The 86745-nt window shown below is 41.4% G+C and carries 79 protein-coding genes, 5 pseudogenes and 3 CRISPR repeat arrays; of the genes and pseudogenes, 49 read left to right on the forward strand and 35 right to left on the reverse strand.

Annotated elements, in window-relative coordinates; all coding sequences use genetic code 11:
- Window positions 1-137: 137 nt before the first annotated feature.
- A complete protein-coding gene (locus V7K36_RS32985; RefSeq protein ID WP_335122158.1) occupies window positions 138-458 on the reverse strand; it encodes a hypothetical protein in 321 nt (106 codons plus the stop codon).
- 307 nt (window positions 459-765) lie between these two features.
- On the opposite strand from V7K36_RS32985, the gene V7K36_RS32990 reads away from it, so the two are divergent.
- Complete coding sequence (locus V7K36_RS32990) at window positions 766-1644, forward strand: phosphodiester glycosidase family protein (RefSeq protein ID WP_335122279.1); 879 nt, start codon at window positions 766-768, stop codon at window positions 1642-1644.
- Between the two features lie 138 nt (window positions 1645-1782).
- Window positions 1783-2094 carry a threonine dehydratase gene (locus tag V7K36_RS32995; RefSeq protein ID WP_335122160.1) on the forward strand — a complete coding sequence of 104 codons (312 nt, stop codon included), beginning with the start codon at window positions 1783-1785 and terminating at the stop codon, window positions 2092-2094.
- Window positions 2095-2726: 632 nt separating this feature from the next.
- On the opposite strand, the gene V7K36_RS33000 is transcribed toward V7K36_RS32995, so the two are convergent.
- Complete coding sequence (locus V7K36_RS33000; RefSeq protein WP_335122162.1) at window positions 2727-2936, reverse strand: hypothetical protein; 210 nt, start codon at window positions 2934-2936, stop codon at window positions 2727-2729.
- Window positions 2937-3378: 442 nt separating this feature from the next.
- Between V7K36_RS33000 and V7K36_RS33005 the strand changes: the two genes are divergently transcribed.
- Entirely contained in the window at window positions 3379-4428 is a 1050-nt protein-coding gene (locus V7K36_RS33005; RefSeq protein ID WP_335122164.1) for an adenosine deaminase, read from the forward strand.
- Window positions 4429-4666: 238 nt separating this feature from the next.
- Complete coding sequence (gene mutL, locus V7K36_RS33010) at window positions 4667-6364, forward strand: DNA mismatch repair endonuclease MutL (protein ID WP_335122165.1); 1698 nt, start codon at window positions 4667-4669, stop codon at window positions 6362-6364.
- 709 nt (window positions 6365-7073) lie between these two features.
- On the opposite strand, the gene V7K36_RS33015 is transcribed toward mutL, so the two are convergent.
- From V7K36_RS33015 to V7K36_RS33025, 3 genes are all read right to left on the reverse strand, one after another.
- Complete coding sequence (locus V7K36_RS33015) at window positions 7074-7979, reverse strand: CHAT domain-containing protein (protein ID WP_335122281.1); 906 nt, start codon at window positions 7977-7979, stop codon at window positions 7074-7076.
- Window positions 7948-8664 (reverse strand): tetratricopeptide repeat protein, encoded by a 717-nt coding sequence (locus V7K36_RS33020; protein WP_335122167.1) that lies wholly within the window; start codon window positions 8662-8664, stop codon window positions 7948-7950. Before V7K36_RS33020 ends, V7K36_RS33015 begins: the two co-directional genes overlap by 32 nt.
- Before the next feature lie 77 nt (window positions 8665-8741).
- Window positions 8742-9352: a CRISPR direct-repeat array (repeat unit 30 nt; unit sequence GTTTCCATCCCCGTGAGGGGTCAAGGAATT).
- Window positions 9353-9802: 450 nt separating this feature from the next.
- Window positions 9803-10549, reverse strand: a complete 747-nt coding sequence (locus V7K36_RS33025; RefSeq protein ID WP_335122169.1) for a DUF4384 domain-containing protein — start codon at window positions 10547-10549, stop codon at window positions 9803-9805.
- A gap of 300 nt (window positions 10550-10849) precedes the next feature.
- Between V7K36_RS33025 and cas1 (V7K36_RS33030) the strand changes: the two genes are divergently transcribed.
- Window positions 10850-12856 carry a CRISPR-associated endonuclease Cas1 gene (gene cas1, locus V7K36_RS33030; RefSeq protein ID WP_335122171.1) on the forward strand — a complete coding sequence of 669 codons (2007 nt, stop codon included), beginning with the start codon at window positions 10850-10852 and terminating at the stop codon, window positions 12854-12856.
- A gap of 403 nt (window positions 12857-13259) precedes the next feature.
- Window positions 13260-14166: a CRISPR direct-repeat array (repeat unit 35 nt; unit sequence GTTTAAATTCCTTTACCCCTCACGGGGATGGAAAC).
- A 292-nt stretch (window positions 14167-14458) separates the two neighbouring features.
- Window positions 14459-15556, forward strand: coding sequence for a CRISPR-associated endonuclease Cas1 (cas1, locus tag V7K36_RS33035; RefSeq protein WP_335122173.1), 1098 nt, complete (start codon window positions 14459-14461; stop codon window positions 15554-15556).
- Here cas1 (V7K36_RS33035) and V7K36_RS33040 read toward each other — a convergent pair.
- Window positions 15494-15841 carry a four helix bundle protein gene (locus V7K36_RS33040; RefSeq protein ID WP_335122175.1) on the reverse strand — a complete coding sequence of 116 codons (348 nt, stop codon included), beginning with the start codon at window positions 15839-15841 and terminating at the stop codon, window positions 15494-15496. The genes cas1 (V7K36_RS33035) and V7K36_RS33040 overlap by 63 nt on opposite strands.
- A gap of 99 nt (window positions 15842-15940) precedes the next feature.
- Between V7K36_RS33040 and cas2 the strand changes: the two genes are divergently transcribed.
- The 9 genes from cas2 to V7K36_RS33085 all read left to right on the forward strand — a co-directional run bounded on the left by cas2 (window position 15941) and on the right by V7K36_RS33085 (window position 21637).
- Window positions 15941-16219 (forward strand): CRISPR-associated endonuclease Cas2, encoded by a 279-nt coding sequence (gene cas2 / locus V7K36_RS33045; protein WP_322678103.1) that lies wholly within the window; start codon window positions 15941-15943, stop codon window positions 16217-16219.
- Window positions 16220-16350: 131 nt separating this feature from the next.
- Window positions 16351-16620: a hypothetical protein gene (locus V7K36_RS33050; RefSeq protein WP_335122177.1), complete on the forward strand. Its 270-nt coding sequence runs from the start codon at window positions 16351-16353 to the stop codon at window positions 16618-16620.
- Between the two features lie 140 nt (window positions 16621-16760).
- Window positions 16761-17063, forward strand: a complete 303-nt coding sequence (locus tag V7K36_RS33055) for a hypothetical protein (RefSeq protein WP_335122179.1) — start codon at window positions 16761-16763, stop codon at window positions 17061-17063.
- A gap of 147 nt (window positions 17064-17210) precedes the next feature.
- Complete coding sequence (locus tag V7K36_RS33060; protein WP_335122180.1) at window positions 17211-17456, forward strand: hypothetical protein; 246 nt, start codon at window positions 17211-17213, stop codon at window positions 17454-17456.
- A 105-nt stretch (window positions 17457-17561) separates the two neighbouring features.
- The gene (locus tag V7K36_RS33065) at window positions 17562-17705 is read left to right on the forward strand and encodes a hypothetical protein (protein WP_335122182.1); all 144 of its coding nucleotides are present in this window, start codon (window positions 17562-17564) and stop codon (window positions 17703-17705) included.
- A 49-nt stretch (window positions 17706-17754) separates the two neighbouring features.
- Window positions 17755-18873: a CRISPR-associated endoribonuclease Cas6 gene (gene cas6, locus V7K36_RS33070; RefSeq protein WP_335122184.1), complete on the forward strand. Its 1119-nt coding sequence runs from the start codon at window positions 17755-17757 to the stop codon at window positions 18871-18873.
- Between the two features lie 295 nt (window positions 18874-19168).
- Window positions 19169-19638: a CRISPR direct-repeat array (repeat unit 35 nt; unit sequence GTTTTCAAATCATTACCCCTCACGGGGATGGAAAC).
- Between the two features lie 118 nt (window positions 19639-19756).
- Window positions 19757-20581, forward strand: a complete 825-nt coding sequence (locus V7K36_RS33075) for a hypothetical protein (RefSeq protein ID WP_335122186.1) — start codon at window positions 19757-19759, stop codon at window positions 20579-20581.
- 394 nt (window positions 20582-20975) lie between these two features.
- Window positions 20976-21281, forward strand: coding sequence for a helix-turn-helix domain-containing protein (locus tag V7K36_RS33080; RefSeq protein WP_335080669.1), 306 nt, complete (start codon window positions 20976-20978; stop codon window positions 21279-21281).
- Between the two features lie 158 nt (window positions 21282-21439).
- Window positions 21440-21637 (forward strand): hypothetical protein, encoded by a 198-nt coding sequence (locus V7K36_RS33085; RefSeq protein ID WP_335122188.1) that lies wholly within the window; start codon window positions 21440-21442, stop codon window positions 21635-21637.
- Here the strand turns inward: V7K36_RS33085 and V7K36_RS33090 are convergent.
- Together V7K36_RS33090 and V7K36_RS33095 are read right to left on the reverse strand one after the other, a co-directional pair.
- Entirely contained in the window at window positions 21597-21830 is a 234-nt protein-coding gene (locus V7K36_RS33090) for a hypothetical protein (RefSeq protein WP_335122189.1), read from the reverse strand. The genes V7K36_RS33085 and V7K36_RS33090 overlap by 41 nt on opposite strands.
- A 472-nt stretch (window positions 21831-22302) precedes the next feature.
- Window positions 22303-22485: a CsbD family protein gene (locus V7K36_RS33095; RefSeq protein WP_335122191.1), complete on the reverse strand. Its 183-nt coding sequence runs from the start codon at window positions 22483-22485 to the stop codon at window positions 22303-22305.
- Window positions 22486-22810: 325 nt separating this feature from the next.
- Between V7K36_RS33095 and V7K36_RS33100 the strand changes: the two genes are divergently transcribed.
- Window positions 22811-23698 carry a TIGR02587 family membrane protein gene (locus tag V7K36_RS33100; RefSeq protein WP_335122193.1) on the forward strand — a complete coding sequence of 296 codons (888 nt, stop codon included), beginning with the start codon at window positions 22811-22813 and terminating at the stop codon, window positions 23696-23698.
- The gene (locus V7K36_RS33105) at window positions 23695-24090 is read left to right on the forward strand and encodes a TIGR02588 family protein (RefSeq protein ID WP_335122195.1); all 396 of its coding nucleotides are present in this window, start codon (window positions 23695-23697) and stop codon (window positions 24088-24090) included. Before V7K36_RS33100 ends, V7K36_RS33105 begins: the two co-directional genes overlap by 4 nt.
- Window positions 24091-24501: 411 nt before the next feature.
- Here V7K36_RS33105 and V7K36_RS33110 read toward each other — a convergent pair whose 3' ends face one another.
- The 3 genes from V7K36_RS33110 to V7K36_RS33120 form a co-directional block, all read right to left on the reverse strand.
- A complete protein-coding gene (locus V7K36_RS33110) occupies window positions 24502-25269 on the reverse strand; it encodes a ChaB family protein (RefSeq protein WP_335122197.1) in 768 nt (255 codons plus the stop codon).
- A 151-nt stretch (window positions 25270-25420) separates the two neighbouring features.
- Window positions 25421-25960, reverse strand: coding sequence for a Dps family protein (locus V7K36_RS33115; RefSeq protein ID WP_334830907.1), 540 nt, complete (start codon window positions 25958-25960; stop codon window positions 25421-25423).
- Between the two features lie 382 nt (window positions 25961-26342).
- The gene (locus V7K36_RS33120) at window positions 26343-26699 is read right to left on the reverse strand and encodes a hypothetical protein (protein ID WP_335122198.1); all 357 of its coding nucleotides are present in this window, start codon (window positions 26697-26699) and stop codon (window positions 26343-26345) included.
- Between the two features lie 714 nt (window positions 26700-27413).
- On the opposite strand from V7K36_RS33120, the gene V7K36_RS33125 reads away from it, so the two are divergent.
- The 8 genes from V7K36_RS33125 to V7K36_RS33160 all read left to right on the forward strand — a co-directional run bounded on the left by V7K36_RS33125 (window position 27414) and on the right by V7K36_RS33160 (window position 34098).
- A complete protein-coding gene (locus tag V7K36_RS33125) occupies window positions 27414-29123 on the forward strand; it encodes a fumarate reductase/succinate dehydrogenase flavoprotein subunit (protein WP_335122200.1) in 1710 nt (569 codons plus the stop codon).
- Between the two features lie 62 nt (window positions 29124-29185).
- Window positions 29186-29881, forward strand: a complete 696-nt coding sequence (locus V7K36_RS33130) for an HAD family hydrolase (protein WP_335122201.1) — start codon at window positions 29186-29188, stop codon at window positions 29879-29881.
- Window positions 29882-29982: 101 nt separating this feature from the next.
- Entirely contained in the window at window positions 29983-30444 is a 462-nt protein-coding gene (locus V7K36_RS33135) for a GNAT family N-acetyltransferase (protein WP_335122203.1), read from the forward strand.
- Window positions 30445-30453: 9 nt separating this feature from the next.
- On the forward strand, window positions 30454-30963 hold the full coding sequence (locus V7K36_RS33140; protein WP_335122205.1) for a GNAT family N-acetyltransferase: 510 nt from the start codon (window positions 30454-30456) through the stop codon (window positions 30961-30963).
- Between the two features lie 23 nt (window positions 30964-30986).
- Window positions 30987-31214, forward strand: coding sequence for a 4Fe-4S dicluster domain-containing protein (locus V7K36_RS33145; protein ID WP_335122207.1), 228 nt, complete (start codon window positions 30987-30989; stop codon window positions 31212-31214).
- A gap of 31 nt (window positions 31215-31245) precedes the next feature.
- Window positions 31246-32208: a HEAT repeat domain-containing protein gene (locus V7K36_RS33150; protein ID WP_335122209.1), complete on the forward strand. Its 963-nt coding sequence runs from the start codon at window positions 31246-31248 to the stop codon at window positions 32206-32208.
- 19 nt (window positions 32209-32227) lie between these two features.
- A complete protein-coding gene (locus tag V7K36_RS33155) occupies window positions 32228-32989 on the forward strand; it encodes a DUF4058 family protein (RefSeq protein WP_335122211.1) in 762 nt (253 codons plus the stop codon).
- Between the two features lie 65 nt (window positions 32990-33054).
- Window positions 33055-34098 (forward strand): Mrp/NBP35 family ATP-binding protein, encoded by a 1044-nt coding sequence (locus V7K36_RS33160; protein ID WP_335122283.1) that lies wholly within the window; start codon window positions 33055-33057, stop codon window positions 34096-34098.
- A gap of 105 nt (window positions 34099-34203) precedes the next feature.
- Here the strand turns inward: V7K36_RS33160 and V7K36_RS33165 are convergent, their stop codons facing one another.
- Window positions 34204-35304 (reverse strand): glutamate--cysteine ligase, encoded by a 1101-nt coding sequence (locus V7K36_RS33165; RefSeq protein ID WP_335122213.1) that lies wholly within the window; start codon window positions 35302-35304, stop codon window positions 34204-34206.
- A 220-nt stretch (window positions 35305-35524) separates the two neighbouring features.
- Between V7K36_RS33165 and V7K36_RS33170 the strand changes: the two genes are divergently transcribed.
- Entirely contained in the window at window positions 35525-36202 is a 678-nt protein-coding gene (locus V7K36_RS33170; protein WP_335122215.1) for a Mo-dependent nitrogenase C-terminal domain-containing protein, read from the forward strand.
- 74 nt (window positions 36203-36276) lie between these two features.
- Window positions 36277-37305, forward strand: a complete 1029-nt coding sequence (gene obgE, locus V7K36_RS33175) for a GTPase ObgE (protein WP_335122217.1) — start codon at window positions 36277-36279, stop codon at window positions 37303-37305.
- Between the two features lie 726 nt (window positions 37306-38031).
- On the opposite strand, the gene V7K36_RS33180 is transcribed toward obgE, so the two are convergent.
- Complete coding sequence (locus V7K36_RS33180) at window positions 38032-40749, reverse strand: PAS domain S-box protein (RefSeq protein ID WP_335122219.1); 2718 nt, start codon at window positions 40747-40749, stop codon at window positions 38032-38034.
- Window positions 40750-41188: 439 nt separating this feature from the next.
- Between V7K36_RS33180 and V7K36_RS33185 the strand changes: the two genes are divergently transcribed.
- Genes V7K36_RS33185 through V7K36_RS33195 form a run of 3 tightly spaced genes read left to right on the forward strand, consistent with a single transcriptional unit; the run spans window position 41189 to window position 42881 of the window.
- Window positions 41189-41794 carry a vWA domain-containing protein gene (locus V7K36_RS33185; protein ID WP_273764635.1) on the forward strand — a complete coding sequence of 202 codons (606 nt, stop codon included), beginning with the start codon at window positions 41189-41191 and terminating at the stop codon, window positions 41792-41794.
- 58 nt (window positions 41795-41852) lie between these two features.
- Complete coding sequence (locus tag V7K36_RS33190; RefSeq protein ID WP_334830895.1) at window positions 41853-42458, forward strand: vWA domain-containing protein; 606 nt, start codon at window positions 41853-41855, stop codon at window positions 42456-42458.
- Window positions 42459-42485: 27 nt separating this feature from the next.
- A complete protein-coding gene (locus V7K36_RS33195; protein WP_335122221.1) occupies window positions 42486-42881 on the forward strand; it encodes a salt stress protein, Slr1339 family in 396 nt (131 codons plus the stop codon).
- A 482-nt stretch (window positions 42882-43363) separates the two neighbouring features.
- On the opposite strand, the gene V7K36_RS33200 is transcribed toward V7K36_RS33195, so the two are convergent.
- The 4 genes from V7K36_RS33200 to V7K36_RS34385 form a co-directional block, all read right to left on the reverse strand.
- The gene (locus V7K36_RS33200; protein ID WP_335122223.1) at window positions 43364-44695 is read right to left on the reverse strand and encodes a DUF2254 domain-containing protein; all 1332 of its coding nucleotides are present in this window, start codon (window positions 44693-44695) and stop codon (window positions 43364-43366) included.
- 27 nt (window positions 44696-44722) lie between these two features.
- Window positions 44723-44851 (reverse strand): hypothetical protein, encoded by a 129-nt coding sequence (locus tag V7K36_RS33205; protein ID WP_335122225.1) that lies wholly within the window; start codon window positions 44849-44851, stop codon window positions 44723-44725.
- Window positions 44852-44954: 103 nt separating this feature from the next.
- Window positions 44955-45269, reverse strand: a complete 315-nt coding sequence (locus tag V7K36_RS33210) for a pentapeptide repeat-containing protein (protein WP_335122285.1) — start codon at window positions 45267-45269, stop codon at window positions 44955-44957.
- Complete coding sequence (locus tag V7K36_RS34385; RefSeq protein ID WP_442948543.1) at window positions 45266-45478, reverse strand: pentapeptide repeat-containing protein; 213 nt, start codon at window positions 45476-45478, stop codon at window positions 45266-45268. The genes V7K36_RS33210 and V7K36_RS34385 overlap by 4 nt, the downstream gene beginning before the upstream one ends.
- Before the next feature lie 862 nt (window positions 45479-46340).
- Between V7K36_RS34385 and V7K36_RS33215 the strand changes: the two genes are divergently transcribed.
- A complete protein-coding gene (locus V7K36_RS33215; RefSeq protein WP_335122227.1) occupies window positions 46341-46907 on the forward strand; it encodes a thermonuclease family protein in 567 nt (188 codons plus the stop codon).
- Between the two features lie 117 nt (window positions 46908-47024).
- On the opposite strand, the gene V7K36_RS33220 is transcribed toward V7K36_RS33215, so the two are convergent.
- From V7K36_RS33220 to V7K36_RS33235, 4 genes are all read right to left on the reverse strand, one after another.
- Window positions 47025-47906 (reverse strand): carbohydrate ABC transporter permease, encoded by an 882-nt coding sequence (locus V7K36_RS33220; protein ID WP_335122229.1) that lies wholly within the window; start codon window positions 47904-47906, stop codon window positions 47025-47027.
- A 388-nt stretch (window positions 47907-48294) separates the two neighbouring features.
- Complete coding sequence (locus tag V7K36_RS33225; protein WP_335122231.1) at window positions 48295-48567, reverse strand: PIN domain-containing protein; 273 nt, start codon at window positions 48565-48567, stop codon at window positions 48295-48297.
- A 380-nt stretch (window positions 48568-48947) separates the two neighbouring features.
- Window positions 48948-50276, reverse strand: a complete 1329-nt coding sequence (locus tag V7K36_RS33230) for a formylglycine-generating enzyme family protein (RefSeq protein WP_335122232.1) — start codon at window positions 50274-50276, stop codon at window positions 48948-48950.
- Window positions 50277-50297: 21 nt separating this feature from the next.
- Window positions 50298-51062 (reverse strand): caspase family protein, encoded by a 765-nt coding sequence (locus tag V7K36_RS33235; RefSeq protein WP_335122234.1) that lies wholly within the window; start codon window positions 51060-51062, stop codon window positions 50298-50300.
- Window positions 51063-51345: 283 nt separating this feature from the next.
- Here V7K36_RS33235 and V7K36_RS33240 point away from each other — a divergent pair, with 283 nt between their 5' ends.
- The gene (locus V7K36_RS33240; RefSeq protein WP_442948544.1) at window positions 51346-51669 is read left to right on the forward strand and encodes a hypothetical protein; all 324 of its coding nucleotides are present in this window, start codon (window positions 51346-51348) and stop codon (window positions 51667-51669) included.
- Here V7K36_RS33240 and V7K36_RS33245 read toward each other — a convergent pair.
- Window positions 51598-52320 carry a cyclase family protein gene (locus V7K36_RS33245; RefSeq protein ID WP_335122236.1) on the reverse strand — a complete coding sequence of 241 codons (723 nt, stop codon included), beginning with the start codon at window positions 52318-52320 and terminating at the stop codon, window positions 51598-51600. The genes V7K36_RS33240 and V7K36_RS33245 overlap by 72 nt on opposite strands.
- A 285-nt stretch (window positions 52321-52605) precedes the next feature.
- A complete protein-coding gene (locus V7K36_RS33250) occupies window positions 52606-55902 on the reverse strand; it encodes a PAS domain S-box protein (RefSeq protein WP_335122237.1) in 3297 nt (1098 codons plus the stop codon).
- An 890-nt stretch (window positions 55903-56792) separates the two neighbouring features.
- Between V7K36_RS33250 and V7K36_RS33255 the strand changes: the two genes are divergently transcribed.
- Both V7K36_RS33255 and V7K36_RS33260 read left to right on the forward strand, forming a co-directional pair.
- Window positions 56793-59336: a proteasome protein gene (locus tag V7K36_RS33255; RefSeq protein ID WP_335122238.1), complete on the forward strand. Its 2544-nt coding sequence runs from the start codon at window positions 56793-56795 to the stop codon at window positions 59334-59336.
- Window positions 59337-59389: 53 nt separating this feature from the next.
- A pseudogene (locus tag V7K36_RS33260) lies at window positions 59390-59692 on the forward strand (DUF2887 domain-containing protein); the annotation flags it as partial.
- A gap of 255 nt (window positions 59693-59947) precedes the next feature.
- Here the strand turns inward: V7K36_RS33260 and V7K36_RS33265 are convergent.
- Window positions 59948-60397: a hypothetical protein gene (locus V7K36_RS33265; RefSeq protein ID WP_335122240.1), complete on the reverse strand. Its 450-nt coding sequence runs from the start codon at window positions 60395-60397 to the stop codon at window positions 59948-59950.
- 386 nt (window positions 60398-60783) lie between these two features.
- Here V7K36_RS33265 and V7K36_RS33270 point away from each other — a divergent pair, with 386 nt between their 5' ends.
- From V7K36_RS33270 to V7K36_RS33285, 4 genes are all read left to right on the forward strand, one after another.
- Entirely contained in the window at window positions 60784-63759 is a 2976-nt protein-coding gene (locus tag V7K36_RS33270) for a molecular chaperone (RefSeq protein WP_335122241.1), read from the forward strand.
- A gap of 89 nt (window positions 63760-63848) precedes the next feature.
- A complete protein-coding gene (locus V7K36_RS33275) occupies window positions 63849-64451 on the forward strand; it encodes a hypothetical protein (RefSeq protein WP_335122243.1) in 603 nt (200 codons plus the stop codon).
- A 164-nt stretch (window positions 64452-64615) separates the two neighbouring features.
- Window positions 64616-66112 (forward strand): aldehyde dehydrogenase family protein, encoded by a 1497-nt coding sequence (locus V7K36_RS33280; RefSeq protein WP_335122245.1) that lies wholly within the window; start codon window positions 64616-64618, stop codon window positions 66110-66112.
- Window positions 66113-66244: 132 nt separating this feature from the next.
- On the forward strand, window positions 66245-66427 hold the full coding sequence (locus V7K36_RS33285; RefSeq protein WP_335122247.1) for a hypothetical protein: 183 nt from the start codon (window positions 66245-66247) through the stop codon (window positions 66425-66427).
- Window positions 66428-66592: 165 nt separating this feature from the next.
- Here the strand turns inward: V7K36_RS33285 and V7K36_RS33290 are convergent, their stop codons facing one another.
- Window positions 66593-66847, reverse strand: coding sequence for a hypothetical protein (locus V7K36_RS33290; RefSeq protein WP_335122249.1), 255 nt, complete (start codon window positions 66845-66847; stop codon window positions 66593-66595).
- Between the two features lie 101 nt (window positions 66848-66948).
- Here V7K36_RS33290 and V7K36_RS33295 point away from each other — a divergent pair.
- Window positions 66949-68082 (forward strand): annotated as a pseudogene (locus V7K36_RS33295) (PIN domain-containing protein).
- 391 nt (window positions 68083-68473) lie between these two features.
- On the opposite strand, the gene V7K36_RS33300 reads toward V7K36_RS33295, so the two are convergent.
- Window positions 68474-68749, reverse strand: coding sequence for a hypothetical protein (locus V7K36_RS33300; protein WP_335122251.1), 276 nt, complete (start codon window positions 68747-68749; stop codon window positions 68474-68476).
- 137 nt (window positions 68750-68886) lie between these two features.
- Here V7K36_RS33300 and V7K36_RS33305 point away from each other — a divergent pair.
- From V7K36_RS33305 to V7K36_RS33315, 3 genes and pseudogenes are all read left to right on the forward strand, one after another.
- Window positions 68887-69580, forward strand: a pseudogene (locus V7K36_RS33305) (IS1 family transposase).
- 168 nt (window positions 69581-69748) lie between these two features.
- Window positions 69749-70357, forward strand: coding sequence for a cysteine hydrolase family protein (locus tag V7K36_RS33310; RefSeq protein ID WP_335122253.1), 609 nt, complete (start codon window positions 69749-69751; stop codon window positions 70355-70357).
- Window positions 70357-71760 carry a PAS domain-containing sensor histidine kinase gene (locus V7K36_RS33315; RefSeq protein ID WP_335122254.1) on the forward strand — a complete coding sequence of 468 codons (1404 nt, stop codon included), beginning with the start codon at window positions 70357-70359 and terminating at the stop codon, window positions 71758-71760. Before V7K36_RS33310 ends, V7K36_RS33315 begins: the two co-directional genes overlap by 1 nt.
- A 241-nt stretch (window positions 71761-72001) precedes the next feature.
- On the opposite strand, the gene V7K36_RS33320 is transcribed toward V7K36_RS33315, so the two are convergent.
- From V7K36_RS33320 to V7K36_RS33350, 7 genes are all read right to left on the reverse strand, one after another.
- Entirely contained in the window at window positions 72002-72235 is a 234-nt protein-coding gene (locus V7K36_RS33320; RefSeq protein WP_335122256.1) for a hypothetical protein, read from the reverse strand.
- Between the two features lie 12 nt (window positions 72236-72247).
- On the reverse strand, window positions 72248-73135 hold the full coding sequence (locus tag V7K36_RS33325) for an ROK family protein (protein WP_335122258.1): 888 nt from the start codon (window positions 73133-73135) through the stop codon (window positions 72248-72250).
- A 208-nt stretch (window positions 73136-73343) separates the two neighbouring features.
- On the reverse strand, window positions 73344-73550 hold the full coding sequence (locus V7K36_RS33330) for a hypothetical protein (RefSeq protein ID WP_335122260.1): 207 nt from the start codon (window positions 73548-73550) through the stop codon (window positions 73344-73346).
- A 64-nt stretch (window positions 73551-73614) separates the two neighbouring features.
- Window positions 73615-74511, reverse strand: a complete 897-nt coding sequence (locus V7K36_RS33335) for an ABC transporter permease (RefSeq protein ID WP_335122262.1) — start codon at window positions 74509-74511, stop codon at window positions 73615-73617.
- Between the two features lie 52 nt (window positions 74512-74563).
- On the reverse strand, window positions 74564-75262 hold the full coding sequence (locus tag V7K36_RS33340; RefSeq protein WP_334947780.1) for a DevA family ABC transporter ATP-binding protein: 699 nt from the start codon (window positions 75260-75262) through the stop codon (window positions 74564-74566).
- 162 nt (window positions 75263-75424) lie between these two features.
- On the reverse strand, window positions 75425-76600 hold the full coding sequence (gene devC / locus V7K36_RS33345) for an ABC transporter permease DevC (protein ID WP_335122263.1): 1176 nt from the start codon (window positions 76598-76600) through the stop codon (window positions 75425-75427).
- Window positions 76597-77904, reverse strand: coding sequence for an HlyD family efflux transporter periplasmic adaptor subunit (locus V7K36_RS33350; protein WP_335122265.1), 1308 nt, complete (start codon window positions 77902-77904; stop codon window positions 76597-76599). The genes devC and V7K36_RS33350 overlap by 4 nt, the downstream gene beginning before the upstream one ends.
- A 220-nt stretch (window positions 77905-78124) precedes the next feature.
- Here V7K36_RS33350 and V7K36_RS33355 point away from each other — a divergent pair, with 220 nt between their 5' ends.
- The 5 genes and pseudogenes from V7K36_RS33355 (at window position 78125) to V7K36_RS33375 (ending at window position 82952) form a co-directional block, all read left to right on the forward strand.
- The gene (locus V7K36_RS33355) at window positions 78125-78742 is read left to right on the forward strand and encodes a TetR/AcrR family transcriptional regulator (protein ID WP_335122267.1); all 618 of its coding nucleotides are present in this window, start codon (window positions 78125-78127) and stop codon (window positions 78740-78742) included.
- 321 nt (window positions 78743-79063) lie between these two features.
- Complete coding sequence (locus tag V7K36_RS33360) at window positions 79064-79720, forward strand: hypothetical protein (protein WP_335122269.1); 657 nt, start codon at window positions 79064-79066, stop codon at window positions 79718-79720.
- A 15-nt stretch (window positions 79721-79735) separates the two neighbouring features.
- Window positions 79736-79930 (forward strand): annotated as a pseudogene (locus V7K36_RS33365) (helix-turn-helix transcriptional regulator); the annotation flags it as partial.
- A 209-nt stretch (window positions 79931-80139) separates the two neighbouring features.
- Window positions 80140-81633 carry a TonB-dependent receptor plug domain-containing protein gene (locus V7K36_RS33370; RefSeq protein ID WP_335122271.1) on the forward strand — a complete coding sequence of 498 codons (1494 nt, stop codon included), beginning with the start codon at window positions 80140-80142 and terminating at the stop codon, window positions 81631-81633.
- Window positions 81634-81821: 188 nt separating this feature from the next.
- Entirely contained in the window at window positions 81822-82952 is a 1131-nt protein-coding gene (locus V7K36_RS33375; protein WP_335122273.1) for a PepSY-associated TM helix domain-containing protein, read from the forward strand.
- Between the two features lie 136 nt (window positions 82953-83088).
- On the opposite strand, the pseudogene V7K36_RS33380 reads toward V7K36_RS33375, so the two are convergent.
- Window positions 83089-83202, reverse strand: a pseudogene (locus V7K36_RS33380) (DUF4351 domain-containing protein); the annotation flags it as partial.
- Window positions 83203-83511: 309 nt separating this feature from the next.
- On the reverse strand, window positions 83512-84003 hold the full coding sequence (infC, locus tag V7K36_RS33385; protein ID WP_335122287.1) for a translation initiation factor IF-3: 492 nt from the start codon (window positions 84001-84003) through the stop codon (window positions 83512-83514).
- 243 nt (window positions 84004-84246) lie between these two features.
- Here infC and V7K36_RS33390 point away from each other — a divergent pair, with 243 nt between their 5' ends.
- Window positions 84247-85587, forward strand: coding sequence for a DEAD/DEAH box helicase (locus V7K36_RS33390; RefSeq protein ID WP_335122275.1), 1341 nt, complete (start codon window positions 84247-84249; stop codon window positions 85585-85587).
- Between the two features lie 512 nt (window positions 85588-86099).
- On the forward strand, window positions 86100-86474 hold the full coding sequence (locus tag V7K36_RS33395) for an ISAs1 family transposase (protein WP_335122277.1): 375 nt from the start codon (window positions 86100-86102) through the stop codon (window positions 86472-86474).
- Window positions 86475-86745: the final 271 nt, after the last annotated feature.

Consider the following 86745-nt stretch of genomic DNA (forward strand, 5'->3'; position numbering starts at 1 on the left):
TGTAGATGCTGGTTTATCATTGTTCGCTGTTAAACAGAGATGTCCCTACGTATTATCTCGTAGTTTTTTTCAGAAATCAAATATGATTCCTATATAAAAATAAAGTTTCAAAAGTATTTGAGTTGAGAACCGTACAATTAAAAGCTGTTATCCCCTGTATTTGATGTCTGTTTAGGGTCATAGCTACCCTGGTAAGTCGTAAAAATTCTATATCCTGGTAATACTAAAGCAATTCCAGTGTTACTGTGAATTTTACCGGGATATTTATCGGGAATATCATCTGGTACGCTCCCACCAATGCGAAAACTAAAACCAAGTAGCCATATATACAAACCAGGTAGTAGTAAATCTATGCTATATGCAATAGCTCTCATTGCCTCATTTTCTTTGAAAGAAGCACAATTTATGGCTATAGCGAATTTTTTGGAGATATTTTTCAGGTTTGTAGTTTCTAACATGGTCTTAATTTCAATCCCCAATAGAGATTTTAGTAAGTTTCAAGCGTTTTAATCCTCATGAGGGATAGGTATTTTGCAACATCCTAATTCTAACAAGTGGATTACATAACGACTTGAAAATCTTCGTTAACAAATGGGTAATTGTTTCAATATCCTGACTATGGGCTTGTTCTAAATCACTCACAACGGATTTTGGTTAACTGTTCATGGTTGAAACATCATCTAATCCAAGTTAATCGCTTATTTTCAGCTAAAAGTATTTCAACTAAATTAACTTTGTTTGAGCTAACCACAAGTGAGTTTAAAAGTGAGAAAAATTAAACTACTGGCTTTGATATTAATTAGTTTAGCAATGGTATTGTCGTTTAATTTGCGTTCTTCAACACCGTCAATACCAGCTGTTGCATCTTCACCACCAAAAACTATCCGCTACTTCGAGCGCACTTTGCCTCAAAGCATAGCTCATATCCTGTTAATTCCAGCTAATAGCAGATTTTTGGTAACTCCTGCATTATCACAAAAGGTAGCCACTGTAGAGGAATTTGCCCAGAAGCATCGAGCCGTAGCTATTTTGAACGCAGGCTTTTTTGACCCAGCCAACCAAAAATCTACATCTTATGTTGTCATACAAGGGAAGTTGGTAGCTAACCCCAAGGAAAACGAACGTCTGGTGAACAATCCCAACTTAAAACCTTACCTGGGTCAAATATTCAATCGCACAGAATTCCGCCGCTACTTATGTGGACAGACCGTTCGCTATGATATTGCCCTACACAGTCAGTCACCACCAGCAGGTTGTCAGTTAGTCGATGCTATAGGCGCTGGCCCACGCCTGTTACCAGAACTCACGTCAGTACAAGAGGGCTTTGTGGATAATGCCAATAAACGAGATGCACTTGGCAGCAATCAACCCAACGCCAGAACTGCCGTGGGCATCACCCGTGATGGCAGCGTTGTTTTAGTTATGGTGGCTCAAAAATCCTCGGCTCCCGCGAACTCTGGGGTATCCTTGCCAGCATTAGCTGATTTTATGAAAACTCTTGGTGCTGATCAAGTGATGAATCTGGATGGAGGGAGTTCGTCTTCGCTTTATTATAAGGGCAAAACCTTTTACGGGAAGGTTGATTTGGAAGGAAATTCTATCAAGCGTCGGGTGAAGTCGGTTTTGCTGGTTCAGGAAAACTAGTATTGAACAGACAGTATCATTACAGTGATTGGGTTTTGTTTGAGCTACGCCTACCCAGTGGTAGATTTTAGCCATAGCACCAATCCCCGAATCCAAATTGAGTCACAATGATAATAGGCAATCATTGAAGGTGCACTCATGCTTCGTCTACCTCAAATTATTCGGAACTTGTTCCTTCGTATTCAAGGCTTGTTTGGTGTTTTATTCGGAAGTTTTTTTAATGCTGTAGGAAATTTATTTGGTTTCTTTGCCAAGCTTTTCGGATTTACTAGCTCTGGTTATTTCTTGGAATCTGATCAGGCGCAAGCGATAAAACAAGCTTCAGCGAAACAGCCAATTGAAACGAATCAGGATAACACTGCTAAAATTCCCACTACTAACCGCCGTCGTTCTAATGCCAAAATTGACGACTATTACCTCAACATGGCTCGTGATGTGAAAAAGAACTAACAAAAGCCATCAGATTGGAGGGTGATTTTAGTAATGTGTAGATGCAAAGCGTTGAAGCAGCGTGGGAACAGGGGGTTTCCCCCATGAGCGACTGCTGTTAGCGAGTCAGACGCTTTGCAGATCGCACTCCAATTTTTGCTCTCAGAATTTTATATATTCTTTACAAACCAATACGCTTGGGTTAGAGCCAAAAACCAAAACCAGCGTAGGTTGGGTTGAGGAACGAAACCCAACATTTTGCAGGGTTTGTTGGGTTTCGTTCCTCAACCCAACCTATAATTATCCTTAACTGAACTGTATTGCTCTATAAACTAAGCACAATTCTACTTACTTTGTCCCTAGCTCTTGCATTTATTGGTGGCGCATGAGCATAGTATCAGTTTGTTCAAAAATTGCTGTCGCCTGCACTGGTGTAGTGTCAGGGCGCTTTTCTTTAAAAATCATCCAGCCACAATTAACGGATTTGGATGTGCGTAGGCGTAGCTCGCGCTTCGGCAAGTGGCACAGGTAGCTCTGCCGAACTGCTCTGTTACTACCGCAGACATCGCACCTTTAATAAAAATTAAATTAGATCCAGTTTGAGGCTGGACAAGAGATAGAGAGATTTTTGAAATTGAATCTTTCCTTGATTTTTAACTTACCAAATCAACCAACGCGTTGCTCCGAAAACGAACTACAGATGAAACTGAGCAGCCGCGATAATTCTCTGATGTGAATACTGATAGTGTGATATTAGCTTCACCAGGATCTAAAATGCGTTTTACCTTGCAGGTTTGCATTTTGTTGTTGCAGTAAGCAATAATGCGATCGCCAGCCTTGACATCCAACGCTTGAATTTTCAATTAATACCAACCTTGCCAGGAGTTTGCTTAGTTAAAGGAAAAATATATTGCTATATTTTACTTGCTCAACAATAGCAATATTTACCAGTATAACACAAAAGCTAAGGTCATTAATATTATCAATTTCATCTTGATAATGTCAAGTTTATTTATGTATGCTCAAAACACTATTAAATGCTGGATTTTCAGAAAATAAGGCTAAAATCTCAACCTTTGTGCAGCTTCTAGGTGGGAGCCTGTGTTGAAAAATCCAGATGGTGGGAAACCTCCGCTCCAACTTCTGTTGACTTAAATTTTTTCCTGACAATTCAGATCATCTGGAAAAGCCCAGGAAAAACCTAACCCCTTCCCGACGCTCTAAGGGGGAAATTTTTTCGAGTACAGATTTTTTATTCTGATGTTTTTGTTACAATTATTAAAATTTTTAGTTAAAAATACCACTATGGCTTTATATGCTGAATTACATAGACACCTGGGCGGTTCTGTCGTACCGCGAGTTTTATGGCGATATTTTGAGCGACATTCTTCAGAGTTGATTTCCCGATTTGCTGACTATTCAGAATTTGAAGATTTTTATACCCGTCCACGCAACACCCTAGATGAGTATCTAGAATTACACACCTTGGTAGAAAGTGTGCAAACTGTCGAGACTTTGCCTTACTTTATCTATCGCTTAGTGCGGGGTGCTTACATTTTTGAAAATTTGGCTTATCTGGAACTGCGCTACACCCCCTATTTACGGACACCTGAGCATCTGAATCAATCACAGAGAATTGACAAGATGGCAGAAATTGTGCAAGTAGTCGGACTTGCCAGCCACCAGCCAGAATATCCGATTGTTAGTAGCCAAATTCTCTGTATGCACACGCGCCTACCCTATGAGGTGAACAAGGCGATTGTTGATTTGGCGGCGCAAAATAAGCAGTATATCTGTGCAGTAGATGTAGCGGGGGGTGATAGCTATTATGCCGATCGCATGGAAGAATGGATCAGCCTATATGATTATGCGCGATCGCTGGGCATTAACACCACGGGACATCTATATGAAACTACTGCTGGTTGTTATCCAGAACTTTTACCCTATTTGATGCGGATTGGTCACGGCATTCAAATTCCCCTACTGTATCCAGAGTTACTTAATGATGTGGCTAAACGCGGACAATGTTTAGAGGTTTGTCCGACAACTTACCTGAAAACTGGTACTTTGCAGGATATACGTCAACTTAAATTAGTTTTTGATCGTTGTTTTGATGCTGGGGTAGATATCGCTATTTGTACTGACAATGCTGGATTACACAATATGCGTCTACCGTTTGAGTATGAAAATCTCTTGACTTACAACATTATTAGTTTTGAACAACTACAAGCTTGTCAAGATGCCGCTTTCCGTCATGCTTTTGCTTGGCCTTACAGTCAACCTCCTGCATCACTGTTGAACGGTTTGCTGAAACCTGAACCACCTAAAGTTTTAGCAATAAGTGATAGTAATTAACGACCACCTAAAGATAAGCAGAAAGTCAGATAATTTAATGTTAATTAATGTTACAATCAGTGATTTTTTTTGAAGCCGTAGGGAAAGTTGTAATGCACAATAGATATTTTGCAAAAATCAATGTTTGAGAAATCAAAGCACAGATGCACACAGATAATTCATCAATATTTATTGCGTGAATTTTGAATTGATTTCTCCCCCCACTTCCCTTGTTCCCGGAAGCTATAAACTATAATTTATGGCATCTACTATTCAAGCTCTACCGACAGAAGTTGTATATCTCATTACAGCTGGAGAGGTCATCGACTCTTTAGCTTCTGTGGTGCGGGAATTGGTAGAAAATTCCCTAGACGCAGGTGCAACGCGAATTGTGGTTTCTTTATGGCCGCAACAATGGCGAATTCGTGTGGCAGATAATGGTTGTGGAATGAACCTAGATGATTTGGAACAAGCAGCCACAGCCCACAGCACCAGTAAAATTCGCTCTAGTGCCGATTTATGGAAAATAAACAGTTTAGGGTTTCGTGGTGAGGCGTTGCACAGTTTGACGACTCTGGCAGATTTGGAAATTTTGAGTCGTCCTGTGGGTGGAAAATTAGGATGGCGGATTAGCTATGGCGATGGTGGGGAAGTTGGGGAAGTTGAAGTAACTGCGATCGCACCTGGTACAGTGGTTACAGTTTCGCATCTTTTCGGTAATTGCTCATCTCGTCGTCAAGGATTGCCCACAGCAGCACAGCAAATGAAGGCCGTGCAAGCCACAATTCACCAAATCGCCCTATGTCATCCCCACGTCACCTGGCAGATTTGGCAAAATGATCGTCAATGGTTCACCATCTGTCCCGCTACCACAACAGGGCAACTGCTACCGCAGATTTTACCGCAAGTGCGACAAGGTGACTTGCAAGAAGTGAAATTAGAACTCCCCAACCCGCCAAACTCCTGTACAGACGCGATTAATCGCGTCTCTGCCCACTCCTCACTAAACTTAGTGGTAGGATTACCCGATCGCACTCATCGTCATCGTCCAGATTGGGTACGTGTAGCCATTAACGGACGGATGGTTAAGACACCGGAACTAGAGCAAACGATATTATCAGCATTTCATAGAACATTACCACGCGATCGCTATCCAATTTGTTTCTTACATCTTGCCATTTCTCCCGATCAAATTAACTGGAATCGCAATCCAGCCAAAACAGAAATTTACCTCAACGAAATAATTTATTGGCAAGAGCAAATTACCCAAGCAATTAACCAAGCACTCAGCATCTCTTCTAATAATCTTAAAGAAGCTGTTCACACAACACGAGTTAGTAAATTACTCAAAGCCGCAGAAGCCAAAGGCGGCTACAATTTCAATCCTCAAAATCCCAACGAAAATCACAAAAATCCTAACTCTTTAAAAGCTGTCGCTCAAGTTAGCAATACCTATATTGTGGCGGAACATTCTGGGGGAATGTGGTTAGTAGAACAGCACATTGCCCATGAGCGAGTTTTATATGAGCAATTGTGTGATAATTGGCAACTTGTGCCTGTCGAACCGCCAATCATTCTTTATCAATTGTCGTCAGCGCAAGTATCGCAACTGCAACGCATCGGTTTAGATATAGAACCCTTTGGCGAACAACTTTGGGCTGTCCGTAACATCCCCGCACCTTTGCAGCAGCGAGACGACTGTGCAGAAGCAATTTTAGAACTTAGTTGGGGAGGCGACTTACAAACAGCCCAAGTAGCTGTCGCCTGTCGCAGTGCCATTCGTAACGGTACACCCATGAACCACCAAGAAATGCAGACACTTTTAGATAATTGGCAACGCACTCGCAACCCTCGCACCTGTCCCCACGGACGCCCAATTTATCTATCCTTAGAAGAATCAGCTTTAGCTCGGTTTTTCCGGCGTAATTGGGTAATTGGTAAAAGTCATGGAATTTGATGTCTTTAGTGAGACATTACAATATTTGATTTTAATTGTACATTAACTAATTATTTGTCACTGTTAACAGATTAAAGTTATGATGAACGCGTAGAGAAAGGTGATCATCGTACTGAAAAACGCTCCTGTTGGTGTGTTCCTATTTCTCAACTACCACCTCTACATAATCATTCCGATTGGCTAGGGCTTAAGTACGTAGTTATGGTTGTGCGTGTCAGACATCTGTGGAATAAAACAACCCGCGAAGTTCAGTTTTACTTAACTAGCTTGAATTGTGATGCTCATAAACTAGGGCAGGCTATTCGTCTTCACTGGGGTGTGGAAAATGTTTGCTTTAAGAGGATAGGATTTATCGCCCTTTTTTAAATGCAGGCTATTCGTCTTCACTGGGGTGTGGAAAATGGCTTACATTGGACTTATATCTGTGATGCTTCCAGAAGAATTTAGATGCTTATGTGCGGTAGCAAGTCTAACCGTTCCGAGTGGTTGCGGTGGGTTATTGCTGAGGCTGTGGCTAAGGAACAAGCTGAAGCCTCCCAGGAAGATTGATTGGAATTTTGCTCAAACGATCGCTGCACTTGTATATTAGACTTATTGACAAATGAGCATATAAACCTTGTACAGCAAGGGCCAAAATCTAATTTTCGGACAAGTCTATTTGTAATTGGGGTAAAAGTGGCGATTAGTGACAGCTTGGCCACTTTGACCCCTAGTTAACCAACGGATCTATATTTCCCTGACAAATCCAAGCTCCCCAGTAAAAGGGATATCCTAACGGTGTGTCTTGTTCTTGACAATTAATTTTACTATTTAGTGATAACTCTTTGACCGCCAAAAGTTCTTTTAGCACTTCTAGACCCAAAGCTGATTCGCGCAATTGCTTAACTGTAATTTTACGGATATAATTCTGAGCAGAATGTAACGCCTCAGCCCGACCCATACCAGACTGCAAATTATCAAAGAAACGCTCCATGAGCAGAGCAGTCACTTTATCAGGAACAGGCCACAGGCTCATCACCAGAGTTTTTGTACCCGCGACGGCAAAAGCGCGACGTAATCCAAACACACCTTCGCCAATTTTAATATCTCCCCTGGCAGTATCACAGGCAGAAAGAACCGTTAACTCATTACTCGACAAATCTAAACTGGCAATATCTTGGGCAAAAACAAAGCCTTTACCTGCGGCTTGAGGAAGTGTCCCACCAGCCAGCCAAGTATTAGCACCCGCTAAAGCCAGTCCAGAACGCAACATAGGATTTTCTACCTTAGTTGTTCGCAGACGTTCCATGCTTAATAGATTACGTCTTTTAGTGACTGATACAGAATCGCTTTGGAATAAGCCATGAGTCGCAATTAGCATGATACTGGGACACTCACTACCGGTCAGGCGGGTTTCTACTGCCTCTGCACCTAAGTATAATTTGGCATCAGGTAGTTTTTTTGCCACACTTTCCCCCAAAAACCTTGTCCCAGGAGCGCGGAATAAGCCTTTTGTAGTGAGAGTAGTAAGTAATTCTGGTATTTTTGGTGCTGGTGTATTGCCACTTTCTCGATCTGTGGCTGTATCTGCTGTTAAATCAAAATCAGGATCGGCGATAATTAATGGTGCAGAGATAGAACAATTTTCCTAAATTATTTAAGCTGCTAGCAATATCAGGATGTTCATCACCAAACAATTGTATTTTCATTGCTAATGCTTCTAAGTGCATTTTTTCGGCATCAGCATAGCGTCCTAATGATGTATAAAGAGCAGCTAAATTAGTTAAAGATTGAGCAATATCAGGATGTTGCTCATCAAATAAGCATCTTCGCATTGCTAAAGCTTCTAAATGCACTTGTTCAGCTTTGAGATATCGTCCTTGTTCTCGATAAATTTCTCCTAGATTATTTAAAGTAGTAGCAATTTCAAAATCTTCTTCTCCATAACATACTTTCCATAATTCTAAAGCTGATAAAAATAGTTGTTCTGCTGCTGGATAGTTACCTTGGGCATGATAGAGTGCTGCCAGATTATTTAAAGATTGAGCTACATCGGGATGCTCTGAACCAAAGAGTTTTTTTCTAATATTTAAAGTTTGTAAATATAAAGGCTCGGCTTCTGAGTAACGTCCTTGTATGCGATGTAATTCTGCTAGGTTATTCAAGCTATCACAATATACTGAATGCTTAGTTAGCTGCTGGCTTTCCCCTAAGTTGACAGCTTGTTGGGCAACAATTATTGCTTGTTCTAAGTTTCCCTGTCCGGCGAGTTGTACAACCTGTGAATTAAGTTGATTCAATTCTTGTATGAGTTTTTCCATCTGCTAGTTCCAGATGCTTGTACAATTTTTAGCTCTGACTTTTCAATTGATCAATCAATTACTTATTCTATCTAAAATTATTCATCCCCGTGAGGGGTCAAGGAATTAAAACACTATCTAGCATTGCGAGGATTCAAGGATCAGTATGTTTCCATCCCCGTGAGGGGTCAAGGAATTCAAACAGCTGTAATCCCAGCGCTAACAACTGGAATCTCTAGTGGTTTCCATCCCCGTGAGGGGTCAAGGAATTCAAACATGTTGTCCCAGATGAGACACATCAGGGTAATTGGGTGGAAGTTTCCATCCCCGTGAGGGGTCAAGGAATTCAAACGACATTTAATTTTGAGACAATCAGTAGCTACACACGGTTTCCATCCCCGTGAGGGGTCAAGGAATTAAAACTCCTCTCAGGTAACGGAACACTTTACCGCAGAAGATAGTTTCCATCCCCGTGAGGGGTCAAGGAATTAAAACCAAGTCAAATCACAAGAGACTTCTTAAGCGTATTTCAGTTTCCATCCCCGTGAGGGGTCAAGGAATTAAAACCCAGTGGCTTATTATTTTCAGACAAAACCTCCTGTAATGTTTCCATCCCCGTGAGGGGTCAAGGAATTCAAACCAAACGGGCTTGCAAAGCAGTGTCTGCAAGATCCAGAAGGTTTCCATCCCCGTGAGGGGTCAAGGAATTAAAACCCCTACTCTTTTAGAAGCCTTATGAAGACTGAGTTTGAGATAGGTCAATCTGAGGGGGTTCTTTTTCAGGGTAAATAATTAAGAAAATATATCAACAGTATCAAAGTGAAGACACTTGAAACGCTTACTCAGCAAGCTATCTGAGGGGGTCAACGAAAGAATAAGGGTTTCAGACATTGCTTTACCCCCTCAGATGCTTATCATTCAGCAACAAACTATAAGTTTACCAAATGATTCAGAGTAAATGGAAATACTCTATTGAGATATTATTGATTTTTCATGGTTCAGTAGTGCTTAAGAATAAATAGTATGAAAACAAACTATAAAAGTCAATCTACTTCATAATTGTTAACCATGCTAAATTCAAGATTTTAAACCTACGTAGGTGTTTTTGTTTGTGTAGCTGTGACTTCAATCTGCATAAGGTAGTAATAAATTACACTTTTTACTGAGCAGTAACCCAATAATCTGTATACAAAAGTTGATATTCTGCGCTTTCAGTCACATATTCTAGCAATTCTACAAGATGACTTGCTTCTAATTCCAAAGGCTCATTATCTCCTGGCGGTAGCCAGTCTAATGCAGGTACTTCCTTGGTAAAAACTGCGATAATTTCCTCCTTACCTGGTTCGCCTTCAATTGGGAAAGACGTTATTGACGAACCTTCTTGCGGCAAAGTTGTTTTACCCGTGTTCAATCGCGGCTGACGAGCAAAACACGAGGGACAAAAACACCACAGTTGTCCAGATGTATCTTTTTGCAACAGTATTAAATATCCAGGAGTTTCTAAATTGACTTCAAAACGAATATAACTGCCTACCTGCACTGATTTTTCATAACGACTCGGTATTTTATGTCCCCAACGTAGTGTTTCTTCTTTTACTAAGACTACCCCCATTTGTTCAGTAGGAGAGCTTAATAATTGAAGTTGTTGCCAAAGCTTATCGAGGGGTGTGAGTTCTTGGGTTTCTGCTTCACCAAATACAGCTATATCTTGCCAGTCTAAGCCCAAGAAAACGCACATCTCTTGAAAATTTGTACGATATATCGGTTTACCGTTGAAGAAATTACTAACAGTTGTGTAACCTAATTTGACCTCTATACCAAAATCTGTTTGAGTTAAATTTCTGGCTTTTAAGGCTTTTCTTGCCAGCTTAACGCCTTCAGTTGATGCAACCAGAGTCCGGCTCATAATAAGTAAAAAGGTAAAAGAAGAATAACAAGAATTCTATCTAAGTCATATACGAAGTCATATACAAGAGTCAATAACCCATACACGAACTCATATATGGCACTGCAACAATTAAATTAAAGGTACTGCAAGGAGTAAATCTTAATTGTAGGGTGCGTTAAAGCAACGCGTAACGCACCACAATCATACGGTGCGTTACGGCTAATTGTTCCTCTCTGTAACCATCAAATCCTAACATAGCCGTAACACACCCTACTTAATATTTTCTTTCTTTTGCCTTTTACCTTTTTACTTATCATTATGTTCACTCTTGAACACCTCCAATTCGCATGGTTACAAGTTCGTGCGGGAAGTAAGAGCGCGGGTGTTGATGGTATTTCTGTTGATTTATTCGAGTCAATGGCTGCGGAACAATTACAGAATATCACATATCAACTCAACCACGAAACTTATATTGCAAGCCCCGCTAAAGGGTTTTATATACCCAAGAAAAACGGCAGTAAGCGGTTAATTGGTATCCCGATTGTGCGGGATAGAATTATCCAGCGCTTACTACTCGATGAATTGTATTTTCCCTTAGAAGATAAGTTTCTTGATTGCAGCTACGCCTATCGTCCGGGACACAGTATTCACCAAGCAGTACAACATTTCTATGGGTACTACAAGTGTCAACCAAAATGGATTATCAAAGCCGATGTCGCCGATTTTTTTGATAATCTCTCTTGGGCATTGTTGTTAACTGCATTGGATGAATTATCACTTGAAGCAATTGTCTTACAGTTGCTGGAACAACAGTTAAAGTCAGGAATCATCGTTGCTGGACAATATCGCAACTTTGGCAAGGGAGTATTACAAGGTGGGGGACTTTCTGGTGCTTTAGCAAATTTATATCTCACTACTTTTGATCGAAAATGTCTCAGTCAAGGTATTAACTTGGTGCGATACGGAGATGATTTTGTCATTGCCTGTAATAGTTGGCATGAAGCAAACCGTATCCTTGACAAAATTACCGCTTGGTTGGGGGAAGTTTATTTAATTCTACAACCAGAGAAGACACAGATTTTTACTCCCAATGATGAGTTTACCTTTTTGGGTTATCGCTTTGCTGGTGGTGAAGTATATGCACCACCACCACCCAAACCTGTACTTGCAGGGGAATGGGTAATTAATGATTCGGGTACACCTTATTTTCGTAGTAAACCAAGACCGGCGAAACCAGTTTCTCGTCCTCCCAAAGGTTGCAGTATTGACAAACCGATCAATTTTCCTAAAGCATCTTTATCCCATTATTGGCAGGAAACCATGACTACTTTATATGTAACCGACCAAGGTGCTTATTTGAGTGTAAAAAATCAGCAATTTCAAGTTTATTATCAAGGTGAATTGCGGATTAAGGTTCCAGTAAGTCGAGTGAGCAATGTTGTGTTATTTGGTTGTTGTAATGTATCGCATGGTGCGGTGGGTATGGCGTTGCGGCGACGGATTCCGATTATGTATTTGTCACAAAAAGGCAGGTATTTTGGTAGGTTGCAAGTAGAAGGTGATGCCAAGGTTGAATATTTGATGTTACAGGTTGAACGTTGTCAAAATCCAGAGTTTACCAGAAAACAAGCAGAAGCGATAGTTCGGGCGAAATTGCATAATTCCCGTGCATTACTTTTAAAATTAAACCGTCGCCATCCCTCGAAAATTGCCGCAACAGCAATCGGTGGAATCGCAGAATTGATGGAGAAGTTAACTTTGGCTGAAAGTATGGACTCACTGCGGGGATACGAAGGAAAGGCGGCGACTTTATACTTTCAAGCTTTGGGTTCGCTATTTACGGGAGTATTTATCTTTGAGAAACGTACCAAGCGTCCGCCAACAGATCCTGTCAATAGCTTGTTAAGTTTGGGATATACATTATTAAGTCAAAATGTATTCTCATTTGTGCAAATAATCGGATTACACACGCACTTTGGTAATCTTCACGTTCCCCGCGATAATCACCCAGCCTTAGTCAGCGATTTAATGGAAGAATTTCGCGCCCAACTGGTTGATTCTCTTGTAGCTTATTTAATTAATTCCAAAATTTTTACATCTGAAGATTTTACTTCTCCAGATGAAAAAGGCGGTGTGTATCTTCAACCTCACGCATTAAAAAAGTTTCTTAAACATTGGGAGGAGAAATTGCAGTCTGAGATAACGCATCCCCATACAGGATATCAAGTCAGCCTTCGCCGTTGTTTGGAATTACAGGTCAGGGAATATATTGCTTCTTTGACGGGAGAAGTGGAGTTATACCGACCGATGATTTGGAAATTGTAATGGGGATTGGGGACTAAGTAAAAACTAGAAAGGTTCGGTGGAGTAATTTTATACTTTATACTTCACCTTGACTTTTTTAGTAAGTTTCTATACACTAGTTATAAATATTCCTGAACCATGAAAAATTAATAAAATAAGATCAAAAGCAAGTGTTTCTAACTACTCTCAATCATTTGATAAAGTTATAAATTCTTCATTGATTGATAAGCATCTGAGGGGGTCAGGCAAAGGCTGAAACCCTTATTCTTTCGTTGACCTCCTCAGATAGCTTGCTGAGTAAGCATTTGAGGTGTGTCAGTATTAAGTTTATTGAGAAAGGTTATCAATTATTCACATGAAAAAACGACCCCCTCAGATTGACCCATCTCAAACTCAATCGTCATAAGGCTTCTGAAAGAGTAGGGTTTAAATTCCTTTACCCCTCACGGGGATGGAAACAGGAATGCTAGTTCCTTTTGGAATTACAAAAGCACCTCGTTTAAATTCCTTTACCCCTCACGGGGATGGAAACGCACTTGGTTTATCACCAAGGTACATTCTTGGTTATGGTTTAAATTCCTTTACCCCTCACGGGGATGGAAACTGGTATAATAAAAGGTCTTCCTGCTAAAACAAAATAGTCTGGTTTAAATTCCTTTACCCCTCACGGGGATGGAAACTAGCTGAACAAAGCGTGGCAGCTCTGCTTCCGTCTTCAAGTTTAAATTCCTTTACCCCTCACGGGGATGGAAACTCTTCAATAATAGAAGAAGATACTATTTCATGAGCGGTTTAAATTCCTTTACCCCTCACGGGGATGGAAACATGGATAATGCTATCACAAGGAAGGTTAACACTATCGTTTAAATTCCTTTACCCCTCACGGGGATGGAAACACGTGATAACACATACAGAACCAGAGCATTGTCTCTCAACAGTTTAAATTCCTTTACCCCTCACGGGGATGGAAACACACTTCTACTATACGTTGGTAGATAGTAAAATTAGGTTTAAATTCCTTTACCCCTCACGGGGATGGAAACTCTTGAAAATAGAAAACCGAGTTTTGATTTAGTGTTTAAATTCCTTTACCCCTCACGGGGATGGAAACTGTATGCCATTTCGAGAGTAGTTAGACCTTTTTTCTCGAGTTTAAATTCCTTTACCCCTCACGGGGATGGAAACGGGATTAAGAACGCGTACTGCTAAATACACCGTCAGAGTTTAAATTCCTTTACCCCTCACGGGGATGGAAACTTCTCACATAGTTAGTCTCCACCTGGACGAACCCTTTGCGTTTAAATTCCTTTACCCCTCACGGGGATGGAAAAGTTGGAAGGACGTTGCGATCGCCATTTGAGAATTTTGGCTGGCGATGATGTATGGGAAGGTGGAGGAGAAATGGCGATCGCATTTGCTGAAACAATTAAACTATAGCTAAGTCGGGGATAATATCTCCGGCTTTTTTTATGCCCTTTTAGCAACTCATATAACCCATATACGAAGTCATATAAAAATAGTATCTGCCCAAATACGAACTCATATATCAACCTGAGAAAATTGAAATATAGGTAAAGAAAGAAAACTTTTTGACCTACAACTAAACCTAGTTGGTTTCAATTTATGTCTACGATTTACATCACCGAGCAAGACGTATCATTCCAAATTCAACACCATTATTTAAAGGTGTTTCATCAAAAAAATCAACGTATCTGTATTCCCATTCGTAATCTCAGTCAGTTCATCATCTTTGGTAATATCAGTTTACCAAAAGAAGTCATTCAAATTGTTCATTCACATCAGATTCCCGTCTTATATCTAACCCAAACTGGTGAATATTTAGGACGAGTAGAAAACCCATCCAAACTACAAGCAAAATATATCACCTACCAACGTAGACGCGCACGGGATATCGAATTTAATCGCGCTACAGCAGAAAGTATTATCTGGGCAAAATTGCACAACCAACATACTTTTCTCCAAAGTTGGACTCGCTACCACGCTAATCACACAATCCAACGCGCATTAAATTACCTGACGCTGTTGATGGACAACTTACCGCTAGCACCAGGAATTGATGAATTGGACGAATACAGCAAGGAAGCTGATAACATCTATTACTGTGCCGTTGGTTCCCTACTCAGCTTTTACAATGGTTCTAGTTATACAACAGCAAAGCGCATTAGCGGACTCCTAAACCTGGGAAATCAACTACTGCATCAATATATTTACACACTTCTGAACACCGCAGGACTTGACCCTAATTACCCAATTTTACACTGCGATGCTCATCACGAACTGCCCTTAGCATGGGATTTTACCGCAGAATTTCGCGCACCTATTGTCGATGACTTGGTGTTAAATTTTGTTCGCAATCTGACTAACACCAATGGTAATGGTAATGGTAATGGTAAAAGCCACTCACACAATCTTCTGCAAAAGTTTCTGCAACATTGGGAAGCAAAACTGCGAACTTTTGTATTGCATCCTTACGCTGGAGAAGTAAGTTATCGTCAATGTCTCGACTTACAGGTACGGGAATATCGCGCATCTTTAATGGGAGATGTGGAATTTTACCGTCCCCTGGCGTTAAAGTTCAAACCAGCAAGTGAAGTAAAAAGCAAAAAGTTAAAAGGCAAAAGAGAAGAAATACAAGATTTACTTTTTACTGCTGACAATGATAGCTCCCAAAATTCTCTTCAACTCCTCAGACTCTTGTAATAATTTATTGAGTTCATCTTGTGAGACAATTTCTGTCGCAACAAGTAGGCGTAACCAATATTGAGTTTCACGAGCTTCTTTGAGAGCAATAGCATTTTTATTAATAAAATCCGCTTTGCTTTGTCCTGCTCCTGCTTCTTCTACATTAGCCCCAATTGAGGTTCCTGAACGTAATAACTGTTTAGCTAATGTGCGTGGAACTCCAGGTTTTTCTTCCAAAGACTGACATAACCTAACTATCCTAACCGCAAAGTCAAATGTTCTCTCAGTTATACCTTGATTCATCGCAATTCACAAACAAAACGAGAAATAAATGGCTCATCCAACTTAACACAACCGACCTCTTTCATCTTTCTTTTGCCTTTTTACTTTTTACTTCCTCTGATGTTTTATTTGGTTTGCTACGACATTGTTAGCGATACCCGTCGCAATAAAGTGGCGAAACTTCTAGAAGCTTACGGGTTGCGGGTGCAAAAATCGGTTTTCGAGTGCGTGTTGGATGAAAAGCAGTACCAAAGCCTATCCAAATATCTCTTCCGACTCGTTAACAAACGCGAAGACCAAGTTAGATTCTACCCGATGTCTGCACACAATCGTTGCAAGGTCGCAGTATTGGGAACGCAACCTGAGTTTGTAGTAGACGACGCTGCGTTTATAGTTTAGCTACACGCAATTTTGACAAAATATTGACCACATAAATCATCACAAAATGAACGCTTGGAAAAAAGCACGCGCTCCACCTGTGCAAAAGTCTCTGCGCTTTCGGTCGATTTTGGACATTCGGAAACTTTTGAATGCACATTCAATCTATCAAGTTCCGTTTAATTTTTGCTGCAAAAGCCCAAAAACAACTTGATTCATTATCCCCAAAAGACCGCAAGCAATATGATAAAGCTTTTGAATGTTTCGCTAATCATGGGCCTACATATCGCAGCTTAAGAACCCATCGATATCGCTGCAAAGATGGCGAACTCTGGAGTTCTTCTGCATCAATGGCGAAACGCTTTTACTGGCGTTATATGGAGGATATGAGCATCATCATCACACATTTAGATTCGCACTAATCAAGGTCAGAATTCAGGAGTTAGCAGAACATTTGATGAATGAATATACCAATGATACTAGACTCCTGATAAATTCTGACTTTTTACAATTCCTTGAAATTGCTCTTTCTGAATGCCTTTGAACTTTTAACTTGTTTATCATGTCTAATATTCGTCGAATTACCACACGCGAACGACATCTGATTTTACTTTATAGCAATTGGGACTTTAGCATGACACCAACACAATTTTATGCGAAATGGGCTGTAAGTTATGAACTAATTGCCTTGATATGCTCCCGTTCTGATTCAACAGTTCGAGGCTGGTTTAGAAATGGCTCTAATCAACGCTATCCCACGCATAATGATTTACTGCATCTGGCTTTGATGGATTTTTTTCTCGAACATTTCGAGGAGATTCCCGAACAGGTTTTGCACTGGTTGCACCTTAATCATCTTGAGTGAACATTCAGGAATTTCACATTTCACAGTTTAAGTAATTTGTCAATAGCATCTTGCTCTGTCTTAGCAAATACTCATCGGCTACGGTAATGATAGTCAATTTCAACGCTGAATCTCTGGGTATTCAACAGCATTTGTAAGGTGGTTATCATGACCTATTTTCAGCAGTTGCATCCGTGGTGCATTATTCGCGTTTTATCTAACGAACAACTGTTGGATAATGCTGGCGTGACTTCTGGTGTTCAACAGTCTAATATTGTTGCACGGTTTCGCCGTCGTAATGATGCAGTTGCTTACTTACAAGTGTTGCGACATTCAATCAAAAATATCAAATTCTTGATTATTTTTGATGTGCAAGGAGTGCGAAATGTACCCAATAATGAGGCTTTGAGTTGATTGACTTTATCTAAACACCTGCGTCTTTGTTAATATCAGTTATCCTGATTCTTGCTAAAAATTATATTATCCAAAGTCCTTTGAACGGGACAGGAGAGGGTAATTGTGATGAAGCAAGACTTGGTTATCTGGTATGACAATAACATTAATCATCCCCAGCGATCGCTCAAACAGTTTGCTGGGGATTTTTATTTTGTCTCTGATTTGACCCCATCTTGCAGTAGCACGACTCACAGCTTTATCCCCTGATGGGGATGAAAACAAGATAAAATACAGAAACTGTGGCTCAAATGATACCATGCCTCGACGCTCTCAAAAAACGCCAAATATCATCGCTCCATATAAGCTTACATGGCCGCCGGACACAGAGTTAATCGGCTTAGAATTTGAGTTAGTCCCCGCAAAAGATTGTTACCTCTTCCCTCAGTACACTATTGGACTACACGCCTGGTTTCTCCAACAAGTGGGTTCCACAGACTCAGAATTTTCTGCTTACCTCCACGATGGAGAATCAGAGAAACCTTTTACTATCTCAGCTTTAAATGGAGAGATTATCAGTAGCGGTAGACAAATACAACTATCTGCAAACACCTCCTATCGTTGGTATGTCACAGCTTTATCTAATCGAGTGCAACAGTGGATGGCGCAATGGGTAGAAAATTTGCCAGAGGTGCTTGATTTAAAAAATGCGCCTTTGCAGATTCGTTCTGTCAAAATTGCCCATCCTCCCACGACTTATAAGCAACTGCTAGAATCTGAGCTTAATGAGACTTTCGCTCTAAAATTTCTCAGTCCTACAAGTTTTCGCCGCAAAGGTCATCACTTTCCCTTACCAGTACCAGTAAATGTATTTCATAGCTACCTGCGCCGCTGGAATGATTTTTCGGGGATGTCTGTTGACCAGGATGCTTTTCTGGCTTGGGTAGATGATTATATATTGATTACTCGTTGCCAACTAATAACCGCCAAGGTTTTGGCGGGGAAGAAAGGCGCAGTCACAGGATTCACTGGGGCGATTGAGTTGAGTTTAGCTAAAGATGCAGCAAAGCAGCCAGAATTTGGGCAGTTATTTTCTGCTTTAGGAAAACTTGCACCTTACTGCGGTACTGGTCACAAAACTACTTTTGGCTTGGGACAAACACGTTTGGGTTGGTCATCTCAAGTTGTCCAAGATATACCTGATGTGCAAACTGTCTTGGCGAAACGCATTGAAGATTTAACACAGATTTTTAAAGCACGACGCAAGCGGACGGGTGGCGATCGCGCAGATGAAATAGCCTCAAAATGGGCGACAATCTTAGCACGGCGGGAAATGGGCGAGTCATTGCAGGTGGTGGCAGAAGATTTAGAGATGCCTTATGAAACGGTGAAGACTTATGTCAAGTTGGCACGACGCGCTTTAAAGAGTGAGGAGTAGTTTGGTATACTCTTGTTTAATCAAGCGGAACCTTAAAAAATTAATATTGCGTTTCTTAGTGAAAGTTAAAGTGTTGGTTTTTACCCTACACACGCAAATTTTTCGCGGGGGTATGCCAATGCTTGAAACCCTTATTATTTCGTTGACCCCCGCGAATCGCTTACTGCGTAAGGCTTTAAGATGTCTATAGTAGTGGGCTAGTGTCAGTAAAGTATGCTTATTGACAGTAAAATCAGACCCCCCGCGAAAATGGCACTTTCAAACCCAGTTGTAGCAAGTGTTCTAGAAGGGTAGGGTTTTCAAATCATTACCCCTCACGGGGATGGAAACGCTGTTACTGTTTGCCCTGGTAGAACCAAAACACTGTTTTCAAATCATTACCCCTCACGGGGATGGAAACACATTTGCTCTGGAGTCCAGCTTTTTCCAATTATTTCAGTTTTCAAATCATTACCCCTCACGGGGATGGAAACCTCTACCTCGTAGACTAGAAAAAGTTACAACATCACAAGTTTTCAAATCATTACCCCTCACGGGGATGGAAACTAAATATTGAGGGCCTCAACATATATTGGACACCCGTTTTCAAATCATTACCCCTCACGGGGATGGAAACAATTATTATCTGGGCTTTCGCCCAAAGAAATCCCACCCTTCTGTTTTCAAATTATTACCCCTCACGGGGATGGAAACTTGAAATAATTCAGCAGCTTGTTCTGGCAAACCATCCGTTTTCAAATCATTACCCCTCACGGGGATGGAAATACATTCGGGATTTAGTTAAAGTTGGAGTGGATTGTGCGATCGCTTTTAGTTAAAGTTGGATTTGTAGAGTGATGCGATCGCGCATGATTAAATAAATAATTGCTATAAAAAAATATCTATGGATTGGCTACCCTCAATTGATTTATTTCACCTGTGGGATTTGGTGATTTCCCAAACTCCAACTCCTATCCCTACATCTTCACCGCTATCAGCCCCGACGAAAAACTTCAATGACATTGAATTATTAAAAAGCCAGTTAGAATTTCTCAAAGCTACAAACGGTCAACTAGGTGAAAGCTTTAACAGATTTGTTGCAGCGATGCAATTTACCTTAGTAGTATTTGCCTTTTTAGGTGGATTTTTAGCTTTTGCTGTGGGTAAAAATTTAGATGATGCTAAGAAAGTCGCTAGTCAATTAATTAACCGAGAAGTAGAGAACAAAATTGCAGATTTAGTTCAGTCTGAAGTTGAGAGTGTCAAGCGTTCTTTGCAACGCGAAAGGGTAATCGGTTCAACAACTGTAGATTATTACTTACCTAGTGATGATACAACAGAACCAGATGATTGTAAGCTGTTGCGAACTAGAGGTTTTGCCAAAGTTAGATTTTGGCATCAAAAGAGAAAACCCAAAAAGCCAGCTGGAGATATTTTTGTCTTAGATTTGATTAATTCTAAGCTACTTGAAGGACAAGATTTTGCTGGATTATCAAAAGATGATGCTAAAAACAAACGAGAAGAGAAAGTAAAAAATCAGATTGACTTAGCACTAAACTGGTTAGATAAAGCAACTGTTTTAGTTATCTATATCGATGGATTTTCTGAAGAAGTTAAGAATTTAGCAACGCGAGTTGATTACTATTATGTTGCTGCAAATACTTCCGTAACTTTGATAGGGATTGTTGCAGATTCAGCTTATGTAGCAGAGGGTCAACATAATTTGTAGGTTTTGTCTCATTATTTATTTAGGTCTAATATATTTAATTTTCTTTGGAACTCCATTTTCTATTTCAGTGATTTCAACTATAACTGTCTGCCCGATTCTTAATCAGAGTAAGCGCATCTCAAACGCTATTGACAAGCGGATTTAGAGGTATGATTATATTGGGATAAGCAAGCAGCAAGAATAATGAGCATATAGTTATTATCCATAGCTGCTCGATTCGATTTTTGACGATTACTACGCTTGAATGATTGCTCTAAATTTAATGCGTTAAGTGCTATTCGTCGCAGCAATCACAAGTTTTATGGAGCATGACCAGTACGAACGCGGCAAGCATCTTCATTAGCCGATATTGCTTGGGAGAAGGATTTAGAACCACTGGAAGGAGAGCCAGTATATGACTAATCCCCGCCCTCTACAAGAACGTGAGCAAAACCTGATTGACCTTTACAGCCATTGTCAACTAGGAATGACACCCAATAAATTTTATGCCAAATGGGATGTTAATCATGAGGCGATCGCCCGAATTTGCTCCCGTTCAGTTTCAACTGTCCGGCGCTGGTTTTCTAAAGGGCGCAACTATCGCCGTCCCATGCCTTCCGATTTACGCCATCTTGCTCTGATGGATTTTCTACTAGAAGGCTTTGAGGGTATTCCTGAAGAACTCTTAAAAAAGGTCTGTTTCCCTAACCGGCATAAATAGGAATTGAAAAGTTAGCAAATTTCAATATCAACCTGACATTTCTTTACCAGCCACCCTCACACTAGGGTGGCTTTGTCTAGGAAATTTTTGAACCAGAATTTGAGTTTTATTCAACCCAAATTAGCCAGCTAAATCACAAGTATTGTCAGGAGAATATTGTGACCTACGTCGAAAAGTTAAATCCTTGGTGTGTAGTCCGCCATTTTCCCACTATGCAACACCAAATTGTTGCTTGTTTTCGTCGCCGGAGTTACGCTGAGGCTCATTTACAAGCTCTGCGCCGACTCATACCAAACGTGACTTTCACAATTATTTTCAGTCTGGAAGTGCAGCAGTCAGACCAAGTTGCCCCATAGAGACTACATTCAGGAAGTAAACTGAATTTGTAGTGCGATCGCTATTTTCTAAAAGACTTTGAATCACCTCCATTTTCAACAAAGCTTCATCCGAAAGTTTAGAAACAATAACGTTTGCTTCAGCAAGATCGTTATTAACATCTGCGGAGCTTGCCCAAATTGTAGAGGTTGTAGAAGATTCTGTATTTTGCATACTATGTTTTATCAAAACATAGTTGTATTATACTATCTTAGTGACAAATAATTTGTTAATTTATGCAAAACCACTATTTTCCAGGTTTCTGGAAAGTGACAATTAAATTGTGAAACATCTGGTATTTGACATCTAATTTGTGAATACCGACTTGGATGGGTACAATCGTCTTAAATAAGAAAACCCTGACATAATCCTTGCTATGTAAGGGTTTTAGGTATTTATAATCCTGTGACAAAAATTTGTTAAATTAACAAACAATTAGTTAATGTACATTAGCTAATCGTGCCACTTATTAGTTGAATTAAGTTGCTCAAGAAATCATGGTTAAAGCCAGTTTGTTAGTAATTCATCCTTTCAGATTTTACGTCAATACAAAAACTCCACTTCCTAAAAGTTAGTGGAGTAATTTATATTAAACTATTAGTAATGAATCATCGCTAATATTGCTATTTGAACTGTACAAGCTAAATTAGTCTATAGCTTTTTTAAGTTCGTCTTTAATGTTTTCTACAGTGTGATCAACTTGGGCTTCAGCTTGCTTTGCTTGTCCTGCAGCTTTATCTTGTGGATTACCGGTTATTTCACCCACAACCTCTTGAATTTTTCCTTCAATATTTTTTGCAGTAGCTTCTATTCTTTTTTCGGCACTCATGGTTTTTATTTCCAGCTTGTAGTTTATTAACCTATTACATAAACTAACAATAGTGTATTATTAATTCCTTCCATCAACCGATAGAATAATCTGATAAATTCTATTAACCTAAGATAGATGCGGAGTGCTACAGGAGTATGTATAAAAAAATATGGATATATAGCAATCATATCTGAATTGGTAGAAAATTCGTACTAAACATCTCCGACAACTTTTACGAAGTTGGGGATCTAACTTTTCACGAAGGATTTAGGACTGCTATAGGCATCTTCATAGAGAATTAGTATAAGTCAAAGCAAATTTTTAACAAAAGGAAAGTAAAGGAGTGGCAATAAAACGTCAAAAAGATGTATGGACGAATGAGATTAATGACATCATTCGGGGTGCTTGTGGAGGTTTTTTATTTGGCATACCTTTGCTGTATACAATGGAAGTTTGGTGGATTGGATCACTGGCAAAACCACAACTGATGATGATGGCGATCGCATTGATGTTTATTGTGGTTTACTTGCTCAATCAAATAGAAGGCTTTCGGAAACGCAGATATAGTTGGCTAGCTCATCAAGCCGCAATGGATACCGTAGAAGCGATCGCGATCGGACTAGCTTGCTCTACCTTTGTACTGCTACTATTGCGAGAATTGACACCAGAAACTTCTCTAAAGGAATCTTTAGGTAAAATCATCTTTGAAAGTGTGCCCTTTGCTATTGGTGTAGCATTAGCCAACCAGTTGTTGGGAGATACTAGAAACAGCAATGCAGAAGGGCAAGAACCTGATCAGGCAAACAGGATAACCAATAAAAAAGGAGATGAGTTAAACGCCACCTTCGCCGATTTGAGTGCAACTTTGATTGGTGCAACTGTAATTGCATTTAACATTGCCCCTACGGATGAAATTGCTATGCTTGCAGCCGCAGCCTCGCCACCTTGGGAGTTGGCAATGATCGCCACATCTCTACTGATTTCTTATGGCATTGTATTTCAGGCAGGTTTTTCTGACCAGCAAAAGCGAAGACGGCAGAAGGGAATTTTCCAACGACCATCCAGCGAAACCATCATGTCCTACTTAGTATCACTGCTAGCAGGCGCTTTTATGCTGTGGTTCTTTCAAAAGTTAACTTTTAGCGACCCTTGGACAATGTGGTTAGATCACACATTGATGTTGGGCTTACCTGCAACTATTGGCGGTGCAGCCGGAAGGTTAGCAATATGACTAAAACAGAACAGCAACCACACTCTATTGCACAGTGGGTGACATTCAGCGTTGCCTCATTCATCCTAGCAATCATTGTCAGTCTGGTAGGATACACTTGGCTGAACGAAAGAAATCAACCTCCCATGCTTTCTGTCACCAAAAAAGAAACAATTCGGGAAATTAATGGACAATTTTATGTTCCCTTTGAAGTTGTAAATACTGGAGGAGACACAGCCGAGTCAGTGCAAATTATGGCTGAGTTACTGATTAACGGTAAAGTTACAGAAACAGGAGAGCAACAGATCGACTTTTTATCTAATGGTGAAAGCGAAGAAGGCGCATTTATATTTAGCCAGAACCCGCGCCAAGGTCAGTTAAATCTGCGTGTTGGTAGCTATAAATTGCCATAGGTAAGATTTCAAACCACAGATAAACGTGGACTAACATGCATATGTATATGTTGCAGAGAATATAAGTTTTGGGCGTTGCAAATTTGCTGGATGATTTTCCTGCTTTTGTAGGATGGGCAACATGAGCGTCCCTTATATTTCCGGGCGGGCAGGATGCTCACCCCACAAGAATCATCCCTTGATTCAGCAATACCAAGTTTTGATTTGTGAAAATCACAAGACTCAGATCCCGGACTTCTTAGAGAAGTCCGGGATCTCGTTGTTCACGTTTCAATTCGGATTGCTATAGCAATCCGAATTGAAACGTGAGAAAATACTGAGATTAAAAGTACGTATTTTAAAGCCTTTCAGCGATTTTTTCTCTCACGAATGATTTAGGATTGCTATATATAGTTGCTGACGCGCAGTAGTTTAAGCTTTAACCTTAGCTTTTGACCAAACGCCGTTTTCATCTTCATCATATTGCTGGTGAACAGTCTCCCAAGCAGCTTGTTCAGCTGTGAACTCGTCATTTTTCTCATTGAAGATAGTATTATAGCGCTCAATGAATGTACTCTGAGCTTCATCAGAAAGATGAGCGCGAACCTCAGGAGACAAGTCCTCTGGACTGTTGCACTGTCCAGGACAAGGGCGAGCAAAAGTTTTTTCAATCGTGTGAATTTCTTCGGCACCAGCACTTTCCAGCAGCAATTGAAATTCGCCAGCGCGATCGCTCGGAACTTCTGCCATTACTAAGAACTCGCCAGCTTGTAAGCGGGTTTGGTAGATAGTCGCTTTATCTTCTGGCATCCCCAAAGTAGTCAGAACCGATACTAGACCAGCACCTGCACTACCTGCGATCGCACCACTGGCAGCCCCCAGCAACACTGCACCTATAGGTCCTGCTGCTACAATTGAGCCGACAAAGGGAATAAACAATACGCCTACACCCGTGAGCAAGCTGAGGAACGAACCAAATAAGGAACCAAAAACCGCCCCTGTTCTCAAACCTCCCAGAATCACATCTTTTTTACTAATAAAGCCAGCGATTCTCGTTTCCGACTGGAAGCTTCTGCCCATGACCGAAATATGATCTCTCGGCACGCCCCTGTCTAGTAAACGTCGAATCACATCATCAATTTGCTTCTGTTCTTTAAATACAGCAGAGATAGTACGTTCTGCTTTATATACTTCTGGCACTTAAATACTCCTTGTATTATGTTGTTTTTGCAATGAATATGGTGAATAGGTAGATGCAGGCAGATTAATCCATTTTACACGAGTTGAGGGAGGATTGATTCCTCCCTCAACTCGTTTGACACTTAGCCATCCTCAACTCAGACGTTATCAGCTACACACCTACAGGAGTCTTAGCCTCTGATGCTGGCTTTCTACCATCTGGGTCTAGTGCTTCCCCTTCAATAAATGAACGCAGCATCCAAGCTATCTGCTCATGCTCTTCGAGCAGTCCAGTTAAAAAGTCAGCAGTTCCCTGATCGTGGAACTTTTCACCAGACTGATCCACATGATCCCTTAAGTTGCGAATAACCTGCTCGTGATCATCCACTAGATTAGCTACCATCCCTGTTGCTGTGGGAACACTACCAGCATGTTCCTTGAGGGTAGCAATCTTGAGAAATCCCTCCAATGAGCCAACCGGGTAACCGCCCAAAGCACGAACTCGCTCTGCCACTGCATCAATATTTAGAGTCAGCTTTTGGTAATGTTCTTCCCAAAGCTGGTGCAAAGAGCGGAACTGAGGTCCAACGACATCCCAGTGATACTTTTTGGTTTTTACCAACAGTAGATAGGCATCTGCCAAATCTTGATTCAACAGATTAATTACACCTTGACGTTGTTCTTCTGTCAAACCAATGTTTATCGCACGCATTGTTTTCCATCCCTAAGCAAACTTATTTACTAATATCTCAAATTTCATATACATTCCACATCAACCAAAGGAAATATTGTGATCTGAAATTAATGATAATATTCAGAATTCTGTCTATGCCTTAATAGGTAGTATTAAGCCAAGAATCCAATTATTAGCGAACTTTATTGATTTTTAAGATCCAAAAATAAAAGTATTATATATAATAATAGTTAATCAAGACATCTATCATTAAAACTATCTAAACGCAATTTCCCCAAAAATACTCAGTGTGAACATAGTTTTATAGTTGATTGAATTTGTCATATTAACATTAGTAATGGGTAACTGCTTTTACGCAATCACCCATTACTACCGAAAAATTACCAAGGTATTAACTCTGTTACTTACCTGTAACTTTGTCCAAAAATTTCTTTACATTTTCTTCCGATGATGTTGCACCCTGGGAATTTTCAGGACTCTTTTGCTTGTCAATATCAGCATCTCCCTGAACCTCATTTAGTCCTTTGTTGGACTCCTTTTGAACCTGTTTCAATCCTTGTGGTGGTTCTTTAGCAGCTTCGTCAGTTTTGCGCTGAATGTCAAGTAATTGTGTAGTACCTTCGGTAGAGTCACTTTGGTAGCTATCGATCGCAAAAGCAGGAAAAGCATTAGATAACAATATTAAGGCACAAGTAAAAGCCACAACTAGAAAACGTACTGGACGGAAGATAGATAAAACAGAAGCAATAACCATCATTTGAAATCCTCAATAACAGATTTAACAACGCAGAACTTTCACTGAAAGAGCAGAAGCTCATAGCTTTATTGGGCAACCTTGAGCAATAATAAAACTAGCAAGCTACGCTTAAATCTGGAAGTTCTTGAGAAACGAACCTGAGAAAGAAATTGTCTTTGTATTTCTGCATCGAATTAGTCAGGGATAATAAGCAAATACCACCTTTATTCTTTAGCAAAATAATTACAATTCATCTTGACGCTCTTCATTTCCGGTTCCATATTTCTACTTTTACTTTGAAAACGCTAACGTCTGCATCAATCTCTAGAATGAACTTTCCTAAATCTTTAGTTGCAATAAAATCAGTCTCTAGGTATATATCGACTTAATATATTTTTGGCTGGTTAATAGCTCTATTATTTATGTTCAGTTAGCTCGACTTTATCCAATCAGTAGAAGCGAGCATCCCAATTTTGCAAGAAAATGTTTGTCATTGCGATCGGACACTCTACTACGTTGCGATCGCAATAACAATTAATAAACTGGGTTTAATACAACTTACACATTTGGGATGCTCCCCAGGAGAAAAACTTTTGTAGTATCTTGCGTTTACTGCTTATTCATGTGAAAATTGTAACATACGGTAACTCGCTGACTTTACCGTATATTTGTGAAAAAACCTATAAAAAATACTTATACTACACAAAATTACACAGCGAATCTAGGGATTTAGCTATGAATATCAATACCCAGTGGATTAAAACAGATGTACTTGTGATTGGCGGTGGTACAGCAGGAACAATGGCAGGTATCAAGGCAAAACAAGCGAATTCTGATGCAGATGTACTGATTTTAGAAAAGGCTAACATACGTCGCAGTGGTGCGATCGCAATGGGTATGGATGGGGTGAATACCGCAGTCATTCCCGGTCATTCTACACCAGAACAATACGTGCGCGAAATCACCCTTGCTAACGATGGCATTGTCAACCAAAAAGCCGTTTATCAAACAGGCAAATTAGGTTACGAAGTCATCCAAGAATTAGAAAGCTGGGGTGTGAAATTTCAAAAAGATGCCCAAGGCAACTATGACTTAAAACAAGTACATCGTGTGGGTAAATATGTCTTACCCATGCCAGAAGGTAAAGACCTCAAAACAATTCTTACCCGACAAGTTAAACGCCACAAAGTCAAAGTCACAAATCGCGTCATGGCAACCCGTGTGTTAGTCAAAGAAGGACGTGCTATTGGAGCGGTGGGATTTGATGTCAGAAACGGAGATTATATTATTATTCAAGCTAAAGCAGTCATCTTGTGTACAGGTGCTTGTGGCAGATTAGGATTACCTGATTCTGGCTATCTCTACGGCACTTATGAAAATCCTACCAATGCTGGAGATGGCTATTCAATGGCTTATCATGCAGGAGCAGAACTCAGCAATATTGAATGCTTTCAAGTTAATCCTTTAATCAAAGATTATAATGGCCCCGCCTGTGCTTATGTCGCCGGGCCTTTTGGCGCTCATACTGCTAACGCCGAAGGAAATCGCTTCATTAGTTGTGACTATTGGAGTGGTCAAATGATGTTGGAAATCTGGAAAGAATTAAATTCTGGTAAGGGGCCAGTCCAACTTAAAATGACCCATCTTGATGAAGATACAATCGCTGAAATTGAATCCATATTGTGGGCGAATGAACGCCCAAGTAGAGAACGTTTTCATCAAGGCAGAAATGAAGATTATCGCACTCACGGCGTAGAGATGCACATTTCAGAAATTGGCTTATGTAGTGGTCATAGTGCCTCTGGTGTGTGGGTGAATGAAAACGCTCAAACAACCGTCACAGGTTTATATGCAGCCGGAGACATGGCTAGCGTTCCCCATAATTATATGATTGGGGCATTTTTTTTCGGTCGTATAGCAGGAACTCATGCCATTGAATATATCCAAGATTTAGATTTTATCGAACCAGATACGGATTTTTTAGAAGCTGAAAAAGCCAGAATTTATGCACCTTTAACTCGCCCCAATGGTGTACCTCACACCCAGGTAGAATACAAATTAAGACGCTTAGTTAATGATTATCTGCAACCACCAAAATCAGGTAATAAAATCGAGATTGGTTTAAAACATTTTGTCCAATATCAAGAAACATTAAATATAATGGGCGCTCGTGACCCTCATGAATTGATGCGTAGTCTAGAAGTTCATTTTATTCGCGACTGTGCAGAAATGGCAGCTAGAGCTTCATTGTATCGTCAAGAAACTCGTTGGGGTCTTTATCATTACCGCTTAGATTATCCAGAAAAGAATGATGATGAATGGTTTTGCCATGTCAATTTAAAGAAAGATGAATTAGAGAAAATGGTATTGTTCAAACGTCCTGTAGATCCTTACATTGTAGAAGTAGATACAGTCAAAGAATTTTACAATGTTGCAGTTAAGTAAAATAACCATCAAAAATGCTATTTTCTATACAAACAAGGTAGTATCAATATCTAACGACAAAAATGCATTATGAAGCGATAATTTTCGATCTCGATAATACACTGTTGAATTTTGAGCTATGTGAACGCCAAGCTATTCTAGGAGCGCTTGAAGATTGTGGAGTATCTTTAGATTTAAATGGAGTAAGTGAGACTATTTTTCTTCAAGTCTTTGAAACTTATAATTCCAAGTATTGGAGACAGCGCGAAACCTTTTCCCCTAGTGAGTTAATCGAGATGTCTTATCAAAGTACATTTGCTCAATTAGATATACAAACAGATAAAATCAGCAATCTTGGTGAAAGTTACTGGCATATTTTTAATCATTCGGGCGCAATGGAACCTGATGTAAATGAAGTGCTAACTGTTCTCGCATGCAGTTATCGTTTGGCTGTCATAACGAATGGCTTTGTATCAGCGCAACTACCGAGAATCCAAGCTGCTGGAATTGAGCATTTTTTTGAAGAAGTTGTAGTTTCTGAAGCAATTAGTTTTGCTAAACCATCACCTGAGATATTCCATTATGCATTATCTAAGTTAAATTTAACGCCAGCAGAAGTCCTTTACATTGGAGATTCTCTAAAGCACGACTATGCGGGAGCCACACAAGTCAAAATAGATTTTTGCTATTACAACCGAAAAAATCAAAGTTTACCACAAGAAGTCCAACCAAAGTTCATCATAAGTGAACTCTTAGAATTACTAGAGTTGGTTAATTAGTAAGGCACAAACAAAAAACTATGATAATATTAACGATTTGATAGAGATTGATATTAGCGCTCATTTTCTTATCGAATGCTGGATAACTAATAATTTTAATTATGACTAATAAAATCGCTATTGGTGAGCAATTAAAAATTAAGCAGGCTGAGATTCAAGATGCTGCACGAATATCTATCCTTGGCGAACAACTTGGCTATTCAGTGACGAATCAACAAGTAGAGCATCGCCTTGCTAAAATTAAAAATAATCATGCTCATATTGTATATGTTGCAACTGGAGAAAATGACTATGTGATTGGTTGGGCGCACGCGTATATTTGCGATTCGTTACTTATCTCAACTCCTGCAATTATTTTGGGATTAGTTGTAGATAAAGATTATCGTCATAGTGGAATTGGACGTTTTTTGATGCAGCAAATTGAACAGTGGGCTTCTCTGGCTGGATGTGATAGTGTTCTGTTAGGTTCTAATATTAAACGCAAAGAGGCTCACTTGTTTTATGAAAAAATTGGTTATACCAATATAAAACAGTCATTGACTTTTCAGAAACAATTGGTTTAGTAAAAGAATATGCAGTTAATTCAAACATTTACTACTCACCGTTTGCTTGCCGAACGTTTACAATTTAAACATTTGCATGAACTTTATCGTATGCACCAAGATCCGCAAGTTATGGCAAGTTTAGGTGGTGTTCGTTCTGATGAAGAAACACGGTTTTTTATCCTAAATAACTTAAATCATTGGCAGCATTATGGATTTGGTTTATGGGTGTTTCGAGATAAAGTTAATCATCAGTTTGTTGGTCGTGCTGGACTTCGGAATACTGATGTAGAAGGGAATGAAGAGGTGGAATTAGCTTACGCTCTAATAGGTAAATTCTGGGCTAAAGGGTTAGCGACAGAAATGGGTCAGGAAATATTGAAAATTGGTTCTGAACTACTGAAGTTGCCAGAGATAGTTTGCTTTACTCTCACGACTAACAAAGCATCACAAAGAGTTATGGAAAAGTTGGGGTTTCAATACGAGCGTGAGATTATCTACGCAGATTTACCCCATTTGTTTTACCGTTTAACATTTTAATTATAAAATAAAGGAGCAATTTTATGGCTTTAATCAATCAAAGAGTAGATGTTCCTGTTATCGTTGATGAATCGAAATGTCTAGAAAAATGTACAGCCTGTATTGAAGTTTGCCCCTTGGATGTGTTGGCAAAAAATTCAGAAACAGGTAAAGCCTACATGAAATATGATGAGTGTTGGTTTTGTCTACCTTGTGAAAAAGAATGTCCAACGAATGCAATTACAGTACAAATCCCGTTTTTATTACGTTAAATCTTCTCTTAATCTTCTGTGGTAAAAACTAATGAACGATGACCTTAATCATTGGTTAGAAATGCTGCGATCGCATGATATAAATGACCGGATAGTAGCTGTCAAAACCTTGCAGTATCTAGGCGATGAAGAAACAATAGATGCTTTAATCATCGCTTTGAAAGATGAAAATACTACGGTTCAAAAAATAGCGATCGCTACCCTTTGGGAAATTGCTAATCCTGTTGCTATTCCTGCTTTAATTGAATGCCTGAGTTCAACAGATGCAGATATTCGCACTGAAGCCGCATCATCATTAAACGAGTTAATCACACAAGAGGAATTATTACTTTTACTAGATAAACTACAAAGTAATGATGTGAATCTTCAATTAAATATTTTAGTGCTTTTGCGTAAGATACATGACATTCAATTTTTATCCTACATTTTACCATTTTTAGAATCAAAAAATCCTGAGTTAAGAGAAGCAGCCGTTACGACACTCCGATATATCAATCAACTAGAAAAATGTCCACAAGCTTTAAATTTAATCTTTGATCAAGAAGCAAGTGTACGTCGTGCTGCTGCTTTAACTTTAGAACATTTACAAGATGCAGAAGTGATTACAATACTTTGTCAAGCACTCACAAATGATAGTGACTGGCAAGTTCGCCGGAATGTAGCCAAATCTCTGGCTATTCATGAAAATCATCAAGCAATTTCAGCATTAGAAATAGCTTTAAATGATGAACATTGGCAAGTAAGGAAATCAGCAGCACAAGCTTTGCAAAAAATTCCAGATATTCAAGTTATGCCGAGATTAATTCAAGCATTAACAGATGAATATGCAGATGTACGGAAAGAAGCCGCGATCGCACTTGGTAATTTAGCTGAACCTGATGCTATTAACCCATTACAACAAGCCTTAGATGATCCTGACAAAGAAGTGTCCATCCAAGCACAACGGGCAATTCAGAAGATTCAAACAGATAAAATAGTCTCAAGGGAGCAGTAAATAATTAAGGAAAAGTGCAATGGGAAATCCATTTCCTGGAATGAACCCGTATTTGGAACAGCCGGAACTTTGGCATCAAGTTCATAATCGTTTGATTGTAGCGATCGCTGATCACTTAACTCCTCAAATCGCGCCGAAATACCGAGTTTCCATAGAAGAACGAATTTACACTAGTGTAGATGATATCTTACTTGTGGGAATTGCTGATGTAGCAGTTGCCACCCGTAACATTACTGCTACCAGCACAACTTTAACTGCTGCAAAACTTACCGAACCCAGTAAAGTGAAAGTTCCCATACCGGAACAAGTAACTGAACGATTTTTAGAGGTGCGAGCAACTCAAAGTAAAGAAGTAGTTGGTGTGATCGAAATACTTTCCCCTAAAAATAAACGCTCAAAAGAAGGTAGAGCCGCTTACGAAAGCAAACGACAAAAAATCTTGGCTTCTGCAACCAACTTGGTAGAAATTGACCTCTTGAGACAAGGAAAGTCAATGCCTGTTCTAGGAGCGATCGCCACAGATTATAGTATCTTGGTCAGTCGTAGCTACAATAGACCTGATGCAGATTTATATACTTTCGACTTAAAAAACCCAATTCCTGTTTTTCCTGTGCCTTTGCGTGAAGGAGAACCTGAGCCAATAGTTGACTTGCAAAGGATACTAAATGAAGTATACGAACGTGCTAGATTTGACTTGGCAATTGATTATTCACAACCTTTAAAAATAGTGCGCTCGCCACAGGAAGAAGCTTGGGTGAGAGAAATTTTGGAGAGGATTTAAATCAGAGCGATCGCTTTGATTATGCTGCAATTGGCCAATTTCTGATAATTAAGTTTCTCCTAACCATGTCTGACCACCAATCCCCCTTTCAGCACTCAAAAATTAATGATCCGCGTCATCAAGAAGTCGTCCAACTCCTGAAACAGGTTATCGAGCCTACCTTAAAAAATGACATCGTTAGTTTGGGAATGGTGCGAAATCTACGCATAGTTGATGACTATGTTTACTTACGTTTATATATCGGTTGCCATCAGCAGCAATTACAGACAGAGATTCAATCTAAATTATCATTTATAACTTGGTGCAAAAAAACTTACATTCAACTTTGCACAATTCCTGGTGTCAAAATAACCCTAGCAGTTTCTAGTGGGAAAGGTGGCGTGGGGAAATCAACAACAGCCGTAAATATAGCCGCAGCTTTAAGATTACAAGGTGCAAAAGTTGGGTTACTAGACGCTGATATTTATGGCCCTAATGTGCCACAAATGTTGGGTTTAGGGCAAGCTGAGATTCAAGTAATTCATACTCCTACAGGTGATAAGTTTTTACCTCTAGAAGTTCAGGGAATAAGACTGATGTCAGTTGGTTTACTTGTAGAAGAAAATCGTCCTTTGGCATGGCGTGGCCCTGTGTTGCATAAAATTATCACTCAATTTTTGCAAGATGTGGAATGGGGCGAATTGGATTATTTATTAATAGATTTACCTCCCGGTACAGGTGATGCTCAAATCACAATTATCCAAGAAAGCCCAGTTTGCGGAGTTATTCTAGTGACAACTCCTCAGCAAATAGCGATCGCAGATGTACGACGCAACATATATATGTTTCGCCAAGTGGGTGTTCCCGTCCTTGGCATCGTTGAAAATATGAGCTATTTAATTTGTGGTGATTGTGGCGCACACACGCCAATTTTTGGCAGTGGCGGCGGCGAACAACTCGCAGCAGAATTACAAGCGCCACTGCTGGGGCAAATTCCCATTGATCCCGATATTTGTAGCGGTGGTGATACTGGAAATCCGATTGCAATCAGCGATCGCACTTCGCCTGCAAGTGAGGTTTTTGTACAAATTGCCACTGCACTTAACGCAACTTTTACTAATTGCAGATAACCTGACTAACAATTCAAAATTCCAAATTAAAGACATTTTTAGGTGGGGATTTAAATCCTTTAATTTACGATAAAATCTGCGCTCTCATAACTTTTAAAACATCCTCTAAACTTGATAAGTCTGCTTTATTACTTCTTCTATTGAACTTACGCGATCAAACATTTCTATTAGTTCATGGGATCTTGTTCTTCGCTTCGCTAGCAGCACTTTTAGTAGCGTTAAATAATGAATATCGGGGTCATCTCCCAAGGCAACTTCGGCTGCTTGCAAGACTTTTGTCGCATTGCTAAAAATATCCTCATTGTCAAACCCTTCTTTTGCAGAAAGTTGATGTAACGCTGCATCGGGTACAGTTGCTCTACCCAGCAAGGTTTCATCTAATACCAAACCTTTCAATAATGCCAACAAAGCCGCATAGATGAAAAAATCATCACAACTATCACAAGCCTTAAATTCAATGCGTCCTACTTCAGCCGGAATCCGGGCGATTTTTGTCAAGGAAGGTATACTATTAATCAGTTGTTCCTGTTCCTGAATAAAAACCAAGGCTGCTGGTCTTTTTCCGGTTCTGATAAACGTTCGTACCGATAGCCCATCCCATAAAGCTCCCATATAAAAAGGGGAACTATAACTAAAAGGGACGATATAGGGACTGTAATAAGTTAACTTTCTGCCAATATCAATTACATCTTCAGTAGACAACTCTGCCATTGAAATATTTAAATCTGGCCCGTATGTAACCATGTGAATATTAGCAGTTTGTTCGTCAGGATAAGCCTGTAGCTGTTTAATTTCATAATCGTTTAATGGGGGTTGAGGCTCAAAGACCGGATTGTAGGGATTAAAACTGACTAAAACTGGTGATAAATCAAAGTTAGCAGCAACCTCACGTAGTAAATGAAAACTTTCTGATAATTCAGTAATAGCGCCTTGAATATTAGAATGTATAGTTGTTCTAATTTCAATACCTTTAGCATGACAGTCTATCACTTCATCAGAATCTGCAAATCTTTCAAATCCCTCAATGTACCATCTCTTCATCTTAATACCCGCATCGCCGACTCGGAGTTGAGGATAGTCACTGGGGTATGTAGGTAGCCTTTCAATAATTTGATTAAAATCAGCAAATTTTGTGTGGGAAAAATCAGCAAACTTTCCTTCTTTGTTGAGGAAAGCAACTTCATGCTCAATGCCAAACAGAAACATTATGTATACCTTAATTGTTTATTGAAGTAGGTGCGTACCCATTTATGGAGGATAAGTTTAAGTAGAAAAATTCTCAAGATTACTCTCAGATGGATTTTACCCCAAGACCGACTGTTGCGATTTGAAAACTTCTCTGGTTTATCTGCTGCCCCCACTATCTTCATAGTCACTGGGTAGTGTAGCTTAGTAGTGACTGAGGCAAGCTTGAGACGTGAGTTTTATGACAAGTACCGTTCAATCCCCCTACAGCAGCGAACAGATTGCCGCTTGGTTGCGTGGACTGCTCACCATTGCTTGGGCAGATGGTAATTTTGATACTCAAGAACAGGAATTCATTGCCAGTATCACCAAAAATGAATTAGCTCTTGGGATTAAATGGGACTCACTAGAGGTAATTACACCAGAGGAATTAGCCGCAGTGTTGGGTAAAGGTACGCCAACAGCAGAAAATTTTTTAAGGACAGCAGTGATGGTAGCGATCGCAGATGGTACTTATTCTCCCAGCGAAGATCAGGTTTTGCAACAGTTCTGCCAAGCCTTAGAACAGCCACAGAATTTATTGGAAGCCCTTCGCCACACCCTAGAACACCCACAGCAAGTTACCCCGACTATCCCCAGCCCTGGACTTACAAAGCGTGAAATTGCTGCACTATGCCCCCTGCGTGACTGGCTGGATGGGCTAGATATCCAAGACCCCAGAGTAGCCCGCTTTTTGTGTAAAATGATTCCCTCCCAGTGTGCCTTTGAGCGGGATGTCACCCTATTTGGACGCAAGATTGTCCATATCCCGCCGATGTGTAAAGTTAACCCGTTGTATGAGCAACTGGTGGGCTTACGTTTTCGCGCCCTCTGCTATCTTGCAGATAAATGCGGTGAAGATGTTTCAGCATATATTTAGTTAAAGTGATAGAGTGAGGAGTTATAATTTTTAACTCCTAATTCCTAACTCCTCACTTCTCATTATTATTAAGTATGCAATTTATCGACCAAGCAGAAATTGAAGTTGAAGCTGGTAAGGGCGGCGATGGTATTGTCGCCTTCCGGCGCGAGAAGTACGTACCGACTGGCGGACCCTCTGGTGGTAACGGGGGACGAGGCGGTTCGGTAATTTTCGTTGCCGATGAAAATCTGCAAACCTTGTTGGACTTCAGATACAACCATCGCTTTCAGGCAGAAAAAGGTACTCGTGGCGGGCCAAGTAACTGCACTGGAGCCGGAGGAAAGGATTTGATCATCGAAGTTCCCTGCGGTACGACCATTTATGATGCTGGAACTAGGGAATTGTTGGGGGATTTAATTGAGCCAAAGCAGACTTTACGGATTGCCCAAGGTGGTAAAGGCGGACTGGGAAATCAGCATTTCTTAAGTAACCGTAACCGCGCCCCAGAATACGCCCTCCCAGGATTACCAGGAGAAATAAAGCAGCTGCGCCTGGAGTTAAAACTTTTGGCAGAAGTGGGGATTATTGGCTTACCAAATGCTGGTAAATCCACTCTAATTTCATCTTTATCAGCTGCACGTCCAAAAATCGCAGACTATCCTTTCACTACCCTGATCCCAAATTTGGGTGTAGTGCGGAAACCTACTGGCGATGGTACTGTTTTCGCCGATATTCCCGGACTAATTGCGGGAGCAGCCCACGGAGCAGGGCTGGGACATGATTTCTTGCGCCATATCGAGCGCACACGAGTGCTACTTCACTTGATTGATGCCACTAGTGATGATGTGGTTAGAGATTATAACATAATTAAGCAAGAATTACAAGCTTATGGACAGGGTTTAGCAGAACGTCCGCAAATTTTGGCGCTGAATAAAATTGATGCAGTTGATCGGGAAACTGTCGATTTGGAGGCGTTAGCTACCCAACTTAATCATCTCTCCTATGCCCCGGTTTTTGTGATTTCAGCCGTTACCCGCACCGGGTTAGAACCGATGTTACAGGAAATTTGGGGAATTCTCGACCAAATGAAGGTTGCCCAAGAAGTGGAGGTATTGAGATAATAGATTTCTTGCATAAATCAAAAATTAAGAATCCCACCCCGCATTTGAGTAAAGCAAACGCTCCCCTCCCGAAGAGCGGGGAGGGGTTGGGGGTGGGGTGTTAGGGACTTTTGCAAGAGGTCTAATTACTAATTCGTAATTCGTAATTACTAATTCCAGAAGGTAATACCAAATCTATGTGAGCCTGCATAGAATAATTCCCTTGTCTGGCATGGAGTTTCAAGTGTTTTATTCTGTGCATCTTCATAGAGAATTAGTATAAGTAGCTATCGGCAGCAGAAATACTTTGTTTTTACTCATAGTTAGGACTTACGCATTGACAGGAAAGACCAAGTTATAGATGATTTGAAAAACTATATCTGTCGTAGGGGTAATTCATGAATTGCCCCTACTGCGCGGGTCTATTTACTATCAAAGAATGATTCATAAAAATCTGAAACGACCTATTTACGTTGATACACAAAATGATTCTTTTGTACAGTGCGTAAGTCTTATAGCGGTTCTCGACAAGCGTGAGGTACAATTTTGACCTCACTTCCATTCCTCTCTCCTAAAAGGAGAGAGGAATGGAATTTTTCCCCCTTCCCGAAGCGGGAAGGGGGTTAGGGGGTTAGGTCTGTTTGCATACCTGTACCTCACCGGATTGAAAATGGCTATATGATATGAAAGTTCTTAAAATTACGAATTACGAAAATTACGAAAATTACGAAAATTACGAATTACGAATTACGAATTATGTTGAATCAGAGGAATCTTAATCACAAACTCAGCCCCTTGTCCTGGCTGCGAAATACATTCTAAGCAACCGCCATGTCTTTCTGTAATGATCTGGTAGCTGATGGCAAGTCCCATCCCCGTGCCTTTGCCGATGGGCTTGGTGGTAAAGAAGGGGTCAAATAGTTGTTTTTTAAGATCTTCTGATATTCCCAATCCATTGTCGGTAATCCTAATTGTTACCTGATTTGGCTCTTGTAGTTGGGTGCAAATGCGAATTGTCGAAATTCGGCATTGGGCATTGGGCATGGGGCATGGGTTATTCCTCTTGTCCCCCTCATCCCGACTCCCGACTCCCTCTTCTAAAGCATCGATCGCATTTGACAAAATATTCATGAATACTTGGTTTAGCTGCCCAGCGTAGCATTGAACCAGAGGTAGTTTCCCGTATTCTTTGATTATTTCAATTGTCGGGCGCTGGTCATTAGCCTTGAAGCGGCTTTGCAAAATCATTAGAGTGCTGTCGATTCCCTCATGGATATCAACAGCTTTCATTTCGGCTTCATCCAAGCGCGAAAAAGTTCGCAAGGAAAGCACAATCTCCCGAATGCGGTCTGCCCCAACTTTCATTGAGTTGATTGTTTGTGGCAAATCTGATTTCAAAAAGTCCAGTTCGATTAGTTCTGCAAAATCCTCAATTTCTGGCACAGCTTGGGGATAATGACTTTGGTAGAGTTGCAAAAGTGAAAGTAAATCTTGGGTGTATTCCTTAGTAGGGCTGAGGTTGCCATAGATAAAATTCACCGGGTTATTGATTTCGTGTGCCACTCCTGCGACTAGTTGACCCAAGCTGGACATCTTTTCACTTTGAATTAAGTGAGTCTGGGTGCGTTGAAGTTCGCGGAGTGTTTCTTTGAGTTCTTGGGCTTGTTGTCGTAGTTGCGCTTCCGACTTTAGCAGGGCTTCCTTAGCTTGTTTGCGTTCTGTGATGTCCCTAATAACAGCTACCCGACAGAAAGGCTCTCCTGTTTGAGGATGTTTAACCATAAACAGGCTGCAATCAGTGGGAATTTCTATGCCCGTTTGAAAATGCCTATAGCGAAACTCGCCTTGCCAGAAACCATGTTGAAAGATCAAAGGATTAATTTGCTGGATGAATTCTGCAAAAGCTTCTGGTGAATAAAAATCAACCAAGGATTTGGTTTTGGCTGCTTCCAGGCTACTAAGTCCCACCAGCTTGAGTCCGGCAGGGTTCACATACAGAACTTGCCCTTCCATTGAAGCAATGCCAATAAAGTCGCTGCTGTTTTCAATCAACGCTACAAATTTTTGCTGTTCCTCTTCAAATCGTTTGCGTTCTGTGATGTCCAGCACCATTGAGGCAACGCCAATCACTTGGCCATCAGGAGCCACTAACGGGTTGTTATACCACTCACAGACTATCGTTCTACCATCCTTAGTGACGTTCTCGTTGACACTAAAACTTCCTCCACGTTGGGTTAACAGGGCGGTGATAATCTCATTTACGTGCTTTCTAACGTTTTCAGGTACTATGATCTCAAAAGGATTCCCCAGCATTTCCTCTGTGGTGTATCCAAAGATTGTTTCTGCTGCTCGATTCCATGTCTGAATCTCAAAGTTGGTATTCCATTCAATAATGGCTAAAGGTGTTTGTTCAATCAGCAACGTCAGTCTTTGCTGTGAAGCCCTGAGTTCCTCTTCTGCTTGCTTATATTCGGTAATGTCGCGAAAATACCAAATCCTACCGTAATAGTCTCCTAAAGGTGATGTCTCACCACAAGCTCCTTGGTGTTTACGCACGGACGCAGAATAGCGGTCAAAAATCTTTCCAGAGTTCAGGAAAATTTCATCACGGCTGCTTTTTTCTGGATACTGATAAAGATATTCAACCTTAGCCAGAAATTCGTCTGGATTTACTAGTTGGTCTAGTACCCATCCCAGGAGTTGGCGATCATCGCGTGTTTGGAGCAGTGCCGCAGGAATTTGCCACAACTTGGAGAATTTCTGATTAAATGATACAATTGTGCGATTTTCATCAATAATCAGAATTCCGTCGATCGCAGCTTCTTGTTGAGCTTGCAATAAAGCATTAGTACGCTGTAGGTCTGACTCTGCTTGCTGGGGTAAGCGAAGCTGGTCGTAGACATCGCGCAGTGCAGCTTGCCGATCGCTGATGTCACATTCAGCCGTTTCACGAGCGATCGCTAATTCTTCGTTTTGTTGGCGCAGTTCTTCTAGGGTTTCCCGATGTGCCTCACTCTTTTGCATGAGTTCAGTAGGATCAGTCACACCCAGAACTTTCCCGGCTGCATTCTGTAAAATGATGTCTCGAATACTACCTACCAGAAATTTATTACCAGTCTCATCCTCAAAGCAAGACTTTTTTGTAGAGATAAGATGGGTTATACCCTGAGCATCGGTAAAAAGATCCTGGCTTTCATTGGTAATATTTGCACTGAAAACCAGTTCATCTTTTTCCCGGAACACATCAGCTTCTGCTTGAGGAAAAAAATCATAGTCTGACTTACCAATTAATTCTTCTCGGCTATGACCGACGAAATCACAGTAGGTATCGTTAAGTAATACCCAGCGATGTTGACGGTCTTTGACAAAAACTGGGTCAGAGATACCATTGATCATCTGATGCAGAAACGCCGGGGAGAAGTTTTCTTTTTGCGCGGGGTTATCTAAGAATTTAGGATGGTTCATACCCGAATTTATCTCTAAAATTGAGCTTAACAGCTTTTATTTAGCTCCGTGTGTGTCAGCATGAATAATATTTATTATTCCCAGAATAAATACGGATGCAACAACCAAAGTAATCTCTAACTTTTGGTGTTTCCAGGGGATTGGGGACTGGGGATTAGGAAGATTTTTTTCTCTGCGGGAACAAAGAGGCACTAGCGATCGCTTGGCGTAATTCGTAATTCGTAATTACGTTTTAGCAAGGGTTTCAGACATTACAAATGGGTGGCTTATTTACGCCGTACTGTACTAGCGATGCCTGGGTTGGGCTACGCCAACGCATTCATCAACTGTAGGGTGGCTTTTTTGAGTAGCATAATTGATATAAGTGCTTAAAATCCTTGTTTACTGGTAAAAAAACGGAGTTAGACTAGAACCACAGGGTAACAATCAGAAGAATATTATGATGAGCGATCGCGACTACACATTAATCATTGACAAAAGCGGTAGTATGTCCACACCCGACCAAGTAGGTGGTAGAAGTAGATGGGAGATTGCCCAAGAGTCTACTCTCGCTTTGGCAAGAAAGGCCGAACAGTTTGACCCCGATGGCATCACCGTTTACTTGTTTTCCGGCAGATTTAAACGCTACGATGATGTCACCTCAGCCAAAGTCGCACAAATATTTCTCGAAAATGACCCTTCTGGAACGACAAACTTAGCAGGTGTACTCCAGGATGCCCTTAATAACTATTTTCAACGCAAAGCAGCCGGTAAAAGCAAGCCAAATGGAGAGACAATTTTAGTCATCACCGATGGTGAACCAGACGATCGCAAAGCTGTGTTTGAAGTCATCATTCATGCTACTCGCCAGATGGAGCGTGATGAAGAATTAGGAATTTCGATCATTCAAGTAGGTTCAGATGCTCAAGCAACTAAGTTCCTCAAAGCTTTGGATGACCAGTTACAAAGTGTTGGCGCTAAATTTGATATTTGCGATACGGTTACTTTAGACGACTTAGAAGAAATGAGCCTTGTAGATGTATTGACAAACGCAATAACTGACTAATGTGTTGATCACCCATAGTCCAGTAACTCTTTACTATTAATAACTGGAGAATTGAATAATGCTAGAGAATCGTGATTATACCTTGATTATCGACAAAAGCGGCAGCATGGCAACCCAAGATCAAAAGGGCGGTAGAAGTAGATGGGTTGCAGCACAGGAATCTACTTTAGCTTTAGCTAGTAAGTGTGAGCAATTTGACCCAGACGGCATCACTATTTATGTATTTTCTGGTAAATTTAAGCGATACGAAAATGTTACATCCAGTATAGTAGGGCAAATTTTCCGAGAAAATGATCCCTCTGGTACAACTGACTTGGCAGGTGTGTTAAAACACGCAACTGATGATTACTTACAACGCAAAGCAGCCGGTCAAACAAAGCCAAATGGTGAAACAATTTTAGTGGTTACTGATGGTGAACCGGACGATCGCAAAGCAGTAATGAGGGTAATTATTGAAGCTTCTCGCCGCATAGATCGAGATGAAGAATTAGCTATTTCCTTTATTCAAGTCGGCACAGATCCACAAGCTACGCGTTTTCTCAAAGTCTTAGACGATGAACTCCAAACTGCTGGTGCTAAGTTTGATATTTGTGACACCATTACTATGGAAGACATGGAAGATATGAGTTTATCGGAAGTGCTACTTAATGCCATTAATGACTAGCTATACTATTTATTAGGAATTGCAAAAATGGATTCCATTGATAAGCTGTTAGCTGAACTCCAAACTGAATACAAAGAAGTACAACCACAACAGCAACAATCAAAATCAGCCACAGCCAAATCCGGTATGCCACCATCGCCAAAGTCGGCATCTTTTATGGATAACCTTTTGGCAGAAGTTCAGGCTGATTTTGCAGAACAGGATGCTGCTATTGAGTTAAAAAAACAGCAAGAACTAGAACAGGAACGAATTCGACAAGAACAATTCAAAGCCAAACAACTAGAGGCTTTGAAAGTGCAGGCAAAAGAATGGTTAGCCAAAGTAGATCCACTTTCGTCCGAAGGACTTTGGTTTGAAAGGTTTGCTGAAAGTTACTCTTCCAAATTAGAGGCAGCAATTGAATATTTAAGAAGCAATGATTAACAATTCAAAATTCAAACATTTTAGACCTTACGGATAAATCTGCCAACGGAAGTAGGCAAGAATAAATCAAACTATCTTACGCAATGTAAATTTAATGAACTTGGCTCGTAATCGTGGCTTTAGCCCTATTTTAAGGGCTGGAGCCGCTTACTATAAACCTTTAATTATTCACGCCTACTTACTTATGAATGTGAATTAAATAACGTCTAAATATGGTTTTAATCTCACCCCGCCTTTGATTTTCGTCAAAGTCTCCCCTCTCCTTAGTAAGGAGAGGGGTTGGGGGTGAGGTTTTGTATTTTATTAAATCGGCGTTCCTTAGGTCTTCTATAATGTAACCGTTCAGGGGTGTATTCATGCGATCGCTAATTAGGGCGACCAGCAGATGGTAAGCTCAGAGTCATGGAAAACAGGCTATTTTGTCTCCCTCAAGATAAACGAGGTAACTCTGGTTACTAAATACTATGCCTTCAGCACTTTTACTAAATCTTTGCTAGTCTTTGCAAAACAACTTGGTATTGTGCCTCAACATCCTCTCGATCCAGCTTCTCGAATAAATTTTCACTGCCACGTCTAATCATATTGGCATGACGTAGTAGCGCCACGTAGTTGTTTTTGTTACGTGTGTACTCAGCAATAGTTGCGATCGTCTCCAGCAAGCGGATTGTGACTGCCACCTCTTGTCGCCCGTACTGTCGAATCTGGTGAAAGGCATCATCAACTAGTGCTGCAAACGTCACCTGGTCGGCAATTAAACGGAGCTGATCATTGTCATCGTACCAGTAGGGGGATGGGAACTCTCTTTGGGTCAAATGGCATAGGGCTACACTAAGCTGGTCAATACACCGAATTGCCGTGAATGGGTCGTTGACGGCAGGGGAAATTGCCCGAATTGCAATCTCCACCAGTTGCTTAATGGAGAATTCCACATCTTGGAACGCAGTGCGTTCTCTACCCAAAATGAATGCATAATTGATCTCCTTTGTGAGCTTTCCATTCCCCCGTTCAAAAGGAAAAACCCTGACCAGCTTGCTACCTCGCACGATAAACTTGCCTGGGCGGTGCTTTAAATGCAACAGAAGGTCTTTCGACTTAGCAATATTCATCAAGCGGTCGTAATCAATTGCCCGAATATAACCACTGCCAGTCGCCAAGATTGGATAGGCTTGTTGCTCGAAACCCGTTGTGATTTCCTCAACAAGTTGCCGCTTGTGTTCGGGGTGACTATTTCCCGGATTTTCAGAGAATACATAATCAATATTAGATTCCAATTCATCACTAATCTCTCTGATGATGTGCCATGCATGAATTGAGGTTGAGGCATGGTGGATGAAGTAAATTAATACAAGAATACTAGCGATCGCCAGCAGGATGGCGACAGTGATTGAAATTTTCGGTACAAATGGTTGCTCTGCATCAGTATGAACACTCCGTAGCACGAGCAAACAGTAGATAAACGTAGCAATAAACGTGCCGAGTACGAACTTAAATCTTATATCCTGCATAAAATTTCGCAGCACTCGTGGCCCGAACTGTTGAGAAGCGAGCGTCAGAGCAACGAGCGTGACTGAGAAGACAGTACCAGCTACGGTAATCATTGAACTAGCAATGGTTGAAAGCAGAGTTAGCGCACTATCCGCTCCGCCAGTGTAAATCTTCAAGCCCGACTTTTCCATTAGTCCTGACTTGCCTGTTGAGTCAAGTGTGAGCATGAAGAACGCTAGTGCGATCGCTGCGCCTGTGATCAGTAATGGCACAAACCAGTAGCTAGAATGCAGCCCTTCCCAAAGTTTGATCCGGTTATATTTTTTCATCTGCCATAGTTCGTATATAAGACTTGCTTATTGCCGTCTTAAGTACTGTAGCTGTAAAAATACTTGCGTCTGAACTAACTTTCTCAGACTTTGGGCAACTACTGCTTCAATGGCAACAACCAAGAGCAGTCCAATAATAATTTCAATGTTATGCATAGTTTATCTACTTGCGTTCCCATAAATTTTAACTCTTCAAGAATACGAAGAGTGTAATTACTACTGTTATCATTTCTATGTTTAATTAATTTGATATTGTGGTCTAATGCTTTGCCAATCTTTGACAGTCTCGATGCGATATTGCTCCATTTGGCAGTATTGTTTCACATAGTTTGACAGAATTGCTATCCTGAATATTATTGTGTTTTAGAGCTTTGACAAGATTTGCACGGCTAAGATTAGCATTTCTAAAATCGGTGCCTTCTAGGTTAGACGCTTCTAGATTTGCCCCAGTTAAATTGACATCAGTTAGCAAGGTATTTCTTAAGGTTGCTCCAGTTAGATCCGCTCCTTGCAGATTTGCCTTACGGAGGTCAGCCCATTCTAAATTGGCATTCTTTAGATTAGCGTTTCTCAGGTTGGCTCCCTGAAGTTTGTTGAACGCAGGTCAACTCCTTGTAAGTTTGCATCCGACCAGTTCATTGCTGATAGATTACAGTTGAAACACCTCCTTGTTTCATTGATCTGTTGGACTTCATGCTGTCTTAGAAAATCATTACCTTTGCTAATCAGGGAAGTAGTAAGAACGAGCGATGCCGGGATAACCAGACGTAAAAAGGAAATCATAATATGAAATAATAGCTACAATTAATACAACAGAAAGACTTTATGAAAAGTCTTTTTGTTAATTGATAAAAATTTTGTTCACATCTCTAGTAAAATGCATCTTTTAAGTAACGAAATCTCAGCTAAATAAATATCCCAAAAACCAGTTTTAGGTTGAATAAAACATCATTAAGACTCTCAGGTTATCTAAAAACAAATTCAAACACAAAAAAGATGCTTTTAAACTCTAATTTTATTATGCAACACTTAATGAAAAGATTGATCTCGTAAAAGATATATTTTTATTGTATATATATTCCTCCAAAAGAACTACTATAAATGTTTAATAACCAAAATGAACAATCTATATTTAGAGATATAGTCTTGATATATAGGACTAGTATTTGATTTCTGAAAAGATACGTAGGGTGTATTAGCGACAGCGTAACGCACCATCATCAACGGTTTGGTGCGTTACGAACTGCGTTCTAACACACCCTACAATACCTAATTTTGTTCAAAAATCAAATATGATTCCTATATATGCTATGTAAACGTATAAATATAAAGTTCTACCCAATACGCTTGGGTTAAGGATAATTGTAGGTTGGGTTGAAGGTCGTGAAACCCAACAAACCACGACATAGGCAAAAACGCCTGAACCAGCTAGATGCAGAATGTGAGTCAAGAAGTTCATCAGGAATTCCCACTGACAATTGGAAGGTTACAATTCTTATACTAATCCGCATTTTCTATTCGGTTGCCGCCAGAGGGTCTTACCATTTGGGATTTTGAATTGCCTGTGGAACTATGTCAGCAGTTAACAAATATATCTTTTCATTTTGTTAATATCATCCCACAGAGGTAATGCAGGTAAGTTTGAATGGAGAAATTAACTAAACCAGTGCAATTTTGGTTTTGTGCAACTATCATCTTTTTGGGTTTGATCGGCTGCGATCGCTTTGTCGGTATTTCTGGAGAACCAGTTGAGCGAGTCAGTGATGGGGATACTATAGTAGTGAAAGATACCAATGGCAAAAATTTTACCGTGCGCTTTGCTTGTCTAGATGCGCCAGAAATAGCTCATTCTAACAAAGAAAAGCAGAGTAAACGCATTAGCGATCGCAATCAATTTACTTGGGGTGTGAAAGCACGAGAACGGGTGCAAGAACTGGTGCAACAAGGAGGTGATCGCGTGACATTGAATATCACAGATAGCGATCGCTATGGACGCCAAATTGCCGAAGTCCGTTTAAAAAATGGCACTTTTATACAACAGGTATTGTTGCAAGAAGGGTTGGCAAAAGTCTATCGTCCCTATTTAAACAAGTGTCCTAGTAAAAACTTAGTTCAACAAGCCGAAGCTGAGGCGAAGCAACAACGGCTTGGCGTTTGGAGTGATACTAAATTTGTGAATCCTTGGGAATATCGCAGCTTATATAAGAAGTAAAAACTCTAGCTGTTTCTAATTGAATGCACTACATTTTTTGGCATTGCATATTTGCGCGATGATTTAGCAACTTCCAAAATTCCCCCCCTACTCCCTGCCCCCTGCCCCCTGCTCCCCCTACTCCTCTCCCCAAGTTTGCAGTTGTAAATACACAAGTACCAGCGTCACAGCTAGTAACACCGTCGCTGCTGCTGCTGCATAACCAAAATCAAACTGAGCAAAAGCCTCTTGGTAAATGTAGTAAACTAACAAATTAGTCGAATTCAGTGGGCCACCGCCAGTCATCACATAAACTTGCTCAAAACTCCGCAATGTAAAAATCGCCGTAGTGATGATTGCAAATATCACAGTCGGGCGCAATCCAGGCAGAGTAATATACCAAAATTGTTGCCAAGCATTTGCTCCATCCAAATCTGCTGCTTCATAACGACTGGGAGGAATTGCTTGCAACCCTGCTAAAAAAACCACCATATTGAAACCTAATTGTTTCCAAATACTCATTACAATAAGTACTGGCATTGCCCAAAATGTATCTCCTAGCCAGGGTATGGCTGAAATGCCAAAAAAATCTAAAAGTCCGTTAACTGGCCCTGATGTTTGAAACAGCCAGCGAAATCCCAAACCGGCTGCCACAAGTGAGATAATTGAAGGCAGAAAATAGGCACTTCGCAGGATGCCCCGCAAGGGAATGGAGCGGTTTAATAGCACTGCCAATCCCAAGGAGATAACTAAACTGGGAATGATCGTAGCAACAGTAAAATAAAAGGTGTTACCCAGAACTTGCCAGAAGTCGGGGTTGACTAGCAAGCGCCAATAGTTTTTTAAGCCTATCCAATAAGTACCTTTTAATGTGAAACTACCAGCAGTGAAACTGAGGTAAAACAAATAGGCGATCGGCCAAATGATAAAAACGCCCAGTAAAATTAGTGCTGGTGTGAGAAAAATCCAGGCTGCTACTGTATCATTATCCAACCACGACTTACTATATATTTTTCGCATCTATAAATTTTCCTTCTTAGCTCTTATGATCCTGTGCCCTAATTCTACCCTTAGCTTGGTTTCTCCTAGTATTAGCGATCGTTTGGGTAAGCCCTTGGTTCATAATTATCTCTATTTGGAGTCTTTGCTTAAACTAAGTTTTGCACGTACTTGATCAAGCGTATATTTTCCCGCCGTAGGCATCGCACTCGCTGTCTATGCTGGACAATATAACCATCAACAGGCAATTTCAGCAAGCTTTTAGAGGATGAATGAACAAGTCTAATTTATTACTAGCCCTGGCGACTAGAAGTCGCGCGCCAGGTGCTTCAAGTCGGCAAAGCCGCCCAACGCACTGGCTTGGCTATACAGACAAAATCCACCTCCGTGGGTTAAAAACCTTGCTTTTTCATGCTTTCCACGCAGGTGGACTAAGCTTTGTGTAGTAGCGAATTCTATTCGCCCAATACTTTTCAAACATTATAAGGGTGGATGTACGAACTCGAAGTTTACCAGCGTTGATTAGCGTTTGAATAGATTGGCTAGCTGGATCTGACTTAGCGCTAATTTCCTCAGCAACAGATTGAGGAATGTAGAAATCATCAGGATATTCGATAAATTGATTCAGGTAGCTCAGTTTAGCTAGAAAAATCAGTGGTGATGAATTGAGAACAATTTGCATTCATTTACTAGTTTTTTTCCACAGCAACATCTTCTTCAGAAAGGTAAGAAAATTCAATTCCCATGAGGTCTAGAATTTTGAGGAATTCTGCTGGCTTCCGTTGCATAACTTCTGTGGCTTTTTGAAGGCTGATTACTTTAGCAAGTAAAGCACCAAGTAAAAATATAAAATTTTATTTCTGCTCAATGCTGTGGAATATCTGAACTTCTAAGGCGATCGCTTGGGTAAGCTCTTGGTTCATAATTATCTCTACTTGGAGTCTTTACTTAAACCTAATCCACTCTATTTTTTGAAAAAAAAATTAGATCGTTCCGCTTCGTTACACTCAAAAAGGGTAAAGGAAAGAAGGGCAGAGGGCAAAAGAGCTAAAGTGTCAAGGGCTAAAGAGTCCTCCCAACCGCGCAGACAACACGAAAACCAACAACGTCGCCGATGATGCCGACGTCACCGTAGGTGTCGAGGCGGGACGCAGAACGGCAGTATATAGGAATGAAGGTCCAGGAACCGCCCCGCAGCATCCGATTTTGATCAGTATCTATCCATGCACTTCCATCACTAGGCGCTCCTTCATAGCTGCCATGCCCAGTATCTTGGCACCACTCCCAAACATTAGCGTGCATATCGTATAATCCAAAGGCGTTAGGTGGAAAACTTCCTACTTCTGTTGTTTCTTGACGATATTTCCCCTGTGGTGCAGAAGCATAAGTGAAATATCCATTATAGTTAGCTAACTCAGTTGTAATCGTCTCGCCGAAGTGAAATGGTGTCGTTGTTCCTGCACGACAAGCGTATTCCCACTCTGCTTCACTAGGTAGGCGATATTTACGCCCAGCTTTTTGACTCAGCTTTTTGCAAAAGTCTACTGCATCATTCCAGGACACATGCTCTACAGGACGTTTTGCTCCCTTGAAGTCGGACGGATTGCTACCCATTATTTGCTGGTACTGTTCCTGAGTCACTTCAAACTTGCCGATAAAAAAAGCAGGCACATTTACAGCGTGCTGTGGTTCTTCATTTTTGGTTTGATCATTTTCATCGGGTGGCGAACCCATATTAAAAGAGCCTCCAAGAATCTCAACCATATCTAAAGTTATGCCATTACCTAAGTCCTCCTTAAAGAACTTAGCTTGCTTGTTAGGATCTCGTTTAATTACCTGTCCCTTTTCATCCACCGTTACCGTTTCAAACTCAACCGTCCACAAGGGTAATCCCAATGCTTTAGACGCTTCCTTAGTAGGGGGAATATATTTAGGTTCAGCTACAGAGATAGTAGATTCAGGTGTCGGTGATTGACCCTTAAAAATTTCACAACCTGCTAGTGCTGTCACCAAACCTACACCTCCCCAGCCAGCCCACTTCAAAAACTTTTGTCGGGTTATTCGCTCTTGAGCCGGTTGAATGCGTTGAGCAGAACTTGGCTGCCGAATCAGAGATTTAATCAATTCTTGGCTTGCTACAACTCTGGTTTCAATTGCAGTCACATTCTCAGCAGTCAGATTCAACGCTTGATGACGTTGCCTTAGTTGAGAGCGTTTGAAAGCACTGAGCGGATATTCTTGCTGAACAGCTTCTGTAAATTCCTGCTCATATTGCCGCAACTTTGCTTGATGGGTTTCAATCTCCGCATTAATCCGCCTCTCGATCGCACCCACATCCCCTTCACTCAACCCCAATGTCTGCCACGTTTGCTGCAACTGCTGCCGCGTCACCTCATCTGGATAATGCTGGCGCTACGTCGCCTTGACAAACGCTTGCTCGTACTGCTGAAGTTTTTGATGATAGCTTTCAATCTGTGTTGTGATTTGTGCTTTGATTGGTGCAACATCTACATCCGTCAGTCCCAAGTGCTGCTGCTGTTGGCGTAAGTTATTTCGGGTTGCCTTTTGATCGCGATCGGCTTCTCCCGATTTGATACCTTCAACCAAAAAACGAGTGTAAATCGATAAATCTTGCCCCTCTTGCTCAAAGGAATATTGAGTCGAAGTAGAAGAAGTCAACACGGCTCGTCCTTCACCACCTAACTGTTCCCGGATATCAATCATGCCGTCATCTTTGGCAGACATCCCCTCGGCAAACGCGTCACTAAAGCAGCTATCTAGGATCACCACCTGCCGACGGGAACGGCTTTCGCTCATGCGATCGTGAATAAAATTGGCAGACACCGACGTTGAGCGAATCAATTCGCCCTGCTGCATCTTACTGGTGTTGCGAGTCGCCAGATACAGCCTACCGCGATCGTCTTTGATGCCGTGTCCCGAAAAATACAGCAGCAGCAAATCATCCTTGTGCCGACTCGAGAACAGCATTTCGATCGCAATTTCTACAGCTTGTCGCTCAGGATTTTTTAGCAGGGTAATATCTGACGCAGCAAATCCGCCCATCTCTGGATGCAGCAGCACCTCATACACTGCTTCCACATCTCTAACTGCACTGGGCAAAGGGTTCAGCCCTGGCTCATATTCACTGACCCCAATCAGCAACGCTACCTTCGCCATTTAACTCACCTATGCTCCGATCAAATTCTATGCGGCTTTAATCTCTGTGTTGTTTCGTTCATACCAAGTTTTAGAATATCATTTATATCAATTGGACTAGTTATGAGCTAAATCTTGACAGCAAAATTTAATCAAGCGATCGCAACATGGAAGGAGACATTGCTAAATCAAAGGATGAAATTTTACCTATTTATGTGAGAAAAATCCAGGCTGTTACTGTATCATCATCCAACCACGACTTAGTATATATTTTTGGCATCTATAATTAACCCTCTTAGCTGTTATGACCCTGTGCCCTGATTCTACCCTTAGCTTGGTTTTACCCAGCATTAGCGATGTTTTCCAACAAGTCGCCCCTTTAAAACTGGGAATTATGGCTTCTGGGAATGGCAGCAATTTTGATGTAGTTGCCCAAGCTATCCAAGATGGACAGCTAAATAATGCCCAAATTCAAGTTTTAATTTACAATAACCTCTCGACGAAAGCAGCCGTAAGAGCAGCTAATACAGTTGTAGAAACTGTCTATGTCGAAAAATTAAGGGACGAACGCCAACACCCCCACAGGAGAACCAGAACCACCACGCAATCTCAGAACTGCGATCGCTAGAGTAGTACCTTTAGGTGGTAGTTGATCCAAATTTGTCAGATTCTCCAACACAATGCGCGGTTGTTCTAAAACTAAGCGGTTAATCCCAAAACTGTTATCCTGTCCAGGGTCTACGCCATGAGTATCAATTCCTATACCCGCTATTTGCCGATCATTCAGTAATAATTGAGTCGCATCCCTGCCAAACCCAGGAAAGTGGGCAATTCCTTGAGCATCATGATTGAGGAATGCACTTTTATCAAACCACTTTTTTTGCCATCCAGTATTCAGTATAACTACGCAACCAGCAGAAATTTCACCGTATTCTTCTTCCCAAGCCAAAACATCAGCAATAGTCAGGGCATAATCAGGATTTACGTTTGTGACTTGGCGAATATCTATGACTACCGCAGGTACAACCAAAGACTGGGCTGGGTATTCGTCAATTCCCATAGCATAACTATGAAAACTGTTAGGGGCATTGATATGGGTAGCGCTATGTTCCCCCAAGGAGAAACGTCGGAGATAATAGCCATCATTATTTAGTTCAGCCACAGTTTCAAATTCTACTGTGGGATCTCCAGACCATTGGGGAATATCTATGTCAATTACATGACTTAGGTGGATAACACGTGTGTAGGTGATACTATTTTGACTTTGGGGTTGTATCATCCCAGCCTTCTATTTTTTTTGTACTCACGGATTTTTTTCAAAGGTGCGATGCCTGGGTTGGGCTACGCCTACGCAAAGATAGTACTACGATTACAATGTTTTTTAATCGCTTGAACTGCAAGATTTATACTTTTAATTTCCAATACTAAAAGAAATAATCCCCCCAATTCCTATAAATTCTAGGTTTTTGGGGAGGTTCAAATGTTGCAGCAAAAAGTTAATTAATCTTAGTTAACAACCAATAGGTTAATTTTTAATTAAAATTAGGTTAACGTTACATGATGTCTACGTTGAGGGTTGCTCGTGTAGTGGAATTACGATCACAAACTCGGCACCTTCTCCTGGTGCTGAAATACACTGGATTTGCCCACAGTGTTTTTTGACAACAATTTGGTAGCTAATTGATAATCCCATACCAGTGCCTTTACCCACAGGTTTTGTAGTGAAGAAGGGGTCAAATAGGCGTTTGCGTACTTCCTCAGTCATTCCTAGACCATTGTCAGCAATGCTAATAATTACACGATCTTCTTTGATGAGCGTGCGAATACGAATCTGTGGAAAAGTCATTTGTCCTTGGTCATTTGTCCTTTGTTCAGTGTTGTTTACTAATGACAAATGACTAATGACAAATGACTCCTCTAAAACATCGATCGCATTTGTCAACAAATTCATAAACACCTGATTCATCTGTCCGGCGTGACACACTATCGGTGGTAGGTTGCCGTAGTCTCGGATTACTTGGATTTCGGGATGTCCTGGTTTGGCTTTCAGGCGATTTTGTAACAGCAGCAATGTGCTATCCATACCTTCATGAATATCCACTGCTTTGGTATCGTCTTCATCAAGGCGAGAAAAATTGCGTAAAGATAGGACAATCTGCCGAATACGTTCGGCTCCCATCTTCATAGAATCCAGGACTTTGGGCAAATCGTGCCTGAGAAAGTCTAAATCAATGGTGTCAATTTGTTGATCAATTTCTGGTATTAGTGGGCAGTAGTTCTGGTAAAGTTCTACCAAGTGGAGCAAATCCTTGGTATATTCACGGGCATGGTTAATATTGCCGTAGATAAAATTGACAGGATTATTAATTTCGTGGGCAACACCTGCCACCAACTGTCCCAAACTGGACATTTTTTCAGTTTGAATCAGTTGGACTTGGGTTTGTTGAAGTTCTAGCAATGCCGCTTCTAGTTGCTGGGCTTTATCTTGGGCAGTTTGGGCAGCAATACGACTTTGGGTGTAAAGTTTAGCTTGGTCAATGGCGATCGCTAGTTGAACTGTAACTGCTTGTAGTAATTGTACTTCGTTGTCTAGCCAAGGCCGAAAGCCACTACAATAACCACAGGTAAATGTGCCAATTTCGCCAGATTGGGTATGTACGGGCAGCGACATAAAGGCAGTGAAACCAAAATCCTGCAAAAACTGCCGTGCTATAGAATCGTTCACAGTCTTAACATCATCAATGCGGATGATTTCTCTATTTAAGGTTTTAGCTGCGATTAGTTCGATTTCTGCATTAGTTGCTTCTTGGTCGTTAAGCAGATAAGGTAAAAAGGAACTTTTCGCCTCATATACTCTTTCCCAGTACGGTATATCAGCGTCTTGTCGATACCAAAAGAAGGCGCAGCGATCAATTTGGAATAAGTTGCGAATCTCCTGCACTGCCGTTTCCACAATGCAATTGACATCCAAAGAAGCTCGAATCTGGCTAGAAAGACGATTGATTAGTGCTTCCCTCTGGGCGCTTTCTCTGAGTGCAATTTCTGCTTGTTTGCGCTTGATGCCAATGGCAATTTCCTGGGCGGCAAATTCCAGTGCTGTGAAAGTTGATTCTGTCAATGCTTGGCGGGCAAACATGGCTATTACCCCTACAGTTTCATCTTCAACAATTAGGGGATAGCCAGCGAAGGCGATCATACCTTCTCGTTGCGCCCATTCTTTGTTACCCACGCGGGGATCTGTTTGCACAGAGTTAGTTAGGTGGGGTTTGCCTTTTTCGGCAATCAAACCAATTTTGAATTGACCGACTGGCACACGTTTATGGGAGCCATTAATGTGCGTGTACATCCCTGAACTGACTTGCAACTCTAATACGTTGTCTTGTTTGTTCAGCGTCCAGATGCGAGCAAAGGCTGCATCAAGATGTTCAACTAAAGCGTCTGTGCAACGGCGCATCATGTTTTGTAAGCTGTCACTCTGGGTAAGGGCCGCGTCTACATCGGCACGAAAATTTGCTAAACGCGCTCGTTCTGCTAGAGCTTCTAATGCTTGTTTGCGGTCAGTGGTGTCATGGCAAATGCCAACGAAGTTTAAAACATTACCATTGGTGTCTCTAATCACAGATGAGTTGCTTGTATGCCATCGCCAAGTGCCATTTTTGTGTTTTATTCGATATTCAATTGCGTCTTGTTTCTTGCTTGTTGTCAAAAGTCTTTGGAAATAATCGGCACAGATATGCACATCGTCTGGATGTATAAAGGGAATAAAGGATTTACCTTCAACCTCTGCAACCTCATGTCCAAAAATTTCAGTCCAGTTAGGAGAAACGTAGGAAAATATTCCCTCAAGGGTCAGCGCAAAAATAATGTTATTGGCGTTTTCAACAATCCTGCGAAACTTGGCATCGCTTTCTATTAATGGTGCTTGTATTGTGTCGCTAGTGTCGCGGACAATAACAATGATTTGCTGGTTTGGTAATGATAATAACCTAGCTTCAAAATTATTGTTCCCTTCTGGTAGCGGTAAGGTATATTCAAAACTAACTAAAGATTGAGTTTCAAGTACTTGAGTTATTGCTTGCTGGAAGCGATCGCCTACAACAGTCGGTAGGCATTCTCGCAAACTCTTGCCCTGACAATCTCCTGGTAAAATATACAGACTCTGTATCTTTCCTGGTTTGTAATCCAGGATAGTTCCATCAGCATCGAGCCGAAAATACAAATTAGGAAGTACCTGCAAAATCGCTGCAAATTCTGATATTTTTTGGAGTAACTGTGCTTCAACTGCTTGGCGTTTTGCAGTTTCAGTTTCCAGTTCCTCTAGTGCTTTTTCTCTTTCTGTAATTTTACGTAGGCAATAAGAGGAATTTATAGATGGCGAGTAGCTTTCTGTTAGGGAAGGTTGGCTTCCCACTATGGTTACTTCTGTTAGATCCACACAATAACCGATGTAACCGACAAAGATGCCATCTCCTGCAAACCGTGGCGCGGCTGTATCTAAAATCCAGCGATATTCGCCATCAGCCCGACGCAGGCGATATTGCCTCTGGAACGAATCATGAGCCGCAAATGCTCGCAAATATATATCTTCAGATCGCTGTCTATCTTCTGGATGGACGCTACAACTCCAGATATTGCCTATCTCCTCTTTTGGCGCAGATGTAGAAGCGCCTGTTGTTAGATATGTTCCAGTAAATTCCAGCCAATTTGAATTGAAGTAAGAGTAAAGTGCATTGCATCCAGCTATCCAAATCATCAGAGGAGCTGTATCCGCCTGCTGGTAAAATACTTTTTCATCCTGTTGTATGTCTTTCTCTTCAACTATGATTTGGTTAACGTAGCTCTGCACCTTTTTATAAAACACTTTTGCCTGCCTGCTCTGCCTAAATTATTAAGGGAATAGTCTGAAAATAGGATTTTTTAATACATCAATATAATCTTTTTCATCCAAACATGATATTTATCTTAATACTTTATTTATTTTTATGTGTGCCAAAATTGCTTTTATACTGTGAAAAAATTCAAAAGATGCTGAAGTTATCATCAAGATTAAGTTCAGCATTTTTGGTGAAATTTAAACTATCCATGTGTCGAAGAAGTTATATAACTTTGTTTGTTCTTAAAATTACCGATAAATTCATCCTCGCTATGTAATTGCATTGCTCAAAAACCTGATTTATCTTCACGGAAACTACATGATTCTCTTTGAGGCACTTACGTCTTTATCAGAAATTCATAATAATCAAGAATTCCATACCAAATAAATATTGATTTTTTATCAAGAAGAATTCAGCATGAATTAGAGTCGGGCTGATGGATCTAGCTTGCTTAAAATCATGGGTATAAAAGGGTTTGATATCCACATCTATACTAAGCAATATTCAGTCTATTGGTGGTATAAAACCCCACTTTATTCATTCAAAAGCCCGAATTATGACTTCTGAATTCTTCTTCAATGTTCCCAACAAAACCCAACTTTCCAAAATTGGCTTGACCATTCAAAACGCCTTATATAGCAATCCTATCTGAGTTGTAAGAAATCTGAGTGATCACAAATCGCCAAGTACGCCAAGGAAAAGAGAACAAAAACAGAATTCACAAATCTGCGCGTTTGATTTAGGATTGCTATAGCAAAATCGCAAATTAAATGAGAGAAATGCTAAATGTGATATCAACACGTTGCCAGAATGGCTGGCAATCGCGTTTTATATGTTATAAAGCTCAGAGAAATTCATGTTAGGCGGAAACTACTCTATGGAACCAGATAAACTGGGCCGTTTTAAGGAGTACGGCGAATTCATCGTCAGAAAGATAGATTCTGTGCCCCAGTCCCCTTCTAAACAAGAAGATTGGGTTCCAGCTAGTCTTGATGACTGTCTCCTGCGTCTGCGGTCAGCTGCCCAGAAAACTGTAGACCTGGCAACTTCGCCTGTGAAAATTGGGGTGATGGGGGAATTCAGTAGTGGGAAAACTTTACTTTTAGGCAGTCTTATTGGATATGCAGATGCTTTGCCAGTCAGTGAAAACCCCACTACAGGTAATGTTACCGCCATACATATCATCCCACAAGACGAGTTTGCAACGAGTCAAGTAAGTAATTTTACGGTGAAGTATCTTTCTCATGAAGGAGTACATGAGTGTCTACGCTTCATGCTAGGGGAAGCCAATAAACGAACAGCAGCAGCTGGACTTCCTCCTATACCAGTGTCGAAACTCAACTCTGGTAAAGATATTATTAGCTGGTGTGAGGAAGCATGGAATAGTAGTAACAATTTGGAGTTACGTTATTTACTTCGGGAGTTGGTATTATTCCTGCGGGCTTATCACGCATACGGGGAAGTTATGTGTGGTGGGCGCTACCAGATTGATGCTACTACCGCCCGCGAGGGGCTACAGCTAGTCGAACAGCCAATGGCAATCCAAACTCTGAAATTTGAGGATTTACCCCCAGCGCACATCCGATTACCAAGTCCACCCCAGAGGCTACCAACAAAATTATTGCAAAACAGTTTCCCACTCATCCGCCGCGTAGATATCGATGTGAAAATATCACGGGAAATTTGGGATTTTGCAGGCGCAGCTAAATTTATTCTGATCGATTTTCCGGGATTGGGGGCTGCTAATTCGGGGGCTAGAGATACCTTTTTGTCACTGCGGGAATTGGCAGAAGTACAGACAATTTTGGTACTGCTAAATGGTAAATCTCCCGGTAGCGATCGCGCCAACAAAATCTTTACGATGATGCAGCAGCAGCGACCGGGACAAGACCTGAAAGATTTAATTCTCGTCGGTGTGGGTCGCTTCGATCAATTACCCCTTGACAATGAGGGTGGCGAAAGAGAACTTGACCAACTGATTGAAGATAGCCCACATTTGCAGGAAGAAACAGTTTTCCAAAAACTCAAAGTTCTGCAAACTATCATTGATGGTGCAGAAGCGTTTACAACTCAAAAAGACCGCATCGTTTTACTGTCGCCACTATTAGGACTGGCTGAATTAGCAAAACGTTCTACTACAGTCAAAGCCGGCTCACCAGAGTTTTTGGCTAACTTAGACTATCCTGATTACCTAGATCGGTCTAAACGGCTACAAGAGAAATGGGAGCTATTAAGTGAACGGTTGCTAGAATCTGATCCCCGCAGTTATTTAGGCAGACAGCTAGGTTACTTTGCTCAAGATGGGGGACTTGGTAAGCTGCGAGAATTGATTCAAACCCACGTAGCTACTCATGGTCTGAAGCAACTATATGAAGATACTAAAAGAGCTGCTGATGTGGTGAGTCAGCAACAAGATCACTTGAAAGATATCATAGATGAAATTCACGAGCAAGGCATCCCCACAGGCGATAGTCCCGCTTTTATGGAATTGCGTTTTGTGGTCGAAAGCTTGGATAAAATCTACAGGAATTTTCAAAAAGATTTAGGGAAAGAACCACTCAAAGACCGGCGCGGTGTTGTTGTCAGCGATGTAGTGAAAGACGAACTTACCTTTAGAATCCTCAATTGGAACCAGTGGACTTTACTCTTCAACAAAGCCAACAATGGAGCGATCGCTCTGGCAGAATCTAAAGGTGCAGCCGGGAAATTATTTGACCGGGGAAACCGTGTAAATAGCTCCCTCCCGACTAAGAGTGATGATTTTTATCCAGTATTTGAAAAAACCGTTAAGGAAGTAGAAGATTTTGCCCGCGATCGCATCCATCAAGCAGTGGTAGATTTGTTGAATCAATTGTCAAATTATGTAGCCCCAGAACGCGACCAATTGCAGGTAATTTTCCATCCAGAAATGGAACAAGAAATCGAAGAAAAATTTGGTTTTGAAGATGCTGATCTCTTTTACAAATTATTACTAGGATGCGATCCTAATGAATGGAAAGAAGCAATCATCTCCGAAATTAGTAGTAAACACAAAACCATTGCACCCGAAATCATTTTTCCCCTAGCGCGTCAAGACGACAAACACAACGTTGGTCAAATCTTTGACTGGGCACCAGAAAAAAGCCAAGGTTTACCCAGATCGAGCAATCACCAACTTTTAGTACTGCGACTGCGAGATGAAATCACTGCTAGCGCTAGTCTCCATCTTGTGCAGTATGTTAGCGAAGTTAATCAGCAAATTAATTCCGAACTAGAAGGCATTTTGGATCAAATTATTCCTAGTCTGCAAAACCTTTCAAAAAAAGAAATTTTGCTGAGATATTTGGCGGCTGGGGAATTGCCATCTGAGATAGCAATTCCTACTTGGTTGCAGATTCTTTCAGAAATTGCCGCGATTTCTGACGCAGATGATTTGAGATAAGCTAACTTAGAAAATGACTGATTGCGATCTGGTACGGTTATGAGGATGTATTTGTGAGACGCGATGCTATTTTTTATACAATTTTCAAGCGTGTCCCAGGGTTGCTTTTTGAGTTAGTAGAACAGCCGCTAGCCGAAGCTGCTAGCTATCGCTTTGAATCAGTTGAAGTTAAAGAACCAACATTTCGGATTGATGGGGTATTTTTACCTCCACCTGATGCAACATCTCAGATTATCTTTTTTGCTGAGGTGCAATTCCAAAAAGCGGAAAGTGCAGTCTTGGGGTCTCCCCAAGTAGAGCAACTTTCCAAGACAGATGAGTTACTATACCATCGCTTTTTCTCAGAATCCATGCTGTAGCTGACAATTTTTGTCTTGTTTATCGTCTTCCATTAACTCAAATAAATCCCAGACAGCAAGCTTATATTGGGCGTAGTACTTGGGATCTTTCGCCGCACCCATATAGGCATAGGTGCAATTCCATCACCTTTCCCTGCAAATAAATCCGCTTTGTTATTCCTTGGTAGGGACAGTTGATAATTTGTTGTACTACTCCCTGTATTGCTGGTGTGGTTCTTGGATAAAGTAATGTTTGCCAGTCGTCACCCTTTACTAATAAATCCAACTCCAGAGGCATTTTCCCCTCTTTTGTGGGAAAAAATTTCTTAATAGCTCACCAGACATTTCGATGTTCACACCTACAAGTCGTCCAGATTCCTGGACAGTCATTTTTCGTTGAATACCGCTACCAGAAATCAGTGTGTGTCCTTCTCCAACCTGCCCACCGTTTTGATCTACAGCTTTTCCTGAAAGGTAAACCGCGAATTGCAACGGGTGATCCCAATTAGGACTTTTAGTTACTATATGGTCGTGGTATTCATAGTCAATAATTCCTAGTCTAAAATTAGGATGTAATTCAATACCTTGTATGTCTCCTTTACCAAGCTGTCTAGGTAATTGAGAGTAAAAATCAAGTTCTTGTGATGGTAAATTATGGCGACTATTTTGGATAGCTTCATCCCAAAGTTCTTGTGAATCCTTGAGGGTGAGGGTGATGGTCATGGCTGGCAACGGCTAGATATTCGCAAATTAATGCTATTTATTGTTAATAATCTTACCGTGCTTGGGTTCATAGTCGATAATCACCAAAGATAGTGCATCACCCAACTCAATTTCCTGAACATACCCACTGCCAAGAGAGTCAGGCATTCTCCAGATGATATCTGAACAGTCTGCATGAAACAGTTGCAGCCTTTTTGAACTACCTTGCTGCTAAAACTGACTTATGTAGTGCGGGGACAGCGCTGCCGTAATCTCAACAACTCATACTAATTTGAGATTTTAGATTAAAAGTCTTTACTACAAGGATTATCTAAATTTGTCATATTATGGTACAATCTCACAGTTTTTAGCTAGCTATAAAACAAACAACAGAAAGTTATACTATAATGAACCCTTTCCAATTGAACAACTATACTGATCAAGAACCAAGCGAGAAACAACAAAAAAGATTTCCAGGATGGTTTGCCTTAGATTTTGGCACGTCGAACTCTACAGTCACGCTTTTCGATCCAATTGAAGTGCCGATCGCCGAAATTTTACCCAAAGAACAAGAAATGCGGTTGCGCGATCGCTTATCACAATGGCTAAGTTCTCCCGCTTCTGTAGCTTCACCAGATGTCAGCACTGATGATTGGGAAAAGTTTATCGCAGAAATTAGCAAAAACCTGGAGATAGAACCAAGAAACTTGAGTGAAGTTTTTGAAAGTGATAATAAAGAGCGATTTTTAGAAGCAATTCGCCAAATTGAACTTTCTTTAGGAAACAGCGAGAGGTTCCGCCGTGCTGTCAGCAAAAAACTTTACCAAATCTATCATGAAGTGTTCCGCGTTCCTACCCTAGAGTCGCAAAATCTGATCCCAGTTGTGCTGGATATCGATCGCCGCGATACGGAAATTCCTAGTGAGTCAGAAATTTCGCAGTTAGGGGACTTAAAACTGCGAATGGGTAGGGAAGCTAGAGATAACCGAAAAAAAGCGATCGCCCAAGGTACAAGCGGTTCTTTAAAAGAAATTATCAGCAGGTTTCACCATTCACCCAAACGCTATTTTGGTCAGGAGCGATCGTTTTCAGTTATTTTGGATGGTGAAGAAGAAACAATTACCGCAAATCAGTTGATTCAATCTGCTTGGGCGCATTTAATCGAGTTAACTGAAGACTACCGCCAACGCGCACGACGCAGATTTTCAGAAGGGAATTTTTTAACAGCAGTTGTCACTTACCCAACTGTCGCCCCACCACTTGTTCGTAAGGAAGTTAAGGAATTAGTTGAGCAGTTGGGGATCGATGATGTGCAAACTGCTTATGATGAAGCTGTTTCTGTGGCGATATTCTTTTTGTGGCGAGAATTTGGTGGTAATCTCAACATTGGAATTGAGTCATTCAAAACCCGTTGTCATCAAGTAGGAAACAAATGGTCACAAAATGTCCTTGTTTTGGATATTGGCGGGGGAACAACAGACTTAGCTTTAATTGAACTGACTTTAGAAGATAAAACCCCTACTTTTGCTGATTATGAAGACCGAGGTTTAGGAGGACGTTACTATAAACTCACTCCCAAACTATTAGGTTCATCTGGTCATTTACAATTAGGCGGTGAGTTAATTACACTGCGAATTTTTAGATTATTAAAAGTGGCGATCGCAGACTTTTTATTGGCAGCAGTAACAACCGGTGATATTGAAAGCGAGAAGTTAGAAGATTTAATTAACTCTGAGTTAAACGAGCGCTTTTTAGAACAAGAAAAATTCAAAATTGGCAGTCTTTTAAAATGTCTGGACAGAGAGAATCCAGAAGGCGATATTGCTTACAAAGATGCTCTAGATACTGCTGAGAAAGTATTGCCCACCCGTTGGCAACAAGCACCCCAACGTCTGCAATCCTTTTATCTTCTCTGGGATCATGCAGAAGCAGCTAAACTTAAACTTGGGCAAAAGCCACCAGCAGAAAATTCTTTATTAACCTTCACACTTTCTGAACAGCAAATTTCTGAACTGCTCACCCAAAGCGCCGTTAAATTACAAGTCAAAGATCCAAATAGCATCTGCGTCACCTTAGATAACCAGCAATTTGAACGAGCCGCCGCTTCGGGAATTAAAGAAGCGATCGGTATTGCCAAAGGATTAATGGAAAGTCGTTTACGTCCCGATGATATCACCAAAGATTCTGGTAATTCCCAAAAAGTTGATTGGTTAATTCTGTCTGGTAAAACTTGTAATTTAGACATAGTGCAGCGCCAAATCTACCAGGAATTTAGTAAGTCTCCATATTTTGTCTGGAATCCAGAACGGATTACCTTTGTATTAGAATTTACCAAGCTAGCCACCTCCGCCGGGGCTTGTTATGCCGAGAAACTGCGAAGATTGAGATTTGATCCAGAAGAGTCTAAAAGCTTGCTGCGTAAGGGAGCCAACCAGCTAGAAATTGATGTCAAAAACCTGTTTTATTATTTGCCTTGCAATTTCAAACGCAAAACCCAAAGCAACGATTTGCTGACTATATTCAAGGCTGGACAAGAACTTTATCAACTTGCACCTTGGGAAACTGTTGCCAAAGTTCGTACTCAGTGGCAAGGAATGCAATTAACTAATATTATCTATCGTCAAGACTACGAGGATGGAGATTTACGACTTTGGGGAAGCTTTGACGGCAAAAACCTCATGAATCAATTAGGAATGCCAGAAACAGAGTTTCTGAAAAAAATCAAAGTCCAGTTTGAGATTGACCAAACCCTTGAGTTTAGCGTGTTGCTTTGTCAAGGAAATCCCCATTATTTGATTGACATTCCTGGCATTGATTTGGAATCGGTGGTTTCAGAAACTTCAGCGCTATTTACTGATGGTAAATTGAACTGGAATATTGCTGTAGAACGCTTCAATAAAGACTTGAATGATGGTGATATTGCCGTCAATGTTCTTGAGTCTGCAACTGTTGATCAACCAGATGCCTATCATCTAGTATTTGAAGTAGGAAATGATGGTAGTAGAACGTTTCAAAAATTTCACTATTTGCGCGATGGGGTGACGCAACCAGGAACCGGGTTAATTAGTAATCCCTTACCTCCCTTCCCACAAACAGGCCAGCACACTTTCTATGTTTATCAAACAGACGTGGAAACCAACAGGAAAAAATGGATCCGAATTGGCGGACTCAGTAAACCAGATGTAACCACAGATTACCCTTGCCAATATCGTGTGACTCTCGACGATCAAGGTATTCTGCGGATGCACGCTGGTGAAGTCCCTTACTGGACATCAAAAAGTCAAGAATGCCTCAAAGAAGAGGGATGCGTTTATCTTGCTGAATTAGAGTTGCAACCTAATGAAGTTGATAAAGAACGTGATCCATTTTGCGGCATACATTAACTGGAGTGATCATAGCCTCACCGAATTTTAGATTTTAAATTTTGGATTTTGGTGAAGCAAGATTAAATAGATAATTACAAGGTGGAAAGATGGCATACAGCGATTTTAGTCTCGCTAAGGTGAAAAAGAGTTTTGACTTAACACTCGATGAAACTCGTAATTTATTTGCTGATATAAAACCTGTTATACCATCAGAAACCCTTAGAACGATTTTAATAGATTACATTCCTTTAGCAACTGCAATCGCAACCGAAAAAGCTAGGTCAGAGTTTTTAATTGCACCAATCCTGGCAGAAGTCAGACGATTATTAAATAATAAAATCTCACTGTTTTCTGGGAATGAATTTAATGTTGAACCGACTCAAGGCTTGCAAGGTTTTTGCGATTACATTATCAGCAATTCCCAGGAGCAATTATTTATTTCTGCTCCGGTAATGTTTATTTTTGAGGCGAAAAAAGAAGATATTATCGGCGGTCTTGGTCAATGTGTGGCGGCAATGATGGCGGCGCAGTTATTCAATCAAAATCAAGGGAATGAAGTTGGGCGGATTTATGGTTCGGTTACTAGTGGAACTAACTGGAAGTTTTTATTTTTAGAAAAGACGACTGTTTATATAGATTCGGTTGAGTACTATATTAAAGAAGTTGATAAACTTTTGGGTATTTTATTGCAACCTTTCCAGCCTGTTTGACTATCCAGGATCTAGATAAGATTCTAGCAGGTTTCTTTTGTGACATTTATATATTTGGAGCTTTACTGACTATCTCACCCAATTTGCTCAACTTGAGGATAACCTAGAAAGCAAGCAAACTTAATACACAAGTTTCAGTCGATCATCAGCCGGAGATTTTCAAGATGACAACTCCGCTATTTTGCCGCAATTACATCGATGGTCAATGGTTGAGTGCTGTAGAGGAAGCAACCCTAGAAAGTCGCAACCCTGCTGACAAAACCGAAGTTGTTGCCACATTTCCCCGTTCTCAAGCCAATGATGTAGATACAGCAGTAGCCGCCGCCCGTAAAGCCTACCGCAGTTGGCGCATAGTCCCAGCCCCAGCTAGGGCAGAATACATCTTTCGCGTTGGGGAAATATTACTCCAGCATAAAGAAGAACTTGCCCAGTTAATCAGTCGGGAAATGGGTAAACCTCTGACAGAAGCCAGGGGAGATGTGCAAGAAGGTATTGATTGCGCCTTTTACAGTGCTGGTGAAGGGCGGCGACTATTTGGGCAAACCACACCGTCGGAAATGTCCAATAAATTCGCTATGACTGTGCGGATGCCCATAGGAGTTTGTGCTTTAATTACTCCCTGGAATTTCCCCGTGGCAATTCCTTGCTGGAAGGCGATGCCAGCCTTGGTATGTGGCAATACAGTCATCCTCAAACCTGCCGAAGATACCTCCGCCTGTGCAACTAAATTAATTGAAATTTTCCAACAAGCAGGTTTACCACCAGGAGTAATTAACTTGGTGCATGGTGTGGGAGAAGAGGCGGGGAAGGCTTTAGTTGAGCATCCCAATGTAGATTTAGTATCGTTTACTGGTTCTTCAGAAACAGGTGCTTTTGTCGGCGCTACTTGCGGACGCACTCACAAACGTGTCTGTCTGGAAATGGGTGGTAAAAATGCCCAAGTGGTGATGGAAGATGCCGATTTAGAACTTGCTCTTGATGGTGCAGTGTGGGGAGCATTTGGGACAACTGGCCAACGATGTACGGCTACCAGTCGGCTGATTTTGCATCATCAGATCAAAGAAAAATTTACCACCATGCTTTATGAGCGTACCAGTAAATTACGTTTGGGTGCTGGCACTGACCCGAATACAGATATTGGGCCGATTGTCAATGAAAAGCAACTCCAACAGGTGAGCAAGTATTTGGATATCGCCCGTGAGGAAGGAGCAAAGGTTTTAATTGGCGGAGAAATTGCTAGTGAAGGTTCATTGAAAAACGGTTACTTCTTTCAACCAACTATTTTGGATGATATAACTCCTGATATGCGAGTTGCGCGTGAAGAGATATTTGGGCCAGTGGTGGCATTGATTGAGGTTAGTTCCTTTGAGGAAGCGATCGCAATTCTCAACGATAGCAATTATGGTCTTTCTTCTTCAGTTTACACCCGCGATATCAATCGGGCTTTTACTGCCATGCGTGACATCGAAGCAGGTATCACCTATATTAACGGCCCTACTATCGGTGCAGAGGTACACTTGCCTTTTGGTGGTGTGAAACAAACCGGTAACGGACACCGGGAAGCTGGAACTACTGCTTTGGATGTTTTCACAGAATGGAAAAGTGTTTATGTTGACTTTTCTGGAAGTTTGCAACGCGCTCAGATAGATAACCGTAGTTAATTTAGATGCAGTCAGCCCCTTTGGGGAAGTCAAAAGTCAAAAGTCAAACATTTTGAACCCCATAAATAAATTTAGACGATGCACTAAGGTAAGCGATTGCGTTACTTATGCCAAGATGAAACTCGAATTGGTGTGAAAACCGAAACAGGACCAGTGATCACGGCTGGTGGTGTGAAACCGACAGTATCAGTGCAATGGCCACGTGAAGCATTCTGGCTATATGGAGTAGTTGAGCCATTTGTCGGTTGGCAGTTTTATCAGGAGTATGATCATCTCAATGGTGAAACTTTTCAGAAGTTTTTAGATGCCCTCTGATTAGAACTTGCGATCGCGCTTCTCTCCCGATTGGGCCTTAACCCTTAGTCGAGTTTCACTCAACGACAACTCGATGACAATTGAGCAACCGCTAACTCTCCCGGTCGTGCCTTAACCCTCGACCGAGTTTCACTCAACAACAACGCAATCGCAATTGACTAACCGCTAACTTCCAACTCTTAACTTCCGACTTCCACCAACTAGCTGGTGAAGTTGTAAGTTGAAGTCGGAATTTGCTGCAACGTGCAGCGCTGCCACCAATCTCCCGCGTTCTACTTTTACCCCTAATATGGCAGTGTCTGCTGCCGCCAAAAATGTACTCCGTTGAACCACTTCACTAAAGCGAGGTTGCCAACCAATTTGGGAAAATAAATTTCTACAACACAGTTGTATTCTATAATACAACTGTGTTGTAGTCATTTATCTTTATAGCCATAATACAAATAATGAATATGCGTAATTTATTTCCTGGCTACTACCAACCAAGGGAAAATGAATTTCAAGAAATTTGGTAACAATGTATCTTTGCTTGTGATGCCAGCTTCCTACTTAATATTTATCGCTATACTCCTAAAACACGAGAAAGATTATTTGATATTTTAAGTAAGTTAAAAGATAAAATTTGGGTTCCATATCAAGCTGCATATGAATACAAAAAAAATCGTCAGAGCGTAATATCTCAACAATCAAAAGCAGATGATGAAATAAAAAAAGTACTGTCAGATAATTTATCTAAACTCCAAAACATATTAAATAAATATGAGAAATATGCCTTTATTAATAATGTAGATAAAATTAAAAGTTTATTTCAAGAATTTATGAAAAAGTCTGAGAGTATTCTCAATACAGCTAATTCACAACACAAGTCAGTAAACTTTGACGAAATTCGTGACAAGTTAGACGAAATATTAAGTGAAAATATTGGTAATAAATATTATAAAGATGAGTTAGAGGCAATTTATAAGCAAGCTCAACAAAGGTTTGATGAAAAAATACCACCTGGCTATAAGGATAAAGATAAAGAAAATTCAGAAAAATATGGAGATTTCATCATTTGGCGTCAATTAATCGATTATGCTAGCTCGTAAAAAAAACCTTTGATATTCGTAACAGATGATGCGAAAGAAGATTGGTGGCGGATACATGAAGGAAAAAAAATTAGTCCGCGACCAGAGTTAGTTGAAGAGATGGAGTCAACAGCAGGCGTAATTTTTTATATGTATTCTAGTGAGAAATTTATGGATTATGCTGAACAATTTCTTAATCTGCCACATCAGCAAGAAATAACTGAAGAAGTTAGAGATATTCGACTTCAAAATGAAGAAGAGCAATTAGAAAAAATACAAAATTTTAAGCGTGTTAAAGAATTAGCACAGCAGGCACAGACAATGGTAAGTGTTAATCATAATTCTGATAAACTACTACAACCAATAACAATAACTGACCCAGCATTACTACAATCATTAATAATATTTGACGCAGAATTTATGGAGAAAATGCTACAATTAGGAAACATTAATCTAGCTTTTTCAAAGTCAATAAATAGTAGCTATATAGATGCACTTAAATATCTTAGCGCCACAAAAGAAAGTACATCTTTTAATAATAATCCTCAAGAAGATATAGACTCTACCTCAAATCAAGAATCAAGCTGATACTTAACATTTATTCCTCTCTAAATCAAAAATAGTAAAAATATTTTATACAGACAAGGTAATAATTACTGAATCAGGACAGGCATCGCCTGGTCAAAAGCCATTGCAGTGCGTCCCCTTCTTGCTGGTAGACTTTCGGTAAAAAGAATAAAAACCTAATAGGTTTCGCCTATTGTTCTAAGGGTTTTAAACTACGCTAATATTTTTTCGACAACTTAACGAGCGCACCCTCTTTGAAGCCTTCAGTTAATAAATGCTTCGCCAAGCTTTCACCGTCTGTATACCAATTTTGCTATCAACAGTTTGACCTTCTTCCAAGACTAGCCTGATATCTAAGTTCTCATCTGGAGCATTTTTCAAAGCAGTAGCTAACTCTTTACTGACAGCAAACTTATTGTTTGAACCGTCTAATTGAAAAACCTATCTCAAATTTTTGATTTGTTCTGTCATCTACCCATGCCGAGCCTTTCCGCCCAATTCCTACAAATGCTAACCCAGCTGCAACGACTGGTGCTGATGGTACACCCCCTAGTACACTCAGAGCGCCCACAAATTCCAAAGTAGCTTTAGTAACTTCTGCTACCAACTCCACTGTTTCTCCACGCTTTTCTGCTTTCTCAGGCAGTCTAGGAATCCAACGCTGCCAAGTTTGCTGAATCTTTGCCATTGCTTAAATGCCTGTGCTAGGAGTTTTACTGGTGATCAGGGTTTATGCTTGCTACACTTGAGGTTAACGCTTTTACGGACTCTAGCGCAATATTCCGGGACGTTGCATAATAGAGGGATGAGTTGAGGTGTTCTACTGTGCATTGTCCATACTGCGAGTCTACGGTGATCCGAAAAAATGGCAAACGAAGAGGTAAACAAAACCACATTTGTGTAAGCTGTGGTCGTCAATTTATAGATGTATACAGTCCACCAAAAGGATACTCAGATGAGATAAAAGTTGAATGCTTAAAAGCATACGTTAATGGTGAGGGATTCCGAGCTATTGAGCGATCCAAAGGTGTTCACCACACAACAGTAATTTATTGGCTAAAACTTATTGGTGAAAAATTGCCAGACGCACCACCAATTGACGAAATACCAGAAGTAGGAGAGATGGATGAATTAGAAACTTTTGTTGGGTCAAAAAAAACAAAATTTGGTTGTGGACAGCAGTAAATCACTTCCGTCAAGGGATTTTAGCTTGGGTTTTAGGACGACAACCAGTCCTGAAACATTTAAACCTTTGTGGGACATTGTTTGCTGCTGGCAGTGCTATTTTTACGTTACAGACGGATGGAAAGTTTACCCCAGTTTTATTGAACCAGGAGACCATATTGTCAGCAAAACTTATATGACCAGAGTGGAAGGAGAAAATACCCGTTTACGTCATTACTTAGCACGTTTACATCGCAAAACATTATGCTATTCCAAGTCAGTAGATATGCTTAAATACTCAATTCGCTTGCTACTTCATTATTTAAAGTATAGAGAAATACCCGTGTTTAATTGATTCATCCCGCATGTATGCAACGCCATTGATTTATCTGCGTCAGCAAGTTTCCGCTCGTTTTGTTGTTTGCTACCACCGTTGCAAGATGCCTCCTGTTAGTTATCGCTAGAAACACACTTAAAACGGGAATAATAAAGTACCTGTACATACTAAATAGTTAGAAATACAATGCAACCCCAAAGTACTGCTGTGATCTTGATTGGTTATCAAAATGACTACTTTGCAGCCGATGGTATTCTACATAATGTTATTGAGGAATCCTCAAAGGCCACCAAAGTATTAGAAAACACCGTTGACCTTGTACGATGTTTGCTACAAACTCCAGTATTGATAATTGCCACACCAATTTTTTTTACGCCAAACTACCAGGAATTGGTTGAACCTGTTGGCATTCTTAAAACTATCAAGTCAGTTGGGGCTTTTCAAGCTGGTACGAGGGGATCGCAGATGGTTGATGAGTTGCTACCCTTTGGCAGCAGAATTCTCGAAGTTCCCGGAAAACGAGGATTTAATGCTTTCATAAATACTAACTTAGACATGATTCTCCATGAAAAACAGATTACTCATGTAGTTCTAGCTGGTGCAGTCACTTCGGTCTGTATTGATTCTACAGGTCGTTCTGCCCATGAGAAAGGCTATCAGGTTATTCTTTTGTCTGATTGCACTTCTGCTCGCACGGTGTTTGAGCAAGAATTCTACCACACTCACGTTTTCCCCTTATACGCCGAGACAATTAACCATACCGAGCTACTTCAGCGTTTGACGAGTACAGTATAATGTCAGATTTTAGCAATGAATTACATACACAGATTCAGTACAGTTTGATTGAGAAATTGTCTGAATCAGAACGGCGTTACCGCGAATTGGTGGATAGTCTGCGCGAAATTGTGTTTAAGTGCGATCGCTTGGGTAATCTCAATTTCCTCAACCGAGCCTGGACAAATACCCTTGGTTATGCCATAGCAGATGTCATCGGTAGTGCTTTAGGCAATTTCATTGACTTGGATGATCGCCACTTGTGGTCAGAAACTCTAGAAAAGCTACAAACCGGAGTAGAGGTTTGTCAAGAACTCCGCTTTTACCATCAAACTGGTGTAATTGTTTGGTTGGAACTGTCTGCTCAACCTCAAAGTGAAACAGAATTCTCTGGCTCAATGATCAATATTAGCGATGTCTACAACGAGCTTCGCTTACGCAAACATGCAGAAGCATTACTGAAGCAAACGAATGAGGAACTGGAAGCTAGGGTAGAACAACGAAATATTGAGCTAATTCAAGCTAATCAAGACCTCAAAGTTACCCTTGAGCAACTCAAATATACTCAAGCTCAACTGGTGCAAACTGAAAAAATGTCGAGTTTGAGCCAATTAGTTGCAGGGATTGCCCATGAAATTAACAACCCAGTTAGCTTTATTTACGGCAATCTAAAATCGGCTGATGAATACACCCAAAATTTATTTTCACTATTAGATATCTATCAAAAACATTATCCTCAATCAGTCAAGGCAATTGAGGAGCTTACAAATCTCATTGAACTAGATTTTTTAAGGTCAGACTTTCCCAAATTATTCAAATCGATGCTCATGGGAGCAGAGCGGATTCGAGATATTGTTCTTTCCCTGCGGACTTTTTCACGCTTAGATGAAGCTTCAATGAAAGCAGTAGATATTAATGAGGGAATTGATAGTACGATAATGATCATCCAAAACCGCCTCAACTCTACTAACCAGCGCCTGCAAATTGAGGTGATCAAAGAATACGGGAGCCTCCCCTTAGTTGAATGTTATCCTGGGCACTTAAACCAAGTATTTCTAAATATTTTAGTGAATGCACTCGATGCTTTAGAAGATTCAGCCCTTAAAGGTCGATGGACAACAAAAAAATTCAATATGATGGATAATCCCCGAATTTATATTCGCACCCAATTAATGGAACCAGATCAAGTCACTATTAGCATTGCCGACAATGGGCTAGGAATACCAGAAGCTACTTTAAAGCAAATATTTAATCCCTTTTTCACAACAAAACCTGTTGGACAGGGTACAGGGATGGGATTGGCTATTAGTTACCAAATTATCACACAAAAACATGGCGGTTCTTTAGAATGCATTTCCCAGCTAGGAGTTGGTGCTGAGTTTATTATTCGTATTCCCCTTCAGCAACTTATGTCAAATTTATAATATTTGATATCACACTATTACCTTCTTTTCTTGACCAATTGCTCTAAAATTATCCTTTACTTTATTCTAGCGATTACAGCCCAAAACATAAAAACTTTTTCGCCGTTTTTCTATCCCTAGCCACAATTGATATCTGGAATAACAAAATTTTATTAGTGGGATAGGTTCATGAATGATCAGTACATGGTTTCTGTTTTGGCGGCGGCTCTCCCAAACTCAACTTTCTGCTAGAGTCCACCTGTCAATAGGGTTTGAGACGCGCTAACCCTGATTTAAGTTTAAATAAGTTGCTTTTCACTCGCGCGTAGACGTGTAACGGCTTGTCGTTAGACATCGCTTGCTTTTCACTATCAGTCAGATTTGGTAAATTTTCTGTCCATTCTGTAAAGAAGTTGGTATCTGTGGCAAGTTGCAAACCAAATTTTTCTTCTAATTCGTAAAGACTGATATCTCTAGCTGGGATTGTTTGAACCATAATCTAAAATCCTCAATAGTGTTGCCATGCCAACTTTGCTGCACCCACTATCCCAGCAAAATTGCCTAACTTTGCTGGCAATATTTGTAACCCCACCCGTGATAAAGGCTGAACTCGCTTCTCAATTTCTGCCTTCACTGCTGGTAAGAAAAACTCAAAACTGCCACTTATACCGCCACCAATGACGATCGCTTGCGGTGTGAGTACATAAATCAAACTCGTCAAACCAATTCCCAAATTTTTCCCATATTCTTGCCAAAAAGTCAATGCTGCGGCATCTCCTTGTTGGGCAAGAAAACCCAATTCGGCGGGTTCCTTGAGAGTGCGGCGGCGAATTGCAGTCACACAGGCATATTGTTCCAAAGAGCCTTGATTGCCACTATTACAAATTGGACCATCGGGGTTCAATGAAATTAAACCCAATTCCCCAGCTGCGCCTTGATGTCCCACAAATAGTTTGCCATTGAGGATAATTGCGCCACCAACCCCAGTTCCTAAAGTTAGCAAAATTAGATTTTGAAAGTGGCGACCAGCTCCTAGCCAAGCTTCTCCCAAAAGAGCGCAATTAGCATCGTTAGCGATCGCAGTAGGTTTGCCAGTTTTAGCTTCTAACCAGTCTGCTAAGGGCACATCGAGCCATCCAGGTAAGTTAATGGCGATTTTAGCAATGCGTCCTGTTGCATCGGCTGGGCCAGGAGTACCAACACCAATAGCAACAGTTTGATTATCTGGATCAATTTGAGCGATCGCATCTACCATCACCGCCAGCACTGCCTCCGGCGTTGTCGGTTGGGGAGATGCCACAGTCAAAGATTGCAGACAAGTCCCATCAGGTGCAAAACGCCCCAACTTAATCGCTGTTCCCCCGACATCAATGCCAATTACTTGAGAACTCACCACATTAAAATCCTCACACCAAGTCGCCAATTTTCGACTTTAACGAGCATAGTAGTACAACCTCATACGTCAAACCTTTGCGTACCCTCTGCGCCCCTGTGCGTTTAAATTTCACCCCTCAATTCCCCACGATTTTCCGCAAAGTTATACTAAGCGTCTTGGCGCGAAAAAATTCTAAATTTTCTATTTTATTGAGTGTGAATCCTTTTCATCACCCATCTGTTCGCGCAGCGTCTCCCCTTAGGAAAAGACGCGGGGCTTTCAACTCCGATCTCTGTAAATCAGCAACAGTTGTGGTGCCAAAATTCGATTGCTCCTGCCAAGCTGTAATTGGCGCACCTCGTAAGATGCCAGCAAGGGCAATGGAAAGGATAAACCCACCAGTAGCGGCAGCAATTAACGTTAGGTTATCTTTCATTCAAATCTCTCTATTTTATTTGTGATTTGTCAATGGTTTTTTGCGATTAACCACTTACCATTGACTACTTTCGGATTCTATTTTCTCTCCGTAATCGGGGATTGACAAATTCATTTAACCCCTCACCAAGTAGTGATAACCCTACTACCATAAATGTCATTGTTAAACCAGGGAAAAGCGTAGTCCACCAAATGCCAGTAGGTAGAGCTTCTAAGGCTTGTTTTAAATCATGTCCCCATTCTGGCACTTCTTCGGGAAGCCCTAGCCCCAAAAAACCCAAACCGCCCAACACCAAAATCGCATCAGCAGCGTTAAGTGTAAATAGGACGGGTACGCTTTGAATGACGTTGAAAAACAGATAACGAGAAAGCACAACCCAAGTAGAAGCGCCCATTGCTTGAGCAGCTTCGATGAACACTTCAGTTTTTACGCTAACGGTGTGGTTGCGAACAACGCGATAATATTGGGGGATGTAAGCAATGCTAATCGCGATCGCAGCATTTAATATCCCACGCCCCACCACAAACGCCAGCGTCACAGACAGCAGTAGCCCCGGTAGAGTGTAAATGCTATCCATAATAAACAGCAACACTTTATCCAATTTACCGCCGAGATAACCACTCAGCATCCCCAAAGGCACACCGACAATCATACTCAGCGATGTTGCCAAAATCACCACCAGCAGAGCAGCTTGAGCGCCGAACAATGTCCGGGAAAACACATCATAACCCAGGCGACTAGTACCAAACCAATGTTTAGCTGAGGGTGGCTCGTGAATTGGATTAGAGAGAAAATCTTTCGGGTTTTGCAGCCATCCCCAAGCCTGGAATACGGGAGCGAAGAATGCCAGGAAAATGAAAAATAGGGTAATGGCTAACCCGATGAGCATGAGTTTTTGGGAAAGATTGGAAGTTTTGCCAAACTGTAAAAAAGTCGGTAGTCGCCGTTTTGTAATGGCCATGTGTGATCGCCTGGATCAAGCAAGATACGCTGACCATTTTACTTGAAATCTCCTAACTGGCTGCAACAACAGCGCGGTCATTTATTAACTTGCCATCTTCCATATAGACGATGCGATCGGCAATATCGAGAATGCGATTGTCATGAGTAACCAAGAGAATGGTACAATCCTGTTCTTTAGCTAGTTTTTGCATCAGGTTAACCACATCTCGTCCCGATTTACTGTCAAGGGCGGCGGTGGGTTCATCCGCTAAGACAATTTTAGGACGACCAACTAGGGCACGAGCGATCGCAACTCTTTGTTTTTGTCCCCCAGATAAATCATCAGGATAATAATTCAGGCGATTCCCTAATCCTACTTCCTCTAACATTTCGGCTGACCGAGTTTTCATTTCTGCTGACGAAATATTATTATGTACTTCCAAGCCCATTCTGACGTTCTGGAGTACTGTTAGGCTACCGTGCAAGTTGTGCGCTTGGAAAATATAACCGTTATTGCGTCGCGCTTGAGTAAGTTTTGTGGTGTTAGCGCCACACAGTTCTTGTCCCAATATCTGCAAACTGCCAGATTGGGCAGAACGCAAGCCGCCTGATAGGGTGAGAAGTGTAGTTTTACCAGAACCAGAAGGCCCAGTCATAATAATAATTTCCCCGGCGTTAATATCCAGGTTGATATCAAAGAGAACTTGCTTACGAAGTTGACCATGACCAAAGTAGTGGTCGAGATTTTTAACAGAGATGACGGGAAGCATAGCAATTTTAGATTTTAGATTTTAGATTGGGAATTGTTAATTATCCCCATGCCCCTCATCAGTGCTGAGTTTTGAGTGCTGAGTGCTGAATCTCACTTCTTTACTCGGAAAATAGGAAAAAAGGAACTGTTTTGCCCATGCCCAATGCCCAATGCCCATTTTCTAAAACATATCTGCGGGGTCGGCGGACTGTAATTTACGAGTGGCGATCGCACCAGAAATTATGCACATAATCATAGTCAGCGTTAATACTGTCAAGGCTCGTGCTACGGTCATGTAAAGTGGTAAATTGGTGGCATTACGAGTTAAATGATAAAGTCCTAAAGGTGCGATCGCTCCTGGAATAAAGCCCAAGATTGCCAAAATTATCGCCTCTTCAAACACCACACCTAATAAGTAGAGATTGTTATACCCCATTGCTTTGAAAGTGGCATATTCTTTCATATGGGAATTCACATCTGTAGAAAGAACTTGATAGACGATAATCACGCCTACCATAAACCCCATTGCTACACCCAGGCTGAAGATAAACCCGATGGCTGTATTTTTTTTCCAATAATCTGTTTCAAATTCGATAAATTCTGCTTTGGTCAACACTTTAACATCATCATCTAAATGAGATTCTAAAGCTGCTTTCACCTGTTTTAAGTCATAGCCTGGTTCTAGTTGAACCAAACCTAAACTGACACTGCTGGCTTCTCGCTTCGGAAATAGCCGTAAGAAATTCTGATCGCTGGTAATCAGATTCCCATCAGCCGCAAAGGAAGCCCCGATTGAAAATAAGCCGCTAATGGTAATCGTCCGGCGGTCAATTTCAGTCGTCACAGGTTTCCCTTGATCAACTTGAGCGATCGCTTCTTTATAATCTCCTCTGGAGGCGCGATCGAACAGGACGGTATCTGGTAGTTTCACCAGATTTATCTGGCTGTTCACATCCGCTAAGTTAAACGCTTGCTTTTCAGGATTGATCCCGATAACTAGTACAGATGTCTTTTGCTGTGTTTGGGGATTCTTCCAATCGACAATGTTGATATACATTGCTTCTGCTGACTTCACCCCCTGTACATCCATTGCCTGATACAGTCGCCGCCGCGTAAAGGTGGACGCATTTAACACGTTACGGGCTTGAGGACTAAGTAGGAAAATGTCAGCCTGCATATTATGATGCAGCTTAGTATTACTTTCAAACAAGGCAGTCTGAAACCCTAGCTGCATGAACATGAGAACATCAGCGAAAGCAATGCCTCCCAATGCCACCAACAGACGGCTTTTTTCATGACTCAGTTGCAGCCATCCCAAGGGGGTTCGCTGCCGCAGTTGTTGAATAAATCCAATCATAGTTCGATCACTGCCTTTACTTGCAGATTGGTAAACTTGGCAGCTTTAGCGCTAGATGCCTGATCTAGTCGCACATGAACTTCCACTACTCTGCCGTCAATATTGCTAGAGGGGTCACTGTTGATCAGATTTTGTCGTTGTACCTGCATCCCCAGCCAATCGACGGTTCCCTGTAATTCTCCGGGGAGGGAATCGCTGATTACCTTTACCCGTTGCCCCGATCGCACTTTGTTAACATCACTTTGGTAAACTTCTGCGACTGCATACATCTGCTCGGTTCGACCTAATTCCACAATCCCGTCACTAGAAACGGTTTCTCCGGCTCGTGTATTAATCTTCATGATTTGCCCCGCTTCGGGTGCGCGGACGTATGCCTGATCCAGTTGCGCTTGCATTTTTTGCACAGTAGCTTGAGCGCTGTCTACCTCTGCTTGTCCGTTTGCAACATCTGTAGGACGGACTTCAGCCGTTTGGTTCAGGGTGGCTTTGGCTTCGTTAATCTGCTGTTGCAAGCTAGCGAGGGTTTGGTTGCGGTTAGCTTTGGCTTCGTTAATCTGCTGTTCTAAAGTAGCGACAGTTCTTGTCTTGTTGGCTTGGTTTTCGATTACCTCTTGAGTAGAAGTTTCTGCACTCAAGCGTTTTTGCTCGGCTTCCTGACTGGAAATTGCCCCTTCTTTGTATAAAGCGTCATAGCGTTGCACATCTACTTGAGCGTTTCGCTTTTGGGCTGCGACGCGAGCCACCGTTGCTTGTAAACTCTGTTGTTGTCCTTGCAATTCCGCTTCTAGGCGAGCAATTGTGGCTTGTTGAGTTTTGATATTTCCCTCTAGTTCGACTTGCAGACGATATACAGCAGCTTGCTTGGCTCCAATTTCTCCCTGTTTTGCTCCGGCTTTTACCTTGTCAAGGCTGGATTTGGCAACTTGAACTTGTTTTTGAGCTTCAACCAAACTTGCTTGCAAGCGATCGCGACTGTCCATAATCGCAATTACCTGCCCAACCTTAACGCGATCGCCTTCTTTCACTAATAGTTTTTGAAGCAGACTTCCCTCAGTCGAAGAAGTTGCAGACAGTTTTATCACTTCTCCATTTGGTTCTAAGCGTCCCAATGCTGTGACTGTTTTTACAACTGGTTGAACAGCTACTGGCGCTGCTTGCTTTTCATTAGCGGTAGCCTGAAACTTTAGCACCGTATAAACACTAGCTCCACCTATTGCTAGCGATGCAATTATTGCTAATGTTGTGGGCGATCGCAAAATATTTTGGGAAGACTTTAAATCTTCTAATTTCCAGTTCTGCACCATAGTGTTTACCTTTTACCATTAGGAAATCATACTAAACTGTCCAGTTCAATTATATGCTAAACTAAACGGAGTAGTTTAGTCAATAGCACAAAGCTAAAATCCTCAATTTAATAAGGTTGCCCAGAGTTATGTACCAGAATGCTTGTGACAACCGGGATTAATGGCGTAGGGTATTTTGCAGCATCTATTAAAATTGTTTATAAGAGAGGATGATTAATAAATGGTACGCATTAAAACTGACGAAGTTGATCGAGATCATTCCGTTGATAAAGTAGAGCAAATTCTGCAAGGGGCAATGCAGGAGTTCTTGCAAAATGGCTATGCTGGTACAAGTATGGATCGGGTAGCAATAGCAGGTGGTGTTTCTAAAGCGACAGTCTACAGCCACTTTCAAGATAAAGAAGGACTTTTTAAAGTCCTGATAGAGTCCTTGGCACATCAGAAGTTTGACTCTCTCTTTGGTGCGGAACCTATGGAGGGAGAACCAAAAATCGTACTGCGCCAATTAGGAACCAAATTATTAGAACAAATGAATAACGACCAGGAACACTGTGCATTTATGCGAGTGCTAATTGGGGAATCTGGTCGTTTTCCAGAATTAACTCAGATTTGTGTTCGGGCGATGATTAAACCAATGTTGGAAACGCTCAATCAATACTTGGCTGCTCACCCGGAACTGAATATTAGTGACCCAGAGGCAACAGCGAGGATTTTTTTAGGTACATTAGTTAATTTTCATGTAACTCAAGATGTGATGCATGGGAAGGATATTATACCAATGGAAAGCGATCGCTTGATTGATGCCTTGACACACCTAATCATTAATTGCGCCGATTGATTGGTTATATCCCGGCGCTTGTTCGGTGGGAAGGTCAAATTCACCGTAACAGTTGACCGTTTTTTCCATAGAAGCTACAGTATTGCCTTGTTCTTCAATTAAAAATAATTATCAGTAATTTAACTTGTGTGTGGTCAAAGAAATAGTGATAATTAATCTCAATAAACATAGTTTGATTAATCACTATCATCTGTCATGACCATCACACTCACACAAAAATAAAACAGAGAACTTTGAGCAGAAGCGATACAAAACAGCCTACAAAACCCAGAGCCTGATGAATGCCTTTATCAAATACCCAGACAACTCGGCAAGGGCTACGTGCGAGAAATAGAGTTGCATCCCAATCTCTGGCTTTCAATCAAGGACTATGAAAGTCACGATGACTCGTTAATAAAAATTCCTGAATGGTATCATTCCCTGCAATTTTGTGTCCTGCTTTCAGGTAAGGCTGTTGATGAATACGGAGGGCAGGTTGGGGAAGGATACACACTGATCTCTGGCAACGGTGTTCAACGAAAAATGACTGTAGAGAGTCCAAAATCCCAGTACGTAGATGTTAATATCGATATGCCACCCGATCTCCTCAGAACCTTTTTCCCTGATGAAGATGGACAAATTCCTCCCCAGTTGAGGCTGCTAGCAAAAGGTAAGGACTGGCAGACATTAATTTATCCCCAAACCACAACAGCTATTCAAGGAGTGGCACAGCAAATTGTCAGTTGTCCTTACAAAGGGATGATGAAGCGGATGTATTTGCAGGGGAAGGTAATAGAATTAATGGCATTGCAACTGGCTCCCATCTTTGCAGAGCAGAGTGGATTACATTATTCGCCCCGACTGAAGCCTGCAACTATCGCCCGTATTGATGATGCCAGGGATATTTTGCTCTCCCGTCTGGAGAATCCGCCATCGATAGTGGAATTAGCGCAACTTGTGGGGGTGAGTAATAGCACTCTTAAACGCGGATTTATATAACTTTTTGGCACAACGGTATTTCGCTACATCACCGATAAGCGTATGGAGTGTGCGGAGCAACTATTGCGGCAAGGTAATACCACCGTTGCTGAGGTTGCCAACAAGATTGGTTATTGTAATCCAGGACACTTTGCAGCTGCCTTTAGGTGCAGATTTGGTATCACGCCAAGTCAATGTTTGATGGGTAAAAAAGTCCTTTTGGGATCGTAAAGTCCTTTGTGAGTAGACTTGATTGCCAACTTTTCTCTACACTCAAGTGGATTCAAATTAAAAATATTTGCAATAGTGATGCCGCGTGCAACTTTTTCTGAACTTCTTCAAAAGGGTTGATTAGAACTCTTTGTCAAGTCAGGTTGGGAAAGGTGATGCAAGCTATGTCAATAAGCAAAGTTTTGGGAAATGGTGTGTAGGGAGTTGTTATGAAGTGTTGGCATTTGTCTGGTAGTGTTCACCCCTGGCTAGCAATATGTTTATGGGGATGCGGTAGTGCTTTTGCTATTGAGCCGGGATATGCACAAGATCGGGGAAATTTATCTGCAAATCTGGCTCAAAGCCTAGCTCTTTTGGGCAATGCCGAACCCCGGAAAAAAGGAGTGAATCAGAATAGAGCTACCTTTGACAAAGCAGGATGGGGCGAGCAAACCTCTCGCAAGATTCGACAACCCAGCGAGATAGAACTTCCGAACACCAGCGCTCAAATGCTTGTGCAGTCGCCAGCACCAGAAACAGTACCCGTACCAGAAATTGTGCAAGTCACAGCAGTCAAAGCTAATCCCACTAATAAAGGTTTGGAGGTAATTTTACAAACTTCTCATGGGGAACAGTTGCAATTGGTAAACCGCAGTACTGACAAAAGCTTTATCACTGATATTCCTAATGCTCAACTGCGCCTACCTAGTGGCGATGCATTCACATTTCGTTCGGATAAGCCAATTGCGGGTCTTCGTGAGATAACAGTCACGAACTTTGATGCCAATACAATCCGGGTGACAGTAATAGGTGAGACAGGAGTACCACAGGTCGAATTGTTTGACAGTGCAGATGAGGGTTTAATCTTCTCTGTTGCAAGTACTACAGCATCAGCACAACAGGCGCAACCTGAAACAACACAACAACCCGAAGCACAGCAGCCGGAAAACCAGACACAGCCAACTCAACCATCAGCATCGGGTGATCAGCCAATTGAGTTGGTGGTGACGGGTGAACAAGATGGGTATCGCATTACAGATGGCTCAACTGCCACCAAAACCGATACGCCCCTGCGTGACATTCCACAGTCGATTCAGGTGGTGCCCCGGCAAGTGCTGGAAGACCAGCAAGTGAGGAACCTGGCTGAAGCCCTCAGAAATGTGCCCGGTGTAGCCCAAGGAGCGAATTCATCAACCCGTGGAAGTTTAGATCAGCCTTTGATCCGAGGCTTTGGTGCTGCTGGTGATATCCAGAGAAACGGGTTGAGAGACTCTACGTATGTATATCAAAGTGATACGGCTGATATCGAACGGATTGAAGTGCTCAAAGGGCCAGCTTCGGTTCTCTACGGTCAGGGTTCGTTAGGAGGGGTGATTAATTATGTCACCAAACAACCCCTGACTGAACCATACTACGCGGCAGAAGTCTCTGCTAGCAGCTTTAATTTCTATCGCGGTGCCATCGACCTGACAGGTCCGCTTAATCCCAGCAAGACGGTGTTGTATCGTCTTAACCTTGCGGCTCAGACGACAGAAAGTTTCGTTGACTTCTATGATGAACAAAAATACTTTGTAGCACCTGTGCTCTCCTGGCAAATTAGCGATCGCACCAAGATTACATTCTCCGGCGAATATCAGGTTCGACCCAAAAAGGATGGTCAGCAGGGGCTTCCGGCTGAGGGGAGTGTCATCCGAAGGGGGACGCAAAGAAAAAATTCTGAATGAAAAAATCTGAATTTTTGGACTGAATTGAGAAAAACCTGCCCTTGAGAGCTAAATCCCCCTGTGTCCTTTGGACAGGCTGCGCCTAACAAAAAGGGGACTTTGAAGCCTCCAGTTACCTCCTTGTTCTCTTGTCTGTTCAGTAACCATATAAAGTTCTAAATTTCCGAAAATATCTAGAAGCATCCGCCATGAACCGCAAAACTCTACGTAGTCTTGTATTCATCCTCCACCGCTATATTGGCTTAATCGTGGGAGTACTGTTAATCATCGTTAGCTTAACAGGTAGCTTGCTAGTATTTACTCCTGAAATCGATGAGTTTCTGTTCACTCGTCAATTTGGACACATCATCCCCTCTGGACAACAAGTTTCCATTGAATCAGTACTAGATACCGTTAAGGGGGCGTACAGCAAAGTGCCAGAACTCAAAGTTCAAACCATCTACACACCAAAAAAACCAGAAGCTCCTTATCAACTCAACCTCGAACCCCCAGAAGGCGAAACCACAGAAGTCTATGTCAATCCTTACACTGGTGCAATTATGGGCAGCCGTGTTAGCGATCGCACATTCACAACATTCACCCTTGAACTACATGAACAACTGCTCGCTGACGAAATTGGAACCCAAATAATGGGGGTAGCAGCACTATTACTCTTTATCCTCAGCATTACAGGTATTATCCTTTGGCCTGGTTGGAGAAGGCTCATTTCTGGCTTTAAAATCAAATGGAAAAATGCACATCCTAAACGAGTTAATTTTGACATCCATAAAGTTGCAGGGATTATTGCCGCTGTGTTTCTGGCACTAACAGGTTTTACTGGATTCTATTTAAATTTCAGAGGCTTCGTCACACCGATTATTTATGCGATTACTTTGACTCCTAATCCACCTAGCCCCGTTTCCCAACCTATTGCTGGCTCAAAGGCGCTAAGTCTAACACAATTGCTGCAAACAGCAGATGCTGCCCTCCCGGATGCCGTCACCACCGCTGTTTATCTACCTCAATCTCCGGAAACAACCCTCTATGTGCGTAAGAAATATCCTCAGGAAGAGGCAACTTTAGGTCGTTCTGGTGTGTACTTAGATCAATATACAGGTGAAGTTGTTCAACTGGAAGATGCGCTCAATAAATCTCTGGGCGACAAAGTTTTAGACTCATTTATACCATTGCATTTTGGTACTTTTGGTGGCTTACCAACACGTATACTCTACGTCTTTGTGGGACTTGCACCGTTAATTTTGTTTGTTACAGGTTTTGTGATGTGGTGGTATCGCTATCGGGCAAAAAATATGATCAGCGATCACGTTCATGACAGTTGACAACAGCCAATGGCATCGCACAACCCAGGCGATCGCAGATTACTGTGGATCTGGACAGAATTTTGACAAATTAGATCGGATTGCTATATAAAATTTAATCTATGAAAGGGCTAGGGCAAGACTTAGGGCTATTTAATCATTGCGCTTCTAGCCAAGTCTGTAAATCAGCCAAACTGGTAAAATCTAAAAGTGCCTCACCAAGATTTTCTAATTGTTCTAGAGAGAGAATTTCAACTTGTTCACGCACTTGTTAATGCACCAGAACATACCTTCAATTTGTGGACAACCTATGAAATTCAACGAGGTTCGTTTCAAGGCTTCGGGGGTGGAGTGGGATTCTTTTTTGTCGGAGAACAGTTCGCAATTTTGTATTCATTCTCCACCGCTACATCGGTTTAGCCGTGGGAGTGCTGTTGACTATCCTCCGGCTTTTTTCGTTCCTTAGCATTGAGCCTAAAATCCCACGGCTTGATGTGAAAACGAGCCATAGCAATGTTTTCATGACCGTGGGAGTGTCAAAAGCTGGCACAAGTACATCCTCTAGCGATCGCCAGATTAACTAAGCAGGAATAACTTGAACAATTAGTGAGCGTTTATCCAGGGACTGGATTTTACCCACTTGACTGAGATCCTTTGCAATCCGGTCTAGCAGGTCTCCCGCTTGGTCACGATATTGATGTTCTCGGCCTCGTAAACGAATGGCAAACTTCACTGAATCGCCTTTACTCAACCACTGAACGGCTTTCTCAATGCGTAAATTGTAATCAGCCACACCCACGTTTAGACCGAACCGAACTTCTTTTACCGTGGGTCTAGCACTCTGGCTCTGACGTTTTTTCTTTTGATACTGAAGCTTGCCATAGTTGAGAATCTTGGCAATTGGAGCGTCTTTGCCTTCGGAGACTACAACTAAGTCAAGCTCTAAGCTTTCGGCTAGCTGTAGCGCCTCATTGGTATCGATCAGACCACGATTGTTATTCTCATGGTCAATCAAGAACACATGAGGTGACTTGATTTGCGAATTAATCAGTTGCTTTTGGATTGCGATAATGAATTTCTCCTAATTGTTCAACACTTTACTTTGCAAGCAAGTAATGCTAATGCTAATTTAACACAACACTGAATCAGAGCAACTTTAACGACACAATGGACTGCAATCTGTTAGAATGCAGAACTGCGGCACACGCTCTCAGTCTTCGCGCTACTGCCCGTCCAGCCTTTCAATGATAGTTTATCCGTCCGCCTAAGACTGACGCCGTCATTGGCGACAGGCCGATGTTATTTTTGGAGTTTTATGTCTTTTTCTACTCTCGGCTTGTCCAATGAAATTATTCGTGCCGTTACCGAGCGAGGGTACACCGAACCCACGCCAATTCAGATGCAGGCGATTCCTGCCGTCTTGTCGGGTAAGGATTTGCTAGCTGGGGCACAAACTGGCACTGGAAAGACCGCTAGTTTTACCCTGCCGTTGCTGCATCGGTTGTCGTCTGACAAGAGCAAAGGTACGTCTAATGGATACCCGCCGATTCGGGCGCTGATTCTCACTCCGACTCGTGAACTTGCCGCCCAGGTGGAAGAAAGCGTGCGCGAGTACGGCAAGTATTTGAAGCTCAACTCGATGGTGATATTTGGCGGAGTCAGTATTCATCTGCAAAAACAGCGTTTGAAAGGCCGAGTGGATATCTTGGTCGCTACTCCAGGGCGACTGCTAGACCACGTACACCAGGGTACAGTGAACCTGTCACAAATTGAGGTTTTGGTGCTGGATGAAGCAGATCGGATGCTGGACATGGGCTTTATTAATGATATTCGCCGCATCCTCTCGCTTCTGCCCAAACAGCGACAAAACTTGCTATTCTTCGCTACTTTCTCGGACAAAATTAAGGCACTGGCCGCAGGGTTGCTGAATCACCCGACGATGATTGAGGTAGCACGCCGCAACGTTACCGCCGACACGATCGCCCAAAAAGTTTATCAGGTAGACCGTGACAAGAAACGCCAATTACTTGCTCACCTAATTCGGCGAGATAGTTGGTATCAAGTCCTAGTGTTCACTCGCACTAAGTATGGCGCTGACCGATTAGTTAGGCAGTTGGGCGAAGACCGGATTCAAGCACTGGCAATCCACGGTAATAAGAGCCAGCCAGCCCGTACCAACGCTCTGACAAAGTTCAAGAATGGCAGCTTACAGGTACTGGTAGCGACGGATATTGCTGCTAGGGGTCTTGACATCAGCGAATTGCCCCATGTAGTCAATTTCGATCTGCCCAATGTACCAGAGGATTATGTTCATCGCATTGGGCGCACTGGTCGCGCTGGCGCGTCAGGTGAAGCTGTATCGCTGGTGTGCGTTGATGAACACCATTTATTGACAGATATCGAAAAACTGATCGAGCAACGCTTGCCAAGGGAAGTGGTCGCTGGCTTTAGCCCCAACCCCGACATTGAGCCAGAACCAATCCCAAATGGGCGTCAACATAGAGCCAAACCCGGTGGTGATAAGCGCCCAGCCCGTACTCCTAAACCGTTACCACAGACATCGGCTAAACGTAAGGTGGCGCCACCTGCTACGAATGGCGATAAGCCTGGTGCTGGTTCGTCCAGATCGCGCCGTTCTGCTAAAGGCGATCGCTAATCTTCGTTAGCTGTCCAACTGGAAAGCCTCTCTCCTTCAGATGCTACGGTGTACACACAAGTTATCCGATTACCCAAAAGTCCTCTAATATCATGTCCGCTTGATTGCTTATTAAACCCGAAGAACCCCACCCCGCCAAAGCTATGCTTTGTCTCCCCTCCCGAAGATCTCTTAGGGGTTGGGGGTGGGATTCTTTTATTATGGGTAATCTGGCGGACATGATATAAAACCTCACCCTGTCCTATCTTTAATCCCTCTCCTTACTAAGGAGAGGGACTGGTTTTACTACGTAAAACCAGGGTGAGGTATTTCAGGGGCTATGAAACTTAACCGTAAATTGTGTTCAGAAAGACTTGTGTGTACACCGATAGCCTTGAGATGCTACGGTGTACACACAAGTCGAAAAAAGCTCAATTTCCCATTATTCTCTCGTTTATCTCGTTCCTATGCTCTGCATGGGAATGCCTGATTAGGGGCTGCTGCCTCCAGTCATATCATGTCCGGGTAATTAGTTGTGTGCCCCCCAACAAATTCAAAAAAAATGGTCTGGACTCAAAACTTTTGTTGTTGTCGAGCGTCAGGGTAAGCGCGATGGTCAACCATTCTATGAGCATCAATCCTATATCTGTAGTCAATTTCTGGAAGCTCAACAGTTACTTTCTGACATCCAAAGGCATTGGGGCATCGAAAATCGACTGCATTGGGTTCGAGATGTGACATTCCAAGAAGACTTTCCACCACGGCGTGGTGGCAATGCCCCTGTCAATTGGTCTATCTTACACAACTTTTTCATTCCAATCGCCCCCAAACTCTGTTTCCAAACTATTCCTCAAGCACAACGTGCCCTCTCCAACCAACTGCACAAAGTTTTTTCTTTCTTTGTATGAAACTACCCTGCCATTCCCTTGTAGGGAAGGGGGGCTAGGGGGGTTAGGTTCCTGATACTTTGATGTTACCAAAAATACTTGTTCATTCAATCCTCTCAACCCAACCTACGCAGATTAAGGGTTTTGGCACTAACCCAAGCGTATTGCCTGATGATTAAGTATATAAGCATAACTTAATATATAGGACTCCTATTTGATTTTTGAACAAGACTAAGAGACAATACGGGTACTAAAACAGGTGTAAGAAGGGACAATGATAAGTCAGCATCTG

Origin of the sequence: Nostoc sp. (genome assembly GCF_036919555.1) — a bacterium.
GTDB lineage: Bacteria > Cyanobacteriota > Cyanobacteriia > Cyanobacteriales > Nostocaceae > Nostoc.

Bases quoted from the DNA above. Each gene is read 5' to 3' on its own strand.
- V7K36_RS32985 (WP_335122158.1), bottom strand. From the start codon at position 458: ATGTTAGAAACTACAAACCTGAAAAATATCTCCAAAAAATTCGCTATA.
- V7K36_RS32995 (WP_335122160.1), top strand. From the start codon at position 1,783: ATGCTTCGTCTACCTCAAATTATTCGGAACTTGTTCCTTCGTATTCAA.
- V7K36_RS33005 (WP_335122164.1), top strand. From the start codon at position 3,379: ATGGCTTTATATGCTGAATTACATAGACACCTGGGCGGTTCTGTCGTA.
- mutL (WP_335122165.1), top strand. From the start codon at position 4,667: ATGGCATCTACTATTCAAGCTCTACCGACAGAAGTTGTATATCTCATT.
- V7K36_RS33020 (WP_335122167.1), bottom strand. From the start codon at position 8,664: ATGGAAAAACTCATACAAGAATTGAATCAACTTAATTCACAGGTTGTA.
- V7K36_RS33025 (WP_335122169.1), bottom strand. From the start codon at position 10,549: ATGAGCCGGACTCTGGTTGCATCAACTGAAGGCGTTAAGCTGGCAAGA.
- cas1 (WP_335122171.1), top strand. From the start codon at position 10,850: ATGTTCACTCTTGAACACCTCCAATTCGCATGGTTACAAGTTCGTGCG.
- cas1 (WP_335122173.1), top strand. From the start codon at position 14,459: ATGTCTACGATTTACATCACCGAGCAAGACGTATCATTCCAAATTCAA.
- V7K36_RS33040 (WP_335122175.1), bottom strand. From the start codon at position 15,841: ATGAATCAAGGTATAACTGAGAGAACATTTGACTTTGCGGTTAGGATA.
- cas2 (WP_322678103.1), top strand. From the start codon at position 15,941: ATGTTTTATTTGGTTTGCTACGACATTGTTAGCGATACCCGTCGCAAT.
- V7K36_RS33050 (WP_335122177.1), top strand. From the start codon at position 16,351: ATGCACATTCAATCTATCAAGTTCCGTTTAATTTTTGCTGCAAAAGCC.
- V7K36_RS33055 (WP_335122179.1), top strand. From the start codon at position 16,761: ATGTCTAATATTCGTCGAATTACCACACGCGAACGACATCTGATTTTA.
- V7K36_RS33060 (WP_335122180.1), top strand. From the start codon at position 17,211: ATGACCTATTTTCAGCAGTTGCATCCGTGGTGCATTATTCGCGTTTTA.
- cas6 (WP_335122184.1), top strand. From the start codon at position 17,755: ATGCCTCGACGCTCTCAAAAAACGCCAAATATCATCGCTCCATATAAG.
- V7K36_RS33075 (WP_335122186.1), top strand. From the start codon at position 19,757: ATGGATTGGCTACCCTCAATTGATTTATTTCACCTGTGGGATTTGGTG.
- V7K36_RS33080 (WP_335080669.1), top strand. From the start codon at position 20,976: ATGACTAATCCCCGCCCTCTACAAGAACGTGAGCAAAACCTGATTGAC.
- V7K36_RS33090 (WP_335122189.1), bottom strand. From the start codon at position 21,830: ATGCAAAATACAGAATCTTCTACAACCTCTACAATTTGGGCAAGCTCC.
- V7K36_RS33095 (WP_335122191.1), bottom strand. From the start codon at position 22,485: ATGAGTGCCGAAAAAAGAATAGAAGCTACTGCAAAAAATATTGAAGGA.
- V7K36_RS33105 (WP_335122195.1), top strand. From the start codon at position 23,695: ATGACTAAAACAGAACAGCAACCACACTCTATTGCACAGTGGGTGACA.
- V7K36_RS33115 (WP_334830907.1), bottom strand. From the start codon at position 25,960: ATGCGTGCGATAAACATTGGTTTGACAGAAGAACAACGTCAAGGTGTA.
- V7K36_RS33120 (WP_335122198.1), bottom strand. From the start codon at position 26,699: ATGATGGTTATTGCTTCTGTTTTATCTATCTTCCGTCCAGTACGTTTT.
- V7K36_RS33125 (WP_335122200.1), top strand. From the start codon at position 27,414: ATGAATATCAATACCCAGTGGATTAAAACAGATGTACTTGTGATTGGC.
- V7K36_RS33130 (WP_335122201.1), top strand. From the start codon at position 29,186: ATGCATTATGAAGCGATAATTTTCGATCTCGATAATACACTGTTGAAT.
- V7K36_RS33135 (WP_335122203.1), top strand. From the start codon at position 29,983: ATGACTAATAAAATCGCTATTGGTGAGCAATTAAAAATTAAGCAGGCT.
- V7K36_RS33140 (WP_335122205.1), top strand. From the start codon at position 30,454: ATGCAGTTAATTCAAACATTTACTACTCACCGTTTGCTTGCCGAACGT.
- V7K36_RS33145 (WP_335122207.1), top strand. From the start codon at position 30,987: ATGGCTTTAATCAATCAAAGAGTAGATGTTCCTGTTATCGTTGATGAA.
- V7K36_RS33150 (WP_335122209.1), top strand. From the start codon at position 31,246: ATGAACGATGACCTTAATCATTGGTTAGAAATGCTGCGATCGCATGAT.
- V7K36_RS33155 (WP_335122211.1), top strand. From the start codon at position 32,228: ATGGGAAATCCATTTCCTGGAATGAACCCGTATTTGGAACAGCCGGAA.
- V7K36_RS33160 (WP_335122283.1), top strand. From the start codon at position 33,055: ATGTCTGACCACCAATCCCCCTTTCAGCACTCAAAAATTAATGATCCG.
- V7K36_RS33165 (WP_335122213.1), bottom strand. From the start codon at position 35,304: ATGTTTCTGTTTGGCATTGAGCATGAAGTTGCTTTCCTCAACAAAGAA.
- V7K36_RS33170 (WP_335122215.1), top strand. From the start codon at position 35,525: ATGACAAGTACCGTTCAATCCCCCTACAGCAGCGAACAGATTGCCGCT.
- obgE (WP_335122217.1), top strand. From the start codon at position 36,277: ATGCAATTTATCGACCAAGCAGAAATTGAAGTTGAAGCTGGTAAGGGC.
- V7K36_RS33180 (WP_335122219.1), bottom strand. From the start codon at position 40,749: ATGAACCATCCTAAATTCTTAGATAACCCCGCGCAAAAAGAAAACTTC.
- V7K36_RS33185 (WP_273764635.1), top strand. From the start codon at position 41,189: ATGATGAGCGATCGCGACTACACATTAATCATTGACAAAAGCGGTAGT.
- V7K36_RS33190 (WP_334830895.1), top strand. From the start codon at position 41,853: ATGCTAGAGAATCGTGATTATACCTTGATTATCGACAAAAGCGGCAGC.
- V7K36_RS33195 (WP_335122221.1), top strand. From the start codon at position 42,486: ATGGATTCCATTGATAAGCTGTTAGCTGAACTCCAAACTGAATACAAA.
- V7K36_RS33200 (WP_335122223.1), bottom strand. From the start codon at position 44,695: ATGAAAAAATATAACCGGATCAAACTTTGGGAAGGGCTGCATTCTAGC.
- V7K36_RS33205 (WP_335122225.1), bottom strand. From the start codon at position 44,851: ATGCATAACATTGAAATTATTATTGGACTGCTCTTGGTTGTTGCCATT.
- V7K36_RS34385 (WP_442948543.1), bottom strand. From the start codon at position 45,478: ATGATTTCCTTTTTACGTCTGGTTATCCCGGCATCGCTCGTTCTTACT.
- V7K36_RS33215 (WP_335122227.1), top strand. From the start codon at position 46,341: ATGGAGAAATTAACTAAACCAGTGCAATTTTGGTTTTGTGCAACTATC.
- V7K36_RS33220 (WP_335122229.1), bottom strand. From the start codon at position 47,906: ATGCGAAAAATATATAGTAAGTCGTGGTTGGATAATGATACAGTAGCA.
- V7K36_RS33225 (WP_335122231.1), bottom strand. From the start codon at position 48,567: ATGCAAATTGTTCTCAATTCATCACCACTGATTTTTCTAGCTAAACTG.
- V7K36_RS33235 (WP_335122234.1), bottom strand. From the start codon at position 51,062: ATGGCGAAGGTAGCGTTGCTGATTGGGGTCAGTGAATATGAGCCAGGG.
- V7K36_RS33240 (WP_442948544.1), top strand. From the start codon at position 51,346: ATGACCCTGTGCCCTGATTCTACCCTTAGCTTGGTTTTACCCAGCATT.
- V7K36_RS33245 (WP_335122236.1), bottom strand. From the start codon at position 52,320: ATGATACAACCCCAAAGTCAAAATAGTATCACCTACACACGTGTTATC.
- V7K36_RS33255 (WP_335122238.1), top strand. From the start codon at position 56,793: ATGGAACCAGATAAACTGGGCCGTTTTAAGGAGTACGGCGAATTCATC.
- V7K36_RS33265 (WP_335122240.1), bottom strand. From the start codon at position 60,397: ATGACCATCACCCTCACCCTCAAGGATTCACAAGAACTTTGGGATGAA.
- V7K36_RS33270 (WP_335122241.1), top strand. From the start codon at position 60,784: ATGAACCCTTTCCAATTGAACAACTATACTGATCAAGAACCAAGCGAG.
- V7K36_RS33275 (WP_335122243.1), top strand. From the start codon at position 63,849: ATGGCATACAGCGATTTTAGTCTCGCTAAGGTGAAAAAGAGTTTTGAC.
- V7K36_RS33280 (WP_335122245.1), top strand. From the start codon at position 64,616: ATGACAACTCCGCTATTTTGCCGCAATTACATCGATGGTCAATGGTTG.
- V7K36_RS33290 (WP_335122249.1), bottom strand. From the start codon at position 66,847: ATGACTACAACACAGTTGTATTATAGAATACAACTGTGTTGTAGAAAT.
- V7K36_RS33300 (WP_335122251.1), bottom strand. From the start codon at position 68,749: ATGGCAAAGATTCAGCAAACTTGGCAGCGTTGGATTCCTAGACTGCCT.
- V7K36_RS33310 (WP_335122253.1), top strand. From the start codon at position 69,749: ATGCAACCCCAAAGTACTGCTGTGATCTTGATTGGTTATCAAAATGAC.
- V7K36_RS33315 (WP_335122254.1), top strand. From the start codon at position 70,357: ATGTCAGATTTTAGCAATGAATTACATACACAGATTCAGTACAGTTTG.
- V7K36_RS33320 (WP_335122256.1), bottom strand. From the start codon at position 72,235: ATGGTTCAAACAATCCCAGCTAGAGATATCAGTCTTTACGAATTAGAA.
- V7K36_RS33330 (WP_335122260.1), bottom strand. From the start codon at position 73,550: ATGAAAGATAACCTAACGTTAATTGCTGCCGCTACTGGTGGGTTTATC.
- V7K36_RS33335 (WP_335122262.1), bottom strand. From the start codon at position 74,511: ATGGCCATTACAAAACGGCGACTACCGACTTTTTTACAGTTTGGCAAA.
- V7K36_RS33340 (WP_334947780.1), bottom strand. From the start codon at position 75,262: ATGCTTCCCGTCATCTCTGTTAAAAATCTCGACCACTACTTTGGTCAT.
- devC (WP_335122263.1), bottom strand. From the start codon at position 76,600: ATGATTGGATTTATTCAACAACTGCGGCAGCGAACCCCCTTGGGATGG.
- V7K36_RS33350 (WP_335122265.1), bottom strand. From the start codon at position 77,904: ATGGTGCAGAACTGGAAATTAGAAGATTTAAAGTCTTCCCAAAATATT.
- V7K36_RS33355 (WP_335122267.1), top strand. From the start codon at position 78,125: ATGGTACGCATTAAAACTGACGAAGTTGATCGAGATCATTCCGTTGAT.
- V7K36_RS33370 (WP_335122271.1), top strand. From the start codon at position 80,140: ATGAAGTGTTGGCATTTGTCTGGTAGTGTTCACCCCTGGCTAGCAATA.
- V7K36_RS33375 (WP_335122273.1), top strand. From the start codon at position 81,822: ATGAACCGCAAAACTCTACGTAGTCTTGTATTCATCCTCCACCGCTAT.
- V7K36_RS33390 (WP_335122275.1), top strand. From the start codon at position 84,247: ATGTCTTTTTCTACTCTCGGCTTGTCCAATGAAATTATTCGTGCCGTT.